At 70.1% G+C, this 88,886-nt stretch carries 84 protein-coding genes and 2 tRNA genes; 50 read left to right on the top strand and 36 right to left on the bottom strand.

The window, feature by feature from the left end:
- Nucleotides 1-207: 207 nt before the first annotated feature.
- The 6 genes from VMR06_RS02015 to VMR06_RS01990 form a co-directional block, all read right to left on the bottom strand.
- Entirely contained in the window at nt 208-2,097 is a 1,890-nt protein-coding gene (locus tag VMR06_RS02015; protein ID WP_325372451.1) for an AAA family ATPase, read from the bottom strand.
- Between the two features lie 31 nt (nt 2,098-2,128).
- The gene (locus tag VMR06_RS02010) at nt 2,129-2,647 is read right to left on the bottom strand and encodes an ABC-three component system middle component 5 (RefSeq protein ID WP_325372449.1); all 519 of its coding nucleotides are present in this window, start codon (nt 2,645-2,647) and stop codon (nt 2,129-2,131) included.
- Entirely contained in the window at nt 2,644-3,183 is a 540-nt protein-coding gene (locus tag VMR06_RS02005; protein ID WP_325372447.1) for an ABC-three component system protein, read from the bottom strand. Before VMR06_RS02005 ends, VMR06_RS02010 begins: the two co-directional genes overlap by 4 nt.
- 38 nt (nt 3,184-3,221) lie before the next feature.
- Nucleotides 3,222-3,386, bottom strand: coding sequence for a hypothetical protein (locus tag VMR06_RS02000; RefSeq protein WP_325372445.1), 165 nt, complete (start codon nt 3,384-3,386; stop codon nt 3,222-3,224).
- A 358-nt stretch (nt 3,387-3,744) separates the two neighbouring features.
- Nucleotides 3,745-5,181, bottom strand: coding sequence for an IS1182 family transposase (locus VMR06_RS01995; protein ID WP_325372443.1), 1,437 nt, complete (start codon nt 5,179-5,181; stop codon nt 3,745-3,747).
- A gap of 582 nt (nt 5,182-5,763) precedes the next feature.
- Nucleotides 5,764-5,928: a hypothetical protein gene (locus VMR06_RS01990; RefSeq protein WP_325372441.1), complete on the bottom strand. Its 165-nt coding sequence runs from the start codon at nt 5,926-5,928 to the stop codon at nt 5,764-5,766.
- A 292-nt stretch (nt 5,929-6,220) separates the two neighbouring features.
- On the opposite strand from VMR06_RS01990, the gene paoA reads away from it, so the two are divergent.
- The 4 genes from paoA to VMR06_RS01970 all read left to right on the top strand — a co-directional run bounded on the left by paoA (nt 6,221) and on the right by VMR06_RS01970 (nt 10,844).
- Nucleotides 6,221-6,868, top strand: a complete 648-nt coding sequence (gene paoA, locus VMR06_RS01985; protein ID WP_325372439.1) for an aldehyde dehydrogenase iron-sulfur subunit PaoA — start codon at nt 6,221-6,223, stop codon at nt 6,866-6,868.
- Nucleotides 6,865-7,821, top strand: a complete 957-nt coding sequence (locus VMR06_RS01980; protein ID WP_325372437.1) for a xanthine dehydrogenase family protein subunit M — start codon at nt 6,865-6,867, stop codon at nt 7,819-7,821. Before paoA ends, VMR06_RS01980 begins: the two co-directional genes overlap by 4 nt.
- Nucleotides 7,818-10,016, top strand: a complete 2,199-nt coding sequence (gene paoC, locus VMR06_RS01975) for an aldehyde oxidoreductase molybdenum-binding subunit PaoC (RefSeq protein ID WP_325372435.1) — start codon at nt 7,818-7,820, stop codon at nt 10,014-10,016. The genes VMR06_RS01980 and paoC overlap by 4 nt, the downstream gene beginning before the upstream one ends.
- A gap of 318 nt (nt 10,017-10,334) precedes the next feature.
- Nucleotides 10,335-10,844 carry an HIT family protein gene (locus tag VMR06_RS01970; RefSeq protein ID WP_325372433.1) on the top strand — a complete coding sequence of 170 codons (510 nt, stop codon included), beginning with the start codon at nt 10,335-10,337 and terminating at the stop codon, nt 10,842-10,844.
- Nucleotides 10,845-11,197: 353 nt separating this feature from the next.
- Here VMR06_RS01970 and VMR06_RS01965 read toward each other — a convergent pair whose 3' ends face one another.
- The 5 genes from VMR06_RS01965 to VMR06_RS01945 all read right to left on the bottom strand — a co-directional run bounded on the left by VMR06_RS01965 (nt 11,198) and on the right by VMR06_RS01945 (nt 16,226).
- A complete protein-coding gene (locus tag VMR06_RS01965; protein WP_325372431.1) occupies nt 11,198-11,557 on the bottom strand; it encodes a hypothetical protein in 360 nt (119 codons plus the stop codon).
- 261 nt (nt 11,558-11,818) lie between these two features.
- The gene (locus VMR06_RS01960; protein WP_325372429.1) at nt 11,819-12,364 is read right to left on the bottom strand and encodes a response regulator transcription factor; all 546 of its coding nucleotides are present in this window, start codon (nt 12,362-12,364) and stop codon (nt 11,819-11,821) included.
- Nucleotides 12,361-13,599, bottom strand: coding sequence for a sensor histidine kinase (locus VMR06_RS01955; protein ID WP_325372427.1), 1,239 nt, complete (start codon nt 13,597-13,599; stop codon nt 12,361-12,363). Before VMR06_RS01955 ends, VMR06_RS01960 begins: the two co-directional genes overlap by 4 nt.
- A 59-nt stretch (nt 13,600-13,658) precedes the next feature.
- On the bottom strand, nt 13,659-14,759 hold the full coding sequence (locus tag VMR06_RS01950; RefSeq protein WP_325372425.1) for an alpha-hydroxy acid oxidase: 1,101 nt from the start codon (nt 14,757-14,759) through the stop codon (nt 13,659-13,661).
- Between the two features lie 252 nt (nt 14,760-15,011).
- Complete coding sequence (locus tag VMR06_RS01945; RefSeq protein WP_325372423.1) at nt 15,012-16,226, bottom strand: FAD-dependent oxidoreductase; 1,215 nt, start codon at nt 16,224-16,226, stop codon at nt 15,012-15,014.
- Between the two features lie 431 nt (nt 16,227-16,657).
- Between VMR06_RS01945 and VMR06_RS01940 the strand changes: the two genes are divergently transcribed.
- From VMR06_RS01940 to VMR06_RS01900, 9 genes are all read left to right on the top strand, one after another.
- Nucleotides 16,658-17,167, top strand: coding sequence for a CinA family protein (locus tag VMR06_RS01940; protein WP_325372421.1), 510 nt, complete (start codon nt 16,658-16,660; stop codon nt 17,165-17,167).
- Between the two features lie 129 nt (nt 17,168-17,296).
- On the top strand, nt 17,297-18,328 hold the full coding sequence (recA, locus tag VMR06_RS01935) for a recombinase RecA (protein WP_325372419.1): 1,032 nt from the start codon (nt 17,297-17,299) through the stop codon (nt 18,326-18,328).
- A 167-nt stretch (nt 18,329-18,495) separates the two neighbouring features.
- On the top strand, nt 18,496-18,915 hold the full coding sequence (locus VMR06_RS01930; protein ID WP_325372417.1) for a hypothetical protein: 420 nt from the start codon (nt 18,496-18,498) through the stop codon (nt 18,913-18,915).
- A gap of 36 nt (nt 18,916-18,951) precedes the next feature.
- On the top strand, nt 18,952-19,491 hold the full coding sequence (locus VMR06_RS01925) for a regulatory protein RecX (protein WP_325372415.1): 540 nt from the start codon (nt 18,952-18,954) through the stop codon (nt 19,489-19,491).
- A 173-nt stretch (nt 19,492-19,664) separates the two neighbouring features.
- The gene (gene alaS, locus VMR06_RS01920; protein ID WP_325372413.1) at nt 19,665-22,301 is read left to right on the top strand and encodes an alanine--tRNA ligase; all 2,637 of its coding nucleotides are present in this window, start codon (nt 19,665-19,667) and stop codon (nt 22,299-22,301) included.
- Between the two features lie 279 nt (nt 22,302-22,580).
- The gene (gene csrA / locus VMR06_RS01915) at nt 22,581-22,790 is read left to right on the top strand and encodes a carbon storage regulator CsrA (RefSeq protein ID WP_325372411.1); all 210 of its coding nucleotides are present in this window, start codon (nt 22,581-22,583) and stop codon (nt 22,788-22,790) included.
- A gap of 121 nt (nt 22,791-22,911) precedes the next feature.
- Nucleotides 22,912-23,004: transfer RNA gene (locus VMR06_RS01910), tRNA-Ser, on the top strand.
- A 336-nt stretch (nt 23,005-23,340) separates the two neighbouring features.
- On the top strand, nt 23,341-24,219 hold the full coding sequence (locus VMR06_RS01905; protein ID WP_325372409.1) for an Hsp33 family molecular chaperone HslO: 879 nt from the start codon (nt 23,341-23,343) through the stop codon (nt 24,217-24,219).
- The gene (locus VMR06_RS01900; protein ID WP_325372407.1) at nt 24,216-25,016 is read left to right on the top strand and encodes a sulfurtransferase; all 801 of its coding nucleotides are present in this window, start codon (nt 24,216-24,218) and stop codon (nt 25,014-25,016) included. Before VMR06_RS01905 ends, VMR06_RS01900 begins: the two co-directional genes overlap by 4 nt.
- A gap of 1,194 nt (nt 25,017-26,210) precedes the next feature.
- Here VMR06_RS01900 and VMR06_RS01895 read toward each other — a convergent pair.
- The 3 genes from VMR06_RS01895 to VMR06_RS01885 form a co-directional block, all read right to left on the bottom strand.
- Entirely contained in the window at nt 26,211-29,765 is a 3,555-nt protein-coding gene (locus tag VMR06_RS01895; protein WP_325372405.1) for an indolepyruvate ferredoxin oxidoreductase family protein, read from the bottom strand.
- Nucleotides 29,766-30,069: 304 nt separating this feature from the next.
- A complete protein-coding gene (locus tag VMR06_RS01890; protein ID WP_325372403.1) occupies nt 30,070-30,666 on the bottom strand; it encodes a Maf family protein in 597 nt (198 codons plus the stop codon).
- Entirely contained in the window at nt 30,663-31,088 is a 426-nt protein-coding gene (locus VMR06_RS01885) for a hypothetical protein (RefSeq protein ID WP_325372401.1), read from the bottom strand. The genes VMR06_RS01890 and VMR06_RS01885 overlap by 4 nt, the downstream gene beginning before the upstream one ends.
- 104 nt (nt 31,089-31,192) lie before the next feature.
- Between VMR06_RS01885 and VMR06_RS01880 the strand changes: the two genes are divergently transcribed.
- From VMR06_RS01880 to VMR06_RS01795, 18 genes are all read left to right on the top strand, one after another.
- Nucleotides 31,193-31,696 carry a YceD family protein gene (locus VMR06_RS01880; protein WP_325372399.1) on the top strand — a complete coding sequence of 168 codons (504 nt, stop codon included), beginning with the start codon at nt 31,193-31,195 and terminating at the stop codon, nt 31,694-31,696.
- 32 nt (nt 31,697-31,728) lie between these two features.
- On the top strand, nt 31,729-31,923 hold the full coding sequence (gene rpmF, locus VMR06_RS01875; RefSeq protein ID WP_325372397.1) for a 50S ribosomal protein L32: 195 nt from the start codon (nt 31,729-31,731) through the stop codon (nt 31,921-31,923).
- Nucleotides 31,924-32,078: 155 nt separating this feature from the next.
- Complete coding sequence (locus VMR06_RS01870; RefSeq protein WP_325372395.1) at nt 32,079-33,056, top strand: beta-ketoacyl-ACP synthase III; 978 nt, start codon at nt 32,079-32,081, stop codon at nt 33,054-33,056.
- Nucleotides 33,057-33,247: 191 nt separating this feature from the next.
- Nucleotides 33,248-34,054: a serine/threonine protein phosphatase gene (locus VMR06_RS01865; RefSeq protein WP_325372393.1), complete on the top strand. Its 807-nt coding sequence runs from the start codon at nt 33,248-33,250 to the stop codon at nt 34,052-34,054.
- On the top strand, nt 34,051-34,998 hold the full coding sequence (gene fabD, locus VMR06_RS01860; protein WP_325372391.1) for an ACP S-malonyltransferase: 948 nt from the start codon (nt 34,051-34,053) through the stop codon (nt 34,996-34,998). The genes VMR06_RS01865 and fabD overlap by 4 nt, the downstream gene beginning before the upstream one ends.
- A 28-nt stretch (nt 34,999-35,026) precedes the next feature.
- Nucleotides 35,027-35,770 carry a 3-oxoacyl-ACP reductase FabG gene (gene fabG, locus VMR06_RS01855; protein ID WP_325372389.1) on the top strand — a complete coding sequence of 248 codons (744 nt, stop codon included), beginning with the start codon at nt 35,027-35,029 and terminating at the stop codon, nt 35,768-35,770.
- A 196-nt stretch (nt 35,771-35,966) separates the two neighbouring features.
- Nucleotides 35,967-36,206, top strand: a complete 240-nt coding sequence (acpP, locus tag VMR06_RS01850) for an acyl carrier protein (protein WP_067647511.1) — start codon at nt 35,967-35,969, stop codon at nt 36,204-36,206.
- A gap of 112 nt (nt 36,207-36,318) precedes the next feature.
- A complete protein-coding gene (fabF, locus tag VMR06_RS01845) occupies nt 36,319-37,557 on the top strand; it encodes a beta-ketoacyl-ACP synthase II (RefSeq protein WP_325372385.1) in 1,239 nt (412 codons plus the stop codon).
- A complete protein-coding gene (locus VMR06_RS01840) occupies nt 37,554-38,906 on the top strand; it encodes an aminodeoxychorismate synthase component I (protein WP_325372383.1) in 1,353 nt (450 codons plus the stop codon). The genes fabF and VMR06_RS01840 overlap by 4 nt, the downstream gene beginning before the upstream one ends.
- Nucleotides 38,903-39,724 (top strand): aminodeoxychorismate lyase, encoded by an 822-nt coding sequence (pabC, locus tag VMR06_RS01835; protein WP_325372381.1) that lies wholly within the window; start codon nt 38,903-38,905, stop codon nt 39,722-39,724. The genes VMR06_RS01840 and pabC overlap by 4 nt, the downstream gene beginning before the upstream one ends.
- A complete protein-coding gene (mltG, locus tag VMR06_RS01830; protein ID WP_325372379.1) occupies nt 39,721-40,794 on the top strand; it encodes an endolytic transglycosylase MltG in 1,074 nt (357 codons plus the stop codon). The genes pabC and mltG overlap by 4 nt, the downstream gene beginning before the upstream one ends.
- Nucleotides 40,791-41,423: a dTMP kinase gene (tmk, locus tag VMR06_RS01825; RefSeq protein ID WP_325372377.1), complete on the top strand. Its 633-nt coding sequence runs from the start codon at nt 40,791-40,793 to the stop codon at nt 41,421-41,423. The genes mltG and tmk overlap by 4 nt, the downstream gene beginning before the upstream one ends.
- Nucleotides 41,420-42,400 carry a DNA polymerase III subunit delta' gene (gene holB / locus VMR06_RS01820; RefSeq protein WP_325372375.1) on the top strand — a complete coding sequence of 327 codons (981 nt, stop codon included), beginning with the start codon at nt 41,420-41,422 and terminating at the stop codon, nt 42,398-42,400. Before tmk ends, holB begins: the two co-directional genes overlap by 4 nt.
- 2 nt (nt 42,401-42,402) lie before the next feature.
- Nucleotides 42,403-42,768: a PilZ domain-containing protein gene (locus VMR06_RS01815; protein WP_325372373.1), complete on the top strand. Its 366-nt coding sequence runs from the start codon at nt 42,403-42,405 to the stop codon at nt 42,766-42,768.
- A gap of 161 nt (nt 42,769-42,929) precedes the next feature.
- Entirely contained in the window at nt 42,930-44,225 is a 1,296-nt protein-coding gene (locus tag VMR06_RS01810; RefSeq protein ID WP_325372371.1) for a cytochrome c, read from the top strand.
- A gap of 26 nt (nt 44,226-44,251) precedes the next feature.
- Entirely contained in the window at nt 44,252-44,716 is a 465-nt protein-coding gene (locus tag VMR06_RS01805) for a (2Fe-2S)-binding protein (RefSeq protein WP_325372369.1), read from the top strand.
- A complete protein-coding gene (locus VMR06_RS01800) occupies nt 44,716-47,013 on the top strand; it encodes a xanthine dehydrogenase family protein molybdopterin-binding subunit (protein WP_325372367.1) in 2,298 nt (765 codons plus the stop codon). The genes VMR06_RS01805 and VMR06_RS01800 overlap by 1 nt, the downstream gene beginning before the upstream one ends.
- A gap of 259 nt (nt 47,014-47,272) precedes the next feature.
- Nucleotides 47,273-48,616 (top strand): DEAD/DEAH box helicase, encoded by a 1,344-nt coding sequence (locus tag VMR06_RS01795; protein WP_325372365.1) that lies wholly within the window; start codon nt 47,273-47,275, stop codon nt 48,614-48,616.
- 233 nt (nt 48,617-48,849) lie between these two features.
- On the opposite strand, the gene VMR06_RS01790 is transcribed toward VMR06_RS01795, so the two are convergent.
- Nucleotides 48,850-49,326: a hypothetical protein gene (locus tag VMR06_RS01790; protein WP_325372363.1), complete on the bottom strand. Its 477-nt coding sequence runs from the start codon at nt 49,324-49,326 to the stop codon at nt 48,850-48,852.
- 295 nt (nt 49,327-49,621) lie between these two features.
- Between VMR06_RS01790 and ybaL the strand changes: the two genes are divergently transcribed.
- The 6 genes from ybaL (at nt 49,622) to VMR06_RS01760 (ending at nt 55,178) form a co-directional block, all read left to right on the top strand.
- Nucleotides 49,622-51,421 (top strand): YbaL family putative K(+) efflux transporter, encoded by a 1,800-nt coding sequence (gene ybaL / locus VMR06_RS01785; RefSeq protein ID WP_325372361.1) that lies wholly within the window; start codon nt 49,622-49,624, stop codon nt 51,419-51,421.
- Nucleotides 51,422-51,551: 130 nt separating this feature from the next.
- Nucleotides 51,552-51,704: a hypothetical protein gene (locus VMR06_RS01780; protein ID WP_325372359.1), complete on the top strand. Its 153-nt coding sequence runs from the start codon at nt 51,552-51,554 to the stop codon at nt 51,702-51,704.
- A 380-nt stretch (nt 51,705-52,084) separates the two neighbouring features.
- The gene (locus VMR06_RS01775) at nt 52,085-52,663 is read left to right on the top strand and encodes an aminodeoxychorismate/anthranilate synthase component II (RefSeq protein ID WP_325372357.1); all 579 of its coding nucleotides are present in this window, start codon (nt 52,085-52,087) and stop codon (nt 52,661-52,663) included.
- Nucleotides 52,664-52,839: 176 nt separating this feature from the next.
- Nucleotides 52,840-53,877, top strand: a complete 1,038-nt coding sequence (trpD, locus tag VMR06_RS01770) for an anthranilate phosphoribosyltransferase (protein ID WP_325372355.1) — start codon at nt 52,840-52,842, stop codon at nt 53,875-53,877.
- Nucleotides 53,878-54,672 (top strand): indole-3-glycerol phosphate synthase TrpC, encoded by a 795-nt coding sequence (trpC, locus tag VMR06_RS01765; RefSeq protein WP_325372353.1) that lies wholly within the window; start codon nt 53,878-53,880, stop codon nt 54,670-54,672.
- Nucleotides 54,669-55,178: a GNAT family N-acetyltransferase gene (locus VMR06_RS01760; protein WP_325372351.1), complete on the top strand. Its 510-nt coding sequence runs from the start codon at nt 54,669-54,671 to the stop codon at nt 55,176-55,178. Before trpC ends, VMR06_RS01760 begins: the two co-directional genes overlap by 4 nt.
- A 10-nt stretch (nt 55,179-55,188) precedes the next feature.
- On the opposite strand, the gene crp is transcribed toward VMR06_RS01760, so the two are convergent.
- The gene (gene crp / locus VMR06_RS01755; RefSeq protein WP_325372459.1) at nt 55,189-55,803 is read right to left on the bottom strand and encodes a cAMP-activated global transcriptional regulator CRP; all 615 of its coding nucleotides are present in this window, start codon (nt 55,801-55,803) and stop codon (nt 55,189-55,191) included.
- 426 nt (nt 55,804-56,229) lie between these two features.
- Here crp and speD point away from each other — a divergent pair, with 426 nt between their 5' ends.
- A complete protein-coding gene (gene speD, locus VMR06_RS01750; RefSeq protein ID WP_325372457.1) occupies nt 56,230-57,015 on the top strand; it encodes an adenosylmethionine decarboxylase in 786 nt (261 codons plus the stop codon).
- Between the two features lie 290 nt (nt 57,016-57,305).
- Here the strand turns inward: speD and coq7 are convergent, their stop codons facing one another.
- The gene (gene coq7, locus VMR06_RS01745; protein WP_414648041.1) at nt 57,306-57,947 is read right to left on the bottom strand and encodes a 2-polyprenyl-3-methyl-6-methoxy-1,4-benzoquinone monooxygenase; all 642 of its coding nucleotides are present in this window, start codon (nt 57,945-57,947) and stop codon (nt 57,306-57,308) included.
- 257 nt (nt 57,948-58,204) lie between these two features.
- On the opposite strand from coq7, the gene rplM reads away from it, so the two are divergent.
- From rplM to VMR06_RS01730, 3 genes are all read left to right on the top strand, one after another.
- The gene (gene rplM, locus VMR06_RS01740) at nt 58,205-58,633 is read left to right on the top strand and encodes a 50S ribosomal protein L13 (RefSeq protein WP_325372349.1); all 429 of its coding nucleotides are present in this window, start codon (nt 58,205-58,207) and stop codon (nt 58,631-58,633) included.
- Nucleotides 58,634-58,700: 67 nt separating this feature from the next.
- Nucleotides 58,701-59,093, top strand: a complete 393-nt coding sequence (gene rpsI, locus VMR06_RS01735; protein ID WP_325372347.1) for a 30S ribosomal protein S9 — start codon at nt 58,701-58,703, stop codon at nt 59,091-59,093.
- Nucleotides 59,094-59,174: 81 nt separating this feature from the next.
- Nucleotides 59,175-59,248, top strand: a tRNA-Gln gene (locus tag VMR06_RS01730).
- A gap of 71 nt (nt 59,249-59,319) precedes the next feature.
- Here the strand turns inward: VMR06_RS01730 and VMR06_RS01725 are convergent.
- Both VMR06_RS01725 and VMR06_RS01720 read right to left on the bottom strand, forming a co-directional pair.
- Nucleotides 59,320-59,859, bottom strand: a complete 540-nt coding sequence (locus VMR06_RS01725; protein ID WP_325372345.1) for a hypothetical protein — start codon at nt 59,857-59,859, stop codon at nt 59,320-59,322.
- Nucleotides 59,856-61,382, bottom strand: coding sequence for an FAD-dependent oxidoreductase (locus tag VMR06_RS01720; RefSeq protein ID WP_325372343.1), 1,527 nt, complete (start codon nt 61,380-61,382; stop codon nt 59,856-59,858). The genes VMR06_RS01725 and VMR06_RS01720 overlap by 4 nt, the downstream gene beginning before the upstream one ends.
- Before the next feature lie 226 nt (nt 61,383-61,608).
- Between VMR06_RS01720 and VMR06_RS01715 the strand changes: the two genes are divergently transcribed.
- Complete coding sequence (locus VMR06_RS01715; RefSeq protein ID WP_325372341.1) at nt 61,609-62,148, top strand: low affinity iron permease family protein; 540 nt, start codon at nt 61,609-61,611, stop codon at nt 62,146-62,148.
- A 58-nt stretch (nt 62,149-62,206) separates the two neighbouring features.
- Here the strand turns inward: VMR06_RS01715 and VMR06_RS01710 are convergent, their stop codons facing one another.
- On the bottom strand, nt 62,207-62,863 hold the full coding sequence (locus VMR06_RS01710) for a YoaK family protein (protein ID WP_325372339.1): 657 nt from the start codon (nt 62,861-62,863) through the stop codon (nt 62,207-62,209).
- A 164-nt stretch (nt 62,864-63,027) separates the two neighbouring features.
- Between VMR06_RS01710 and VMR06_RS01705 the strand changes: the two genes are divergently transcribed.
- The 3 genes from VMR06_RS01705 to VMR06_RS01695 are packed head-to-tail and all read left to right on the top strand — an operon-like array spanning nt 63,028 to nt 63,790.
- Nucleotides 63,028-63,438, top strand: a complete 411-nt coding sequence (locus VMR06_RS01705) for a hypothetical protein (protein WP_325372337.1) — start codon at nt 63,028-63,030, stop codon at nt 63,436-63,438.
- The gene (locus tag VMR06_RS01700; RefSeq protein WP_325372335.1) at nt 63,435-63,575 is read left to right on the top strand and encodes a hypothetical protein; all 141 of its coding nucleotides are present in this window, start codon (nt 63,435-63,437) and stop codon (nt 63,573-63,575) included. Before VMR06_RS01705 ends, VMR06_RS01700 begins: the two co-directional genes overlap by 4 nt.
- A gap of 23 nt (nt 63,576-63,598) precedes the next feature.
- Entirely contained in the window at nt 63,599-63,790 is a 192-nt protein-coding gene (locus VMR06_RS01695; protein WP_325372333.1) for a hypothetical protein, read from the top strand.
- 28 nt (nt 63,791-63,818) lie between these two features.
- Here VMR06_RS01695 and VMR06_RS01690 read toward each other — a convergent pair whose 3' ends face one another.
- Complete coding sequence (locus VMR06_RS01690) at nt 63,819-64,733, bottom strand: Ku protein (RefSeq protein WP_325372331.1); 915 nt, start codon at nt 64,731-64,733, stop codon at nt 63,819-63,821.
- A gap of 337 nt (nt 64,734-65,070) precedes the next feature.
- Here VMR06_RS01690 and VMR06_RS01685 point away from each other — a divergent pair, with 337 nt between their 5' ends.
- From VMR06_RS01685 to VMR06_RS01675, 3 genes are all read left to right on the top strand, one after another.
- Nucleotides 65,071-66,945, top strand: coding sequence for an SUMF1/EgtB/PvdO family nonheme iron enzyme (locus tag VMR06_RS01685; RefSeq protein ID WP_325372329.1), 1,875 nt, complete (start codon nt 65,071-65,073; stop codon nt 66,943-66,945).
- 151 nt (nt 66,946-67,096) lie between these two features.
- Entirely contained in the window at nt 67,097-67,990 is an 894-nt protein-coding gene (locus VMR06_RS01680; RefSeq protein ID WP_325372326.1) for a M48 family metallopeptidase, read from the top strand.
- 58 nt (nt 67,991-68,048) lie between these two features.
- Nucleotides 68,049-68,531, top strand: a complete 483-nt coding sequence (locus tag VMR06_RS01675) for a glutathione peroxidase (protein WP_325372324.1) — start codon at nt 68,049-68,051, stop codon at nt 68,529-68,531.
- 12 nt (nt 68,532-68,543) lie between these two features.
- Here the strand turns inward: VMR06_RS01675 and VMR06_RS01670 are convergent, their stop codons facing one another.
- The 5 genes from VMR06_RS01670 to VMR06_RS01650 all read right to left on the bottom strand — a co-directional run bounded on the left by VMR06_RS01670 (nt 68,544) and on the right by VMR06_RS01650 (nt 75,688).
- Nucleotides 68,544-69,458 carry a peptidylprolyl isomerase gene (locus tag VMR06_RS01670; RefSeq protein WP_325372322.1) on the bottom strand — a complete coding sequence of 305 codons (915 nt, stop codon included), beginning with the start codon at nt 69,456-69,458 and terminating at the stop codon, nt 68,544-68,546.
- Between the two features lie 140 nt (nt 69,459-69,598).
- Nucleotides 69,599-70,495 (bottom strand): universal stress protein, encoded by an 897-nt coding sequence (locus VMR06_RS01665; RefSeq protein WP_325372320.1) that lies wholly within the window; start codon nt 70,493-70,495, stop codon nt 69,599-69,601.
- Between the two features lie 23 nt (nt 70,496-70,518).
- Nucleotides 70,519-73,344 (bottom strand): HAD-IC family P-type ATPase, encoded by a 2,826-nt coding sequence (locus VMR06_RS01660; protein ID WP_325372318.1) that lies wholly within the window; start codon nt 73,342-73,344, stop codon nt 70,519-70,521.
- Between the two features lie 100 nt (nt 73,345-73,444).
- A complete protein-coding gene (locus tag VMR06_RS01655) occupies nt 73,445-74,389 on the bottom strand; it encodes an aldo/keto reductase (protein WP_325372316.1) in 945 nt (314 codons plus the stop codon).
- A 45-nt stretch (nt 74,390-74,434) separates the two neighbouring features.
- Nucleotides 74,435-75,688 (bottom strand): polyhydroxyalkanoate depolymerase, encoded by a 1,254-nt coding sequence (locus tag VMR06_RS01650; protein WP_325372313.1) that lies wholly within the window; start codon nt 75,686-75,688, stop codon nt 74,435-74,437.
- Between the two features lie 127 nt (nt 75,689-75,815).
- On the opposite strand from VMR06_RS01650, the gene VMR06_RS01645 reads away from it, so the two are divergent.
- Complete coding sequence (locus tag VMR06_RS01645; protein WP_325372311.1) at nt 75,816-76,433, top strand: class I SAM-dependent methyltransferase; 618 nt, start codon at nt 75,816-75,818, stop codon at nt 76,431-76,433.
- Here VMR06_RS01645 and VMR06_RS01640 read toward each other — a convergent pair.
- The 9 genes from VMR06_RS01640 to VMR06_RS01600 all read right to left on the bottom strand — a co-directional run bounded on the left by VMR06_RS01640 (nt 76,419) and on the right by VMR06_RS01600 (nt 86,390).
- Nucleotides 76,419-76,991 (bottom strand): M15 family metallopeptidase, encoded by a 573-nt coding sequence (locus VMR06_RS01640; protein WP_414648040.1) that lies wholly within the window; start codon nt 76,989-76,991, stop codon nt 76,419-76,421. The two genes, VMR06_RS01645 and VMR06_RS01640, sit on opposite strands and share 15 nt — an antisense overlap.
- 216 nt (nt 76,992-77,207) lie before the next feature.
- Nucleotides 77,208-78,629 carry an efflux transporter outer membrane subunit gene (locus VMR06_RS01635; RefSeq protein WP_325372309.1) on the bottom strand — a complete coding sequence of 474 codons (1,422 nt, stop codon included), beginning with the start codon at nt 78,627-78,629 and terminating at the stop codon, nt 77,208-77,210.
- A 13-nt stretch (nt 78,630-78,642) separates the two neighbouring features.
- Complete coding sequence (locus VMR06_RS01630) at nt 78,643-80,607, bottom strand: MacB family efflux pump subunit (protein ID WP_325372307.1); 1,965 nt, start codon at nt 80,605-80,607, stop codon at nt 78,643-78,645.
- Nucleotides 80,604-81,947 (bottom strand): efflux RND transporter periplasmic adaptor subunit, encoded by a 1,344-nt coding sequence (locus VMR06_RS01625; RefSeq protein ID WP_325372305.1) that lies wholly within the window; start codon nt 81,945-81,947, stop codon nt 80,604-80,606. The genes VMR06_RS01630 and VMR06_RS01625 overlap by 4 nt, the downstream gene beginning before the upstream one ends.
- 106 nt (nt 81,948-82,053) lie before the next feature.
- Entirely contained in the window at nt 82,054-83,427 is a 1,374-nt protein-coding gene (locus VMR06_RS01620) for an alpha/beta hydrolase (protein WP_325372303.1), read from the bottom strand.
- 29 nt (nt 83,428-83,456) lie between these two features.
- Nucleotides 83,457-83,642 (bottom strand): hypothetical protein, encoded by a 186-nt coding sequence (locus VMR06_RS01615; RefSeq protein ID WP_325372301.1) that lies wholly within the window; start codon nt 83,640-83,642, stop codon nt 83,457-83,459.
- Between the two features lie 14 nt (nt 83,643-83,656).
- Nucleotides 83,657-83,851: an Arc family DNA binding domain-containing protein gene (locus tag VMR06_RS01610; RefSeq protein WP_325372299.1), complete on the bottom strand. Its 195-nt coding sequence runs from the start codon at nt 83,849-83,851 to the stop codon at nt 83,657-83,659.
- 11 nt (nt 83,852-83,862) lie between these two features.
- Nucleotides 83,863-84,732, bottom strand: coding sequence for an SPFH domain-containing protein (locus VMR06_RS01605; RefSeq protein WP_325372297.1), 870 nt, complete (start codon nt 84,730-84,732; stop codon nt 83,863-83,865).
- 224 nt (nt 84,733-84,956) lie between these two features.
- The gene (locus VMR06_RS01600) at nt 84,957-86,390 is read right to left on the bottom strand and encodes a transglutaminase-like domain-containing protein (protein ID WP_325372295.1); all 1,434 of its coding nucleotides are present in this window, start codon (nt 86,388-86,390) and stop codon (nt 84,957-84,959) included.
- A gap of 277 nt (nt 86,391-86,667) precedes the next feature.
- Here VMR06_RS01600 and VMR06_RS01595 point away from each other — a divergent pair, with 277 nt between their 5' ends.
- Nucleotides 86,668-87,507, top strand: coding sequence for a glutaminyl-peptide cyclotransferase (locus tag VMR06_RS01595; protein ID WP_325372293.1), 840 nt, complete (start codon nt 86,668-86,670; stop codon nt 87,505-87,507).
- A 52-nt stretch (nt 87,508-87,559) separates the two neighbouring features.
- On the opposite strand, the gene VMR06_RS01590 is transcribed toward VMR06_RS01595, so the two are convergent.
- Entirely contained in the window at nt 87,560-88,474 is a 915-nt protein-coding gene (locus VMR06_RS01590; RefSeq protein WP_325372291.1) for a YihY/virulence factor BrkB family protein, read from the bottom strand.
- Nucleotides 88,475-88,886 lie beyond the last annotated feature (412 nt).

The following is an 88,886-nucleotide window of genomic DNA, read 5'->3' as shown; positions in this document are numbered from 1 at the left end:
ACCCGCTCCAGGCGATAGCCGGTCCAGCAGCCCAGCGCCTGCAGCGTCTTGCGATCGAACACGTCCGACCCCCGACTCTGGCCAAGAAAGCACCAGGATAGGGCCTCAAACGGTCCACGGTTTTCTGCGATGAACCTTTTTTTTTGTCGATCATATGGTGATCGAGATATTTCCGCGTCTGCGTTCAAACCGAAGTGGTCGGCGGCCTCATGAGAAAAGCACTCCACCTCCACTTTCGTACGAAAAATCTAAAGACGGGTGATCGCGCGTATAGAAACGACCAACAGTATAGCTCTCATTATCGAGTTCTTCAGCAATCATTGCGGTTCCGAAAATTACTTGGCCCTGCGAGTGGGCTTGTTCGACAGCCGCCACAATTAGGCGCTGAAAGTTCCGGCTTCGTGCTGGCTCCATCCCCTTGTCCTCGATCGTATCGAGCATCGTGAACCGAGGATGACGGAAGAATTCTTTCTCTGTCGCAGCAGCGAAAAATCCCAAAAGAAATGCGCTTTTAAGAATGGCCCGTGAGCTCGCTGAAAAGTAAGTATGTCCATCAACGCTGATTCTGTTTTCTGAAAAGCTGAAGTCAACCTTTTGGGGATTTTCAAAAGAATCTTGACGTTTCAAATCCTTTGCTAGCAGCCCTCGTACCTTTTCAGATATTGCGTAGTAAGCATCGGAGAGCCGCCCCATCTGAGTTGCCTTAAGCTGTTCGTGACGCTCTCGTAGAAGTGCGAGCAGAGTATTCAATTCCAGCTTCTGCTCTGACAAAGAAGAGACGATAGCGATCATGCGTGCCTTCTCATCTAAATCTTCATCTCTGCGCTCGAGATAACCAAGGCGCTTATTAAGCTCGCTGAGCTTGTGCTGATACTCGCTAGTCGGGCGTGACCGAATCTCCGCGTACTTCTGTGCAGCATTTTTCCATTCCGAATCGAGCTCGATAAGGACGGCTTCAGCGAGCGCGAGCTCGCTGCGGCGATTCTCCTGCAACAGTTTCGACTGCCTCAGCTGGATTGCTGTGTCATTGATTAGTGCTCCGATTCGCTCTCCGACTAACTCCGGATCGAAAGGTTGCTTACACAGGCTACAAATCCCGATATCAACTTCAGACAGTTCTGTGTAGCAAGCAGGACAGCTCGAAAAGCGCGCAATCCCGATTTCTTGCGCTACCAGCTCGGAGTCCTTGAGTGCCACCAGCTTATCCTGAAGACTCTCGATAAATACCGCTGAGTCCGCGATCGCCAGCTGGAGTGAATCTCTCTTCTCCCGCGCCGCAGCAATCTCCTTCTGCTTTTCAACAATCAGCGAGTAAGCTTCATGCTGGGCAGCAAGGCTAGGACGCTCAGTTTCATCCATCATTGTTGATTTCTGAAGCGCAATAATGTCTGCTTCCACACGGCGCCTGTCTTCCTGGCTCCTAAGTCGTTCCTCGCCCACCCAGTCCAGTGTCAAAGAGTGCCCCGCCTGACCAAGTGCCCGATACAAACTGTTTAACTCACTGGAAATCTGATCGAATTTCCGATCGGTGTCGCGAATCTGCAACTCTATTGAATACATCTCCGCATCGAATGCGCCACACAGAAGTCGACCAACCGCATCGCGAGTCTTTGGATTGTCAAACCCCTCATGTGCGAAAATTTCGTCCACGGGGCTTAGTTGGTCCGCGTACAGCAAGCGCATCACTTGGTGCATCGTGATGTTTCCACTGTCCTCGCCAGTGATCTCTGGAATCTCCAAAAGCCGAAACAGGACTTGAGAGAAGCTCTCTTTCGATTGCGAGCGTCGATAAGGAAATCGCCCCCACTGCTCAAGAGGCGCCTGCATGGAGTTGTCGAGCGATCCAAAGTAGATTTCCATCGGTTGTTGTGATGCCTGCGAAACAAGTCGAGACAGAACCGCAACCTTCCCGTTTAGGTGGGCTTCTATGAATACTCGATCACAAAGGAGTGCAGTCTCGCTCCAGTTGTGGACGTCTCCGCCGAGTCCATAATGAATAAAATTTAGGATCGTGGATTTACCCGAGGAATTCTCTCCTCGAATCACATTGACGCCACGATGGAAGCGCTCGTCATAGACGGGCTTGGCGCCCTTCATAATCCTCATTCTCAAGACAACGAGACTCGGATCAAATCGCATCATAGCGAAATTCCAGAAGACCGGTTCTATCCTTTAGGCCATTCGCCCCAAGCAGCGGGTAATCCTCAAGCATGGTTCGAATCACCTCCATTAGTGAAGCATGGTCTGCGTTCACTTGCTCGATCCTGGCTGACAACGCTGGAGGCTCAATCTTGCCGGTCTCGGCGATTAGTTCAGACTTGAACGCCTTCTCATCAAAGAATCCGTTCGCAATGAGAGTTTCAGCCGCTGCTCGATGAATAGGTTGCATGCGAGAGAACAGTAGGTGGTCATCTGGCTGACTTTCGTAGCGACCTTTCGAAAATTCCTGAGCCAATCGCTTTACTGAGCGATGAATTGGTTTCAGGCGGACATCGCCTAGGCGAAATGGAAATGCTAGATAGAAGTCAGCAATGCGAATCTGATCGTAACGCCAATGGCGGTTGCTAGTCAGAATGCGTCGGATGCGAAGAAACCGGAACTCCGTGTGGAGTACGTCGAATGCTGGCTGGAACGCTAGATGGTTCATTTGTGCCACTTAATTCTGCATTGCTCTGCAAGCCAATAGATCATTCCCATTGCCGACTTATGGTCTAGCGAGAAGATATCGATACCAACTTCCTCGATCGCAGGAGAAATGATCTTCTGATCGACAAGTTCATCGATTTCAACGTCGGTGATACTTCCGATTATCGGATAAATCTGATGTGAGTACTTATACTGTGCCATTGCCAAGAGGTGCGCGAAGATCTCTTGCGCAGATGCGTATAAGGACCATTTTTCTAGAAGTTTCGCGAATTGTTCTTTCATTTCTAGGGCTGTCATCAGTTGTGCTGACCGCCCGGAAGCCTCAAGCTTCGCCACTAGACCAATAACGCCATCTTCAGGGATTGGCTTCTTGTAGCACTGAAGCTGGTCAATAAGGTCACTAGAGGAGGAGCCATCCTCTACTTCCTTCTTGAGCTGCGCCTTGAGCAATTCGAGTTTCGATTTTTTTTGTGTGGGTGGGTGGTTGTGAACGACTTTGTCACCGCCCACGATGTCGCCGCCGGCGACGGCGTCCATCTGATTTATTTGTGTCCCCCGCTGCGCCATGCGTTCTGTTAATTCTTCTTGTCACCACCGACGATGTCACCGCCGGCCGATGCTTTACTCTGATCGACATTTGTGCCATGCCCACCAGCGCGCATCGATTTGACCGTTACAGTGAGCAGCGATCCCGCAGCCGCGCCGATGAAGAACGAGATAATTTCAGAAAGTAGATCCATGTCACCCCTCCGTCCGTGCGTCAGAATAGCCCCAGCTCTAGCTTACTTTATTCCTGAGCCCGGGTAATCCAGCACTTGATCCGGGGCAGGGGGCCTTCGTCAAGATGCGCGACCGTCGCAACCGGGCCGAACAGTTCTCTTATGTGGCTCACACGTGCTAGCCCATGTGTCGCTCACGAGGTTAGCAGTGACGTAGCTGAGTTGGAGAGGAGCGCAAAGTCAGCATCTCTAGACGCTTGGTTGATGGAGCCGAAGAGCCGCTCCTAGCCGAGGTTGTGTAAAAACTCGTCGGCGATGGGCCTGCAGTGGCGGTACGGCCAGTTCGAGAGCTGGCAATACAGCAAGAAGTTCGTGGAGTTCAGGCTGCGATGGCCCGCACCATGCTCTGCGTGCCCATGATCTTGATCATCCGCTTCATGTTGTAGGCCAGCACCGCCAAGCTGACCTCGGTTCTGACCTTTGGAAGGGTTTTTGTCAGCAATGGCGTGGTGCCTAGCCACGATTTCAGCGTGCCGAACACGTGTTCCACCGTCTGTCGTCGCGCCACGGCGGATTGTGGCCTGGCATCAAGCCGCATCTCCATCGTCTCGAGCACATGCTCGTGCTCCCACCGCGTGATCCTTCGGTAGCTGGCGGTTGTGCACCTTGCCCGCATCGAGCAGCCAGGACAGGCGGACGACCAGTACCTGTGCAAGGTCAGCCCGTTCTCTTCGGTAGCGAAGCGATGGATCGCATGCTCGCCCGCCGGACACGCGTACTCATCTGTTGTCGGGTCGTAGGTGAAGTCCCGTTTGTCGAACCGGCCTTCGGCCTTGCTGTTGGACGTAAGCGGCTTGGGTACCAGCGGGATGATGCCGGCCTGCTCGCACGCGAGGATTTCCGGGGCATTGAAGTAGCCACGATCGGCCAGCGCGGTCATACGCCCAGCACCAAGCGCGTCCTTGGCCTTGATCGCCATAGTCGAGAGCTGGGTGCGGTCATGACCAACATTGGTGACATCGTGGGCGACGATCAGATGGTGCTCGGCATCCACCGCTGCCTGGAGGTTGTAGCCCACTGTGCCCGTTCCGCGCCCGCTTGAGGTCATTGAGCGGGCGTCCGGATCGGTCAGCGATATTTGATGGTCCGGCGCGTCCTCCAGCTGCTTCTCGATGCTGTCCAGCTTCTCCATCTGCGCGCGCAGCTTCGCCAGCTTGCCCCTCAGGTGAGGGACTCGCCCCTCTGGCAGTATGCTGGGATCGCGGTCTGCGCGATCGAGCTCGGCCAGGTAGCGCGCAACGCTCTCGTCCAGTTGCTTCCGGCGAGCCTTGATCTTGCCAGCTGTGAAGTTGCGATCGCGGCTGTTGACCGCCTTGAGCTTGCTGCCGTCGATTGCGACGACTGCATGCGAGAAGACTTTCATTGCCCGACACAGTGCTACAAAGCGGTTGCACACCGCCGTGATCGCCTTCCCATTGTCCTTGCGGAAGTCGGCAATGGTCTTGAAGTCCGGTGCCAATCGCCCGGTCAGCCAGATCAGCTCGAGGTTCCGTTGCGCTTCTCGCTCCAGGCGTCGGCTGGAGGGGATGCGGTTGAGGTAGCCGTAGATGTAGATCTTGAGCAGGGCAGCCGGGTGGTACGCAGGCCGCCCGCCCGCGGCGCGGTTGGCGGCCTCGAAGCCTAGCTCGCCCAGATCAAGGGCTTCGACAAAGGCGTCGACCACCCGCACCGGATTGTCTTCGTGGATGTAGTCCTCCAGCCGATCAGGGAGCAGGAGTCCCTGGGAACGATCGACTTCATCTACGAATCGCTTCATGCAGAGCCCCAATTGACTGGCGCTGAAATCTTGCCAGCCAGATGGGGGTTTTCACACAGCCTCAGCCGGAAGCGGACCCCGAAGGCTTATGAGCTGCCCGCGCCCGGGCACATCCATCGACACTCTTGATTGATCACATGACGCCTGTCTTCTGGACGAAGAAATCTCTGGCCCCTTGTAAGCTGTCCTTGCAATCGACGGTCGAGCGCACGCCGGTTTCTCGATGCCGGGTCTGAGCGTAGGGAGGGGGATAGCCCGGCTAGCATTCAGATCCATCATCTCCTCGTCTAGCTGGAGTGCTGACCGTCGGGATCATCCGGAGCGCTCGCAGAATGCCCCAGCACCTTTTCGGCGATATCGAGCAGTGCTCGCAGCCGATCCATGTGGCGAAGGTCCTGGTGATAACCGCTCCACAAGTCCCGGCCGGGAGGTTCCCCGAACGGGTCGATGCGGTGCAGCCCCTCCACGCCCTCGGCCAACGGTCGTGGCAGCACCACGACGCCATGGCCTCGATGGCACATCCGGGCCTGAACGCTGCGGCTGGTGCTGGTGAAGGCGCGTCTGGAGTGCGGGAACCAGCAGTCAGGTGACGTTGGGGCAATGGGTCTGGGCCGAGTTCATGAGAATCAGACTCACCGATCGAGGGTCGTCCCTCACCGCGCGCACGGCCGCCGCCGGTCCGTAGAGACCGTATGCGTACGCGGCACCGTCGATCGGCATCGACATGGTCCGGGCGGAAATGGACATGTCGCGTTGGCAGCAGCTTGCTTGCACGACGTACTGGCGTGGCCTGTCGCAAGGCGAAGCTTGGCGGCGCCGATCGTTCCGACGTCGGTCGCACGCTGCGCCGGCCGATGAGAGCCTGGTGCTCCGGGCATGTGTGCATCGGATCGTCCGGTTCACTGCCACGTAAGGCAGGCGCTGCTACCAATGAACGCCGCCGACCTGTCGGCGGGCTCGGCCCGATCCACACCGAGCCGGGCGCCTTCGACGCTCGGGCGCCTGACATGCATTCAAAGCCACCGATCCGGGAGCAGCGATGCCAGACGAGCCTGCCGTCAAGTTCACGCGCCGCGAGATGCTGATCGCCGGCGCTGTCTCCGTCACGGCGAGCGGGCTGCCGTGCGCGGTCGCCGCGGCCGATGCCTTGTCGACGCCTGCGACGCCCGCGCCGGTCAACGCCGAGGTGACCTTCCGCGTCAACGGCCGCGACCGAACGCTCACGCTCGACACGCGGACGACGCTGCTCGATGCGCTGCGCGAGCATCTGCAGCTGACCGGCACCAAGAAAGGCTGCGACCACGGCCAGTGCGGCGCCTGCACGGTGATCGCCGACGGTCGCCGCATCAATGCCTGCCTGAGTCTGGCGGTGATGCATCAGGGCGGCTCGATCACGACGATCGAAGGCCTCGGCACGCCGGACGCCCTGCATCGGATGCAGCGCGCGTTCGTCGAACGCGACGGCTACCAGTGCGGCTACTGCACGCCCGGCCAGATCTGTTCGGCCGTCGCGGTGCTCGACGAGATCGACGCGGGCATCCCCAGCCACGTCAGCGCCGATCTGAGCGCCGCGCCGCAGCCGACGCCGGACGAGCTGCGCGAGCGCATGAGCGGCAACCTGTGCCGCTGCGGTGCCTACTCCAACATCCTCGAGGCGATCACCGACGTCGCGAAGGAGCGTACATGAGGGCCTTCACTTACGAGCGCGCGTCCTCGCCGGCGCAGGCCGCCGAGAAGGCGGCGCGCACGCCGGGCGCGCGCTTTATCGCGGGCGGCACCAATCTGCTTGATCTCATGAAGCTCGAGATCGAAACGCCGACGCATCTGATCGACGTCAACGGCCTGGAGCTCGATCGGATCGAGGACGCGGGCGACGGCGGTCTGCGCATCGGCGCGCTGGTGCGCAACACCGATCTGGCCGCGCATCCGCGCGTGCGCCGCGACTACGCGGTCCTGGCGCGAGCGCTGTTGTCGGGCGCTTCCGGCCAGCTGCGCAACCGCGCCACGACGGCCGGCAATCTGCTGCAGCGTACGCGCTGCCCGTACTTCTACGACACCGCCCAGCCCTGCAACAAGCGTCTGCCCGGCAGCGGCTGCGCGGCGCTGCAGGGCGTCAGCCGCCAGCATGCGGTGATCGGCGTCGGAGACGCCTGCATCGCCACGCATCCGAGCGACATGGCGGTCGCGATGCGCCTGCTCGACGCTACCGTCGAGACGGTCCGGCCGGACGGCACGACGCGCCGCATCGCGATCGCCGATGTCCATCGGCTGCCGGGCGACCGGCCGCAGGTCGAGACCGTGCTGGCGCCGGGCGAACTGGTGACCGCGGTCGTGCTGCCTGCGCCGCTCGGCGGCCGGCACGTCTATCGCAAGGTGCGCGACCGTGCCTCGTACGCGTTCGCGCTGGTCTCGGTGGCGGCGGTCGTCCAGCGCGACGGCAGCGGCCGCGTCGCGCTCGGCGGCGTCGCACCCAAGCCCTGGCGCGTCGAGGCCGCCGAATCCGAACTGCCGCGCAGCGCCGGCGCGGTGACCGAACGCCTGCTCGCCGGCGCACGGCCGACCGCGCACAACGCGTTCAAGCTGACCCTGGTCGAGCGCACGCTCGGCGCGGTCCTCGCCGAAGCCGGAGCACAGGCATGAAGTTCGATACGCCTGCCACGACCAACCCGATCGACCGGCTCAGGGTCGTCGGCAAGCCGACCGACCGCATCGACGGACCGCTCAAGACCACCGGCCGCGCACCCTATGCCTACGAACGCCACGACGTGGCGCCGGATGCCGTCTACGGCTACGTGGTCGGCGCCACGATCGCCAAGGGGCGGATCCGATCGATCGACACGCATGCGGCGCGCGCCGCACCCGGCGTCCTGGCCGTCGTGACCGCCGACAATGCCGGCAGGCTCGGCAAGGGCAAGCACAACACGGCGCGGCTGCTCGGCGGTCCGCAGATCGAGCACTACCACCAGGCGATCGCCCTGGTCGTCGCCGAGACCTTCGAGCAGGCCCGCGCCGCCGCCGCGCTGGTGCGCGTGGACTACGTGCGCGCGCACGGCCGCTACGACCTGGCGCGCGGCAAGGACGCGGCGGTCGAACCGAAGAGCGACCCCGACACCGGTGCCGGCGATTTCGACGCCGCTTATGCCGCGGCGGCGGTGCGGCTCGACGCCACCTACACGACGCCCGACCAGTCGCACGCGATGATGGAGCCGCACGCGTCGATCGCGGCCTGGAACGGTGACCGGCTGACGCTGTGGACGTCGAACCAGATGATCCACTGGAGCAAGCAGGACATGGCGATGACGCTCGGCATCGCCGAGGACAAGGTGCGTCTGGACTCGCCGTACATCGGCGGCGGCTTCGGCGGGAAACTCTTTCTGCGCGCCGATGCGCTGCTGGCCGCCCTCGGCGCGCGCGCGGTGCGGCGTCCGGTCAAGGTCGCGCTGCAACGTCCGCTGATATTCAACAACACGACGCACCGGCCGGCCACGATCCAGCGCCTGCGCATCGGCTGCCGGCAGGACGGCACGATCGAGGCGATCGCGCACGAGAGCTGGTCCGGCGATCTCCCCGGCGGCAGCCCCGAGGTCGCCACGCAGCAGTCGCGCTGGCTCTATGCGGGCCCCCATCGCAAGACGGCGCTGCGGCTGGCGACGCTCGATCTGCCCGAGGGCAATGCGATGCGTGCGCCGGGCGAAGCGCCCGGCATGCTGGCGCTCGAGGTCGCGATGGACGAGATGGCCGAGAAGCTCGGCATCGATCCGGTCGAGTTCCGCGTGCTCAACGACACGCAGGTCGATCCGGAGAAACCCGAGCGGCCGTTCTCGCGGCGCAGCCTGGTCGAGTGCCTGCGCACCGGTGCCGAGCGGTTCGGCTGGCAGCGCCGTGCGGCACGGCCCGCCCAGGTCCGCGAGGGGCGCTGGTGGATCGGACTCGGCATGGCCGCCGCCTATCGCAACAACCTCGTCATGACCTCCGGTGCTCGGGTCAGGCTCGACCGCCGCGGCATCGTCACGGTCGAGACCGACATGACCGACATCGGTACCGGCAGCTACACGATCATCGCGCAGACCGCGGCGGAGATGATGGGCGTACCGCTCGAGCGCGTCGTCGTGCGCCTGGGCGACTCGAACTTCCCCGTCTCGGCCGGCTCGGGCGGTCAGTGGGGCGCGAACAGTTCCACGGCCGGCGTCTACGCCGCCTGCACGAAGCTGCGCGAAGCGGTCGCGCGTCGGCTCGATCTCGATCCGGACGCCGCGACGTTCGAGGACGGGATCGTGCGCGCCGGCGACCGCCGCATCGCGCTGGCCGAGGCCGCGCAGGATGCCGAACTCGTCGCCGAGGACCGTATCGAGTTCGGCGATCTCGCCGAGCGCTACCGGCAGGCCACGTTCGGTGCGCATTTCGTCGAGGTCGGCGTCGACGCCTGGACCGCCGAGATCCGCGTGCGGCGCATGCTCGCGGTCTGCGCGGCCGGACGCATCCTCAATCCCAAGTCGGCGCGCAGCCAGGTCATCGGCGCGATGACGATGGGCGTCGGCGGCGCGCTGATGGAGGAACTCGCGATCGACCGGCGCTTCGGCTTCTTCGTCAACCACGATCTGGCCGGATACGAGGTGCCGGTCCATGCCGACATTCCGTATCAGGACGTCGTGTTTCTCGACGAGACCGATCCGATCTCCTCGCCGATGAAGGCCAAGGGGGTCGGCGAGCTCGGCATCTGCGGCGTCGGCGCGGCCGTCGCCAATGCGATCCACAACGCCGTCGGCGTGCGCGTGCGCGACTATCCGATCACGCTGGACAAGCTAATCGCGCAGATTCCCCGCATCGACAAGTAGACCGCAAGAGGTCGCAGTCCAGTCGCATCGGCACGATCGGCACATCGGCGACCCGGGACGGCGCATCGCCGTTGCCTGCCCGGTCCGATCGGCGCGGTCGTCAGTTCACACCGCGCCAAACGAGTACGACGGTGCGTCCGGCGCGGTGGCCGATCGCCGAGACGCGTACAGGCGACCACGCGGCATCCCGCCCGCCAGGCGCATGCCCTGGATCGAAAAGGGCGTCGGCGCTAAGGTTCGCGGTCGAACGGTCGAGCCGGATCGGCGCTTGGCGGCCGGTGGCCGGCCGGCTGAGGCGAACGAGGAGCGCAGGGCACCATGATCGAACTTCCGATACGCGATCCGTGCGACCTGTGCGTGGCCGCTCGCGAAGAGCGATGGAAGGTCATCGAAGAAGGCGAGCAGACGCTGACGGTGATCAATCCCTGGCAGTTCGAGACCGGTCAGTGCTGCGTCATCACGCGCCGCCATGTCGCGACGCTGCTCGACCTTTCCGGGCCGGAGTGCGTCGCCATCCTGGCCGCGGCCAAGCGGATCGCCCAGGCGCAGGTCGCGGCGTATCGACCGCTCGGCGTACTGACCTTCCAGAACAACGGGGTCTACTGCGGGCAGGAAACGCCGCACTTCCATTTCCACGTCGTGCCGCGGCAGCCGGGCAGCGACTGGGGCATAGGCCCGCCCCAACTGGCGACGTTCGACGCTGCCGGGCGTGCAAGAGGGACGGCGCACGATCCGAGCGGCGACGCGCAGCGCCGGCAGCGGGTACGCGTATCGGACGCACAGCTCGCCGAGACCGCGGCCCTCCTGCGTGCGCATCTGCCGGGATAGGCGTTCGCCGCAACGACGCGTTCCTGGCGGACGGGTCCGATGTCGCGCCGATCCGCACATCGATGGCTCACGATGGCCGCGTACCGCAGGCGGGCGCAGCCGCGCCCGGCCGCGATCGTCGATGGGCCCAGCCGCAGTGCAGGTATCGCCGAGTCAGGGTGGTTTTGGCGCTATGCGGCGGGATCCATCGCACGTCGCGCGACGCCGGACGGCCGGCAAGCCGCCGGCTGCTGGCCTCGACGCTGCGACGGCAGCCGGCTTGCTCGTTCGCCGCGCGCCCGGATGCCGGCGCCCTCCCGATGCCCGCGCCGCCGTTGGACGCGGCGGCGCCATGGCTGGCCGATCGGTTCGCGTCAGCGCGAGGTCGAGGCCGACCTCGTGCCCGATCGGCGCCGCGGCGGACTGGCCGGCTGCTCCACAGCGGTCTCGCGCTCCTGCATGCGGCGCCAGACCCAGCCGATCGCGATGCCGACGGCGGCGATCAGCAGCGCCGATTCGACCGGGCGCGTCTCGATCGCGCGCCGCGTCGTCTTCGATGCGCGCGTCAGGCCGCCGAGCGCCTCGTCGCGCAGCGCGCCGGCCGATTCGAGCATGTGGCTGCCTTTGCGCGTCGCATTGTCGTGGAGGTCGGCGAGCGCTGCCGAGAACGCGTCGCGCGACTGCGTGAGGTGGTCGATGACGTCGTGTAGGGCCTTCTGAGCGGATGCCGCCATGGTTCGTCTCCGAAAAAAGTCGCTGCGGGCTGTCGAGCGGTCGTGCGATCCAGGCGTCGGGTGACGCCGGGGCCGATCGAGTGTCGAGTCCCGCGCCGGCCGGCACGGGCACAGCCAGCATCACCAAGCATCGGTGAACCGCCGGTTTACCGGGGCGCGTGAAACCCAATTTCACGGGAGCAGGACCAGCCGCCCGCGGACCGGGCCGGAACCGGCGCTCCAGAGGAGAGCGCCCGAGTCCAGGGCGCGCGGGCCCTGCGCTCAGTCCAGCTCGTCGGCCGGCGTGCGCTCGCGCGCCGGACGCTTGGCCAGCTTGCGCTGCAGCGAGCGGCGGTGCATGCCGAGCATGCGCGCGGCGGCCGAGATGTTGCCGGACGTGCTGCTCAGCGCCTGCTGGATGTGCTCCCACTCCAGGCGGTTCATCGGTGTCATCTGCGTGTCGATTTCCGGCGGCAGCGGCTCGCCGTCGAGCACGCGCAGGATCATCGGCACCGTCGCCGGCTTCGGCAGGTAGTTGTCGGCGCCGCGCTTGATCGCCTCGACCGCGGTCGCGACGCTGGCATAGCCGGTCACCAGGATCACGCGCATGTCGGCGTTCAGTGCGCGCAGCGGCGCGATCAGGTCCAGGCCGGTCTCGCCGTCGAGCTTGAGGTCGACCAGCGCGAAATCGGGCCGCAGCCGGCGTGCGCAGGCCAGCGCCGCGGTAGCGGTGGCGGCCGTCGCGATCTCGAAGCCGCGGCGCTCCAGCGCGCGCTGCAGCGCGCGCAGGTACAGCGCGTCGTCGTCGACCAGCAGGCCGCGCTTCATCGCGCCTCCACGGCCGCGGCCGGCAGGCGGAAGCGGATGCACACGCCGCGGCCGTCGCTGGCCTGCATCGAGAGTTCGCCGCCGAGGCGCTCGACGGTCGCGTGCGACAGCGCGAGGCCGACGCCGAGGCCGTCGGGCTTGCTGCTGCCGAACAGCCGCGCCGGCAGGAACGGCCGCGCCTGGTCGAAGCCGTCGCCGTAATCGCGGATCTGCCCGCGCAGCCCGTCGGCATCGGCGTCCAGGTGCAGGTCCACGCGCGGCGTGCCGGCGCGCACGCCGGCATCGGCGGCGTTGTTGAGCAGGGCCTGCAGCAGATGGCCGACCGCCGGATCGACGCTGGCGTAGCGGCCGATCGCGCCGCTGCGGCGCAGCTCGACCGCCGGGCGCACCAGCTGCCAGCGCTCGATCACGCGCTCCAGGTCGACGCGGCGCGGCGGCTGCGCCTGATCGCTGCCCTCGGCCGGCGCGGCCAGCTCGCGCACGCGGTCGCGGCAGACGTCGATCAGCTCGCGGATCGTCTGGTGGTCCTCGCGCAGTTCGGCCGACTGCGGTCGCTCGAGCAGCTCGTCGACCATCAGCGTCAGCGTGCCGAGCGGCGTGTTCAGTTCGTGCGCGACCGAGGCGGCATGCGTCGCCAGCGCGACGATGCCCTCGTTGCGCGCGAAGCGCTCGCGCAGCAGCGCCAGCTCGTGCTCGCGCGCGCGCAGCGCCGAGGCCAGTCGCGAGAAGAAGTACAGCACGACGCCGGCCGAGATCAGGAAGTTGACCGCCATGCCCCACAGGTGCAGGTCGAAGCCGTCCAGCGGCGCGCCGTGCACATGCGCCAGCGGACGGCCGAAGGCGGCCGCGGCCGCGTAGCCGGCGCCGCAGATCGCCGCGGTCGCTTGGATCCAGCGCAGCGGCAAGGCGAGCGCGGCGAACGCGATCGGCAGCAGGAACAGCGAGGTGAACGGATTGGCGATGCCGCCGCTCCAGGCCACCTGCCAGGTCAGCACCGTGACGTCGACCGCGATGTGGACGAAGGTCTCGGCAGGCCCGGCCTCACCGCGCCGCACGCGCCAAGCCGCACAGAGATTGAACGCGGCGAGCGCGCCGACGCCGAGCCACAGCGGCGCCGGCGCGAGCGCGAGCCCCAGCGGCCCGGTCGCGGCGAGGATCGCCGCGGCCTGTCCGGCGATCGCGAACCAGCGCAGGGTGCACAGGGTGCCGAGGAACGAGGTCGGAGCGGCGCGCATCGGCCGATTATCGGGTCTGCGGCAGGCCGGCGCGCGCGACCGGCGGTCGCAGGCGCCGCTCAGCCGCGCCAGATCGCCGTCGCATCGACGTCGGCGAGGCGGCGCCGGCCGGTCAGCGCCATCGCCAGCTCCAGCTCGGTGCGCAGGATCTGCAGCACGTGCGCGACGCCGGTCGCACCGGCCGCCGCCAGGCCGTAGACGTACGGCCGGCCGATCAGCACCGCCGAGGCGCCGAGCGCGAGCGCCTTGAGCACGTCGGTGCCGCGGCGGATGCCGCCGTCGAGCAGCAGCGGCACGCGTCCGGCGACCGCGGCGGCGACCGCCGGCAGCGCGTCGATCGTCGCCGGCAGCGTGTCCAGCGTGCGTCCGCCGTGGTTGGAGACGATCAGGCCGTCGACGCCGTGCTCGATCGCACGGGCGGCATCGTCGGCGCAGAGGATGCCCTTGACGAGGATCGGCAGCCTCGTGAGCGAGCGCAGCCAGTCCAGGTCGCGCCAGGTCGGCGCCTGTTCGAGCAGCGGCGTGCCGAACGCGATGCGGTCGCCGTCCGCTGCGGGCGGCGCGCGCAGCCCGCGCAGGTTGACCGCCTCGACGCCGGGCGGCAGCGCGAAGCCGGCACGCTGCTCGCGATTGCGCACGCCGTTGACCGGCGCGTCGACGGTCACGACCAGGGCGCGATAGCCGGCCGCCTCGGCGCGCTCGACGAGGCTGCGCGTGAACATGCGATCGGCTTGGATGTAGAGCTGGAACCACAGCGGCGCCGGCGTCGCCGCGGCGATCTCCTCGAGCGACAGGCTCGCCTGCGTGCTGACGACCATCGCGCCACCCAGCGCCGCCGCGGCCAGTACCGAGGCGCGCTCGCCGTCCGGATGCGCCAGCGTCTGGTACGCGACCGGTGCCAGCACGACCGGATGCGCGAGGTGCTGGCCGAACAGCGTCAGCGCGGTGTCGCCGCCGGCGAGGTCGGCCAGCACGCGGCCGGCCAGGCGCAGCCGGCCGAACGCGGCGCGGTTGTCGGCCGCGGTCGTCTCGTCGGCAGCCGCGCCGTCGAAGTAGGCCCAGGCCGCCTCGCCGAGGCGCTCTCGCGCGAACGGACGATAGTCCTCGACCGCGGCGATCGCAGGCGGTATCCGTTGCAGCGGCGGCGGCAGTTCGCTCATCGGCCGCTGCCGCTCGCGCGACGGCCGTGCACGCGGCGCGCCGGACCCGATCCAGGGCAGCGGCCGGACGGGCGCCGCGCGGCGCCGATGCGAGCGAAGATCACCGACGACTCCGATGCCTGAGAATGCGGCCGGCGAGCATCGCGCCGTGTCGCCGGCTTGGCAAGCCGCTGCGCGCGAACCGCGACGCGATGACGCAAGCGCCGGCAGCGGGCAGAGCGCAGCGGCGCATGCCGCATCCGGCGCGGCTGCTCAGCGTTCGAGCCGCCCGAATCCGAACAAGGCCTGCAGCGGATGGCGGCGGCGTGCCAGGTAGGCGCTGACCAGACCGGCGCCGATCATCGAATAGGTGATGCCGTTGCCGCCGTAGGCCATCACGAACACGACGCGCGGACCGTACTGGCGGTGCGGCCCGATGAACGGCAGACCGTCGGCCGTCTCGGCGAACGTGCCGCCCCACGAGAACGCCGGCGCGATGTCCAGATGCGGCAGCAGGGCGCCGACCTTGGCGGCGATGCGGCGCGCCTTGCGGTCTACGCGGGCGTCGCGCCGCGCCGGGCGGTCGATCGCGTCGTCCTCGCCGCCGGCGAGCAGACGGCCGTCCTGGGTCGTGCGCAGGTACAGATACGGTCGCGCCGATTCCCAGACCAGGGTCCGGCGCAGCGGCCCGAGCGCGTCCGCGTCGAGCGGGTCGGTCACGAAGGCGTAGCTGCTGCGGTTGCGCGCGACGCGCGGGCCGAGCCACTGCTGCGTCGCGTAGCCGGCTGCGAGCACCACATGGCCGGCGCGCACGGTCGCGCCTTCGGCCGTCTGCAGCGTCACGCCGCGGGTGGTCGCCGCGATCGAGGTCACGCGACTGCGGTCGAACACCCGAGTGCCGCCGCGCAGCAGGCGCATCAGCAGCCGGTAGGTGAAGCGGTACGGATCGACCTGGGCCGCCGTCGCGCTCAGCATCGCCGCCGGGGCGCGAAATCCGTAGCGCGCCAGCAGCGGTTCGGGCTCCAGCCAGCGCACGTCGAAGCCGTGGCGGCGGCGCAGCGAGAACTCCGCCTCGAGCGCGTCGCGGTCGCGCTGCCGGCTCGCGTAGTAGAGGCTGCCGGTGCGCGCGAAGCCGACGTCGCGGACCGCGCCGGCCAGCGCGCGCAGCGAGTCGATCGCTTCGGCGCAGCCGCGGTAGGCCGCGACCGCGTCGGCCTCGCCGTAGCGCTCGGCCAGATCGACCAGATGCGTGTCGATCTCGTACTGCAGCAGGGCGGTGCTGGCCGCAGTACTGCCCCAGCCGATGTCGCGCTGCTCGATCACTGCCACTTCGTGGCCGGCCGCGGCGAGCGCATCGGCGATCAGCGCGCCGGTGATGCCGCCGCCGACCACCGCCACTTCGCAGCGCAGGTCCGACTGCAAGGCCGGGAACGCGTGCATCAGGCCGTTCTTGACGGCCCAGAACGGATAGCCGCTCTTGAGATCCATCACCGATTAGCGCCGAAGCGGGCCGAGCGCCGGCCGCCGAGACCGCGCCGGCACGGCCGTCGCGGCACACCGGGTGGCGCGATCGCGGTGGCTCGGGCGCGAGATCGGGAAGTTCATGCAAATCATTGAAATTCGTGATGAATCCACCGATCGAGATTGAGGCGAGAATCGCATGGCGCGTGCCGCCGCGCAATCGGCCGATGGTCGGCGCGCTGCCGACGCGGGCGCGGCTTGGCGGCCAGACCCGTCCAGACGCGTTCGGCGACGGCCGGCGCCCGCGGATCGCGGCCGGCCGATCCGGCGAACGCCGCGCGGCCCGGCGCGGGGCGCCGCGAGCGCTTGCGTCGCGCCGCTTGCACCTGCACTCGACGCCTGCGGACCGATCGGCTACCGTCGCGGGTCCTGATATTCAGCGCTTGCGGAGACGGGTGATGTCGGCCCCCCTCGTTCACGACGATGCCGGCCTGGGGCTGCTCGGCCGTAGCGTGGCCGAGCTGCTGATCGCGCGCGGCCTCAGCATCGTCACCGCCGAATCGTGCAGCGGCGGCTGGATCGCCAAGGTGCTGACCGACATCCCCGGCAGTTCCTCGTGGTTCGAGTGCGGCGTCGTCGCCTACAGCTACGAGGCCAAGGCGGCCCTGCTCGGCGTGCAGCCGCAGACGCTGCAGCGGACCGGCGCGGTCAGCCAGGAAACCGCGATCGAGATGGTCTCCGGCGCGCTCGCGCGCTACGGCGCCAGCGTCGCCGTGGCGGTTACCGGCATCGCCGGCCCCGGCGGCGCCACGCCCGGCAAGCCGGTGGGCACGGTCTGGATCGGCTGGAAGCGGCGCGGCGGCTACGCGCGCGCCGAACAGTTCCATTTTCCCGGCGACCGCGAGGCGGTACGGCGCAGCACGGTCGCCGCGGCGCTCGACGGCGTGCGGCGAATTCTTACCAGCTGACGCGGCATCGGCCGCTGTCCCGCTCCGGTCGCTGTGGGATAATGACGGCCACTTCGCCGCGTCGTCTCAGCCCCTGAGATGCCGATGCGGCATCTTTCGCGCCGATCACTCCTATCGAGGTACCGCCCAATGGACGACAACAAGCGCCGCGCGCTCGCATCCGCGCTCTCCCAGATCGAGAAGCAGTTCGGCAAGGGTGCCGTCATGCGCATGGGCGACCGCACCGACGACGCGATCGAAACGGTCTCGACCGGCTCGCTCGGCCTGGACATCGCGCTCGGCGTCGGCGGCCTGCCGCGCGGCCGCGTCGTGGAGATCTACGGACCGGAATCCTCCGGCAAGACCACGCTGACGCTGCAGGTCATCGCCGCCTGCCAGCGCAACGGCGGCACCGCCGCGTTCGTCGACGCCGAGCACGCGCTCGATCCGACCTATGCCGAGAAGCTCGGCGTCAACGTCGACGACCTGCTGGTCTCGCAGCCGGACACCGGCGAGCAGGCACTGGAAATCGCCGACATGCTGGTGCGCTCCAATGCGGTCGACGTCGTCGTCGTCGACTCGGTCGCGGCGCTGACGCCGAAGGCCGAGATCGAGGGCGAGATGGGCGATTCGCACGTCGGCCTGCAGGCGCGCCTGATGAGTCAGGCGCTGCGCAAGCTGACCGCCAACATCAAGAAGTCCGGCTGTCTGGTGATCTTCATCAACCAGATCCGCATGAAGATCGGCGTGATGTTCGGCAGCCCCGAAACCACCACCGGTGGCAATGCGCTGAAGTTCTACGCCTCGGTCCGCCTCGACATCCGCCGCATCGGCGCGGTCAAGCGCGGCGACGAGGTGATCGGATCGGAGACGCGCGTCAAGGTCGTCAAGAACAAGGTCGCGCCGCCGTTCCGCCAGGCCGAGTTCGAGATTCTCTACGGCGAGGGCACCTCGCGCGAGGGCGAGCTGATCGAGCTCGGCGTCGCGCACAACCTGATCGACAAGTCCGGCGCCTGGTACAGCTACAACGGTGATCGCATCGGTCAGGGCAAGGACAATACGCGCCTGTACCTCAAGGAGCATCCGGAGATCGCCGCGGCGATCGACGCGCAGCTGCGCGCCAAGCTGCTGGTCAGCAACGGCCAGTCGCCGCTGCCGGCGGTCGAGGTCGAGGAAGCCTGATCGGACCGGGCGCGCTGCGGCCGGTCTGGTCCGGTCGCCGCCGCCGGTCTGGACGGCCGACCGCCGGTCGGGCGTGGCTGGACGCCCCGCGTCCGCCGCCACTAAGGTGCCGCGAACCGGCCGGACAGCCGTTGCGGCCGCCGTATCGGATTACCGGAGAGCGCGTCATGAGCCGTATCGTCAGCCGTATCGTCTTCGCGATCCTTGCCGGTCTCGCTGCAGCCACGGCCGGCGGCGCCGGCGCCGCCGAGGTGACCGGCAGCAGCCTGGTCTGGCCGCCGCTGCCGAGCAGCGGCTTCGTCGCCGGGCGTCCGGCGACCCAGGACGACGTCGATGCCGGCAATGCGCTGTTCCTGCTCGGCGACGGTACGCGCTCGAGCGGCGAGCCGATGGCGATCGACATCCCGCAGTACGCCTTGTTCGACGACGAGGGCATCATTACGGTAGTCGTCGTGGTCCAGGCCGAGAGCGAGGCCGGCCGCAGCCAGATCGGCGCACGCAAGCCCGACGGCACGCCGCTGATCGGCCTGCTCGACGAGTTCAAGCTGGTCGGCACGCAGCCGCAGAGCACGCGTGCGACGAACTGACCGTCACCGCCGGCGCCGGTCGCGGCGCATCGATCGATGAGCAAGGCGCGGCCGCCGCGCGGTTCGGACGCGACCGGCGGCGATCATGGCGCCGGCACCCGCGGCCGCACCGGTACCGGTACCGCCTATGGCAAGGCGTTGGGCCTGCTGGCGCGCCGCGAGCATTCGCGCGCCGAACTCAAGACCAAGCTCGCACGCGGCGGCCATGCCGCCGACGAGGCCGAAGCCGCGATCGCCTCGCTCGGTTCGGGCGCTCTGCAGAGCGACGCGCGCTTCGCCGCGGCGCTGGCGCGCAGCCGCGCCGGCCAGGGCTACGGACCGCGGCGCATCGTCGCCGAACTCAAATCGCATGCGGTCGGCGAAGCGCTGATCCGCGAGGCGCTGGCCGGACTCGATGTCGACTGGGTGGCGTCGGCGCGCCGCCAGCTGGAACGCCAGTACCGGCCGGGCAGGGCGGTTTCGCCGCGCGAACGGGCCCGCCAGGCCGCTTTTCTCTTGCGCCGCGGCTTCGATGGCCCCACAGTGAGCACCGTAACCCGCACCGATTTCGGCGGCGAGGACGACGGTTCCGACTAGCGACGTGTCGCCTCGGCCCGGCCCGGCCCGCCGCGAGGGCCGCCGTGCCGGCAGGCCGCATCCGTCTTCGGTCCGCGGTTCACCTCCGATCCGCCCGGACACCTCGCGCCTCGCAAGTTGCGTGACGGCGGAACGCTGCACCCGACACGATCCTCGACGGCTTGCCAGACACCATGACGACCAGCGCCGACATTCGCTCCACCTTCCTCGAATTCTTCCGTTCCAAGGGACACGTCATCGTGCCCTCGGCACCGCTGGTGCCGGCGAACGACCCGACGCTGCTGTTCACGAACTCGGGCATGGTGCCGTTCAAGAACGCCTTCCTCGGCAGCGAGAAGCCGCCGGGTCCGCGCGTCGCCGACGTGCAGCGCTGCCTGCGCGCCGGCGGCAAGCACAACGATCTGGACTCGGTCGGCTACACGGCGCGCCATCACACGTTCTTCGAGATGCTCGGCAACTGGTCGTTCGGCGACTACTTCAAGCGCGATGCGATCCTCTGGGCCTGGGAGCTGCTGACCGACGTCTGGAAGCTGCCGGCCGAGCGGCTGCTGGTCACGGTCTATCACACCGACGAGGAGGCCTACGCGATCTGGAAGGACCAGGTCGGCGTGCCGGCCGAACGCATCGTGCGGATCGGCGACAACAAGGGCGCGCCGTACGCGTCGGACAATTTCTGGCAGATGGCCGATACCGGCCCCTGCGGGCCGTGCACCGAGATCTTCTACGACCACGGCGCGCACATCGCCGGCGGCCCGCCCGGCTCGCCCGACGAGGACGGCGACCGCTTCATCGAGATCTGGAACCTGGTCTTCATGCAGTTCGACCGCGCCGCCGACGGCACGCTGACGCCGCTGCCGGCGCCGTGCGTCGATACTGGCATGGGCCTGGAGCGGCTCGCGGCCGTGCTGCAGCACGTGCATACCAACTACGAGATCGACACGTTCCAGCACCTGATCCGTGCTGCGGCCGCGCTGACCGGCACCGCCGACCTTCGCAACAATTCGCTGCGCGTGATCGCCGACCACATCCGCGCCTGCTCGTTCCTGATCGTCGACGGCGTGCTGCCGTCGAACGAGGGCCGCGGCTACGTGCTGCGCCGGATCATCCGCCGCGCGCTGCGGCACGGCTGGATGCTCGGCGTGCGCGGCGACTTCTTCTGGAAGATGGTCGCGCCGCTGATCGACGTCATGGGCCAGGCCTATCCGGAGCTGCCGGCCAAGCGCGAGCTGGTCGAGCGCGCGCTCAAAGTCGAGGAGGAGCGCTTCGGCGAGACGCTCGAGCAGGGCATGAAGCTGTTCGGCGAAGTCGCTGCGCGCGCGCAGACGGTCATTCCCGGTGCCGATGCGTTCCGCCTCTACGACACCTACGGCTTCCCGGTCGACCTGACCGCCGACATCGCGCGTGAGCGCGGCCTGAGCGTCGACATGGCCGGCTTCGAGGCGGCGATGGAGCAGCAGCGCGAGCGCGCGCGTGCGGCGAGCCAGTTCGAGTCGAAGGGCCAGCTGCCGGCCGAACTCGCCGCCAGCCTCGCGCCGACGCAGTTCCTCGGCTACGAGACGCTGCACGACGACACCGGCACGGTGTTGGCGATCCTGCGCGGCGGCCGCGCGGTCGACGCGCTCGCCGACGGCGAGGAAGGCGTCGTGATTCTCGATCGCACGCCGTTCTACGCCGAGTCGGGCGGCCAGGTCGGCGACACCGGCACGTTGAGCAGCGGCGACGGTCATTTCACGGTGGCCGATACGCACAAGCTGGCCGGCGCGTTCCACGGCCACGCCGGCCGCTGGCACGGCGCGCAGGCACTGCGCCGCGGCGATCGCGTGGCTGCGGCGGTCGACGAGGCGCGCCGGCAGGACACGATCCTCAACCACTCCGCGACGCATCTGCTGCATGCCGCGCTGCGCGAGGTGCTCGGCACGCACGTCACGCAGAAGGGCTCGCTGGTTGCGCCGGACCGGCTGCGTTTCGACTTCTCGCATTTCCAGCCGGTCGGCGCGGACGAACTGCGCCGCATCGAGGACATCGTCAACGCCGAGATCCGCCGCAACGTTGCCGCCGAGGTGCACGACATGGGCTACGACGAGGCGATCGACTTCGGCGCGATGGCGCTGTTCGGCGAGAAGTACGGCGACCGCGTGCGCGTGCTGCGCATGGGTGCGTTCTCGACCGAGCTGTGCGGCGGCACGCACGTCACGCGCACCGGCGACATCGGCCTGTTCAAGATCGTCGCCGAGAGCGGCGTGGCCTCGGGCGTGCGCCGCATCGAGGCGCTGACCGGCGCCGCGGCGACCGCCTATGTCGCCGAGGAGGAGCGCCGCCTCGACGCGGTCGCCGATCTGCTCTCGGTCGCCTCGACCGAGGTCGTCGACAAGCTGCGCCAGGTGTTCGACCGCCAGCGCAAGCTCGAGCGCGAGCTCGATGCGCTCAAGGCCAAGGCCGCCAGCTCGGCGACGCAGGATCTGGCCGCGCAGGCGCGCGAGATCGGCGGCATCCGCCTGGTCGCCGCGCGCGTCGACGGGCTCGACGCGAAGGCGCTGCGCGAGGGCGTCGACACGCTCAAGCAGCGGCTCGGCGACTGCGTCGTGCTGCTGGCCGCCGCTGCCGACGGCAAGGTCGCGCTGGTCGGCGGCGTCGGCGGGAGCGCGCTCGGCAGGGTCAAGGCCGGCGACGTCGTCGCGCACGTCGCCGCACAGATCGGCGGCAAGGGCGGCGGCCGTCCGGACCTCGCGCAGGGCGGCGGCATCGACTCGCCAGCACTGGATCAGGCGCTGGCGCATGTGCCGGAATGGCTAGTCCGGCAGCTCGCGTAAATTGTGGAGAAAACAGGGGTGTGCTTGCGCGTTCTCGATTGCGCAGGCACGATGGCTGCGGTTACCATCGCAACCGTTTTTCGTGCATGTGCTTCAGCCGTCCATACACCCGACGGCATCATCCAGGGCCGTCCACGGCCCGGTTCCTTGAAACAGGGGAAGGGTCACGTGATCAGCTAGGGAGGCTGATCCGGTCCCCTGATGTTTTCGTTTGCTCGGAGTGAGCGCCGGCAGCGTCGAACATCGGACCGACCACAGGCATCGTAGGAGAATGAAGAAATGCTGATTCTCACCCGCCGTATCGGCGAAACCCTCATGATCGGCGACGAAGTCACCGTCACCGTGCTCGGCGTGAAAGGCAACCAGGTGCGTATCGGCATCAACGCGCCGAAGGACGTCGCCGTGCATCGCGAGGAGATCTACCAGCGCATCAAGCGCGAGCAGAGCGCCGGCTCGGAAGAGGCGGGCAGCGGCGGCCAAGAAGGCTGACTTTACGATCCGTCGCGCGGACGTTATCCTGCGCGCCTTCGTAGGCGAATGCGTCCTTCGGGGCGCGCAGGAGCGGCGATCACGCCGCCACCCGACACCGCGGCGACTGCTGCACATCCCCGGAGAGATGCCCGAGAGGCCGAAGGGGCTCCCCTGCTAAGGGAGTATAGGGTCAAAAGCTCTATCGAGGGTTCGAATCCCTCTCTCTCCGCCAGTTTCACTGCCCTTCGCGATACGAAGGGATTTCCGCAGATCGAGGCCGGTACGGTCGGATACGACCGTCGCCGCGACCGAGCGCGCTTCGGGAGCGCGTTCGCACGGCGGGGGCAGTCCACGGCGTGCGCGTCGATCTCCGCGGGCCTGAGCGTCGCGCCCCTGCCGTCCCATGTCCCGATGGAGCCGGCATCGCGGCTCTGCTACGCTAGCGAGCTCGGTCGTGCGCGCTCGCCGGACGCGCCGATCGCAGGACCGCTCGCGCGAACCGCTCCCCCTGCACCGCGCGGGTCCGCACCCGTTTTCTCGGCGATCCCATCCGACGATCAGGCTGCCGATGGCGAAGCACGATTTCCTGCAACGATTCCTGCTCGAGCAGGCCGGCGTGCACGGCGCGTTCGTGCGTCTCGACAAGACCTGGCGCGACGTCCGTGCGCAGAGCGACTATCCCAAGCCTCTGGCCTCGCTGCTCGGCCGGACGCTGGCGGCGAGTGCGCTGCTCTCCGGGTCGATCAAGTTCCGCGGCCGCCTGTCGATCCAGTTCCGTTCCGAAGGCGCGTTGCGGCTGCTGTTCGCCGAATGCACCGACGGCGGCGGCCTGCGCGGGCTGGCGCGCTGGGACGAGGGCTCGGAGGCGGTGCCGCAGCTCGGCGAAGACGCGATCCTGGCCGTGACGATCGACCAGCCCGACCGCGACCTGCGCCAGCAGGCGCTGATCGCCTGCGAGGGCAATGACCTCTCGGGCGCGTTCGAGCGCTATTTCGAGCAGTCCGAACAATTGCCCACGCGCATGCTGCTGGTCGAGCACGGCGGCCGTTGTGCCGGCCTGCTGCTGCAGCCGATCGCCGACGGCGGCGGCATCTCGCTCGGCGACCCGGACGCCTGGAACCGTGTCGGCTATCTGCTGGCGACGGCGATGACCGACGAGATGGTCAACCTGTCGGCCGAAGAACTGCTGAGGCGCCTGTTCCACGAGGAGGGGGTGCGCGTGTTCGAGCCGCGGCCGCTCGCGTTCGCGTGCAGCTGCTCGCGTGGGCGCGTCGAGACGATGCTGCGCACGCTCGGCCGCGAGGAATGCGAGGCGACGCTCGCCGCCGAGGGGCAGGTCGCCGTGACCTGCGAGTTCTGCAATCACACCTACCGGCTCGACCGCGTCGACGTCGCCGGCCTGTTCGCCGCGACGGTGCCGGTGGCCGGGCCGTCGACCGCGCAATGAGTCCGACCTCCGTCGCGCCCGTGGCGCCCGATGCCGACACCGCCGGCGCGGTGCTCAACGTCGCGGCCTACCGCTTCGTCTCGATCGACGATCCGGCGGCGCTGGCCGCGCAGCTGCGCACGCGAGCCGAGGCCGGCGGCTTGCGCGGCACGATCCTGGTCGCCGCCGAGGGCATCAACCTGTTCCTGGCCGGCGCGGACGCCGCACTGCTGCGGTTCGTCGAGACGCTGCGCGCCGACGCGCGCTTCGCCGCGCTGCCGGTCAAGTTCAGCCGCAGCGCCGCGGCACCGTTCGCGCGACTCAAGGTCAAGATCAAGCCGGAGATCATCAGTTTCCGCCGCGGCGGCATCGTGCCGGAGGCCGCCCGCGCACCGGTGGTCGAGCCGGCGACGCTGGCGCGCTGGATCGGGCAGGGCGCCGACGATGCCGGACGGCGCCTGGTCCTGCTCGATACGCGCAATCGCGAGGAAGTCGCCTACGGCAGCTTCGAGGGCGCGCTGACGCTGCCGATCGACCGCTTCACCGAACTGCCCGATGCGGTCACGGCGCTGGCCGATACGCTGGACGGCGCGACCGTCGTCAGCTTCTGCACCGGCGGCATCCGCTGCGAGAAGGCGGCGCTGTGGATGCGCGCCCAGGGCCTCGACAACGTGCTGCAGCTCGACGGCGGCATCCTCGGTTATTTCGAGCAGGTCGGCGGCTACGGCTATGCCGGCCGCTGCTTCGTGTTCGATGCGCGCGTCGCGCTCGATCCGGCGCTCGCGCCGCTGGCGGACGTGGCGTCCGATCCGGACTGATCGATGGTCGGCGAGGTTTCACTTCTTAGGGGGGGCGGCATCCCTGCCTGTTTTCCGCTCGCTCCCGCGAGCGGGTCACTTTTCTTTGCGTGGCCACAGCGCCGCAGGAGCGGCGCGAACGGCGAAGCCGGCCCGAAGGGCGGAGTGCAGGCGTGACTTCTGGCGCTTCGCTATGTATGTGATCGGCATCCCTGCCTTTTTCCGCTCGCCTCCGGGCGAGCGGGTTACTTCTCTTTGCGTGCCCAAAGAGAAGTAACCAAGAGAAAGGGCACCCCGGTACCGCGGTCTCCGGGCATCCTGCCCTGCGACTTCGCGAAGGCGCTGCGGGGGTCTGCTGACAGCGCATCCTGCGCTGACAGCAGACTGGGCCACGTCCTGTGGCCCACCCTTCGGGCTTTTCCCTACGCACCTTCGCCGCGGCACAGGGGCCCCATTGGCGCGCGTCCTGCGCGCTCAAGCAAAAAACGGAAGCGGAGAAGCGAAACATGCACGGCTGTCTGCGCATGCACGAGCAAGTGTAGATGAAAGCGAAACTTTAATTGAAAGCGGCAGCGAAAGAGCAGAGGCAGGGCGCAATCGACGCTGTTTTTGCTGTTGCTCGATCTTCTGCGCGCAGGAAGCGCGCGCTCGGGTCCCGTCAGACGTGGTGGGGCGGGGCCGAAACAGCCCGCAGGGGCGCGGGTAGGGAGGCCCGCGCGTTCGTCGTCAGCACAGGAGGTGCTGTCGACGAACCTCGGTCCCGGCCCACGGACCCGCAGGGCAGGATGCCCGGAGGGCACGTCTGTGGGGTGCCCTTTCTCTTGGTTACTTCTCTTTGGGCACGCAAAGAGAAGTGACCCGCTCGCGGGAGCGAGCGGAAAACAGGCAGGGAAGCCGTCCGCCTAGAAGCAATAACCACTCAAGCGTCGAGCCGGCTCCGCCGTTCGCACCGCTCCTGCAGCGCTGTGGCCACGCAAAGAGAAAGGACCCGCTCGCCCGGAGGCGAGCGGAAAACAAGCAAGGATGCCGACTACCGACTAAGTGAAACCTCGACGATTGAATAGACCGGTCGATCCGACATCGTGGCGCGCGCGGCGCGCTCAAAGTCCTTGCCCGCACGCGCCGGCGTCCGGGTGAGCGCACGACAGCGATGTCCCGGCGCCCGCCGGGACAGCGGATGACCCCGCGCACCGGTTGACGGTGCGCGGCGCGACCTCAGGCCGCGGCGCGCGAGCGCGCCGGCGAGCGCCAGGCCGTCAGCAGATCGTCCTGGCGCTTCAGCGCATCGGCGAGATGACGCTCCTTGACATGGCCGTAGCCGCGGATCAGCTCCGGCACGCTTGCGATGTCGACCGCGAGCGCATGGCTGTCGCGATCGAGACCCGCCAGCAGCTCGTCGATCTGGCGGTAGTAGTCCTCGATCAGGCGACGCTCCATTTTGCGCTCGGCGGTGCGGCCGAACGGATCGAGCACGCTGCCGCGCAGGCCCTTGAACTTCGCCAGCACGCGGAACGCCTTGAACACCCAAGGGCCGTACTCGGCCTTGCGCAGGTGGCCGTCGGCGTCCTTCTTCGCGAGCAGCGGCGGGGCCAGATGGAAGTGCAGCTTGAAGTCGCCGTCGAAGGTGTCGCGGATGCGCTGCTCGAAATCGCCACTGGTATAGAGGCGCGCCACCTCGTACTCGTCCTTGTAGGCCATCAGCTTGAACGAATAGCGCGCGACCGCTTCGGTCAGCGCAGTCTGGCCCGGCGTGCGCGTCTGTTCGGTCTTGCGCACGGTCTCGACCAGATCCGCATAACGGCGTGCGTAGGCGGCGTTCTGGTAGTCGGTCAGGAACGCGACGCGACGCGCGATGCGCTCGTCGAGGCTGCCGCTCAGGCTGGCGTCGTCGAGCGCGTCGGCACCGGTCACGACCGGGGCGGCGGCGGGCCGCGTCGGCAAGGCGAGCGGGATCGCGCCGGACGGCAGGTGCGGCTTGACGCCGGCGGCGGCACGCACGCGCGCCGGATCGTGCGCGCCCAGGCGGCCCCAGTTGAAGGCGGCCTTGTTCATTTCGATCGCCGCGCCGTTGAGCTCGATCGCGCGCATCAGCGCGTCGTGGCCGACCGGTACCCAGCCCTTCTGCCAGGCGTAGCCGAGCATAAACAGATTGGCCGCGATCGTGTCGCCGAGCAGGGCGGTCGCCAGATCGGTCGCGTCGACCAGCTCCGGCGAGTGGCCGTCGAGCGCGAGCTTCACCGCGTCGATGATCTTCTGCGCCGGGAACTTGAGGTCCGGCTTGGTTGTGAACGTGCCTGGCATCGCCTCGTAGGTATTGAGCACGACATTGGAGCGGCCGGCACGGATCTTCGACAGCGCCCAGTAGTCGTTGACGACGACCATGTCGCAGCCGAGCACGAGGTCGGCCTCGCCGGCGGCGATGCGCACCGCATGGATGTCGCCGGGCGCGCGCGCGATGCGCAGGTGGCAGGTGACCGCGCCGCCCTTCTGCGCCAGGCCGGTCTGGTCGAGCACGGTGCTGCCCTTGCCCTCCAGATGGGCGGCCATGCCGATCAGCGCGCCGATCGTAACCACGCCGGTACCGCCGATGCCGGTGACCAGCACGTTCCACGGCTGCGCCAGGTCGGTTGCGAAGGCCGGCATCGGCAGCGCGTCGAAATCGACCGCATCGGCCGAGCCCTTGCGCTTCTTCAGGCCGCCGCCGTGCACGGTCACGAAGCTCGGGCAGAAGCCCTTCACGCACGAGTAGTCCTTGTTGCAGCCGGACTGGTCGATCTCACGCTTGCGGCCGTATTCGGTTTCCTTCGGCAGCACCGACACGCAGAACGACTTGACGCCGCAGTCGCCGCAGCCCTCGCAGACCAGCGAGTTGATGAAGACGCGCTTCTTCGGATCCTCGAGCTTGCCGCGCTTGCGGCGGCGGCGCTTCTCGGTCGCGCAGGTCTGGTCGTAGATCAGGATCGACACGCCCTTGACCTCGCGCAGACGCTTCTGCACTGCGTCGAGCTCGTCGCGATGCACGAATTCCACGCCGCTCGGGAAGATCTCCGGGCGCGACCATTTGGCGATGTCGTCGGAGACGACGACGATCGTCTGCACGCCTTCGGCGCGCATCTGGTGGGCGATGTCGGGCACCGTCAGCGTGCCGTCGACCGGCTGGCCGCCGGTCATCGCGACCGCGTCGTTGTAGAGGATCTTGTAGGTGATGTTGACCTTGGCGGCGATCGCCTGGCGGATCGCCAGTGAGCCGGAGTGGAAATAGGTGCCGTCGCCGAGGTTCTGGAATACGTGCTGGGTCTCGGTGAACGGCGCCTGCCCGCACCAGGTCACGCCTTCGCCGCCCATGTGCGAGAAGGTGTCGGTGCGGCGGTCCATCCAGGTGACCATGTAGTGGCAGCCGATGCCGCCCTGTGCGCGCGAGCCTTCCGGCACCGCCGTGGAGGTGTTGTGCGGGCAGCCCGAGCAGTAGTGCGCGGCGCGCGGGAAGTTCGCACGCGGCAGTGTCAGCTCCTGCTCCTTGGCCTCGATCCAGGCCACGCGCGAGCGGATCGCCTCGCTCGTGAAGAAGCGCGCGAGGCGGCGCGCGATCACCAGCGCGATCATCGCCGGCGTCAGCTCGCCGGTGCTCGGCAGCACCCAGCGGCCTTCCTCGTCGTACTTGCCGACGACGCTCGGGCGCGTCGGCCAGTTGTACATGTATTCCTTCATCTGCGACTCGATGAACGAGCGCTTCTCCTCGACGACGATCACGTCCTCCAGGCCGGCCGCGAAGTCGCGGATGCCGACCGGCTCGAGCGGCCAGGTCATGCCGATCTTGTAGACGCGGATGCCGATCTCGCGCGCGTCGCGCTCGCTGATGCCGAGGTATTCCAGCGCCTGCAGCACGTCCAGATAGCTCTTGCCGGTGGTGACGATGCCCAGCCTGGCGCGCGGCGAGTCGAGCACGACGCGGTCGATGTGGTTGGCACGCGCGAACGCGCAGGCCGCGTCGACCGCGTACTGATGCAGGCGCATCTCCTGGTTCAGCGGCGGATCGGGCCAGCGGATGTTGAGGCCGCCCTCGGGCAGCGCGAAATCGCCCGGCAACACGATGTCGAGCTGGTGCGGATTGACGTTGACGCTGGCGCTCGACTCGACCGTCTCGGCGATCGTCTTGAAGCCGACCCAGCGCCCGGTGAAGCGCGACATCGCCCAGCCGAGCATGCCCATGTCGAGGATGTCCTGGACGCCGGCCGGGTTGAGGATCGGCATCATCGCCGAGACGAACTCCAGTTCCGAGCCGTGCGGCAGCGTCGAGGAACGGCAGGCGTGATCGTCGGCGGCCAGCGCGAGCACGCCGCCGTGGCGCGAGGTGCCGGCGGCGTTGCCGTGCTTGAAGACGTCGCCGCAGCGATCGACGCCGGGGCCCTTGCCGTACCACATCGCGAACACGCCATCGACTTTGGCGCCCGGGAACAGGTTGGTCTGCTGGGTGCCCCAGACCATCGTCGCGCCGAGATCCTCGTTGAGGCCCGGCGTGAACTCGATCGCCGAGGCCTTGAGGTGCTTGCGCGCCTTCCACAGCTCCAGATCGAAGCCGCCCAGCGGCGATCCGCGATAGCCGGAGATGAAGCCGGCGGTATTGAGGCCGGCGGCGCGGTCGCGCATCTGCTGCATCAGCGGCAGACGCACCAGCGCCTGGACGCCGGACAGATAGATGCGTCCTTCGCTGCGCGTGTACTTGTGTTCGAGCGTGTACTCGCGATCGACGACCGGCGCGGGAACGGACATGGGAGACCTGGCAGACGGCTAGGGATGGACGCGGAAATTGTAGCAGCGGCCTCGTCGGCCCAAGCCGCGGCGGCGGGAATCAATCGGCCGGGCGCGAGCGCACAATCGGCGCGGCCGCCCGGTGCCGATCGCGCCGCGCCGCGACCCGGGACGCAACCGGCGGGTGTGCCTTGCAGGGCAGTGCGCCTGCACCGCGGTGCAGGCCGCAGCGACCCGGCGGAGCGTCCGCGGGCGGCACCCGCATCGCGTGGCGACCGTGGTCGCGCCACAGGCGGCGATCCGGTCCGTCAGCGCGGCCGCTTCTTCAGATCACCTCGATGCCGGCCGTGCGCAGCAGCCGGCAGACCGCGATCAGCGGCAGGCCGATCAGCGCGGTCGGATCGTCGCTGCCGATCCGTTCGAACAGGGCGATGCCCAGGCCCTCGCATTTGAAGCTGCCGGCGCAGTCGAGCGGCTGCTCGCGCTCGACGTAGGCGGCGATCGTCGCGGCGGTCAGCGGTCGGAACGCGACCTCGGTCCGGTCGAGGGCTGCGTACTCGACCGTGTCGCCGCTGCGCCGATCGATCAGGCAGACCGCGGTGTGGAACAGCACGGTCGCGCCGCTGCAGGCGGCCAGCTGGATGCGGGCGGTGGCCGCGTCGCCGGGCTTGCCGAGCACGAGGCCGCCGCGGTCGGCGACCTGGTCCGAGCCGATCACGACTGCGCCGGGCGCGTGCGCGGCGACCGCGCGCGCCTTCTCGGCGGCCAGCCGGCGCGCCAGATCGGCCGCTGCCTCGCCGGACTGCCGCGTCTCCTCGACGCCGGGCGCCACGCAGCGCAGGCGCGGTGCGATGCGGCCGAGCAGCTCGCGCCGGTAGCGCGAGGTCGAGGCCAGCACGAGGTCGACCTCGGCGATCTTCATGGGCTGCCGCCGGCGGCGCCGATCGCATGGCGCAGGTCGGCGCTGGCGTCGTCGAGCTGTTCGATGCGGCGCTGCAGGTCGGCCAGCGACCGCGCCAGCGCCGCGTCGGCAGCCTCCAGTGCCGTGATCGAGGCCCGCGCCGCGTGTTCGCGCAGCCAGAGGCGGTGGGCCAGCAGATCGCGCAGCGCCGCGTCGATCGGCGCGCCGGGCAGGTCGGCCGCGGCGTCCTCGCCGGCCGCGGCGACCAGTCCCGGCACGTCGGCCAGGCGCCGGCGGCAGGTCTGCAGGCGTTCCTCGAACGCGTCGGCGCGATCGAGAATGCTGCGCAGCACGCGCGCACGGCGCGCGCGGCGTCGCCCGATCCAGACCGCCGCGATCAGCGCGGCGCCGGCCGCGCAGGCGGCGATCGTCAGGATATTCATGGGCTTGGCTCCGCGCCGACGAAGCCGGACAGTGTGCCCGAGCCGGCGCCCGCGGGCAATTTGGGTTGACTTTGCGGGGGGGCACACCTAGTATCGCGCGCCCTATGTCAGCCGCCCTGCCCGAAACCGTGGATGCTTGGCGCATGGTGCAGGGGCAGCGTGCGTTTCAGGGGCGTTTGCCGCTGGCGGGCTTTGCGCGGCTGTCCGACAGCCTGGCCGATGCCGACGGCGACGTCGCCTACGACCTGGAGTTCGGGCGCGACGCCTACGGAATCGCGTTTCTGCGGCTGCACGTCGACGCCGGTCTGCCGCTGATCTGTCAGCGCACGCTGGAGCGTTTCGTGCAGCCGGTGACGATCGATCAGCGGCTGGGCCTGATCAGCAGGGAGCAGGACGAGGCGGGTTTGCCCGAAGGCTACGAGCCGCTGCTGGTCGCCGACGGCCAGCTGGCTCCGGCCGACGTGATCGAAGACGAGTTGATATTGACGCTGCCGGTCGTACCGGTGAGCCCGGGCGCCCCGCTCGAGTTCACCACCGGCGCCGACGAGCCGGACCAGGCGCTGCGCGAGAATCCGTTCGCGGTGCTGGCCCGGCTCAGGCACGATTAGCGGTACCTTGAGATTTCATCGGAGAAAGTGTCATGGCAGTTGCCAAGAGTCGCAAAACCCCGTCGCGTCGCGGCATGCGCCGTGCCCACGATTCGCTCACCGCCAAGCAGTTGGCCACCGATCCGACGTCGGGCGAGGTGCATATCCGCCACCACGTCACCAAGGACGGCTACTACCGCGGCAAGAAGGTGATCGACACCCGTTCGTCGGTTCCGACCGAGGACTGATCGGTTCTTTTCGGCGGATGCGCGCAGGCGCATCCGGCCGGCATCCGGCGGGAACGGGCCGAGCGGCGCCGTTCCCGCGTCTTTTCTGCCGGTAGGCGCTGCGGCGGTCGGACGGCCCTGCGTCACCCACGACACGCAGCCAGCTGCAGTAGGGGTTGATTCTGATCCACTCACGCATCGCGGGTACCGGCAGCTATCTGCCGGACAAGGTCCTGACCAACGCCGACCTCGAACGGCTCGTCGAAACCAGCGACGAGTGGATCGTGTCGCGCACCGGCATCCGCGAGCGGCACATCGCCGCCGACGGCGAGACGACCGGCGATCTGGCGCTGCACGCGGCGCGCCGCGCGCTCGAGGCGGCCGGCGTCGCGGCGAGCGAGATCGACCTGATCGTGCTCGGCACGACCACGCCCGATCTGGTCTTCCCGTCGACCGCCTGCCTGCTGCAGCACCGGCTCGGCGCCAACGGCTGCATGGCCTTCGACGTCAACGCCGCCTGCAGCGGCTTCATGTACGCGCTCGGCATCGCCGACAAGTTCATCCGTTCCGGCACCGTCAAGACGGCTCTGGTCGTCGGCTCTGAGACGCTGTCGCGGATGACCGACTGGACCGACCGCCAGACCTGCGTGCTGTTCGGCGACGGCGCCGGCGCGGTCGTGCTCAAGGCCTCCGACGAGGCCGGCATCCTGTCCACGCATCTGCATGCCGACGGCGGCCACAAGGATCTGCTGTACGGACCGGTCGGCGTGTCGACCGGCTTCCGCGCCGAGGAGCCCAACTGCGGCGTCACGATCCGCATGAGCGGCAACGAGGTGTTCAAGGTCGCGGTCAAGACGCTGGACCGCGTCGTCGACGAGACGCTCGAGGCCAACCGGCTCGACAAGAGCGCGATCGACTGGCTGATTCCGCATCAGGCCAATCTGCGCATCATCCAGGCCACCGCCAAGCGGCTGGACATGCCGATGGATCGCGTGATCGTCACCGTCGACAAGCACGGCAACACCTCGTCGGGCTCGGTACCGCTGGCGCTGGACTATGCGGTACGCTCCGGCAAGGTCCAGCGCGGCCAGCTGCTGCTGCTCGAAGCGTTCGGCGGCGGCTTCACCTGGGGGTCGGCGCTGATCCGGTACTAGTGCCGTTGGCATGCGGCCGGCCCGGACCGGCAGGGGCCGCGCCGGAACCGGTCAGGCGAGCGGCCGGCTCCGGAAGTCGAGGCGCCAGCTCGGGTCTCGCCGCCCGGTCCGGAGCCGTTCGATCGGGCGAGGGCACGGAGCCCGCCATTCCCACTCATCGCTAGAGCGCCTGCCGAGCGCGGAGGGACTCCATGGCTCAACGTCTGCTGCTCGACGGCCGCGCAGTCTGGCTCAAGCGCTACGGGCACCGGCCCCGGCGTCTGGCGCATCGTGCCCTGGACTTCACGGCCCGCCAGCTCGATCTGGAGCCGTTGCGGCCCGACCGCGTCGCGTCGGCCGAGGAGGCCAAGCGCATCGAGGCGCGCCGGCTCGGCGAACTGGCCGGGCGCGGTCTGCGCGTGCCGTCCGTGCTGGGTGACGGCGCCGACGTGCTGCTGCTGAGCGACGTCGGCGCCTCGCTGTCGTTGCAGCTGCGCGAGATCGGCGACCGGCCGGCCGCGATCGACCGCCTGGTCGCCGGCGCGGTCGATGCGATCGCGCAGGCGCACCGCCGCGGCGTTTATCTCGGTCAGCCGCTGCCGCGCAATCTCACCGTCGACGCCGACGGCTACGGCTTCCTCGATTTCGAGGAAGATCCCGGCCGCGTGATGTCGCTGGACGGCGCGCAGGCGCGCGACTGGCTGCTGTTCGCGTCCGGCGTCGCGCGCCGCTACGAGGCGCGCGGACCGCGGGCGCTGGCGGACCTCCTCGCGGCCGGTCTGGACCGCGCGCGTGCGCCGGTGGTCGGGCAGGTGGGCCATGCCGCGCAGCGGCTGCATTTTCTCGAACGCCTGACCCGCCCGTTCGGATCGCGCGCCCGCGCACTCGGCGAGGCGGTCGCAGCGCTGCGCCATGCGCTCGGCATCCTGGCGCTGACGGCGCTGATGCTGCTCGATTACCTGCCGGACCGCGACTTCGACCTGCTCGGCCTTTCCTTCCTGATCGACTATCTGACATGACCGATACCGCTTCCCCGCTCGCATTCGTCTTCCCCGGCCAGGGCTCGCAGTCGCTCGGCATGCTGGCCGAACTGTCCGAGATGCATGCCCAGGTTCGCCAGACCTTCGTCGAGGCTTCCGATGGCGCCGGCGTGGACCTGTGGGCGCTGTCGCAGGGCGGACCCGAGGAGATGCTCGGCCGTACCGAGTACACGCAGCCGGCCCTGCTCGCCGCCGGCGTCGCGGTCTGGCGCGTCTGGCTGGCCGCCGGCGGTGCGCGCCCGGCGCAGTTGGCCGGCCACAGTCTCGGCGAGTACACGGCCCTGGTCGCGGCCGGCGCGATCGATCTGCACGACGCGGCGCATCTGGTGCGAATCCGCGGCCAGGCGATGCAGGCCGCCGCTCCGGCCGGCGCCGGCGCGATGGCCGCGGTGCTCGGCGCCGACGACGCGCTGGTCGAGGAGGTCTGCCAGGCCATCTCCGGCGACACCGTCGTCGTGCCGGCCAACTACAACTCGCCGGGGCAGATCGTGATCGGCGGGCACGTCGCGGCGGTGGACGCCGCGCTCGCGCAGCTCGCCGAGCGCGGCGTACGCAAGGCGGTCAAGCTCGCGGTCAGCGTGCCCTCGCACACGCCGCTGATGCGCGAGGCCGCCAACCGGCTGGCCGAGGCGATCGGCGCCTACGTCTGGCGCGAACCGGCGATCCCGGTCGTGCAGAACGTCGATGCCAAGGTCCACGCCGGCCTGCCGGAGATCCGCGATGCGCTGGTGCGCCAGCTCTACCTGCCGGTGCGCTGGACCGGCTGCGTGCAGGCGCTGGCCGCCGGCGGCGCGACGCGCGTCGCCGAATGCGGGCCCGGCAAGGTGCTGACCGGCCTGGTCAAGCGCATCGACAAGTCGCTGGACGCCCGTCCGCTCGGTACGCCGGGCGAATTCGAGGCGGCGCGCGAGGCCTGGTCCTGACCTTCTTTTCCTACAGCGAGACTTCCGCATGAGTGCAATCCTCGAGGGCGAGATCGCCCTGGTCACCGGTGCCAGCCGCGGCATCGGCGCGGCGATCGCCGCGGAGCTGGCGAGCCTCGGCGCCGTCGTGATCGGCACCGCGACCAGCGAAGCCGGTGCGCAGGCGATCGGCGAACGGCTGGCCGCCAGCGGCGGCGCGGGCCGCGTGCTCGACGTCACCGACGCGGCCGCGGTCGACGCCCTGGTCGAGGAGGTCGGCAAGACCTTCGGCGCGCCGTCGATCCTCGTCAACAACGCCGGCATCACGCGCGACCAACTGCTGATGCGCATGCGCGACGAAGACTGGCAGGCGATCATCGACACCAATCTGAGCTCGGTCTTCCGGACCTCGCGCGCGGTGCTGCGCGGCATGATGAAGGCGCGCAAGGGCCGCATCATCTCGATCGCCTCGGTGATCGGCCTGACCGGCAATCCGGGCCAGTCCAACTACGCGGCGGCCAAGGCCGGCATCATCGCGTTCTCCAAGTCGCTGGCGCGCGAGATCGGCTCGCGCGGGATCACCGTCAACGTCGTCGCGCCGGGCTTCATCGACACCGACATGACGCGCGTGCTGCCCGACGAGCAGAAGAAGGCCCTGGTCGGCCAGATCGCGCTCGGCCGGCTCGGCGAGCCGGCCGACATCGCGCGCGCGGTGGCGTTCCTGGCCTCGCCGGCGGCGGCCTACATCACCGGAGAAACTCTGCACGTCAACGGCGGCATGTACATGCCGTGACAGGGCGCCGCGGACCGGCCGGGGCGCTTGAAAAGCGCCCGGTACGGCGCCATCGCGATCCCGCGCCGAGGCAGCGGGCGGTTGCTGGCGACCCTTCGGACGTTCCACTACAATGCGCCCGACTTCAAGCCACGCTGCGCCACCCGGTGCGGCGGTCGGGCAAACCGCAAGAATCCCATCGGGAGGAAGAGAACCCATGAGCACCATCGAAGAACGCGTCAAGAAAATCGTCGTCGAACAGCTGGGTGTGAAGGAAGACGAGGTCACGCCGAACGCGTCGTTCGTTGACGATCTCGGCGCCGATTCGCTCGACACCGTGGAGCTGGTGATGGCGCTCGAGGAGGAGTTCGAGTGCGAGATTCCCGACGAGGAAGCCGAGAAGATCACCACCGTCCAGCAGGCGGTCGATTACGTGAAGGCGCACGTCAAGGCCTGATCGGCCCGCCCAGGCGTCGAAAAGAGCTGCGCCCGCGAGGCGCAGCTCTCGTTTTGAGGGCCGCAAACGCTACGCTCGCGTACGGTTGCGTCCGCCATCGAAAGGTATTCGCATGACCAAGCGTCGCGTCGTCGTCACCGGACTCGGACTGCTCAGCCCCGTCGGCAACGACGTATCCACCGCCTGGCGCAACGTGCTGGACGGCGTGAGCGGCATCGGACCGATCACGCATTTCGACGCCAGCACGTTCCCGACGCGGATCGCCGGCGAGATCCGCGACTTCGATCCGGCGTCGGTGATCCCGCCGAAAGACGTCAAGAAGATGGACCCGTTCATCCACTACGGCGTCGCAGCCTCGCTGCAGGCGCTGGCCGATGCGGGTCTGGCGCCGCACGAGCACGACGCCGAGCGCATCGGCGTGGCGATCGGCGCCGGCATCGGCGGCATCCACACGATCGAGCGCACCTCGATCACCTATCACGAGAGCGGCCAGCGCAAGATTTCGCCGTTCTTCGTGCCGAGCTCGATCATCAACATGGCATCGGGCCAGCTGTCGATCATGCTCGGCCTGAAGGGCCCGAACATCGCCTGCGTGACCGCCTGCACGACCGCCACGCACAACATCGGCCTGGCGATGCGCATGATCCAGTACGGCGACGCCGACGTGATGATCGCCGGCGGCGCCGAGTACGCGACGACCGGCACCGCGGTCGGCGGCTTCTGCTCGGCGCGCGCGATGTCCACGCGCAACGACGAGCCGACCCGCGCGAGCCGTCCGTGGGACCGCGGCCGCGACGGCTTCGTGCTGTCCGACGGCGCCGGCGTGCTGGTGATCGAGGACTACGAGCACGCGGTCAAGCGCGGCGCGCGGATCTACTGCGAGCTGGCCGGCTACGGCATGAGCGGCGACGCCTACCACATGACCTCGCCGCCCGAGGACGGCAACGGCGCGCGGCGCTCGATGCAGATCGCGATCGCCGACGCCGGCCTCAATCCGGACCAGATCCAGTACATCAACGCGCATGCCACCTCGACCGGCGTCGGCGACGTCGCCGAGGTCGCCGCGATCAAGGCCTGCTTCGGCGACCACGCCGGCAAGCTGATGGTCAGCTCGACCAAGTCGATGACCGGCCATCTGCTCGGCGCGGCCGGCGGCGTCGAGGCGATCTTCTCGATCCTGGCGCTGCGCGACAACGTCGTGCCGCCGACGATCAACCTCGACGATCCGGACGAGGGCTGCGACCTCGACTTCGTGCCGCACACGGCGCGCGAGAGCCGGCTCGAGGTCGTCTTGTCCAATTCGTTCGGGTTCGGCGGCACCAACGGCACCCTGGCGTTTCGGCGCGTTTGAGCCGCGCCCGGCTCAGCCTGACCGGCCGGCGCGACCTGCTCGCGCTGGCGGCGGCTTACCCTGAGCGTTATCCGGGCCTGCTCGAGAGCGCGGCGCGCGGCGGTGATCGGCCGCGCTACGACATCCTGTTCGCGCATCCGCAGTCGGCGCTGCAGCTGGACGCCGACGGCCGCGTGCGTGACGGCGAAGGCCGCGTCCTCGAAGGCGATTTCCTCGATCTGCTCGACGCGCGCCACGCCGATGCGGGCGAGGCCGGTGCCGACCACGGTCTGCCGTTCGGCGGCGGCTGGCTGGTCTATCTCGGCTACGAGTATGCCGGCCATGTCGAGCCGCGCCTGCGGCTGCCGGCCGCCGCCGACGGCCTGCCGGTCGCGCTGGCGCTGCGCTGTCCGGCCGCGATCGTCGTCGACCACGCCGAGGACCGCACGATCCTGATCGCCGAGGCCGGACATGCCGGCCTGGTCGAGTCGATGGCGCGCGATCTGGCCGCGGCGCCCGAGTTCGACGCGGCGCTGCCGGCGCGCATCGCGATCGACGAGGACGCGCCGCAGCGCTTCCTCGACGGCGTCGCACGGATCGGCGAGTACCTCGCCGCCGGCGACGTGTTCCAGGTCAACCTGTCGCGCGGCTGGCAGGCGCGTTTTGCCGCGCCGGTCGCGCCGGCCGCGCTGCACGCGGCGCTGCGGCGTGCCAATCCGGCGCCTTACGCGGCCTTGCTGCAGTGGCGCGGCACGGCGGTGATCAGTTCCTCGCCGGAGCGACTGGTCGAGGTGCGCGGCGAGCGCGTGCAGACCCGGCCGATCGCCGGCACGCGGCCGCGTCTGGCCGGCGAGGACGAGACCGAGCGCGTGCGCGAGCTGGTCGGCCATCCGAAGGAACGCGCCGAACACGTCATGCTGATCGACCTGGAGCGCAACGATCTCGGCCGCATCTGCGTGCCGGGCAGCGTCGTCGTCGACGAGCTGATGACGGTCGAGAGCTATGCGCACGTGCACCACATCGTCTCCAACGTCGCCGGCCGGCTGCGCGCGGACGTGTCGCCGGGGCGCGTGCTGCGCGCGGTGTTCCCGGGCGGCACGATCACCGGCTGCCCGAAGGTGCGCTGCATGGAGATCATCGCCGAGCTCGAGGGCGGCGGCCGCGGCGCCTACACCGGCTCGATCGGCTATCTCGACCGCAGTGGCGCGATGGACTTCAACATCCTGATCCGCACCCTGGTCGCATCGGGCGACTCGGTGCGCTGGCGCGCCGGCGCCGGCATCGTCTTCGATTCGCAGGCCGGCGCCGAGCTCGAGGAGACGCGCGCCAAGGCACGCGGCCTGCTGCGCGCGCTCGGGGACGCGCCGTGATCGCGCGAACGCGCGTCGACGGTCGCGCCTCGGCCGTGGTCGACGTCGCCGATCGCGGCCTGAACTACGGCGACGGCCTGTTCGAGACGATCCTGTTCGTCGACGGCGCGGCGCCGCTGTGGCCGCGCCATCTGGCGCGGCTGCGCGAAGGCTGCGAGCGGCTGCGCATCGCGCCGCCGGACGAGGCCGCGCTGGCCGCCGACTGCGCCGCGGTCGGCGCCGAGCTGCCGCGCGCGGTGGTCCGCGTCACGGTCACGCGCGGCAGCGGTCCGCGCGGCTACGCGCCGCCGCGGCCGGCCGGCTCGCGGCGCATCGTCGCCGCCGGTGCCGAGCCGCCGCTGCCGCGCGATTGGTACCGCGAAGGAATCCGGGTACGCTTCTGCGAGACCCGTCTGGCGCTGCAGCCGCAGCTGGCCGGACTCAAGCATCTGAACCGTCTCGAGCAGGTGCTCGCACGCGCCGAGTGGGACGATTCCGCCATTGCCGAGGGCATCGTGTTCGACACCGAAGGGCGCGTCATCGGCGCGACCGCCGCCAATGTGTTCATCGTCCGCGACGGCGCCGTCGCGACGCCGCGCCTGGACCGCTGCGGCGTGGCCGGCGTGATGCGCGCCGAGCTGATCGCGCGCCTGGGCCAGGTCCGGATACGCGACATCGAGGCCGGCGAGCTGCTCGACGCCGACGAGGTCTTCGTCTGCAACGCGGTGCGCGGCGTGCTCTGGGTCGGCGAGCTCGGCGGCCGGCAGTGGCGACCCGGTCCGGTCGCCACGCGCCTGATCGCCGATCTGCACGCGGCCGGCTTCGGAGCGGCGGCATGAGCGCGCCGCGCAAGGCCGCCGTCGCGTCGCCGAGCCACGGCCGCACCGGCATCGGCCGGCTGCTCGGCATCGCCGTGCTGGCGCTGCTGCTCGCGGCGGCCGCGCTCGCGTTCGCGGCCTGGCGCGACTACCGGCAGTTCGCCGATGCGCCGCTGTCGCTCGAGGCCGACACCACGCTCGACATCGCGCGCGGCACCTCGTACCGGCAGATCGTGCGGACGCTGCGCCGCGAGGGGCATACGCGTGCCGCGCCGTTCTACTGGCGTCTGCTCGATCGCCAGATGGGCGTCTCCGGCCGGCTGCACGCCGGCGAGTACGCGCTGCCGGTCGGCATCACGCCGCGCCAACTGCTCGCGAAGATGGCGGCCGGCGAGGTGGTGCAGCACCAGTTCACGATCGTCGACGGCTGGACGTTCCGCCAGCTGCGCGTCGCGCTCGCGCAGGAGACCGGCCTGCGCCAGACGCTGACGATCGCGAGCGACGATGAGATCGCCGCGCAGCTCGGCCTCGCCGACGTCGGCGCCGAGGGCTGCTGCCTGCCCGAGACCTATGCCTGGATCAAGGGCGAGTCGGACCTGGACGTGCTGCGCCGCGCTGCCGCGGCGATGCGCAGGACGCTCGACGAGCTCTGGGCCGCGCGCGTGCCCGACCTGCCGCTGAAATCGCCGTACGAGGCGCTGATCCTGGCCTCGATCGTCGAGAAGGAGACCGGCATCGCCAGCGAGCGCGCCGAGGTCGCCGGCGTGTTCGTGCGCCGGCTGCGCATCGGCATGCGGTTGCAGACCGACCCGACCGTGATTTACGGCCTCGGCGAAGGCTACACCGGCCGCCTGCGCCGGCGCGATCTGGACGGCGACACGCCGTACAACACCTATACGCGCGCCGGCCTGCCGCCGACGCCGATCGCGCTGCCGGGCCGCGCGGCGATCGCCGCCACGCTGGCGCCGGCCGGCGGCGACGCGCTGTACTTCGTCGCCTACGGCGACGGCAGCGGCCGCCACGAATTCTCCGCGACGCTGGCCGAGCACAACCGCGCGGTCGCGCGCTATCTGGAGCGGCTGCGCCGATGAGGGGCCGCCTGATCACGCTCGAAGGCGGCGAGGGCGCCGGCAAGAGCACGGTGCTGGCCACCGTGCGCGAGCGGCTGGCCGCCCATGGCATCGACGTCGTCGTCACCCGCGAGCCCGGCGGCACGCCGCTCGGCGAGGCGGTGCGTGCGCTCGTGCTCGATCCCGCCTACGGGCCGGTCTGCGCCGAGAGCGAGCTGCTGCTGATGTTCGCCGCGCGCGCGCAGCTCGTGCGCAGCGTGATCGAGCCGGCGCTGGCGGCCGGACGCTGGGTGCTCAGCGACCGCTTCAGCGACGCCAGCTACGCCTACCAGGGCGGCGGCCGCGGCCAGCCGCCGGCGCGCATTGCCGATCTCGAATCCTGGGCGGCCGGCGTGCGTCCGGACCTGACGCTGCTGCTGGATCTGCCGGTCGCGCAGGGCCTGGCGCGCGCCGGCGGCCGCGCCGCGGCCGATCGCATCGAGGCCGAGCGCGAGGATTTCTTCGAGCGCGTGCGCGCGGCCTACCGCGCACGCGCGGCGGCCGAGCCGCAGCGCTTCCGCGTGATCGACGCCGGTGCCGAGCTCGGCACGGTGCAGGCCGCAGTCGCGGCCGCGATCGACGCCTATCTCGCCGTGCAGCAGCGCCGATGAACGCGACGATCGCGCCATGGCTGGAGCCGACCTGGCAGCGCCTCGGCGAGGCGCTGCGGACCGGCCGCCTTCATCATGCGCTGCTGATCGCCGGCCCGGCCGGTCTCGGCAAGCGCGCCCTGGCCGAGGCCCTGGTGGCCGCGGCGCTGTGCCAGCAGCGGACCGATGCCGGCGCCTGCGGCGTCTGCCGTGCCTGCCGGCTGCTGGCGGCCGGCACGCATCCGGACCGTGCCCATGTCAGCTTCGCCGAGCGCGACGACGGCAAGCTGCGCAGCGAGCTGACGATCGAGCAGATCCGCACGCTGTCGGCGCGCCTGGCGCTGTCGAGCCAGTTCGGCGGCCTGCAGCTGGCGATCATCGAGCCGGCCGAGGCGATGAACGTCAGTGCCGCCAACGCGCTGCTGAAGACGCTCGAGGAGCCGGCCTCCGACACGATCATGATCCTGGTCGCCGACCAGGCCGCGCGCCTGCCGGCGACGATCCGCAGCCGCTGCCAGCGTATCGATGTCGCGCTGCCGCCGGGGCGCCAGGCCCTGGCCTGGCTGCGCGCGCAGGGGCTGGGCGAGGCCGCGGCCGCCCAGGCGCTTGCAGCCGCGGCCGGCAATCCCGGCCTGGCGCTGGCCTGGAGCGGCGACGGCCGGCTCGAACTCGGCGCCGCCTGCGCCGGCGATCTGGCCGCGCTGGCCGGCGGCCGCGCCACGGCGATGCAGGTCGCCGAGCGCTGGGCGGCCGACCGTCCGGCCGACCGGCTCTGGTTCGCCGCGGTGCTCGCCGACGAGGAGGCGCAGCGGCTCGCGCTCGGCGAGCGCGGCCGTTTCGGCTTGACCGCCATCGACGAAATCCCGAAGCTAGCCGCGTGGTTCGCGAAGGCCAACCAGGCGCGCCGGCTGCTCGACACGCCGCTGCGGCCGGAGCTGGTCCTGCTCGAGGTGTTGCGCGCCTGGCCGGCGGCCGGGCAGGGCGAGAGGAGATTCTGACGATGTCCACCCCGCTATCCGGCGGCATGCCGCGCCAGGGCATCCTGTCGCTGGCGATCAAGGACAAGGGCGCGCTCTACAACGCCTACATGCCGTTCGTGAAGGGCGGCGGCCTGTTCGTGCCGACCACCAAGCGCTACAGCCTCGGCGACGAGGTCTTCATCCTGCTCTCGCTGATGGACGATCCGGACCGCCTGCCGGTGGCCGGCAAGGTGGTGTGGATCACGCCGCCCGGCGCACAGGGCAATCGTGCCGCCGGCATCGGCGTGCAGTTCAGCGATTCGAGCGACGGCGAGATCGTGCGCACCAAGATCGAGACGATCCTCGCCGGTATCCTGACCCAGGAACGGCCGACCCACACGATGTGAGAGCGGCGCGGGGCGCCGCGCGCCTGATCCGGCCGCCGCGCGTTCGCGCACGCTCGTGCCGGACGCGGTGAAACCGCGCGTATAGTATCGGCGCAGGCGTGCAGGCCGCCCGGCCTGCAGCGCGCGTGGCACCTCCAGTACGGATGACGCGGAGACCGATCGTGTTCAGACGTTGGCTGCTCGGAATCCTGGCCGTCGTGGCGGTCGCCATCGTCGGCCTGTTGGTGATCGCCTGGCGGCCGTCGATCGCGCCGATCGATCCGCCGGCGGCCGGATCGTTTCCGCCCGAGCGCGTCGCGCGCGGCGCGATCCTGGCCGGCGCCGGCTACTGCGCGACCTGCCATACCGCCCGCGACGGCGCGCGCTATGCCGGCGGCTATCCGATGGCGACCGCGTTCGGCACGATCCATTCGACCAACATCACGCCCGATCCGGACACCGGCATCGGCCGCTGGTCCGAAGCGGCTTTCGTGCGCGCGATGCGCAGCGGCGTCGCGCGCGACGGCAGCCACCTGTTTCCGGCGTTTCCGTTCGACCATTTCACCAAGGTCACCGATCAGGACCTCGGCGATCTCTACGCGTTCCTGATGAGCCAGCCGCCGGTCGCGGCGGCGCCGCGCGACAACACGGTGCCGTTTCCGCTCAACCTGCGTGTGTTGCAGGCCGGCTGGAAACTGTTGTTCCTGCGCAAGGGCGTATTCGAGCCCGATCCGGCCCGCAGCGAGGCCTGGAACCGCGGCGCCTATCTGGCCGAAGGCCTCAGTCATTGCGGCGCCTGCCATACGCCGCGCAACGCGGTCGGTGCCGAGCGGCGCAGTGCCGCCTATGCCGGCGCGCTCGTCGATGGCTGGGAGGCGCCGGCGCTGACCGCGGCCAACCCGGCCCCGGTGCCATGGAGCGAGGACGCGTTGTACGCATACCTGCGCGGCGGCGTCAGCGCGCTGCACGGCAGTGCGGCCGGCCCGATGTCCGAGGTGGTCCATGACGGCCTGTCCGAGCTGCCCGATGCCGACATCCGCGCGCTCGCGGTCTACTTCGCCGATGTCTCCGGGGCTGACGGGCGCGCCGATCGCAGCGACGCGGCGGTGACCGCCGCGCTCGCGGCATCCGCGCAGGCGCCGTCGTCGGCATCGGACGCCGGCGCCGAGCTGTATCGCGCGGCCTGCGCGTCGTGTCATTACAACCGCGCGCCGGCGCCGCTGGCGGCACGTCCGGAGCTGGCCCTGGTCAGCGCGCTCGGCAGCGACGATCCGAGCAATCTGATCCGCGTCGTGCTCGAAGGCATCGGCGTCGAGGAAGGCATGCCGGGCGTGCTGATGCCGCCGTTCGCGCATCTGGCCGACGCCGATCTCGCCGCACTCGCGGCGTATCTGCGTCGTACGCGTACCACCCGCCCGCCGTGGCCGGATCTGGAGGCGAAGATCGCCGAGGTCCGCCGCCACACCGCCGGCACCTGACCGTCCTTTCGAGCGGAGCCGCCGCGATGACCAGCCTGACGATCAACGGACGCGAGGTCACCGTCACCAGTGGCGAGGACACGCCGCTGCTGTGGGTGATCCGCGACGAGCTCGGTCTGACCGGCACCAAGTTCGGCTGCGGCATCGGCATGTGCGGCGCCTGCACGGTCCACGTCGACGGTCGGGCGATTCGCTCGTGCATCACGCCGGTGGCGGCGGTCGCCGGCACCCGCATCACGACGATCGAAGGTCTCGATCCGGCCGGCGCGCATCCGCTGCAGAAGGCCTGGATCGCGACCCAGGCGCCGCAGTGCGGCTACTGCCAGTCCGGCCAGATCATGCAGGCCGCGACGCTGCTCAAGGATTTTCCGGAGCCGACCGATCGCGACATCGACGCGGTGATGGGCGGCAACCTGTGCCGCTGCATGGCCTACGTGCGGATCCGCAAGGCGATCCATCTGGCTGCGGCCGAACTCAAGGAGCGCGAGTGATGGCCGGCCTGCGCTGTGCTCCGAATCTCGATGCGCCGGCCTCTGCGGCCCGCCGCGACTTTCTGATCGGCGCGGCCGGCGCCGGCTTCGTGCTGGCGTTCGCGCGGCCCGGAAGCGTCTTCGCCGATCCGGCCGCGGCGATCGCCGCGGCCGCCTACGAGCCGAACCTGTGGTGCCGCATCGACGCCGAGGGCATCGTCACGGTCAACATCATCCGCGCCGAGATGGGCCAGCACGTCGGCACCGCGCTGGCGCGGATCCTCGCCGACGAACTGGAGGCCGACTGGGCCGACGTGCGCATCGATCACGTCGACAGCGACCCGAAGTGGGGCCTGATGGTGACCGGCGGCAGCTGGTCGGTCTGGCAGAGCTTTCCGCTGCTGAGCCAGGCCGGCGCGGCCGCGCGCACCGCCCTGATCGAGGAGGGCGCCAAGCTGCTCGGCGTCGCGCCGTCGGCGTGCACGGCGCGCGCCAGCACGGTCAGCGCCGGCGGCCGCTCGATCCGCTATGCCGAGATCGTCCGCCGCGGCAATCCGAGCCGGCACTACAGCGCCGACGAGCTGAAGGCCATGCCGCTCAAGCCGGCCTCCGAACGCCGTCTGGTCGGTCGCGACACGCAGGCGCTCGACGTTCCCGACAAGACCGACGGCAAGGCCGTCTACGGCATCGACGCCCGCGTGGCGGGCATGCTCTACGCGCGGCCGAAGCTGCCGCCGACGCGCAACGGTTCAAAAGTGCTGTCGATCGACGATGCGGCCGCCAAGACCATTCCGGGCTATCACCGCGCACTGGCGCTGGACGATCGGTCCGGCACCGTGCCGGGCTGGGTCATGGTCTTCGCCGACTCCTACGCCGCGGCGATCCGCGCCGCCGATCAGGTGCAGGTGCGCTGGGACAGCGACGACACCGCGCAGGTCTCCGAGCAGCAGATCCTCGATCACGGTGCCAAGCTGATCGCCGATCCGGCCGCCGGCGCGCACGTGTTCGACGATGCCGGCGTCGACGCCGCATTCGCCCAGGCCGCCTCGGTGCTCGAGCACACCTACACGACGGCCAGCGTGCTGCATTTCCAGCTCGAGCCGGTCAACGCGCTGGCGTTCGAGAAGGACGGCCGCTGGGAGATCCACACCGGCAACCAGTGGCAGTCGCTGATCCTGCCGACGCTGGCCAAGGCGCTCGGCGTCGGCGAGGACGCGGTCATCATGCGCACCTATCTGCTCGGCGGCGGTTTCGGCCGCCGCCTCAACGGCGACTACGCGGTGCCGGCCGCGCTGGCGGCCAAGGCGCTCGGCCGGCCGGTCAAGATGGTCCTCACACGCGCCGACGACGCGCGCTTCGACTCGTTCCGTTCGCCGTCGATCCAGCGCCTGCGCATGGCCTTCGACGCGGCCGGCGCGGTGACCGCGATGCAGCACGACGCCTGCGCCGGCTGGCCGACCGAGGTCATGGTGCCGGCGTTCATGCCCAAGGGCGTCAACGGCGTCGCCTACGATCCGTTCGCGATCGCCGGTGCCGACAGCTGGTACGGCGTCGGCGCGCAGCGCGTGCGTGCGCTGTCCAACGATCTGGCCAACCGCGCGTTCCGGCCCGGCTGGCTGCGCTCGGTCGGGCCGGGCTGGACCAACTGGGCTTCCGAATGCTTCATCGACGAGGCCGCCCATGCGCTCGGCGTCGATCCGGTCGCGTTCCGGCTGCGCCTGCTCGATGGCAAGGGCCGCAATGCCGGCAGTGCGCCCAATGCGGTCGGCGGCGCGCTGCGCCTGGCCGCAGTGATCCGGCGCGCGGCCGAGAAGGCCGGATGGGGCGGGGCGCTGCCGGCCGATACCGGCCTGGGCATCGCCGCGACGTTCGGCCAGGAGCGCGACATGCCGACCTGGACCGCCTGCGTCGCACGCGTGCGCGTCGATCGCGCCAGCGGCATCGTCGTCGCCGAACGCCTGACCCTGGTCGTCGACGCCGGCACGATCGTGCATCCCGACGGCGCGCTCGCGCAGACCGAGGGTGCGGCGCTGTGGGGCCTGAGCATGGCGCTGCACGAGGGCACCCGTTTCGTCGACGGGCAGGTGCGCGACACCAATCTCGATACGTATACGCCGCTGCGGATCGGCGACGTACCGGCACTGGACATCGAGTTCGTTGCCAGCACCGAGGCGGCGGTCGGGCTCGGCGAGCCGGCGACCACGGTGGTTGCGCCGGCGATCGGCAATGCGGTGTTCGCCGCGGTCGGCGCGCGCCTGCGCGATCTGCCGATCCGCCCCGACGCGGTGCGCGCGGCGCTCGCCGGCAAGCGCGCCTGACCGATACGAGCGCGCGCTGGTGCGGCGCACGATTTGCGCGTACACTGAACCGGTTTGCTGCACCGGCTGCCCGTTTTCCCCGGTACGCCCGCCTCTCCAGGCTTCGAGCCGCGCTCGAATCATCTGCCTGAGACGGCTTCACTCCGCACGTCTTTCGCTGCGCAAACCCGACGGCCCGGTCCGGTCCGTCCGACAACGAATCACTTACTCGCAGCGCGGTTTCAAGGGAACGCTCCGGGTCGCAGAACGGAGTATGTCCATGTCTTTCGAAACCCTTGGGCTGGTGCCCGAGCTGTCGCGTGCGCTCGCCGAACTGGGCTACACGCAGCCGACCCCGATCCAGACCGAAGCGATTCCGCTGGCGCTGGCCGGCCACGACCTGATGGGCGGCGCGCAGACCGGAACCGGCAAGACCGCCGCGTTCGCGCTGCCGCTGCTGCAGCGGCTCGCGCAGATGCCGCCGGCCGGCGGCCCGCGCCGTCCGCGCGCGCTGGTGCTGACGCCGACGCGCGAGCTGGCCGTGCAGGTGCACGACAGCCTGCGCACGTACGGCAAGTACCTGCGCCTGTCGAGCACGACGATCTACGGCGGCGCCGGCATGCAGCCGCAGATCGACGCGCTGCGCCGCGGCGTCGACGTGCTGGTCGCCACGCCGGGCCGGCTGATCGACCACATGGAGCGGCGCAGCGTTGATCTCTCGCAGATCCGCACGCTGGTGCTCGACGAGGCCGACCGCATGCTCGACATGGGCTTCCTGGCGGCGATCAAGCGCATCCTCGTCAAGCTGCCTTCGGACCGCCAGACGCTGCTGTTCTCGGCGACGTTCGAGGACGCGATCAAGAAGCTCGCGATGGAATTCCTGCGCGACCCGCGCGAGGTGCAGGTCGCCGCGCGCAATACCGTTGCCAGCACCGTCGCGCACCGCGTGCATCCGGTCGACGCGGTACGCAAGCGCGATCTGCTGGTGGACATCCTGGCGGCACGCTGGCAGGAGCAGGTCCTGGTGTTCGGCCGCACCAAGCACGGCTGCAACCGCCTCGCCGAGCAGCTCGCCAAGTCCGGCATCGAGTCGGTCGCGATCCACGGCAACAAGAGCCAGGCCCAGCGCCTGCGCGCGCTCGGCGACTTCAAGTCGGGCAAGGCGCGCGTGCTGGTCGCCACCGACGTCGCCGCGCGCGGCCTGGACATCCCGCAGCTGCCGCTGGTGATCAACTTCGATCTGCCGATGGTCGCCGAAGACTACGTGCACCGGATCGGCCGCACCGGCCGTGCCGGCGCCAGCGGCGAGGCGATCTCGCTGGTCGCGCCGGATGAGTCGGAGCTGCTGCGCGCGATCCGGCGCATGCTCAAGAACGAGCTGGAGATCGCCGAGGTCGAGGGCTATGCACCGAGCCGGCCGCTCGATCTGGAGGGCCGTGGCGGCAACGTGCAGCGCCCGGGCGGCCAGCGTCCTGCCGGCGCGCGTCCGGCCAAGCGCTCGCGGCGTTCGCGCGGCGGCGGTGGCGGCGGCGCGGCCAAGCCGCAGGCGCATGCCGGCCACAAGAAGCATGCCGGCGGCGCGCGCGGCGACGGTTCGCGGCGCGGCAACGGCACGGCGCGCTAAGGGAACGCCTGCGGTCGGGCCGCCGCGTCTGCGTCGGCCCGTGCGGCACCGCGATTCGCCGGTTGCGATCGGAAAGGCGGCCTCGCGGCCGCCTTTTTGCTGCCGGTCGCCACGCCACGGCACGCGCATGCATGCGGCGCCCGAGTGACAGGGCAGGGTAATGCGGCCGTGGCCGCCGGACCACGGTTTCCGAGCGAGCCCGCGCGCGATCCCGCGTCCCGGGCGGCCGTGGCTCAGGATGCGGCGAGACGCGCCAGGGCCTGTTCGCGATCGAGTCCTTGCACGCGCAGGTTGTAGTAATGCTGGCAGTCGGCCGAAAAGCTGACGCGGTTGTCCGGCGGCAGCCTGGCCAGCAGCGTCAACAGCGAGGAAGCGTCCTCGCCGATGCCTTCCTCGGCGAGCATCGTCTGCAGCTGGACGGCGCGATTGGCGATCATGCGCGGAGTCTCGCGATAGCGGTCCGCGGCCGCCAGCAGCTGCACGGTCACGTCCTCGGGCGTCGGTCCGGCCACGCGTGCCGGATCGGGCAAATGGTCGATCAGCCACCGCGCCGGCGGCGTCGGGTCGTGGGCGCCGAGCCAGGCTGACGCTTCGGCGGCCTCGGCCGGGACAGTCGGCGCAGCCGCGGTCCGCGGCGGCGGTGCCTCCTCGCCGCAGGCGATCAGCGTACTGGCGAGCACGGCAAGTGCGATCGGGCGCAGGCGATTCATGGCGGTACTCCGGCTTGCGGTGGCGACACACGGTGCGGCCCGTGCGCGAAAACCCTAACCCGATCGGACGCGGCGTACCAGCGCCGGCGCGGCATCCGCTATCGCACGGCCGGCGCTCTTATACCCCGGCGCCGGCCGCCGCGCCGCCGATGCGATCCGTCGCGACGATATCGCTTGGAATTTCATCGATCGTCCGCATACTCTGGCGATCGCCGCGGATCGCGATCGCCGTCGTGCCTGCCGCGTCGCCGAAGACGCCGATCGCAGGCCTCGGCCGTTCAGTCAGGGAGAGTCCATGCCTCATCACACGCCGCTGATCGCCACGATCGTCGCCGGCCTCGTGCTTGCGTTCGCGTTCGGCATGGTCGCGCAGCGGCTCCGCCTGTCTCCGCTTTTCGGTTACCTGGTCGCCGGCGTCTGCGTCGGTCCGTTCACGCCCGGCTTCGTCGCCGATGCCGCGCTGGCGAACGAGCTCTCGGAGATCGGCGTAATCCTGCTGATGTTCGGCGTGGGTCTGCATTTCTCGCTCAGCGATCTGCTGTCGGTCCGCAAGATCGCGATACCGGGCGCGATCGTGCAGATCACGATCGCGACCGGTCTGGGCATGCTGCTGGCCTGGGTGCTCGGCTGGACCGTCGGCGCCGGCCTGATCTTCGGCATCTGCCTGTCGGTCGCCAGTACCGTCGTGCTGCTGCGCGCGCTCGAGGAGCGCCGCCTGCTCGAGACGATGCGCGGCCGCATCGCGATCGGCTGGCTGATCGTGGAGGATCTGGTCACGGTCCTGGTCCTGGTCATGCTGCCGGCGGTCTCGGGCCTGCTCGGCGGCAAGGTCGAGGAGGGCGTCGCCGGCGACACCGCCAGCATCCTGGGCGCGCTCGGCTGGACCCTGGCCAAGGTCACGCTGTTCATCGTGCTGATGTTCGCGGTCGGCCGCCGCGTGATTCCCTGGGCGCTCGAGCGCACCGCCGCCGTCGGCTCGCGCGAACTGTTCACGCTGGCGATCCTCGCGATCTCGCTCGGCGTCGCCTACATGTCCTCGGCCTTGTTCGACGTCTCCTTCGCGCTCGGCGCGTTCCTGGCCGGCGTCGTGCTCAACGAGTCCAAGCTCAGCCACGAGGCCGCCAACGACTCGCTGCCGATGCGCGACGCGTTCGCGGTGCTGTTCTTCGTCTCGGTCGGCATGCTGTTCGATCCGATGATCCTGCTCGAGCAGCCGGTCGCCGTGTTCGCGACGTTCCTGATCATCACGGTCGGCAAGTCGCTCGGCGCCCTGTTCATCGTGCGTGCGTTCGGCCATCCGCTGCAGACCAGCCTGACGATCGCGGCCGCGCTCGCGCAGATCGGCGAGTTCTCGTTCATCCTGGCCGCGCTCGGCGTCAGCCTGGGCCTGCTCAGCGAGGACGGACGCAACCTGATCCTGGCCAGCGCGCTGCTGTCGATCATCGTCAACCCGATGCTGTTCGTCGCGCTGGACCGCTGGACCGCGCGGCGCGATGCCGAGAAGAGCGCGGCCAAGGCGGCCAAGGCGGCCGAGTTGCAGGCCGAATCCGATCGTGCGGCCGCGGCCGCCGACGACGACTTCCTGCCCGATCGCGCTCTGATCCCGGCGCGCGACCACATCATCCTGATCGGCTTCGGCCGCGTCGGCTCGCGCGTCGGCAAGGCGCTGCACGAACGCGACATCCCGCTGGTGCTGATCGAGTCCGACCGCGACGACTGCATCGCCGCGCGCGGCCTCGGCATCCCGTGCATCCTCGGCAACGCGGTGGCGCCGCAGGTGCTGGCCGACGCGAACCTGCCGACCGCCCTGGTGCTGCTGGTCGCGATTCCGCAGACGCTCGAGGCCGGGCCGATCATCCGCCACGCGCGCGAGGTCAATCCGGCGCTGGCGATCCTCGCGCGCGCGCACTCCGACGAGGAGGTCGCCTATCTGCTCAAGGCCGGCGCCGACGCGACGATCATGGGCGAGAGCGAGATCGCGCGCAGCATGTGCGACTCGGTCGAATCGCTGATCCGCCTCGCGCCGCGCCTGCAGCACGGCGATGCCGCCGGTCAGCCGCCGACGTCGGCGCCGGACAGTCCGCAGGCGGCCTGAGCGCGGCGCTGCGCGATGGCGCCGTGCAGCCGGCAGGAGGAGGTTCGCGTCGAATTCAGCCGCGCGTGCGGATGATCCGGGGCCGGGTCGCCGCCGAGCGAGCCGCCTTTCCGACACGAGGAGTCCGGACATGAATCCGACCGACCCGCGCCGACAGCCCGCTCCCGGCTATCCGAACGAGAATCCGCGTCCGCGTTCCCCTCCGCCGAAAGGCCCCGGCGAAGGCCGCCCCGACGAGCCGCAGAACGATCCCGATCGCAAACCCGGACGCGGCAACGGCTAGGGGATTTCCGCCCCGCGCCGAACGAAGGGGCGGCATCGGCGAGCCCCCGAGTACGCAGGAGCGGCCGATGCGCGCACGGCCGGCAGCCGCGAAGAAGCGCTGAGCCTACGTGTTCGATCGAGCCGAGCGGGCCGCCTGTGCATGCACCCGCCGTTGTGACAGACCTCCGGCGCGATGGCGCCGGCGGCGACGACCGGGCACGCACCAGACGCAGCTGCCGCGCCTGTGCCGTACGCGGCCGGCGAAGAGACGTCATCGGCGGCGACTATCGGCGGCGGCCGCGTTCGGCCGATAATGCGCGCGCCTCGCCGCGCCGACGCGCGCGACGCACCTTCGTACCGCCGCGGCGCCCGATGCCGGGCACCGACCCGGACGCCGCCATGCTGCTGATGATCGACAACTACGACAGCTTCACGTTCAACCTCGTCCAGTATTTCGGCGAGCTCGGCCAGGACGTGAAGGTCGTGCGCAACGACGAGCTTTCAGTCGCAGCGATCGCCGCGCTGCAGCCCTCGCACATCGTGATCTCGCCAGGGCCGTGCACGCCTAACGAGGCCGGCGTCTCGCTGCAGGTGCTGGCCGAGCTGGCCGGGCGCGTGCCGATCTTCGGGGTCTGCCTCGGCCACCAGTCGATCGGCCAGGCCTTCGGCGGCCGCGTGGTCAGGGCCGGGCGGATCATGCACGGCAAGACCTCGATGATCCATCACGACGGCCAGGGCGTGTTCCGCGGTCTGCCCGATCCGTTCGAGGCGACGCGCTACCACTCCCTGGTCGTCGAGCGCGACACGCTGCCCGAGTGCCTGGAAGTCACCGCCTGGACCGTCGACGAGAACGGCAACCGCGACGAGATCATGGGACTGCGCCATCGCTCGCTCGGCGTCGAGGGCGTGCAGTTCCATCCCGAGTCGATCCTGACCCAGCACGGCCACGCGCTGCTCGGCAATTTCCTGAGCGCCTGAGCCGGCCGCGGCACGATCGGGTGCGTCCGATGCCGCCGCGATCGCCGGTCCGGCGGCAGTCGATCACGGATTGGACGGCCAAATCCGGTCCGATCGCGCTGCGGGCTTGTGTCGCGCCGACAAGATGGTAGGTTCTCAGCCACGCGCCCGCACCGGCGCGCTCCACGGATTCGTCGATGCCCATCACTCCACAACAGGCGCTGCAGCGCGCGATCGAACATCGCGAGATCTTCCACGACGAGATGATCGACCTGATGCGTCAGATCATGCGCGGCGAGGTCTCGCCGGCGATGACGGCCGCGATCCTGACCGGCCTGCGCGTCAAGAAGGAAACCGTCGGCGAGATCGCGGCCGCAGCCGAGGTCATGCGCGAGCTCGCCGCGCCGGTGGCGGTCGATGCGCCCGAGCACTTCGTCGACATCGTCGGCACCGGCGGCGACGGCGGTCACAGCTTCAACATCTCCACCGCCGCGATGTTCGTCGCCGCCGCGGCCGGCGCGCACGTGGCCAAGCACGGCAACCGCAGCGTGTCCTCGAAGTCCGGCAGCGCCGACGTGCTCGAGGCGCTCGGCGCGGCGATCGAGCTGACGCCGGCGCAGGTCGCGGCCTGCATCGCCGAGGTCGGCATCGGCTTCATGTACGCGCCGACGCATCATCCGGCGATGAAGGCGGTCGCGCCGGTGCGGCGCGAGATGGGCGTGCGCACGATCTTCAACATCCTCGGGCCGCTGACCAATCCGGCCGGCGCGCCGAACGTGCTGATGGGCGTATTCCATCCGGATCTGGTCGGCATCCAGGTCCGCGTGCTGCAGCGGCTTGGCGCGCGCCACGCGCTGGTGGTCTGGGGCAAGGACGGCATCGACGAGATCTCGCTCGGCGGCGCGACCCTGGTCGGCGAGCTGCGCGACGGCGTCGTGCGCGAATACGAGATCCATCCGGAGGAGTTCGGCTTCGCGATGGCGTCCGGCCGGCAGCTGCGCGTCGCCGACGCGGCCGAGTCGCGCGAGCGCGTGCTCGAGGCGCTGGCCGACGTCCCCGGCGCGGTCCGCGACATCGTCGCGTTCAACGCCGGCGCGGCCCTCTACGCGGCCGACGTGGCCGGATCGATATCCGAAGGCATAATCCGCGCACGGCAGGCCCTGGCGAGCGGCGCGGCGCGGGCCCGGCTGGATCAGTTCGTGGCGACGACCCAACGCATCGCGAAAGGAGGTTGAATGAGTGACGTCCTGCAACGCATCCTCGCGCGCAAGGTCGAGGAAATCGCCGAGCGCAGCGCGCGCGTGCCACTGGCCGAGCTGTCGGCGCGCATCGCCGATCTGCCCGACACGCGCGGCTTCGCGACGGCGATCGAGGCCGCGATCGAGGACGGCCGGCCGGCCGTCATCGCCGAGGTCAAGAAGGCCAGTCCGAGCCAGGGCGTGATCCGGGCGGACTTCGACCCGGCCGCGATCGCACGCAGCTACGCGGCCGGCGGCGCGACCTGCCTGTCGGTGCTGACCGACGCCGACTTCTTCCAGGGCAGCGAGACCTATCTGCAGCAGGCCCGCGCGGCCTGCGAGCTGCCGGTGCTGCGCAAGGACTTCACGATCGATCCGTACCAGGTCTACGAGGCGCGCGCGATCGGTGCCGACTGCATCCTGCTGATCGCCGCCGCGCTCGACGACGCGGCCCTGCTCGAGCTGTGCCTGCTCGCCGCCGATCTCGATCTGGACGTCCTGGTCGAGGTGCACGACGGCGAGGAGCTCGAGCGCGCACTCGGCGTGCCGGCGCCGCTGATCGGCATCAACAACCGCAACCTGCGCACGTTCGAGGTCTCGCTGAACACCTCGGTCGACCTGCGCGATCTGGTGCCGTACGACCGCCTGCTGGTCGCCGAGAGCGGCATTCGCACGCTGGACGACGTGGCCCGCCTGCGCGATGCCGGCATCGACGCGTTCCTGGTCGGCGAGAGCTTCATGCGCGCGGTCGATCCCGGACACGAACTGGCGCGCCTGTTCTCGCTCGAATGAGCGCCGCAGCGCCGGATGCGGACGAGGGCGCGGTGCGGATCGAGCCGTTCCGCCCCGAATGGGCCGAGGCGTTCCGGCGGCTGAACCTGCAGTGGCTCGAGCGCTACTTCGGCGTCGAGCCGGCCGATCTGCCGGTGCTCACCGATCCGCAGACCCGCGTCATCGATGCAGGCGGCGAGATCCTGTTCGCGGTCGACGCCTCTGGCGAGGTGGTCGGCACCTGCGCGCTACTGGCCGGAGCGGACGGGGCGTTCGAGCTGTCGAAGATGAGCGTCGACGAAGCGCGCCACGGGCAGGGCATCGGCAGGCGGCTGATCGAGGCCGCGATCGCGGCGTTCGGCCGCCGCGGCGGCAGGCGGCTGTTCCTCGAGACCAACAGCCGGCTGACCGCTGCGCTGCATCTGTACCGGCGCAGCGGCTTCGTGCAGCAGGCGCCGCCGCAGCCTTCGCACTACCGGCGCGCGGACGTCTATATGGTCTGGCGCCCCGCCGAAGCGGAGCGCTGACGTCGGCCGCTCAGCGCGTGCCGAGCACCACGATCGTCTTGCCGGACACCGTGATCATGCCCTGTTCCTCGAGCTGCTTGAGGACGCGGCCGACCATCTCGCGCGAGCAGCCGACGATGCGGCTGATCTCCTGGCGCGAGATGCGGATCTGCGTGCCCTGCGGATGCGACATCGCGTCCGGCTCGTCGGTCAGGTCGATCAGCGTCTTGGCGACGCGGCCGGTGACGTCCATGAATGCCAGGCGGCTGACCTTGCGGTTGGTGTGCAGCAGGCGGTTGGTCAGCTGCGAACCGATCGCGAACAGGATCTTCGGGCATTCCTCGCGCAGCGGTCCCTCGAACAGGCTGAACATGCGCTCGTAGCCGATCTCGGCGAACTCGCACGGCGTGCGCGTGCGCACCAGCACTTCGCGTCGCGGCGTCTCGACGAACAGGCCCATCTCGCCGATGAACTCGCCGCGGTTCAGATAGGCCAGGATCAGTTCGCGGCCTTCCTCGTCCTCGGACGAAATCGTCAGCGAGCCTTCGATGATGTAGTAGAGGATGTTGGCGGTGTCGCCCGGGCGGACGATGACGGTCTTGCTGGGGTAGCGTCGTCGATGACAGGCGCTGAGGAAGCGCTCCATCGCGGCGCGGTCGGGGGTGAGAAACGGCGGGGCCTGGACCCGGGAAACGTTGCGCTGGAGGTTGTATTTGAAGTCGGCCGCGTTCACGTGATTGGATCTCCCCTGCACATGGCATCCGGATGCGTCACCGGGCGTGACGCATGGTTCCCCACGCGTCTGCGAGTCACGCCACAGTACGGTGCGACGTCATCTTACATGGAGGAAACCGATTGTGGCAGTCGTCACTCATAATTCATCGAGGCGATGTTTCGCCTTCGATTCGATTGGGACATAATCCGCGGCCTTGCCGAGGCAGCGTCGACCCGCGTCGACGTCGCGAGGCAGGACGAGTGCGGTCGAGCGGCGGTGGTCGCGCGCCGCGATCCGACGGGTTCAGTTTCCGGCGACAGGCCCGCGGCCTGGTCGCATCACGACGAGGTGACGGTGGTGGTCAAGCCCATTCCGAGGCTGCGGCTGCAGGGTTTCAACAACCTGACCAAGGCGCTCAGTTTCAACATCTACGACATCTGCTACGCGGTGTCCGAAGACCAGCGCCAGCGCTACATCGAGTACATCGATGAAGCCTACGACGCCGATCGCCTGACCAAGATCCTCACCAACGTCGCCGACATCATCGGCGCGAACATCCTCAACGTTGCGCGCCAGGACTACGATCCGCAGGGCGCGAGCGTGACGATCCTGATCTCCGAGCATCCGATCGTCGAGAAGCTCGGCAAGGACGTGATCTCCGACGCGGTCGTGGCGCACCTGGACAAGAGCCACATCACGGTTCACACCTATCCGGAGACGCATCCGCACAACGGCATCGCGACGTTCCGCGCCGACATCGACGTGGCGACCTGCGGCGTGATCTCGCCGCTGAAGGCGCTGAACTACCTGATCGACAGCTTCGAGTCGGACATCGTGATCATGGACTACCGCGTGCGCGGCTTCACCCGCGACGTCAAGGGCCGCAAGCATTTCATCGATCACAAGATCAACTCGGTGCAGGAGTACCTGGCGCGGCACATCCGTCACAAGTACGAGATGTTCGACGTCAACGTCTACCAGGAGAACATCTTCCACACGAAGATGCACATCAAGGATTTCGACCTCGACACCTATCTGTTCGAGGCCAACGCCGACGACCTCTCGTTCAAGGAGCGCCAGCGCATCGAGTCGCTGCTCAAGCGCGAGATCGAGGAGCTGTTCCACGGACGCAATCTGGTCTGAGCGTTCCGCTGCACCCGCGCGATCCGACGGCCCGCCTCTGGCGGGCCGTCCTGCTTTCCGGCGCACCGGTCCGCGCGTCGGACCTTGCCGCGGCCGATGCGGGCCCGGCGACGATCGAGGCGTGCTGGCGGGAAGTGCCACGCTCCGGAAGGGGAGCGCTGCGCGAGCCGGCCGGCCGCGCGTTCACCGCGATCCGGCCGGGCGCGGCGTCGTCGCGAGCGCCGCCGCGCCGGTGCGATCGACCGGTCCGGTCGAATCGATCAGGTTCGGGCCGATCAGATCCGGCTCGATCAAATCCGGTAGGCGACCGTGCGCATCAGCTGTGCCGCGGCGCGCATCAGCAGCGGCAGCGGCGCCGGCAGCGCGGCGGCACCGGCCGCCTGCGCGTGATCGGCATGGCGCGCCTCGTCTTCCTTCATCCGGCTGACGATTGCGCGGCTGCGCATGTCGGCGGCGGGCAGGGCGTCGAGATGGCCGGCCAGATGGGCCTCGACCTGGCGCTCGGTCTCGACGACGAAGCCCAGGCTGAGCCGGTCGCCGATCAGGCCGGCGCCGGCGCCGATCAGCCAGGCGCCGCCGTACCAGAGCGGATTGAGCAGGCTGGGGCGGCTGTCGAGCTCGCGCAGGCGCGCGCCGCACCAGGCGAGGTGGTCGGTCTCCTCGGCGGCGGCTTCGATCAGATGACGGCGCAGGTCTTCGGTACGCGCGACCGCGGCCTGGCCGACGTACAGCGCCTGCGCGCAGACCTCGCCGACGTGGTTGATGCGCATCAGGCCGGCCGCATGACGGCGGTCGTCCGCATCGAGCGGCGCGTCGGGCACCGTCTCGGCCGGCGAGGGCCGCGCCGCAGCCGGCTCGGGCTCGGTCACGGTCGACAGCGCGCGCTCGACAGCCACCAGCAGACGGTCGGTGATCGACAGCGAGGCGGTCACGATGGGCGGCTCCGTCGGGTCGGTTCGGGCGGCCAGTCTAACGTCCGCCGCCGTGAACCGCGCCCGGTGCCGATCGCGGCCGCGAAAAAAAGCCGCCGCCGCCGCTCAAAAAGACTTCCGGATGTGCCAGAATGCCGCCCCCGCCGGGAGGGGCGCCGATTGCGCTCGATGGCTTGCGCAATTCAGCGTTCGCCCCTATAATCCCGCGTCTTTATTTTCTGGACCAGCCCGTATCCCGGGCGATCAAGGTGTTTCCGATGAAAACGATCAGCGCCAAGCCCGAAACCGTGCAGCGCGACTGGTATGTGGTCGACGCTACCAACAAGACGCTCGGCCGCCTCTGCTCAGAACTCGCGACCCGCCTGCGCGGCAAGCACAAGCCGATCTACACGCCGCACGTGGATACCGGTGACTACCTGGTCGTGATCAACGCCGAGAAAATCGCGGTGACCGGCAAGAAGCTCACCGACAAGAACTACCATCGCTTCACCGGCTACATCGGCAACCTCAAGACGACCTCGCTCAAGGACATGCTGGCCCGCCATCCGGAGCGCGTGATCGAGATCGGCGTGAAGGGCATGCTGCCGAAGAATCCGCTGGGCCGCGCGATGTTCCGCAAGCTCAAGGTCTATGCCGGTGCGGAGCATCCGCATTCGGCCCAGCAGCCGCAGACCCTGGATCTCTGAGGCGCCGTCCTCGCAGGAGCCTGCCCGTCGCGGTGCGGGCCTCACACGTACGCTAGGTTTCCCATACATGGCTATTGAGCAAAACTACGGTACCGGTCGTCGCAAGTCCTCCGCCGCGCGGGTCTTCCTGCGCAAGGGCAGCGGCAGCATCGTCGTCAACGGCAAGACGCTCGACCAGTTCTTCGGTCGCGAGACGGCCCGCATGATCGTGCGCCAGCCGCTCGAGCTGGTGCAGGCCACCGACAAGTTCGACGTGCTCGTCACGGTCGCCGGCGGCGGCACGACCGGCCAGGCCGGTGCGATCCGCCTCGGCATCGCCCGCGCGCTGGTCGAGTACGACGAAACGCTGAAGTCGCCGCTGCGCAAGGCCGGTTTCATGACACGCGACGCCCGCGAAGTGGAGCGCAAGAAGGTCGGCCTGCACAAGGCGCGTCGCGCGACCCAGTACTCCAAGCGTTAAGCACGGAACGCCCGCCGGCATCGCCGGCGGCCGATTCCAGGCCGTCAGAACGGTGGTTTTGCCACTGTGGCCCCCGGTTATTGGGAGATCGTCTAATGGTAGGACAACGGACTCTGACTCCGTTTATCTAGGTTCGAATCCTAGTCTCCCAGCCACTCGAAAGCCCCTGCTTCGGCAGGGGCTTTTTTGTTGCTGGATTGCCGAACCATCTGGCACGTAGCGCAGCTCAACCGACCGCGACGCCGCGACAGCGCGCGCGGCGCAGGCCGCGCCAGGTTTCCTCGAGGATCGGCAGCACGGCCAGCGCGATGGCGACGCTGGCGAGGATCGCGATCGACGTCGGCAGCGGCTCGGCCTTCGGCCGCAGTGTCCAGTCCGGCTGCCAGGTGCCGCTGCCGAACCAGGCCTCGGCGAACGCGAGCGCTGCGGCGATCAGCGGCAGCACGTTCATGAAGCCATGAACCTGCTGCTCGGTCGCCGAGATCAGCCGGTGTCGCTGCGCGTGATGCGTATCCCACCAGGCGGTCGCCTGGTGTGCGGCGGCACCGGCCAGTACCAGCGCCAGGATCGTGTAGTTGAGCTCCAGCCACAGCGCGGCCCAGGCCGGCAGCGCGACCTGCGTCCACTCGGCCACGTGCAGCAGTGATTCGGGCCATCCGGCGTTGTCCTCGATTGCGGCGCGCCGGTGCAGCTGATGGTCGGCGGCGCCGGCGAGCAGCCAGCCCGGCAGGATCACGCAGAGCAGAACCCAGCCGGTCGCGCTCATTCGGACGCGTCGCGTTCGCCGAGCGTGGCCGGATCGATCGGCTCCAGGCCGCTCGCGGCCGGCCCGTTCAGCACCGCACCGTTCGCCGCCTCGAAGCGCGAGCCGTGACAGGGGCAATCCCAGCTGCGCTCGATGCGGTTCCAGCGCACGGCGCAGCCCAGATGCGGGCAGCGCGCCGAGAACGCGTGCAGCTGACCGTGGCCGTCGCGATGGACCGCGCACAGGCGCAGTCCCCGCCGCAGCACGCGCCCCTCGCCGCGCGCCAGATCGTCGACGCCTCCGCCCTCGGCCGGTGCGACCCAGTCGTGATACTGCCAGGCGACGTTGGCGTTCTCCTTGATCCATTCGCGTCCGAACTGCTTGCGCGCCGGATCGTAGACCGTGCGCCACGGATGGTCTTCGCCGCCGGCCAGCGCGGCGATCAGCGGGCCGGCCAGCGTGCCGTGCGTGAGGCCGTTGCCCGAATCGCCGGTCACGACGTAGACATTGCGTGCGCCGATGTCGCGTCCGATGTAGGCCAGGCCGTCGACCGGCTCGATGATCTGGCCCGACCAGCTGTGCTGCCGTGCGCCGAGGCCGAGCAGATGCGCGCGCGCCCAGGCCTCCAGCTCGCGGAACGGGACCTCGTCCGGCTCGCGCTGGCCGACCTTGTGATCGGCGCCGCCGACCAGCAGCAGGCCGGCGTCCCCGGCAGCATCGATCCAGCGCAGGTAATGGTACGGATCGCCGGTATCCCAGAACAGCGCGTCGGGCAGCAGATCGCGTGGCGCTTCGAACGCGAGCAGGAACGATCGGTACGGCGCCTGCTTGGTGTGATAGGCCACGCGCCGGTGGAACGGCACGTTCGTGCACACGACCACGGCGCGGCAGTCCACGTGCGGGCCTGCGGACGTGATCACGCGACATGGATCGCCGTCCTCGATCGCCGTCGCCTCGGCGCGCAGCAAGCGGCCGCCGCCGTCGCGGAACGCGCGCTCCAGTCCGCGCACGTAGGCCAGCGGATCGATGCGCGCCTGCCCCGGAAAGCGCAGCGCGCGGCCGCCGTCGATCCGCAGCGCCGGCACGCGATCGGCATGCACCTCGACGCCGAGCCGGCGCGCAGTCTCCGCTTCGCGCTCGAGCAGATCCGGCGCGCTCGACGGCGCACGCAGCAGATAGCCGTCCACGCGCGTGAAGCCGGCCGCTTCGGTGCTCCAGCGCTCGATCAGGTCGACCGCGGCGCGGTGGCTCTCGACGGCCAGCAGGGCCCCTTCCTCGCCGTGCTGATCCTGCAGCGCGCAGAGCCGATCGTCGAGCGCGAACGAGACGTGCGCGCTGCTGCGTCCGGTCTCGCCGCAGCCGACGCCGCGGCGATCGAGGATCACGACCTCGCGGCCGGCTTCGCGCAGGCAGCGCGCGACGCTCAGCCCGGCGATGCCGGCGCCGATCACGCAGACGTCGGTGCGGACGTCGCGATCGAGCCGGTACAGGCGATTCTTCGAAGCGGATCGATCCGCCCACAGACTGTCCAGTCGCGCGGTCATCTGGCCTCCTGATACGAAAGATGCCCGGCCGTTCGATCGCCGGCCGCAGGCCCCGGCTGCGCATGCTGGTCGGCGGCGAGTGAACACGCCGAGAATCCGCCCGCCCGGGACGCTGCGCGTTCACGATGCGATCGGCGAGCGCATGCCCAGTCGCGCGGCCGCGTTCAGCGGCGCTTGCGCCCGCGGCGGCAACATCGCGCAACGCCCGAACGCCCGACAGGCCGCCATGACCGCTCCGACCCGCAACCGCAAGCGCGCCCGCAACCGCAGTGGCAACAGCAGCCGCAACGGCAACCGCAACCACACCGAAAACCGCGGCCGCATCCGGCTGTCCGGCCATCATTCGATCTTCGATCGCTTCGCGACCGTCGCCACGCATGCCGCCGGATCGCCGTGGACGTTCAGCGGCGCCGTGGCGATCGTGCTGGTCTGGGCCGCGCTCGGTCCGTTGGTCGGCTATTCGGAGGTCTGGCAGCTGGTCATCAACACCAGCACCACAATCATCACGTTCCTGATGGTGTTCCTGATCCAGCGCTCGCAGAACAAGGACAGCGCGGCGATCCATCTGAAGCTCAACGAGCTGCTGGCCTCCGATCGCAACGCCAGCAACCGGCTTGTCGCGGTCGAGGGTCTCGACGAGGACGATCTGCGCCGGCTCGCCGCGTTCTACCAGCGGCTGGCCGAACTGGCCGAGCGCGAGCGCGGCATCAAGGAGACGCACTCGCTCGACGAGGCCGATGCCTCGCATGCGCGCAAGCGGCGCTGAGGCACGGCGGATGCGGAATGGGCGCGCATCGCACGGCGACGCGTTCGGGAGCGGCGCTTCAATCCGCCCGGACCGGCGGCGGCGCACGTGCGATCCAGGCCAGCACGGCGGCCAGCGCCAGCGCGCAGGCGCTGGCCGCCCACAGCGCGGTCAGGCCGATCCAGGCCTGCATCCAGGCACCGACGACGGCGCCGGCGACCAGGGCCATCCAGTGCATCAGGTACGGCCACCAAGCCAGCGGATCTTCGCCGCGCGTCGCGTCGGCGAGCAGCTGGCCGATCCGGACCAGGGTACCGGTCATGTAGGTCAGGCCGACCGGAAAGCCGCCGGTCGGTGCGAACACCGCGTTGACGGCGCCCATCGCAGCCGTCGCGCCGAGCGTAGCAGCCAGCGGCGCGCCGGTATGGTCGAGCAGCGCCGCGCCGGCCAGCAGCAGGCCGACCAGGACCATCACGCGCGCCTGCGCGTTCCGCAGTCCTCGATGCGAGAGCCGGAAGCCGGCGAATACGCCGGCGACGAACGCGACGATCAGCGCGAGCGCGGTGCCGGCGAGCGGGGAGCCTTCGGCGATCGCGACGCCGAGTCGCGTCGAGTTGCCGCTCATGAACGACACGAAGAAGCCGCCGAGGGTAAGGAAGCCGACCGCGTCGATGTAGCCGGCCAGCGCCGAGAGGGCGGCAGCGAACGCGCGGGCGCGCACGGTGTGTCGGATCACGATCGGTTCCCGGGGCGACGCGGCGGAGTGGCGGCCGCAGCGTCATTCTCGCGTGCTTCGCGCGCGGAGGCGAGCATCCCTGGCTCCGGCCGCCCGCCGTCGAGTCAGCGCGTGTTGCGCGGCAGCAGGCACAGTAGGCGCCGGATTCGGCGAGGAGCCATTCGATGCCCCAGAACGAACGTGAGGATTCGGTCCCGGACACGGCGCTGGCGATCGCCCGCGCCCGCTGCCGGCTGTATGCGCTGGCCTGCCGCTGTGCGGCCGACGACACCCTCGCCGCAGCGTGGCGCGATGCCGAACGGCAGGCCCGGCGTCACGCCGGGCGGCTGGCGGCCAGTCGCGACGATGCGGTCGAACCCGCCGAACCGGCGGCCTGGACCTGCCTGATCGAAGCGATGGATCTGGCATTGCAGAACGGCGACCGCGCCGCCGCGCAGCTGGTCGCGCAGGAGTGCATCGCGATCGCCGAGGCGCATGCGCTGGCCGCGCAGCGCCGGCCCGATGGCGGCCACGAGCCCATGCCCGCCGCGCGCGAGCCTAGCGGCTGCGTGATCGCGCAGGCGCAGCCAGCATGAGCGACATCGAAGACGCATCGGCGCATGCTGCGGACGCATGCATCGTCCTGATGCGGCGATCGCATCGCAGGATGGCCGCGATGCGGCATGGGACCGGCGTCGCGACGGCGATCATCGCCTCGCGCACCGTTCATTGATCCACCGAAAGGAGAAAAGCGGCATGACCAAGCTCGACAAACCCCTGCGGCGCGAACTGGAGATCGGCGGAACCGCCTACACCCTCGTCGTCGATGCCGACGGGCTCAAGCTCACCGAGAAGGGCAAGCGCAACGGCACCGCGCTGTCGTGGAAGGCGATCGTCAGCGGCGACGCCGGTCTCGCCGCGGCGCTGCGCGCCTCGACCGAGGCCTGACCGAGGCGGCGCAAGACCGCGCGGCGCGTCAGCCGGCGCGCCGCGCGGTCTTGCGTGCCGGGGCCTTCTTGGCGGCCGGTTTCTTCGCCGCGCGCTTGGCGGCGGTCTTGCGCGGTGCAGCCGGCGCGCTCTTCCTGGCCGGCGTACGCTTTTCGGACTGAATGCTCTTCTTGAGCAGCGCCATGAAGTCGACGACGTTGGTGGTCGCGTCTTCCGGCGTCTCCGGCTCCTCGACCGGCTTGACGACGCCCTTGCTCTTCATGCGCTTCTCGATCACCTTGGTCAGGCGCGCGCGGAACTCGTCCTTGTATTGATCGGGTTGCCAGCGTGCGCTCATCGAGTCGATCAGCTGGGCGGCCATGTCCATTTCGGCCTTGCTGATGCGGAACGAGCCCAGACCGCCGCTCGGGAACGCGTACTCGTCGGCCGATACCAGTTCCTGCGGGTAGCGCAGCAGGTTCAGCACGAGTGCGTCGTCCTGCGGCAGCACCGCACATAGATACTCGCGCGTGCGGATCACGACGCGGCCGATGCCGACCCGGCCGGTCTTCTTGAGCGTCTCGCGCAGCAGCACGTAGCCCTTCTCGGCCTTCTTGCCGGGCACGAGGTAGTAGGGCTTCTCGAAATACTGCGGCGAGAGCGCGTCGCGCTCGACGAAGGACTCGATGTCGATCGACTCGTGGCTCTCCGGCGCGGCCGATTTGATGTCCTCCGGTTCGAGCACGACGTAGCTGCCCTTGTCGTACTCGAACGCCTTGACGATGTCCTTCCAGGGCACCTCGGCGCCGGTATCGGCATTGACGCGCTCGTAGCGGATCGGCGTGTTGTCGCGCGCGTCGAGCATGCGGAAGTGCAGGTCGACGCGGCGCTCGCCGGTCATCAGCGAGACCGGAACGTTCAGCAGGCCGAATGACAGGGTTCCGGTCCAGATCGGGCGTGCCATGGGATCCTCGGGCGAACGGCGGGAAGGGTCCTCTCGTAGCAGGCGCGCGCTGAATCGGCCGCAACCGTGCTGGCGACGCGGCTCCCGCCCGCACGCCGGAGGCCATGGAGGCGGCGCCGGGATGCGGGGCCGGACACTGCGGCGCCGGCCGCGTCGATGCAACGACCGGGGCGCGCGCCGCGCGCGGTATGATGGCCGGCAGTGCGCGGCCTCGAGGGGCCGCCGGCCCGGCCGACCGGCCGTCGCGTGTGGCGACGGCGCCGGCGAATCCGATTCGAGCCCCATGCCCGGCACCGAAAGCGTCAGCAAACAAGCCGTCCTCGGAAGCATCGCCGGCATGCTCGTGCTCTCGTTCGCGCTGGCCTACCGCTTCTTCCCGGGCGCATTCCACTCGGCGCCGCGCGTCGAGCAGCCGGCCGTGTCCGCGCCGCCGGCGCGACCGGCGGCGCCGTGGATCGCCGAGCAGCAGCCGCCGACCGAGCCGCTGCCGGCCGCCGACGCCGATGGCGGTGCCGCGTCCGAGCCGACGTCGCTGGCCGAGGCGGTCGCGATGGGGCCGCCGGCACCGGTCACCGAGGCGGTGGCCAGCCTGCTCAAGCGCGCACGCGCGGCCGAGGTGCAGGGCCGCCTGGTCGAGCCGGCCGACGGCAGCGCGGTCGCGCTTTACCGCGAAGTGCTCGCCCAGGACGCGAACAATGCCGAGGCCGAGCAGGGCCTGAAGCGGATCGGCGGCGCGATGCGCGACTGGGCGATCGCCGCGATGGAACGCGGCGAGAACGCCGAGGCGCGGCGCTTCGTGGCCGCATTCGCGGACCTGCCGCATGCCGAGGCGGAGCTGGCCCAGCTCGAGGCGCGCCTGCGCGTGCTGAACCAGGTCATGCCGCTGCTGGCCGAGGCCGCCGACCTGCTCAAGGCCGGCAAGGCGCTCGGCGACGGCCAGGACAATGCGCTAGCGGTCTACCGGCGCGCCTGGGCGCTCGATCCCGGCAACGGCCTGGTCGATCAGGGGCTCGCGCAGATCGAGCGCAGCTTCCTCGACCGCGCGCTGGCCGCCGCCGCGCAGGACGATTTCGACGGTGCCGACCGCATTCTCGCCGAGGCCTCCGCGGTGCGGCCCGGCTCGCAGGAACAGCAGGACACGCGTACGCGTATCGAAGGCCTGCGCCATCAGCGCGCCGAGAGCGTGCTGGCGCAGGCACGCTCGGCGCTCGATGCCGGCAACGCGGATCTGGCCGAGTCGCTGCTGCAGCGCGCACTGGCAGTCAGCCCGGATCTGCCGGGCGTCGACGATTTCAATCAGCGCCTCAGCAACGCGCGGCTCTACGCGAGCTTCCGCCCCGGCGAGGTGGTCCGCGACGCGTTCCTCGCGACGGCCGGCCAGGCGCCGCCGCTGGTCGTGATCCCGACCGGCCGCTTCGTCATGGGCTCGCCGGCCGACGAGGACGGTCATCGCGACAACGAGGAGCCGCAGCGCCGCGTCGAGATCGCGGCCGGCATCGCATTCGGGCAGAGCGAGGTCACGGTCGGCCAGTTCCGCGATTTCGTCAATGCGACCGGCTACGTGACCGAGGCCGAGCGCGCCGGCAGCGGCAGCTACTACGACGAGAACACCGGCCGCCTGACCGACCGCCGCAGCATGAGCTGGAAGAACGACTACAGCGGCGGCCGCGCCGGCGAGGACCTGCCGGTCGTCAACGTGTCGTGGAACGACGCGACCGCGTACCTGCAGTGGCTGTCGCAGCAGACCGGCAAGACCTACCGCCTGCCGAGCGAGGCGGAGTTCGAGTATGCGCTGCGCGCCGGCTCGGCGACGCGCTATCCGTGGGGCGACGGCGATCCGCGCGATCCGGTCGGCAACTTCACCGGCGACGGCGACCGCTCGCCGAAGAAGCGCAGCTGGGCGCGGGCGTTCCTCGACTACAGCGACGGCTACTGGGGGCCGGCGCCGGTGCGGCGCTATCCGGCCAATGCGTTCGGCCTGCACGACATGGTCGGCAATGTCTCCGAATGGGTCGAGGACTGCTGGCACGACAACTACACGCGCGCACCGCGCGACCACGAGGCCTGGGTCAACCCCGGCTGCACGACGCGCGTGATCCGCGGCGGCTCCTGGGGCAGCGCGCCCGATCAGGTGCGCTCGGCCTGGCGCGCCGGTCTGGCCGCCGGCGCACGCAGCGCGCAGGTCGGCTTTCGCGTCGTGCGCGAGCTCTGACACGGCGATCCTCGCGGTCAGGAGCGGCCGTCGATGCCGGCCGCCGCGTCGCCTGCGTCCTGAAAACAACCGTCACCGCGGTGCGCTGCACGCTGCGCATCGTCCGGCGTGGCGGTATGCTCGGCGCCTCGTCGGTCGGGGATCAAAGGCGATGGGTCCATTCGGTGATCGTTCCGCAGGCGGCCCGCAGCGGCGGCGCGGCCTCAAGTTTTGGCCGATCCTGCTGTTCCTGGGGTATCTGGGCTACTACTACCTCAGCCATCAGCAGGAGGCCTCGTACACCGGCCGCAAGCAGCTGATCGACACCACGGCCGAGCAGGAGGCCGCGCTCGGCCTGCAGTCGTACCGGCAGATCCTGCAGGAGTCGCGCGTCGTCACCAGCGGCGACCTGCCGCAGCAGGTCCGCGCGATCGCGCAGCGGCTGATCGAGGCGGCGCCGAAGGTCGAGCAGTACCTGGCGCAGACCGCCAACATGCCCGCGTCCACCGACTGGGGCGCGTTCGACTGGGACGTCAGCGTCATCGAGTCCGACCAGGTCAACGCGTTCTGTCTGCCCGGCGGCAAGATCGCCGTCTATACCGGGATCATCCCGGTCGCCAAGAACAGCGACGGCCTGGCCGCGGTGATGGGCCACGAGATCGCCCACGCGCTGCTGCGCCACGGCGGCGAGCGCATGGCCCAGCAGAAGCTGGTGCAGATCGGCACCATGGCCGCCAGCATGTCGGTCGGCGAGATGGATCCGCAGCAGCAGCGCATGGTGATGGCGGCGATCGGCGCCGGCGCGCAGTACGGCGTGCTGCTGCCGTTCTCGCGCGATCACGAGTCCGAAGCCGACAAGGTCGGCCTGCTGCTCGCCGCGGCGGCCTGCTTCAATCCGCAGGAGGCACCGCGGCTCTGGGAGCGCATGGCCCAGCTCGGCAGCCAGAAGCCGCCGGAGTTCATGTCGACGCATCCGGCCGAGGCGACGCGCATTCAGCAGCTCAATGCCTGGATGCCCGAGGCCGAGCAGGTCCGTCAGCATTTCTGCGCCGCCCCCGCGCGCTGACCCCGCCGCTGCCGGCGCGGCCGGCCGGCGTCACCCACCACGGAGGAGCCCACGCCCGATGAGCACCCTGGCCGATTTCAGCGCCGTCGACATCGACGGCGAGTCCCGTTCGCTGGCCGAGTACGCCGGCAAGCTGGTGCTGATCGTCAACGTGGCCTCGCGTTGCGGATTCACGCCGCAGTACGCCGGGCTCGAGCAGCTGTGGCGCGACTATCGCGATCGCGGCCTGGTCGTGCTCGGCTTCCCGTGCGACCAGTTCGGCCATCAGGAGCCCGGCGACGAGGCGCAGATCCGGCAGTTCTGCTCGACCACCTACGACGTGACGTTCCCGATGTTCGCGAAGATCGACGTCAACGGCGCCGACACCCATCCGCTGTACCGCTGGCTCAAGGCCGAGCAGCCCGGCGTGCTCGGCACGCAGGCGATCAAGTGGAACTTCACGAAGTTCCTGGTCGGCCGCGACGGGCGCGTGCTCGAGCGCTACGCGCCGACCGATGCGCCGGCGTCGATCGGCGAGGACATCGCCGCCCAGCTGGCCTGAGCGGCGCTGCGCTCAGGCCGGATCGGGGCGCCGGCGCACCGGCAGCGGGACGTTGCACAGATCGATCCTGCCGGCCGGCACCTGGTACCAGTCGTCGCGCCGGTTGCGGCGCGACTCGATCAGCGCCTGAAACGTTGCGGTATCGGTGCGCAGCGCTTCCAGCGGCAGGCGCTGGTCCTCGGCGACGTCGGCGGCCAGACGCACGCTGCGGATCGGCAGGCGCTGTTCGGGCTTCTCGTAGAAGCCGAGCGGTCCGGTGCCGCGTGGCAGCGCCGAGAGCAGCTCGATGCCCTCGACGACGCGGCCGACCAGCGCGATGTTGCGGTCGAGCTGGCGCGGCGCCTGGCCGATCACGACGTAGAGCTCGGCGCCGCTGCCCGACTCGGGATCGTTGTCGCGGCCGGCGCCGACCGCGCCGTAGCAGTGCGCGAGCCAGGCCCGGCCCGACGCAGGATCGCGCGCCGCCGCGAAGCCGTCCGAGAAGCCGGCCTCGGGCGCATAGATGTCACCGTCCGGCAGCGCCGTGAACTTGAGTCCCGCCGCCGCGCGCGTGAACTCCGCGGCGATGCGCCGCTGTGCCTTGCCGAGACTGCGCGCCTTGTCGGCGTTTTCGCTGTCCGGATCGCCCCATTGCGTCACGAAGTTGTCCTGCACGCGCAGGATCGCCAGGCCGTCGAAATAGCGCTGCCGGACCAGGCTGCGGATGTTGGCCGCGTGCAGCGGCGCGAACGCCGGCGCCAGCTCGATCACGACGCGTCCGGCGGCCAGATCGAGATAGAGCGTGTTCTCCGGATCGAGCGCGCGCCAGTCGCCGGGTTTGGCCTCGGCCAGCACCTGCTGCATCGTGCGCGCCGGCCGGTCCGGCGGTTCGGCGGCTGCGGCGGGGACGGCGAGAGCGGCGAGCAGGGCCGGAACGAGCATGCGCATGAGGACGATGCCTGAAAGGGAAGAGGACGCCGATTGTGCGCCAGCACGGCGCCCGGCGTCGCGGCCGGCGCGCCGCACCGGCCGGGTGCCGCGGAGATGGCGCGGACGCGGCCCGCGCCGGTGCGGTGCTGCCGCGTCGGTCAGGCATCCGCGGCGCGCGAGCGCGCCGCCTTCGGCTCGGGCACCAGCAGCACGTCGATCGCCGACTGCTCGAGCACGCGCCGGGCGACGCTGCCGATCATGATGTCGTACAGCGCGCTGCGTCCATGCGAGCCGAGCACGGCCAGATCGCTGTCGCTGTCGATCGCGTAGTCGTTGAGCAGATCCTCCGGCGCGCCGAACTCGACGCGCGTGGCGAGCCGCGCGCGCAGCTGCGGCGCCAGCGTCGCGGCGAAGCGCTCGCAGTCCTCGACCGCGACCGCGCGGAAATCCTCGCGCATGGTGCTGCGTTCCATCAGGTTCGCGTACGGCGGATCGTAGGTGTGCAGCAGCGTCAGCACGGCCGCGTCGAACCAGGACGCGGCGGTTTCGAGCGCGCGGCGCGAGGCGTCGGAGAAGTCGCTGGCCGCGACGATGCGCTGATAGTCGCCGTGCACGCGCTTGCGCACGACCAGCAGCGGCACGGCCGTGCGCCGCGCCAGGCGGTCGACCGTATTGCCGAGCGAGAAGCGGCCCAGCGTCTCGTCGCGCGCGAGGCCGGTCACGATCAGCCCGGCGCCGCTCTCGGCGACCGCGTCGAGGATCGCCGACGCCGGCTCGCCGTGCGCGACGCGGGTGCCGGCACGAATGCCGACACCGGCCAGGTCGGCGCGCAGCTGGCGCTGCGCGAGCTCGGCCGGCGTCGCCTTGCGGCGCCACGACGGCAGCGTCTCGGATCGATGCGCGTCCGCCTCGGCCTCGATCACGGTCAGGGCGATCAGCTCGGCGTCCCAGCGCCGGGCCAGCGCGACGGCGCGGTCGAAGGCGCGGTCGCAGCGCGCCGACAGGTCGGTCGCCAGCACGATCGTGCGCGGCGGATTGAGGAAGAGGTCGTCCATCGGTCGCTCCTGGTTGCGGGTGTTCAATCGGCCATGCGGGCCGGGGTCGGGCGCAGCGCGGACTCGAACACACCGAGGCGGCGCAGCACACGTTTCTCGATCTCGAGGATCGCCATCAGCACGATACCGGCGCAGAGCGCGACCAGCCCGTCGCGCAGACCGAGCGGGCGGGTGTCGAACAGCGCCTGCAGCCACGGCGCATACGTGAACGCGAGCTGCGCCAGCACCACCGCGGCCACCGCCAGCAGCACCGCCGGCGTGCCGCGCGCGCCGTGCAGCGTCAGCGAGCTGCCGTGCAGATAGCGTACGTTGAACAGGTAGCCGATCTCCATCACGCAGACCGCGTTGACGACGACGGTGCGCGCGGCGGCGGCGTCCAGACCATGCGCGATCGACCAGGCGTGGACGCCGAGCACGCCGGCCGTGAACAGCACCGAGACCAGCACCAAGCGCCAGAGCATGAACGGCGACAGCAGCGGCGCGCGCGCCGCACGCGGCGGCCTGGTCATCGTGCCGGGCTCGGCCGGCTCGAACGCGAGCACGAGGCCCAGCGTGATCGTCAGGATCAGGTTGATCCACAGGATCTGCACGGCCGTCATCGGCAGCGCCAGGCCGAACGCGATCGCCGCGACGATCGCCAGCGCTTCGCCGCCATTGGTCGGCAGCGTCCAGGCGATGACCTTGCGGATGTTGTCGTAGACCGTGCGGCCTTCGTGGACGGCGGCGACGATCGACGCGAAGTTGTCGTCGGTCAGCACGATCTGCGCGGCCTGGCGCGCCGCCTCGGTGCCCTTGCGGCCCATCGCGATGCCGACGTCGGCCTGCTTCAGCGAGGGCGCATCGTTGACGCCATCGCCGGTCATCGCGACCACCGCGCCGTCGGCCTGCAGCGCCCGCACGACGCGCAGCTTGTGTTCGGGGCTGGTGCGCGCGAATACGCCCGCGCGCAGCGCCTGCCGCCGCAGCGCCGCGTCGTCGAGGCGGTCCAGGTCGGCGCCGGTCAGTACCTCGCCGGCGTCGGCGAGGCCGAGCTGATGCGCGATCGCCGCCGCGGTGACCGCGTGGTCGCCGGTGATCATCTTGACCGCGATGCCGGCCGAGGCGCATTCGGCGACCGCGGCCGCCGCTTCGGCGCGCGGCGGATCGACCAGGCCGGCGATGCCGACGAAGACCAGATCGGCGATCGCATCGGCCGGCAGCGACGCCGGATCCGGCGCCGGCCGGTACGCGAAGCCGAGCACGCGTTCGCCGGCCGCCGCGGCGCGCGCGATGCACGCGTCCCAGTACGCGCGGTCGAGCGGGCCGCTGCCGCCGTCGCTGGCGAGCTGCCGGCCGCTGAGCGCCAGCAGCGCCTCCGGCGCGCCCTTGACCGCGATCCACGGCGCGCCGCCGGCGGCCGCGTGCAGCGTCGCCATGGTGCGGTGCCGTGCATCGAACGGAATCGCGTCGAGCCGCGGCTGCCGCGCGTGTTCGGCCGCCGGCTCCAGCCCGGCCTTGATCGCCGCGGCGATCAGCGCACCCTCCATCGGATCGCCGTCGACCTGCCAGTGCGCATCGCGAACGCCGAGCCGGGCGTCGTTGCAGAGCACGGCGATCTCGAGCAGACGGCGCGCCGCGTCCGGCGCCGCGACCGGCGTCTGCGGCGCCTCGGCGCGATGCAGCGTGCCGACCGGTACGTAGCCGACGCCGTCGAGGAACAGGTCGCCCTCGATGGTCGACAGCCGGCGCACCGTCATCTCGTTGCGCGTCAGCGTGCCGGTCTTGTCGGTGCAGATCACCGAGGTCGCGCCGAGCGTCTCCACCGCCGGCAGACGCCGCACGATCGCGTGGCGCGCCGCCATGCGGCGCACGCCGATCGCCAGCGTGATCGTGATGACCGCCGGCAGGCTCTCGGGAATCACGCCGACCGCGAGCGCGACGACCAGCATCAGCGCGTCGACCGCCTCGTAACCGCGCGCGAACACCGCGAATGCGAACAGCAGTGCCGAGGACAGCGCCGCGATCAGTGCGAAGCGGCGGCCGAAGCGGTCGATCTGGTCGAGCAGCGGCGTGCGCAGCGTTCCGATCGAGCGCAGCAGATCGCCGATCCGGCCCATTTCGGTCGCCTCGCCGGTCGCGACCACGAGCCCGCGGCCCTGTCCGGCCGCGACCAGGGTGCCCGACCAGGCCATCGAGCTGCGCTCGGCGAGCGGCGCGGCGGCCGGCACCGACCGTTCACGCTTGGCGGCGGCGACCGATTCGCCGGTCAGGATCGCCTCGTCGATCAGCAGGCCGCGCGCCCGCAGCAGACGCAGATCGGCCGGCACGCGATCGCCGGCCTCGATCAGCACGACGTCGCCCGGCACCAGGTCGGCGGCATCGACGCGGCGGCGCTCGCCGCCGCGCAGCACGCAGGCGGCCGGCGCGAGCAGCGAGCCGAGCGCGCCGAGCGCCTGTTCGGCGCGGCCTTCCTGGACGAAGCCGACGATCGCGTTGACGAGTACGACGCCGACGATCACCGCGGCATCGACCGCGTGGCCGAGCACGGCGGCGACCGCGGCCGCGATCAGCAGGAAGCCGATCAGCGCATTGGCGAACTGCGCGAGCAGCCGCCGCAGCGGATGCCGGCGCGGCGGAGGCGGCAGCACGTTGCGCCCCACGCGCGACCGGCGCCGCGCCGCCTCGGCGTCGGACAGCCCGCTCGCGCGGTCCGTGGCCGGTGCAGGATCGGCCGGGTCGCGCAAGCGCGCGTCGAGTTCGGCGCGGGCCGCACCGGCGTCGAGCGCGTGCCAGGCGACGTCGGGTGCGACGGCGGCCGGCGCGGCTGCCGCGCCACGGCGGCGCGATGAGGGCAGGGCGAACCAGGACATGCCGGCGATGATCGCGCGCGGCCGGCTCCGCCCGTTGATCGAGGTCAAGCGGCGCCGGCACGCGCAGGCAGGCCCGGCGCCCGGCGCGTTCGCGCGACGCTCAGGCGCTGGCGTCGTCGAGCTCGGTGCGGTCGGCGTCGCTCAGGGCGAGCCGCAGCGCGCCGGCGAGCTCGTCGAGCTGGGCGACGCTGGTCGCACTGGCGATCGGCGCGCTGATGCCGGGGCGCGCGATCAGCCAGGCCAGTGCGACCTGTGCCGGCGTCGCGCGGTGGCGCGCGCCGACCGCATCGAGCGCGGCCAGGATGCGCAGGCCGCGCGCGTCCAGATAGCGGCCCACGCGTGCGCCGCGCGCCGCCGAGCGGCCGAGATCGGCCTCGCTGCGGTACTTGCCGCTCAGAAAGCCGCTGGCCAGCGCGTAGTAGCCGATCACGCCGAGCCCGTGCTCGCGCGCGAGCGGTTCGAGCTCGGCCTCGTAGCCGGCGCGGTCGTAGAGGTTGTACTCGGGCTGCAGCGTCTCGTAGCGCGGCAGGCCATGCCGTGCGCTGATCGCCAGCGCCTCGGCGAGCCGCGGCGCGGTGTAGTTGGACGCCCCGATCGCGCGCACCTTGCCCTGCTCGATCAGCCGCGAGAACGCGCCGAGCGTCTCCTCGAGCGGCACCGAGGGATCGTCGGCGTGGGCCTGATAGAGATCGATGTGGTCGACGCCGAGCCGCTGCAGCGAGGCGTCGGCGGCGGCGCGGATCGTCTCCGGCGCGAGTCCGCGGTGGCGTGCCCACTTGCCGACCTTGGTCGCGATCACGACGCGGTGGCGCGCGCCGCGCCTGCGCAGCCAGTGGCCGATCATCGTCTCCGATTCGCCGCCTTCGTTGCCGGGCGCCCAGGCCGGATACGCGTCGGCGGTGTCGATCAGGTTCAGACCGTGCGCGACGAACGCATCGAGCAGCGCATCGGCGCGGTCCGCCGTGACGCTCCAGCCGAACACGTTGGCGCCGAACGCGAGCGGCGCGACGTCGAGGCCGGAGCGGCCGAGCGGGCGTGCTTCCATTGCGGGTCTCCGGAATCGGGCAAGAGAATCGAGCGGAACGCCGCGTCAGCCTTCCGCGCGCTCGTAGCGGCGGATGAACGCGCGCACCTCGGGATAGACCTTCTCGCGCCAGCGGCGGCCGCTGAAGATGCCGTAGTGTCCGGCGCCGGCGACCTCGATGTGGCGGCGCGCATCCTCCGCGATGCCGGTGCACAGCGCATGCGCGGCCGCGGTCTGGCCGAGGCCGGAGATGTCGTCGAGCTCGCCTTCGATCGTCAGCAGCGCGGTGTCGCGGATCGCCTCGGGGCGCACCGGCTCGCCGTCGACCTTCCAGGTGCCGAGCGGCAGGGCCTGCTCCTTGAACACGATGCGGATCGTGTCGAGGTAGTACTCGGCCGGCATGTCGAGCACGGCGTTGTACTCGTCGTAGAAGCGCCGGTGCGACTCGGCATCGTCGAGGTCGCCGCGCAGCAGGTTCTTGTAGAAGTCCCAGTGCGACATCAGGTGCCGGCTCGGATTCATCGCGACGAAGCCGGCGTGCTGCAGAAAGCCCGGATAGACGCGCCGTCCCGCGCCCGGATAGTTCTCCGGCACGGTGTGGATCACGTGGTTCTGGAACCACGACAGCGGCTGGGTCGTCGCCAGGTCGTTGACCTTGGTCGGGCTCTCGCGCGTGTCGATCGGGCCGCCCATCATCGTCATCGTCGCCGGCGTCGGCTCGCCGGCCGCCGCCATCAGCGCGATCGCGGCCAGCACCGGCACCGTCGGCTGGCAGACCGAGATCACGTGCAGCTTCTCGGCGCCGATGTGGCGGATGAACGTGCGGATGTAGTCGACGTAGTCGTCGAGGCCGAACTCACCCTGATCGACCGGCACCATGCGCGCGTCGATCCAGTCGGTGATGTAGACCTTGTGGTCCTGCAGCAGGGTGCGTACGGTGTCGCGCAGCAGCGTGGCGTGATGGCCCGACAGCGGCGCGACCACCAGCACGCTCGGCTCCTTCTTGAGGGTCGCCAGGTGGTCGGGGTCGTCGCTGAAGCGCTTGAAGCGGACCAGGTTGCAGAACGGCAGGGGCAGGGCGACCTGCTCGGAAATCGGCGTCTCGTGACCGCCGGCGGTCACCGCCGGAATGCGGAACTCGGGTTTCTCGTATTCCTTGCCGAGCCGGTACAGCAGTTCCCAGCCGGCGGCCATGCGCTGGGCGCCGGGCAGGCTCGACAGCCAGCTGTCCTGGCCCGAGAGCATGCGCGCGTTGGCGTCGGACAACGCCACCAGCGGACGCAGCAGCGAGCGCTGCAGTTCGTGGATCTGGTACAGCATCGGGCCTGGCCTCCACGGGGTATCCGGTGATTTTACCGCATCGCAGCAATCGGGGTCCGATCGGCCGCGTTCGACGATCGTCGTAGCCGTCGCCGCGATTTCTTAACCGTGCCATGACGAGAACCCAATGAGCGACAAGCGCTACGACCAAGCCTACTTCGACCGCTGGTATCGCGATTCGGCCCGGCGCGTGCGCGCGCCGGCCAGCGTCGCGCGCACCGTCGCGATGGTCGTCGCGACGGCCGAGTACTACCTCGGGCATCGGCTGCGCAACGTGCTCGACGTCGGCTGCGGCGAGGGCGCGTGGCGCGCGCCGCTGCGCCGGCTGCGGCCGGAGCTGGACTATCTCGGGCTCGATCCGAGCGAGTACGCGGTCGCGCGCTACGGGCGCGCGCGCAACCTGCGGCTGGCGCGCTTCGGCCAGCTCGAACAGCTGCGCTTCGATCGGCGCTTCGATCTGATCGTCTGCTCCGACGTGCTGCACTACGTGCCCGCGGGCGAGCTCAGGCGCGGCCTGTCGGGCTTCGCCGACCTGCTCGAAGGCATCGCCTTCGTCGAGGTGTTCACGGCCGCCGACGATCCGGACGGCGATACCGACGGCTTCATCGCGCGGCGGCCGGACTGGTATCGGCGCGCGTTCGCCGACGCCGGCCTGATGGCCTGCGGCTCGCATTGTTACCTCGGTCCGCGCCTGCTGCGCACGGTGGCCGCGCTGGAGCTGGCCGCGCCGTCAGCGCGCCGCTGAGCGGTGCCAGCACCAGTGCCAGGGCTCGTAGGCGATGCCGTGCCGATTGCCGCGCGGATAGGACAGACGGAATCCGTAGCGCGCCGCATGGCGCTGCAGCCAGGCGAACGCCGGCGAACGCTCGAAGTCTTCCTCGAGTGCCGCGTAGCCGGGTGTGGTCAGGTCGAGCACGCGGCCCGAATGGTGCTCGCTGTAGCCCGGTGCCGCGCTGACCTCGAGGATCCGCTCGATCGTCTGGCCGCCCTCGAGCTTGCGGCACAGGATGCCGAGCTGGTACTCGGCCGAGCGGAACGCCGAGACCACCTGCAGCACGATGCCGTCGGCTGCCGCCGCGGCGGCCATGCGCCGCCAGGCGCGCGCGGCCGGCGCTGCCAGCCATTGCGGCCGGTCGTGCACGTCGCGGCCGATGTACTGCAGCGCCTCGGGCTCGCGGACGATCCGCAGCGCGCGGCGCCGGCCGTAGTCGTCCGGCACGCCGAGCCGGCGCGCCTCGCGTACGATCGCACGCCGGGCGGCGGCATCGCAGCGGGGCGGCGGGACGGGCAGGGCGTCGCTCATCGCGCGAGCTTAGCAGGCGGCCCGGCGCGGTCGTGACCGGCCAGGGCGCGGCGGCCGCAGGCGTGGCCGGTCGCGCGGCCTTGTGTCGCGCGCCGCGGCGGACGGGCTCGATCACTCGGGCGGGACGAGCCGCTGACGATCGGTCCGGCCACCGCGGCAAACGGGACACCCGGCCGTGCTTCGGCGCCGCCGCCGTGCGGCCTGCCGGCTCCCGGCTCAGCCCTCGCCGGCGAGCCGCTCGGCGAGCGTCGCGTCGCCGCCGAGCGCCTGGTAGATCAGCACCTGGTTGTCGAGCCGCGCCAGCCGATTTTCGGCCAGCGCGATCTCGGCGGCGCGGCGGCGCTCCTGCGCGTCGAGCCAGGCGCGCAGCGCGACCGCACCGGCCTTGTAGCGCACCTCGTAGAGCCGCTCGGATTTCAGCGCGGCGACCAGCGATTCCTCGAGCAGACGCGCGCGCTCGGCCTGGGTCAGGCGCGCGGCCAGGACGTTGTCGACGTCGGCCAGCGCCTGGTACAGGGTCTGGCGGAAGCCGACCACGGCTTCGGCGTACTGCGACTCGGACACCTGCGTGTCCAGGCGCATCTGGTTGAACTGCAGGAACGGCAGCGCCAGTCCGGCACCGAGCGAGCCGACCGGGTTGGCGAGCACGTCGCCGAGCGACACGCTCGAACCGCCGGCGCTGCCGGTCAGCGTCAGGCGCGGGTAATAGCTGGCGCGCGTCGCATCGGCATTGGCCAGGCTCGCGCGCAGACGCAGCTCCGCCGCGCGCAGATCGGGCCGGCGCGCCAGCAGCTCGGCCGGCAGCCCGGCATCGATCGCCGGCAGTTCGCCGTCCGGCAGCGTCTGCGGATCGACGTCGATCGCGCCGGGCGGGCGATCGAACAGGATCGCCCAGGCGTTGCGCGTCTCGAAGCGCTGCTGCTGCAGGCTGGCATGGCTGGCCTCCTGGCTGGCCAGGCTCTGCTCGGCGTCGCTGACCTCCAGCGCCGATACCGCGCCGGCGCGGTACTGCACGCGCACGAAATCCAGCGTGCGTCGTGCCAGCTCGATGCTCATGCGGCTGGCCGCCAGGCGCTGGTTGAGGTAGGCCAGTTCCCAGTAGAGGCGTGCGGTGGTGCCGACCAGCGCGATCGCGGCCGCCTCGCGGTCCTGCGCGGTCGCCAGCGCCTCCCAGACCGCGGCGTCGCGCTGGCTGCCGAGCCGTCCCCACAGATCGGCCTCGTAGCTGACCGACAGCGATGCCGAATGCGAGCGCGAGGACGGCCCGCCGTGATCGAGGCTCTGGCTGACGCCGCTGCTGACGCCGGCGCTGACCGCCGGCACGAACTGGTTGCGCGCCAGATCGGCCTGCAGCTGCGCGCGGCGCACGCGGATCGTCGCGGCAGCCAGATCGTTGTTGCGCGCGAGCACCGTGTCGATCGCCGCATCGAGCGTGGCGTCGCCGAAGCGGCGCCACCAGGCGTCGGCCGCGACCGTGCCGTCCGGTGCAGCCTGCCAGGCCGCCGGCAGCGCGACGTCGGGGCGCACGTACGGCGTGCGCACGGCCGGGCCGCAAGCGCCCAGCGTGCCGATCGCCAGCGCCAGCAGTGCGTGCCGCGCGGCCGGTCCGCTGCGCCATGAAGTCCGAATCGAGGGCATGCGCAGTTCTCCTTCAGTCACGCGCCAGCGCGTCGACCGGATCCAGGCGGGCGGCGTTGCGCGCCGGCAGGAAGCCGAACACGACGCCGATCAGGGTCGAGCACGCGAACGCGACGACCATCGACGCCGGCGAATAGACCATGCGGAAGCTGCCGCCGACCTGCGCGAACAACGCGCCGATGCCGATCGCCAGCAGCACGCCGAGCAGGCCGCCGAGCAGGCAGACCAGAACGGCCTCGATCAGGAACTGCTGCAGGATGTCACCCTGGCGCGCGCCGACCGCCATGCGCACGCCGATCTCGCGGGTGCGCTCGGTCACCGACACCAGCATGATGTTCATGACGCCGATGCCGCCGACGATCAGCGAGATCAGCGCGATCGAGGACACCAGCAGGGTCATCGTCTGCGTGGTCTGCTCGATCGTCTGGCGCACCGAGTCGATGTTCGACACGTAGAAGTCCTGGCTGCCGTGGCGCTGCGTCAGCAGGCCGGTGATGCCGGCCTCGGCGGCGTCCATCGCGACCGCATCGTCGACGCGCACGGTGATGCTGCGCAGGTAGTTCTGGCCGAGCAGGCGGTACATCGCGGTCGTGTACGGCACGAACACGTTGAGGTTCTCGTTGCTGCCGAACGCCGAGTCCTTCCTCGCGGTCACGCCGATGATGCGGCTGGGCATGTTGTTGAGCAGGATGACCTGGCCGATCGGGTCGGTGCCGGCCGCCTCGGCACCCTCGCCGAACAGCTTGCGGTAGGTGTTGTCGTCGATCACGACGTCCTGCGACTGCCTGCGCACGCTGTCCTGGTCGAACGCGACGCCGGCGGCGATCTCGAAGCCGCGCACGCGGAAATACTGGTCGCCGACGCCGTTGATCGAGGCGTTGACCGACACGTTGCGGTAGCGCAGCGTCGCGCTGCTCTGCACGGCCGGCGTCACGCTGTCGACGTAGTCCTGCTGCGCCAGCGCGTCGGCGTCGGCCGGCACCAGGGTGCGCACGCGCCCGGAGCGCATGTCGCCGAAGCCGCTGCCCGGATAGATGTCGATGACGTTGGTGCCGATCGCGCTGATGTTGTCGAGGATCTGCTTCTGCGAGCCGGCGCCGAGTGCGACCACCGAGACCACCGAGGCGATGCCGATGATGATGCCGAGCATCGTCAGGAACGTGCGCAGGCGGTGCGCGTTCATCGCCAGCAGCGCCATCCGGAACGCCTCGCGCGAACGGTCCAGGCGCGCCCGCCACGACTCGCGTGCCGGCACGCGCGCGATCGGCGCGGCGGCCGGCGCGTCGCCGCGGCGGCGGTCGGCGACGATGCGTCCGTCGCTGATCTCGATCACGCGCCAGGCGTGCTCGGCGACGTGCATGTCGTGCGTGACCAGCACGATCGTGTGGCCTTCGGCGTGCAGCGCCTGCAGCAGGCGCAGCATCTCCTCGCCGCTGCGGCTGTCGAGCGCGCCGGTCGGCTCGTCGGCGAGGATCACTTCGCCGCCGTTCATCAGCGCGCGCGCGATCGACACCCGCTGCTGCTGGCCGCCCGAAAGCTGGCCGGGCTTGTGGTCGAGACGTTCGGACAGGCCGAGCCGGCCGAGCAGGTCGGCGGCGCGCGCGCGCCGCGCGGCCGGATCCTTGCCGGCGTAGATCGCCGGCGTCTCGACGTTGCCGAGCGCAGTCAGGTCGGCCAGCAGGTGATAGCGCTGGAACACGAAGCCGAAATGCTCGCGGCGCAGCTCGGCCAGCTCGTCGGGCGCGAGGCGGCCGGTCTCGCGACCGGCGACGCGATAGCGGCCGGCGCTGGGCCGGTCGAGGCAGCCCAGGATGTTCATCAGCGTGGACTTGCCCGATCCGGAGGCGCCGACGATCGCGACGAACTCGCCGGCCTCGATCGTCAGGTCGACGTCGCGCAGGACCACCAGCGTCTGGTCGCCGGCCGGGTACTCGCGACGGACCTGGCGCAGTTCGAGCAGCGGGACAGCCACGCTCAAAATCCCGGCGGCGGGCGCATGCCCATGTTGCGGCGGTTCGGATTGACCGTGGCGGCGCTGCCGGACTGGCCGAGCACGACCTGGTCGCCTTCGGAGAGGCCTTCGAGGATCTCGGCCTGGATGTTGTTGTTGAGGCCGACCCGGACCGGCTTCTCGACGACCTCGCCGTCGGCGCCGAGCACGCGCACGAAGCGCGGCGCGGCCGGCCGTTCGCCGCCCGCCTCGGCGCCGCGCGCCGTCGCTGCGGACGCCGCCGCGCCACTCGGTGCGGTGTTCGATGCGCCCGTGCCGGCGGCGCCGGCCGCCGCGCCGGCAGTGCGTCGCGGCGGACCGCCGGCGCGGCTGCCGGCGACGATCGCCGAGGACGGCACCAGCAGCGCGTCGCGTGCCTCGCCGAGCACGATGTTGACGGTCGCGGTCATCGAGATGCGCAGCTTGCCGTCGGGATTGGGCACGTCGAACAGGCCGTTGTAGTAGATCGCGGTCGAGGAGGTGCTGCTCGCGTTGTTCGACGTGGTCTCGCTGGCGATCGACTCGGGCGCCGGCTCCACCGCGCGCAGCTGCGCGTAGTAGCGCCGGTCCGGCTCGCCGAGGATCGTGAACCAGACCTTCTGGTTCGGTGCCACCTTGACGACGTCGGCCTCGGAGATCTGCGCCTTGATCGTCAGCGTCGACAGTTCCGCCAGCTTGACGATCGTCGGCGCGGACTGGTTCGCGTTGACGGTCTGGCCCTCCTTGGTCACGACCGCGACCACGGTGCCGTCGATCGGCGCCAGGATCTTGGTGTAGCCGAGATTGAGCTTGGCGGTGTCGACCTGGATCGAGCCTTGTTCGATCTGCGCGTCGAGCGCGCTGATGTCGGCGCGCGTCGAGGCCAGGCTGGCCTCGGCGGCCTCGTACTCGGCGCGCGAGGTGGCATCGGCGCTCATCATCTCCTGCTGACGCTTGAAGGTCAGCTCGGCCTGCTTGAGCGCGGCGACGCGCGCGCTGCGCTGCGCACGCAGCGTCGCCAGTCCGGCCTCGGCGTTGCGCAGCGCGTTCTGCTGCGGCAGCGAGTCGATCTCGGCGATCAGCTGGCCCTGCTCGACGGCGTCGCCGAGCTCGACCTTCAGCGAGACCACGCGTCCGGAGACCTGGGCGCCGACGCTGACGAGGTTGCGTGCCTCGAGCGTGCCGGTCGCGATCACGGTCTGTTCGATGTCGCCGCGCGTGACCGCGGCGGTCACGTAGCGCGGTGCGGCCGGTGCCGGGAACAGCCAGGCCTTGAGCAGGAGGCCCGCCGCGATCAGGACGACGGCGGCGAGGGCGTAGCGGATCGGACGCGAGGGAGTTCTGGGCATGGACGAGGCACGGTGGCGCGACGGCGTGCAGTGTGCCGGGAAGCCTCGTCAGCAGGAGCGGCGCGATTGCAAGGGAAATGCAAAGACCCCGGCCATCGCGCAGGCATCATCGAGCGCCGGGCGTCTGCGCGATCCAGCCGGCGATGTCGGCGATCACCGCGTCGGCGACATGGCCGGCCTTCGCGTAGTCGGCCGGGCCGGGCCGATCGCCGGCCGGCATCAGCAGATGGCTCAAGCCCGGATAGCCGATCAGGCGCACGCGCGGATCGTCGCCGAAGGCCTCGCGCCAGCGCGCGAAATCGTCCTCAGGCGTGACCTGATAATCGGCTTCGCCCTGCACGATCAGCAGCGGCCGGCCGATCCGGCGCGCGGCCGCGATCGCATCGTAACCATCGAGATCGAGCCAGTAGCGGCGCGGCAGGCCGAGCATCAGCGGTGTGCCGTCGTCCGGCGTGCCGGCGAGCTGCCGGATCCGGTCGCGCTGGCGCTCGAGCTCGGCCAGTGCGGCCTCGGTCTCGGCATCCGGCGTGCCGTTCAATTGCGCCAGATAGCGGCTCTGGCGCACGACCGCGTCCTCCAGGCGCGTCGCCGGCGCGGCCAGCAGCACCAGGCCGGCGATCTGCGGATCGCGCTCGGCGATGCGCGGCGCCAGCATCGCGCCGAGGCTGTGGCCGACGATGAAGATCCGCGCCGGATCGACCTCGGGCCGCGTGCGCAGCAGCGCGACCGCGGCCAGCGCATCGGCGAGGACTTCTTCCTCGACCGTGAAATCGCCGCCGGCGAAGCGCTGCGGTGCGGCCTTCGTGCGCTTGTCGTAGCGCAGCACGGCAATGCCGCGTTCGGCCAGGCCGTGCGCCAGATCGCGGAACGGCTTGTTCGGTCCGATCGTCTCGTCGCGATCGTGCGGACCGGAGCCGTGCACGAGCACGACGCCCGGCACGCGGGCTGCGCCGGTCGGCAGCGTCAGCAGGCCCGGCAGGTCGCCGTCGGGACTGCCGACCGCGATCGCGGTCTCGGCATAGCGCTCGGTGCTGACCGGCGCCGCGGGCGTGGTCGGCGTCTGCGCGGGCACCAGGCGGAAGCCGTCGATCAGGCCGTCGGCGTCGAACCCGATGCGCGCGTCCAGCGCGGTCAGGCCGAACTGCAGGCTCGCGGTCAGAATCGGATGGCCGTCGATCGCCTCGCCGCGGACCGGTCCGCGCGCCTGGCGCGCGCCGAGCTGCTGCGGCAGCGTCTCCCAGACCTTCTGCAGCTTGCCGCCGGCCAGCGCTTCGCGCAGCCGCGGCGAGCCCATCGCCAGTGCCTCGTCGTAGCGGCCGGCATCGAGCAGGTCGAGAAAAGCCTCGGCGCGCCGTGCCTGCGCCGGGTCGGCCGCCGCGGGCGTCGCCGCCGGCGGCAGCAGGTGGCGGACCAGTGCGATGCCGCCGCCGACGAGGAGCGCGGTCGCGAGCAGCCCGATCAACCAGGGCGATCGTCTCATCATGATCATGGCAGTACTCCCGATGGCGCTCAGCGAGGGCGCTTGAAGAACAGCAGCAGCGGCGTCGCCGGCGAACTGTGCACGGCGTTGACGAGCTCCCAGCCGCCCTGGCCCTCGCGGCGCAGGACATCGCCGAGGTCGGCGAGGAAGCTGCCGCGGAACAGCTTGGGCTTGACCTCGATGACCTTGTGTTCGAAGGAATGGATCGTGCTCATCGTCGAATGTCTCGTCAGGTGTCGTCGGAAGGATCGACGACCGGCTTGGGGCGGTCGGCGGCCTTGAGCCGGCCGGATCTGCGCAAGGCCTCGCGCAGCACGTACTCGATCTGCGCATTGAGGCTGCGCAGTTCGTCGTCGGACCAGCGCTGCATCGCCTCCAGCACGGTCGCGCTGATGCGCAGCGGATAGGCCTTCTTGTCGGTCACGGCGCGCCGGCTCAGCCGTACAGGGTGCCGGCATTGACGACGGGCTGGGTCGAGCGGTCGCCGCACAGCACGACCAGCAGATTGCTTACCATGCTCGCCTTGCGCTCGTTGTCGAGCTCGACGACGCCGCGCTGACTGAGCTGCTCGAGCGCCATCTCGACCATGCTGACCGCGCCCTCGACGATGCGCTCGCGCGCGGCGACGATCGCGCCGGCCTGCTGGCGCTGCAGCATCGCCTGCGCGATCTCCTGCGCATAGGCCAGGTGGCTGATGCGCGCCTCGATGACGCTGACGCCGGCCTGGGCCAGGCGCTCCTGGATCTCCTCGCGCAGATGCACGTTGACCTTGCTGCCGTCGCCGCGCAGCGAGATCGTCTTGTCGTCGTGCGCGTCGTACGGATAGCTCGAGGCCATCTGGCGCAGCGCCGCCTCGGCCTGGATCTGCACGAAATTCTCGTAGTCGTCGACCATGAAGACCGCCTCGGCGGTGTCGACGACCTGCCAGACCACGATCGCGCCGATCTCGATCGGATTGCCGTCGTTGTCGTTGACCTTGAGCTTGCCCGACTCGAAGTTGCGCACGCGCAGCGAGACGCTGTGGCGCGAGTAGAACGGATTGGTCCAGCGCAGGCCGGCGGTGCGCGCGGTGCCGGTGTAGCGCCCGAACAGCTGCATGACGACGCCGAGATTCGGCTGCACCTGGAAGAAGCCCTTGGTCAGGAACGCCAGCACCGCCATCACCAGCACCGGCGCGATCAGCGCGACCGGCTGCGAGGTCACCGACGTGGTGTGCTTGATCCACAAGGCCGTGGCGGCCATCGCCGCGAGCAGGACCAGCAGGACCGGGATTCCGGGAAGGGACACGGCATTGCGTTCGTTCATGGCGGCGCTCCGGTTGGGTGGCGATAAGATATCAAAATGATATCTAAGTGCAAGAGGGCGCCGCGGCCGTTCCGCAGCGCTCGACGCGGCCGCGGCCGGGAGGCGGCGGCGCCACGGCGCCACGCCGGCGAGCGCGGCTGGGGAAGGGGCGCGAGGGGGCTGACGCGTGCGGTGCCGCCGCGGGGCCGCGCGCCGGCAGGCGGCCGGCTCGCGCGAAGGCGCCGTCAGCGCGGGGCGGCCGGCTCGATGCGTTCGAGCCGCAGATTGCCGAGCGTGCCGATGCCGGCATAGAACCGCCACGGGTCGCCGTCGCCGATCGACAGCGCCAGATGGCCGGCATCGAAGCCGTTCAGCGCGGCGTCGTAGCTGCGCCAGCGGTCGCCGGTCCAGGCCTGCACCCAGGCGTGCGGCACGAACGCGTCGCGGCTGCCGGCGAAGCCCGGCGCATAGGCCAGGCCGGTCACGACGCGCGCCGGGATGCCGAGCGCGCGCGCCAGCGCCGCCAGCAGCACCGCGTGCTCGGTGCAGTCGCCGCGCGGATCGCGCGCGACGTCGAGCGCCGAGGCGTAGCCGACGTCGAGGTTCTTGGTCGCGATGTAGCCACGCACGAAGACCTCCAGCGCCTGCATGCGCGCGGCCGCGCCGTCGGCTTCGCCGGCACCGCGCCGGGCCAGCGCGACGATGTCCGGTGCCGTGCTCTGCAGCCAGTCGGTCGCCGCGCTGTCGGCGGCGGTCGGCCGATCCTGCGTCGAGATGCGCGCATCGCGTGCGACGACGACCTCCACCGCACCGCCGCGCCGCATCACCTGCTGTTCGGTGGTCTGCGGCAGCACCAGCGCATCGGCGCTGCCGCTGCGCGGCTCGAGCGTGTAGCGCAGCGTACCGGCGAGCTCGGCGCCGGCGAGCGGCCGCGGCGAGCGCATCAGCAGCCGCGAGAAGATGTCGGAGCCCTGGTTGGGCGCGCTTGCGCAGGTGCGGTCGCAGGCGAGCAGGGTCAGTTCGGTGCCGAACACCGGCATCACCAGCTTCCATGCGGTCAGCTCGTCGTCGACCCAGGCCTGGGTGGTGATCGGCGCGCCCGGGAAGTCCAGCATCTGCTCGAGCCGGACCAGATCGCGCGGACCGTCCGGCAGATCGACCGTCTCGCGCGCGCCGACGACGGTCACGATATCGACCGCGTCCAGCGTCATGTCCTGGAACGCGCGCGTGGTGTAGCGCGTGCCGGGTGCCAGCCCGGCCTTCAGTCCGGCCAGGCGCAGGCCCTCGGGCAGCAGGGCGCCGGCCGGCCAGGCCTGCTCGCGCGTGCTCTCGGCATGACCGTCGTGCAGCGTCGCGCGCAGTGTCGTGCCGCTCAGCGTGCCGGCGATCCGCGAGGCATTGCCGGACAGACGGCTGCTGCCGGCGAACGACAGCGGCGTGCCGTCGAGGCGTTCGGTCGCCTCCGAGCGGCTCGACATCTCGACCGCGCTGCCGGCGCGCTCGAGCGTCAGCGACAGCTGCTGCATCGAACGCACGATGCCGCCGTCCACCTCGCGCGTCGCCTCCATGCGGCCGATCTTGCGGCCGTCGAGCAGGGCGGTGAACCACTGTTCGCGCGGCGGTTCGGCGTGGACGCTCGGCGTCAGCAGGCACAGGAGGGCGATCAGGAGGAGGCGCATGGCGTGACCGGTCGGCTGCATACCGGCGGCATTGTGCCGGAACGATCGCGCAGGGGCTCTCGCCGCGGAGACCCGGATGGTTTCGCGATTGCATGAAACGGCACGGGCCGTCGCTCTGCGCTGCCCGGCCGCCGCCGTCGTGTCGCGCCCGGCGCGGCGGGCCTGCGGACGAATCCAATGCATCGCGTATACGCCGATCGACCGGCGGACAGACGCCCGTCTCGCGACATCCTGCTAGAGTCGCGCGGTCTTCGCCCCCTGCGTCATGGTCCGATCGATGTCCACCGCGTATTTCCCGTCCGAGCGCCGGCCGTCCCGGCGCGGTCTCGTTTCCACCGCCTGGCTGGCACTGGTCTGCATCGCGCTCGGCGCGGCGCCGGCACGCGCGCAGCTGCTGATGCCGGCCAAGCCGGTACCGCCGCCGATCTACGACGTGCACGTCGTCAAGACCTATCCGCACGATCGCGAGGCGTTCACGCAGGGCCTGATCTTCCACGGCGGCCATCTCTACGAGAGCACCGGACTCAACGGCCGCTCGAGCCTGCGCAAGGTCGATCTGGAGAGCGGGCGCGTACTCAAGCAGCACAGCGTCGATCCGGCGCACTTCGCCGAAGGCCTCACCGCCTGGAAGGACGGTCTGATCCAGCTGACCTGGCGCACGCAGACCGGCTTCGTCTACGGACTGCGCGATTTCAAGCAGCGGCGCACGTTCCGCTACGTCGGCGAGGGTTGGGGCCTGACCCACGACGGCAAGCGTCTGATCATGAGCGACGGCACCTCGGTGCTGCGCTTCCTCGATCCGGAGACGTTCGAGGAGACCGGCCGCGTCGACGTGCACGTCAACGGCCGACCGCTCAACGGCCTCAACGAGCTCGAGTACGTCAAGGGCCAGGTACTGGCGAACGTCTGGCCGACCGATCACATCGTGATGATCGATCCGGCCAGCGGCGCGGTGACCGGCCAGATGGAACTGCTCGGCCTGCTGACCGAGGCCGATCGCAAGCAGCCGGTGGACGTGTTGAACGGCATCGCCTACGACGCGAAGGGCGACCGGCTGTTCATCACCGGGAAATGGTGGCCGAAGCTGTTCGAGGTCCGGCTCGAGCGGCGTCCGTAGGGGGCAGCCGTCGCCGCGGCCGCGGCCGGCCGGTTCACCGGCGGCGCGCTGCTCAGGTGCTGCCGGCCGCGCGCCGGCCCGAGCGTTGGCGCCGCGGCCGGCCGGGCCACCGCTCGACCGTCTCGGCGTGGTCGAGGCTGCGCGGGCCGTGGCCGAATCCTTCGGCGAGGTAGCGGGTCGCGGCCGCGCCGACCAGGACGATCAGCGAGCTGTAGTAGACCCAGATCAGCAGCAGCATCAGCGAATTGGCGGCGCCGTAGGCATCGGCAGTCGTCGTCATCGCAAGGTAGCGCCCGAGTGCCCACTTGCCGCCCTCGAACAGCAGTGCGGTCAGGGCGCCGCCGGCGAGCGCGTAGCGCAGGCCGATGCGCGCATCGGGCACGAACCGGTACAGGCCGGCGAACGCCACCATGAATACCGCCAGCGTGACCAGTTCGTTGGCCACCGTCCACAGCGTGCTCTCGCGGCTCAGGATCAGCGCGACCGCGGTGCTGAGGACCAGGGTCACCATCAGCAGGAAGCCGAGCACCGCGATCATGCCGAACGACAGCAGGCGGCGCCGGATCCACGACCAGACCGCGTTGGTCGGCCGCGCCTCCACCCCCCAGATCGCATTGATCGCGGTCTGCAGCTGCGCGAACGCGGTCGAGGCCGATACCAGCAGCGCGCCGAGTCCGATCAGGCCGGCCAGATCGATCGAGAGGCGGCTCTCGTCGGCATGCTCGATGACGACCGCCGCACTGTCGCGCACCTGGCTGCCGAGCAGCATGCCGAGCTGCTCGATCAGCTTCGCTTCGGAACCGGGCGCGATCTGCGCCGCCGCCCACAGGCTGAGCACGATGACCGGTGCGAACGACAGCGCGCTGTAGAACGCAACCGATGCGGCCAGTGTCATCGGATCGTGCGCGACGAAGTCGGTCAGCGCCGAGCGGACCGACGACAGCGTGTTCTTGACGGACGAAGACATCGGACCTCCCGAGCGGCGCGCCCCCATGGCGTCGCCGCGCAGTCTCGACGACCCCGGCTGAATCGCGTTCGAGCCGCGCCGCCGCGCGGGCGGCGGTCCTGATGTCGAACAGCATCGGAGTCCGTGCGCACGGGGTCGGGAGCGGGACGGTGCCGCGTACTGTTGAGCGCCGGTACGCGCCGATCGCATCTCAGCCGCTGCAGGACCGGCCGACGCGCAATCCCCGTGTCAGATTGTGATATCGATCACATTCCGTGACGGCGCAACAGCATGGGAAACGCGTCGGCAGTGCGCATTTTTGCAATTTGTTGCAGTGCGGGCAGAAATTGACGCTGGTTGGCGATGCACGTCACGGAACGGCGACACCCGACATGGTGGACACGGAGAGCCGCCGCCGGATGCGTCCGAGTGG

This window comes from Dokdonella sp., assembly GCF_035511235.1.
Taxonomy (GTDB): domain Bacteria; phylum Pseudomonadota; class Gammaproteobacteria; order Xanthomonadales; family Rhodanobacteraceae; genus Dokdonella.
Note: the sequence above shows the minus strand (reverse complement) of the source record. Positions and strands in the feature narration are given on the sequence as shown.

Bases quoted from the DNA above. Each gene is read 5' to 3' on its own strand.
- VMR06_RS01625 (WP_325372305.1), bottom strand. From the start codon at position 81,947: ATGCCCAGAACTCCCTCGCGTCCGATCCGCTACGCCCTCGCCGCCGTC.
- VMR06_RS01615 (WP_325372301.1), bottom strand. From the start codon at position 83,642: ATGAGCACGATCCATTCCTTCGAACACAAGGTCATCGAGGTCAAGCCC.
- alaS (WP_325372413.1), top strand. From the start codon at position 19,665: ATGACGACCAGCGCCGACATTCGCTCCACCTTCCTCGAATTCTTCCGT.
- VMR06_RS01655 (WP_325372316.1), bottom strand. From the start codon at position 74,389: ATGGAAGCACGCCCGCTCGGCCGCTCCGGCCTCGACGTCGCGCCGCTC.
- VMR06_RS01720 (WP_325372343.1), bottom strand. From the start codon at position 61,382: ATGACCGCGCGACTGGACAGTCTGTGGGCGGATCGATCCGCTTCGAAG.
- VMR06_RS01620 (WP_325372303.1), bottom strand. From the start codon at position 83,427: ATGAGACGATCGCCCTGGTTGATCGGGCTGCTCGCGACCGCGCTCCTC.
- VMR06_RS01970 (WP_325372433.1), top strand. From the start codon at position 10,335: ATGATCGAACTTCCGATACGCGATCCGTGCGACCTGTGCGTGGCCGCT.
- fabG (WP_325372389.1), top strand. From the start codon at position 35,027: ATGAGTGCAATCCTCGAGGGCGAGATCGCCCTGGTCACCGGTGCCAGC.
- VMR06_RS01670 (WP_325372322.1), bottom strand. From the start codon at position 69,458: ATGCGCATGCTCGTTCCGGCCCTGCTCGCCGCTCTCGCCGTCCCCGCC.
- VMR06_RS01640 (WP_414648040.1), bottom strand. From the start codon at position 76,991: ATGAGCGACGCCCTGCCCGTCCCGCCGCCCCGCTGCGATGCCGCCGCC.
- fabF (WP_325372385.1), top strand. From the start codon at position 36,319: ATGACCAAGCGTCGCGTCGTCGTCACCGGACTCGGACTGCTCAGCCCC.
- VMR06_RS01715 (WP_325372341.1), top strand. From the start codon at position 61,609: ATGACCGCTCCGACCCGCAACCGCAAGCGCGCCCGCAACCGCAGTGGC.
- VMR06_RS01885 (WP_325372401.1), bottom strand. From the start codon at position 31,088: ATGAATATCCTGACGATCGCCGCCTGCGCGGCCGGCGCCGCGCTGATC.
- VMR06_RS01995 (WP_325372443.1), bottom strand. From the start codon at position 5,181: ATGAAGCGATTCGTAGATGAAGTCGATCGTTCCCAGGGACTCCTGCTC.
- VMR06_RS01955 (WP_325372427.1), bottom strand. From the start codon at position 13,599: ATGCGCGCCGCTCCGACCTCGTTCCTCGGCACCCTGTGCACCCTGCGC.
- VMR06_RS01600 (WP_325372295.1), bottom strand. From the start codon at position 86,390: ATGCGCCTCCTCCTGATCGCCCTCCTGTGCCTGCTGACGCCGAGCGTC.
- VMR06_RS01675 (WP_325372324.1), top strand. From the start codon at position 68,049: ATGAGCACCCTGGCCGATTTCAGCGCCGTCGACATCGACGGCGAGTCC.
- VMR06_RS01945 (WP_325372423.1), bottom strand. From the start codon at position 16,226: ATGGATCTCAAGAGCGGCTATCCGTTCTGGGCCGTCAAGAACGGCCTG.
- VMR06_RS01660 (WP_325372318.1), bottom strand. From the start codon at position 73,344: ATGTCCTGGTTCGCCCTGCCCTCATCGCGCCGCCGTGGCGCGGCAGCC.
- VMR06_RS01965 (WP_325372431.1), bottom strand. From the start codon at position 11,557: ATGGCGGCATCCGCTCAGAAGGCCCTACACGACGTCATCGACCACCTC.
- VMR06_RS01940 (WP_325372421.1), top strand. From the start codon at position 16,658: ATGTCGGCCCCCCTCGTTCACGACGATGCCGGCCTGGGGCTGCTCGGC.
- VMR06_RS01925 (WP_325372415.1), top strand. From the start codon at position 18,952: ATGAGCAAGGCGCGGCCGCCGCGCGGTTCGGACGCGACCGGCGGCGAT.
- VMR06_RS01780 (WP_325372359.1), top strand. From the start codon at position 51,552: ATGAATCCGACCGACCCGCGCCGACAGCCCGCTCCCGGCTATCCGAAC.
- VMR06_RS01605 (WP_325372297.1), bottom strand. From the start codon at position 84,732: ATGAACGAACGCAATGCCGTGTCCCTTCCCGGAATCCCGGTCCTGCTG.
- VMR06_RS02015 (WP_325372451.1), bottom strand. From the start codon at position 2,097: ATGAAGGGCGCCAAGCCCGTCTATGACGAGCGCTTCCATCGTGGCGTC.
- VMR06_RS01895 (WP_325372405.1), bottom strand. From the start codon at position 29,765: ATGTCCGTTCCCGCGCCGGTCGTCGATCGCGAGTACACGCTCGAACAC.
- VMR06_RS01930 (WP_325372417.1), top strand. From the start codon at position 18,496: ATGAGCCGTATCGTCAGCCGTATCGTCTTCGCGATCCTTGCCGGTCTC.
- trpC (WP_325372353.1), top strand. From the start codon at position 53,878: ATGAGTGACGTCCTGCAACGCATCCTCGCGCGCAAGGTCGAGGAAATC.
- rpsI (WP_325372347.1), top strand. From the start codon at position 58,701: ATGGCTATTGAGCAAAACTACGGTACCGGTCGTCGCAAGTCCTCCGCC.
- recA (WP_325372419.1), top strand. From the start codon at position 17,297: ATGGACGACAACAAGCGCCGCGCGCTCGCATCCGCGCTCTCCCAGATC.
- VMR06_RS01790 (WP_325372363.1), bottom strand. From the start codon at position 49,326: ATGAATCGCCTGCGCCCGATCGCACTTGCCGTGCTCGCCAGTACGCTG.
- VMR06_RS01760 (WP_325372351.1), top strand. From the start codon at position 54,669: ATGAGCGCCGCAGCGCCGGATGCGGACGAGGGCGCGGTGCGGATCGAG.
- VMR06_RS01680 (WP_325372326.1), top strand. From the start codon at position 67,097: ATGGGTCCATTCGGTGATCGTTCCGCAGGCGGCCCGCAGCGGCGGCGC.
- paoC (WP_325372435.1), top strand. From the start codon at position 7,818: ATGAAGTTCGATACGCCTGCCACGACCAACCCGATCGACCGGCTCAGG.
- VMR06_RS01950 (WP_325372425.1), bottom strand. From the start codon at position 14,759: ATGAGCGAACTGCCGCCGCCGCTGCAACGGATACCGCCTGCGATCGCC.
- VMR06_RS01595 (WP_325372293.1), top strand. From the start codon at position 86,668: ATGTCCACCGCGTATTTCCCGTCCGAGCGCCGGCCGTCCCGGCGCGGT.
- VMR06_RS01805 (WP_325372369.1), top strand. From the start codon at position 44,252: ATGACCAGCCTGACGATCAACGGACGCGAGGTCACCGTCACCAGTGGC.
- VMR06_RS01865 (WP_325372393.1), top strand. From the start codon at position 33,248: ATGGCTCAACGTCTGCTGCTCGACGGCCGCGCAGTCTGGCTCAAGCGC.
- VMR06_RS01705 (WP_325372337.1), top strand. From the start codon at position 63,028: ATGCCCCAGAACGAACGTGAGGATTCGGTCCCGGACACGGCGCTGGCG.
- acpP (WP_067647511.1), top strand. From the start codon at position 35,967: ATGAGCACCATCGAAGAACGCGTCAAGAAAATCGTCGTCGAACAGCTG.
- crp (WP_325372459.1), bottom strand. From the start codon at position 55,803: ATGGAGCGCTTCCTCAGCGCCTGTCATCGACGACGCTACCCCAGCAAG.
- fabD (WP_325372391.1), top strand. From the start codon at position 34,051: ATGACCGATACCGCTTCCCCGCTCGCATTCGTCTTCCCCGGCCAGGGC.
- mltG (WP_325372379.1), top strand. From the start codon at position 39,721: ATGAGCGCGCCGCGCAAGGCCGCCGTCGCGTCGCCGAGCCACGGCCGC.
- VMR06_RS01960 (WP_325372429.1), bottom strand. From the start codon at position 12,364: ATGAAGCGCGGCCTGCTGGTCGACGACGACGCGCTGTACCTGCGCGCG.
- holB (WP_325372375.1), top strand. From the start codon at position 41,420: ATGAACGCGACGATCGCGCCATGGCTGGAGCCGACCTGGCAGCGCCTC.
- VMR06_RS01800 (WP_325372367.1), top strand. From the start codon at position 44,716: ATGGCCGGCCTGCGCTGTGCTCCGAATCTCGATGCGCCGGCCTCTGCG.
- VMR06_RS01880 (WP_325372399.1), top strand. From the start codon at position 31,193: ATGTCAGCCGCCCTGCCCGAAACCGTGGATGCTTGGCGCATGGTGCAG.
- VMR06_RS02010 (WP_325372449.1), bottom strand. From the start codon at position 2,647: ATGAACCATCTAGCGTTCCAGCCAGCATTCGACGTACTCCACACGGAG.
- VMR06_RS01650 (WP_325372313.1), bottom strand. From the start codon at position 75,688: ATGCTGTACCAGATCCACGAACTGCAGCGCTCGCTGCTGCGTCCGCTG.
- VMR06_RS01815 (WP_325372373.1), top strand. From the start codon at position 42,403: ATGTCCACCCCGCTATCCGGCGGCATGCCGCGCCAGGGCATCCTGTCG.
- tmk (WP_325372377.1), top strand. From the start codon at position 40,791: ATGAGGGGCCGCCTGATCACGCTCGAAGGCGGCGAGGGCGCCGGCAAG.
- paoA (WP_325372439.1), top strand. From the start codon at position 6,221: ATGCCAGACGAGCCTGCCGTCAAGTTCACGCGCCGCGAGATGCTGATC.
- VMR06_RS01725 (WP_325372345.1), bottom strand. From the start codon at position 59,859: ATGAGCGCGACCGGCTGGGTTCTGCTCTGCGTGATCCTGCCGGGCTGG.
- VMR06_RS01695 (WP_325372333.1), top strand. From the start codon at position 63,599: ATGACCAAGCTCGACAAACCCCTGCGGCGCGAACTGGAGATCGGCGGA.
- VMR06_RS01590 (WP_325372291.1), bottom strand. From the start codon at position 88,474: ATGTCTTCGTCCGTCAAGAACACGCTGTCGTCGGTCCGCTCGGCGCTG.
- VMR06_RS02000 (WP_325372445.1), bottom strand. From the start codon at position 3,386: ATGGATCTACTTTCTGAAATTATCTCGTTCTTCATCGGCGCGGCTGCG.
- VMR06_RS01905 (WP_325372409.1), top strand. From the start codon at position 23,341: ATGGCGAAGCACGATTTCCTGCAACGATTCCTGCTCGAGCAGGCCGGC.
- VMR06_RS01700 (WP_325372335.1), top strand. From the start codon at position 63,435: ATGAGCGACATCGAAGACGCATCGGCGCATGCTGCGGACGCATGCATC.
- VMR06_RS01685 (WP_325372329.1), top strand. From the start codon at position 65,071: ATGCTCGTGCTCTCGTTCGCGCTGGCCTACCGCTTCTTCCCGGGCGCA.
- csrA (WP_325372411.1), top strand. From the start codon at position 22,581: ATGCTGATTCTCACCCGCCGTATCGGCGAAACCCTCATGATCGGCGAC.
- trpD (WP_325372355.1), top strand. From the start codon at position 52,840: ATGCCCATCACTCCACAACAGGCGCTGCAGCGCGCGATCGAACATCGC.
- rplM (WP_325372349.1), top strand. From the start codon at position 58,205: ATGAAAACGATCAGCGCCAAGCCCGAAACCGTGCAGCGCGACTGGTAT.
- VMR06_RS02005 (WP_325372447.1), bottom strand. From the start codon at position 3,183: ATGGACGCCGTCGCCGGCGGCGACATCGTGGGCGGTGACAAAGTCGTT.
- VMR06_RS01900 (WP_325372407.1), top strand. From the start codon at position 24,216: ATGAGTCCGACCTCCGTCGCGCCCGTGGCGCCCGATGCCGACACCGCC.
- VMR06_RS01775 (WP_325372357.1), top strand. From the start codon at position 52,085: ATGCTGCTGATGATCGACAACTACGACAGCTTCACGTTCAACCTCGTC.
- VMR06_RS01665 (WP_325372320.1), bottom strand. From the start codon at position 70,495: ATGGACGACCTCTTCCTCAATCCGCCGCGCACGATCGTGCTGGCGACC.
- VMR06_RS01690 (WP_325372331.1), bottom strand. From the start codon at position 64,733: ATGGCACGCCCGATCTGGACCGGAACCCTGTCATTCGGCCTGCTGAAC.
- VMR06_RS01990 (WP_325372441.1), bottom strand. From the start codon at position 5,928: ATGTCCATTTCCGCCCGGACCATGTCGATGCCGATCGACGGTGCCGCG.
- VMR06_RS01635 (WP_325372309.1), bottom strand. From the start codon at position 78,629: ATGCCCTCGATTCGGACTTCATGGCGCAGCGGACCGGCCGCGCGGCAC.
- rpmF (WP_325372397.1), top strand. From the start codon at position 31,729: ATGGCAGTTGCCAAGAGTCGCAAAACCCCGTCGCGTCGCGGCATGCGC.
- VMR06_RS01795 (WP_325372365.1), top strand. From the start codon at position 47,273: ATGTCTTTCGAAACCCTTGGGCTGGTGCCCGAGCTGTCGCGTGCGCTC.
- ybaL (WP_325372361.1), top strand. From the start codon at position 49,622: ATGCCTCATCACACGCCGCTGATCGCCACGATCGTCGCCGGCCTCGTG.
- VMR06_RS01980 (WP_325372437.1), top strand. From the start codon at position 6,865: ATGAGGGCCTTCACTTACGAGCGCGCGTCCTCGCCGGCGCAGGCCGCC.
- VMR06_RS01890 (WP_325372403.1), bottom strand. From the start codon at position 30,666: ATGAAGATCGCCGAGGTCGACCTCGTGCTGGCCTCGACCTCGCGCTAC.
- VMR06_RS01645 (WP_325372311.1), top strand. From the start codon at position 75,816: ATGAGCGACAAGCGCTACGACCAAGCCTACTTCGACCGCTGGTATCGC.